The sequence below is a fragment of the Pseudomonas sp. 4CAES_32.4 genome, assembly GCF_058136335.1.
Map to the genome: position 1 here is coordinate 344,100 of NZ_CM176882.1, position 112,327 is coordinate 456,426.

Annotated in this window: 106 protein-coding genes, 2 tRNA genes and 5 pseudogenes (2 of these 113 only partly in view); 53 read left to right on the plus strand and 60 right to left on the minus strand. The window is 58.8% G+C overall.

Annotated features, from left to right (window positions below; translation table 11 throughout):
- The 3 genes in view from AC3Y64_RS01490 to AC3Y64_RS01500 are tightly spaced (each overlapping or abutting the next) and all read left to right on the plus strand, a layout consistent with a single transcriptional unit that may run on beyond the window.
- A protein-coding gene (locus tag AC3Y64_RS01490; RefSeq protein WP_489987914.1) for a GNAT family N-acetyltransferase crosses the window boundary here: on the plus strand, positions 1-16 show its 3' portion. The gene continues 362 nt to the left of window position 1, outside the view; the window shows 16 of its 378 coding nt (coding positions 363-378); the start codon falls outside the window, past its left edge; the stop codon is at positions 14-16.
- Positions 13-729 carry an AzlC family ABC transporter permease gene (locus AC3Y64_RS01495; protein ID WP_158959704.1) on the plus strand — a complete coding sequence of 239 codons (717 nt, stop codon included), beginning with the start codon at positions 13-15 and terminating at the stop codon, positions 727-729. Before AC3Y64_RS01490 ends, AC3Y64_RS01495 begins: the two co-directional genes overlap by 4 nt.
- Complete coding sequence (locus AC3Y64_RS01500) at positions 708-1,025, plus strand: AzlD domain-containing protein (protein WP_007952614.1); 318 nt, start codon at positions 708-710, stop codon at positions 1,023-1,025. Before AC3Y64_RS01495 ends, AC3Y64_RS01500 begins: the two co-directional genes overlap by 22 nt.
- On the opposite strand, the gene AC3Y64_RS01505 is transcribed toward AC3Y64_RS01500, so the two are convergent.
- The gene (locus tag AC3Y64_RS01505; protein ID WP_158959705.1) at positions 942-1,868 is read right to left on the minus strand and encodes a LysR family transcriptional regulator; all 927 of its coding nucleotides are present in this window, start codon (positions 1,866-1,868) and stop codon (positions 942-944) included. The genes AC3Y64_RS01500 and AC3Y64_RS01505 overlap by 84 nt on opposite strands.
- A gap of 469 nt (positions 1,869-2,337) precedes the next feature.
- Between AC3Y64_RS01505 and AC3Y64_RS01510 the strand changes: the two genes are divergently transcribed.
- The 5 genes and pseudogenes from AC3Y64_RS01510 to AC3Y64_RS01530 form a co-directional block, all read left to right on the plus strand.
- Entirely contained in the window at positions 2,338-2,628 is a 291-nt protein-coding gene (locus tag AC3Y64_RS01510; protein ID WP_158959706.1) for a type II toxin-antitoxin system RelB/DinJ family antitoxin, read from the plus strand.
- Positions 2,594-2,908 (plus strand): type II toxin-antitoxin system YafQ family toxin, encoded by a 315-nt coding sequence (locus tag AC3Y64_RS01515; RefSeq protein WP_158959707.1) that lies wholly within the window; start codon positions 2,594-2,596, stop codon positions 2,906-2,908. The genes AC3Y64_RS01510 and AC3Y64_RS01515 overlap by 35 nt, the downstream gene beginning before the upstream one ends.
- Before the next feature lie 136 nt (positions 2,909-3,044).
- Complete coding sequence (locus AC3Y64_RS01520; RefSeq protein WP_489986201.1) at positions 3,045-3,452, plus strand: MbcA/ParS/Xre antitoxin family protein; 408 nt, start codon at positions 3,045-3,047, stop codon at positions 3,450-3,452.
- Between the two features lie 11 nt (positions 3,453-3,463).
- The gene (locus AC3Y64_RS01525; RefSeq protein WP_489987915.1) at positions 3,464-4,129 is read left to right on the plus strand and encodes an RES family NAD+ phosphorylase; all 666 of its coding nucleotides are present in this window, start codon (positions 3,464-3,466) and stop codon (positions 4,127-4,129) included.
- Between the two features lie 85 nt (positions 4,130-4,214).
- Positions 4,215-4,325: pseudogene (locus AC3Y64_RS01530) on the plus strand (helix-turn-helix domain-containing protein); the annotation flags it as partial.
- An 839-nt stretch (positions 4,326-5,164) separates the two neighbouring features.
- Here AC3Y64_RS01530 and AC3Y64_RS01535 read toward each other — a convergent pair.
- Positions 5,165-5,536 (minus strand): hypothetical protein, encoded by a 372-nt coding sequence (locus tag AC3Y64_RS01535; protein WP_489986202.1) that lies wholly within the window; start codon positions 5,534-5,536, stop codon positions 5,165-5,167.
- Positions 5,533-6,030 carry a Panacea domain-containing protein gene (locus AC3Y64_RS01540; protein ID WP_489986203.1) on the minus strand — a complete coding sequence of 166 codons (498 nt, stop codon included), beginning with the start codon at positions 6,028-6,030 and terminating at the stop codon, positions 5,533-5,535. The genes AC3Y64_RS01535 and AC3Y64_RS01540 overlap by 4 nt, the downstream gene beginning before the upstream one ends.
- A gap of 846 nt (positions 6,031-6,876) precedes the next feature.
- Here AC3Y64_RS01540 and AC3Y64_RS01545 point away from each other — a divergent pair.
- Positions 6,877-7,173: a hypothetical protein gene (locus AC3Y64_RS01545; RefSeq protein ID WP_489986204.1), complete on the plus strand. Its 297-nt coding sequence runs from the start codon at positions 6,877-6,879 to the stop codon at positions 7,171-7,173.
- A gap of 831 nt (positions 7,174-8,004) precedes the next feature.
- Here AC3Y64_RS01545 and AC3Y64_RS01550 read toward each other — a convergent pair.
- The 6 genes and pseudogenes from AC3Y64_RS01550 to AC3Y64_RS01575 form a co-directional block, all read right to left on the minus strand.
- The gene (locus AC3Y64_RS01550) at positions 8,005-8,964 is read right to left on the minus strand and encodes an HNH endonuclease (RefSeq protein WP_489986205.1); all 960 of its coding nucleotides are present in this window, start codon (positions 8,962-8,964) and stop codon (positions 8,005-8,007) included.
- Positions 8,965-9,865: 901 nt separating this feature from the next.
- Positions 9,866-10,791, minus strand: a pseudogene (locus AC3Y64_RS01555) (DNA/RNA non-specific endonuclease).
- Between the two features lie 495 nt (positions 10,792-11,286).
- A protein-coding gene (locus tag AC3Y64_RS01560; protein ID WP_489984471.1) for an IS3 family transposase occupies positions 11,287-12,470 on the minus strand; the annotation gives its coding sequence in 2 pieces (ribosomal slippage) (positions 11,287-12,206 and positions 12,206-12,470; 1,185 coding nt in all).
- Between the two features lie 804 nt (positions 12,471-13,274).
- Positions 13,275-14,126 (minus strand): DNA cytosine methyltransferase, encoded by an 852-nt coding sequence (locus AC3Y64_RS01565; protein ID WP_489986206.1) that lies wholly within the window; start codon positions 14,124-14,126, stop codon positions 13,275-13,277.
- Positions 14,087-14,287: a Com family DNA-binding transcriptional regulator gene (locus tag AC3Y64_RS01570; protein WP_489986207.1), complete on the minus strand. Its 201-nt coding sequence runs from the start codon at positions 14,285-14,287 to the stop codon at positions 14,087-14,089. The genes AC3Y64_RS01565 and AC3Y64_RS01570 overlap by 40 nt, the downstream gene beginning before the upstream one ends.
- 20 nt (positions 14,288-14,307) lie before the next feature.
- Positions 14,308-14,676 carry a hypothetical protein gene (locus tag AC3Y64_RS01575; protein WP_489988042.1) on the minus strand — a complete coding sequence of 123 codons (369 nt, stop codon included), beginning with the start codon at positions 14,674-14,676 and terminating at the stop codon, positions 14,308-14,310.
- Between AC3Y64_RS01575 and AC3Y64_RS01580 the strand changes: the two are divergent.
- Positions 14,647-14,877, plus strand: a pseudogene (locus AC3Y64_RS01580) (tyrosine-type recombinase/integrase); the annotation flags it as partial. The gene AC3Y64_RS01575 and the pseudogene AC3Y64_RS01580 overlap by 30 nt on opposite strands.
- The gene (locus tag AC3Y64_RS01585; protein WP_489986208.1) at positions 14,867-15,424 is read left to right on the plus strand and encodes a hypothetical protein; all 558 of its coding nucleotides are present in this window, start codon (positions 14,867-14,869) and stop codon (positions 15,422-15,424) included. The pseudogene AC3Y64_RS01580 and the gene AC3Y64_RS01585, both read left to right, overlap by 11 nt.
- A 119-nt stretch (positions 15,425-15,543) precedes the next feature.
- Here the strand turns inward: AC3Y64_RS01585 and AC3Y64_RS01590 are convergent.
- The 7 genes from AC3Y64_RS01590 to AC3Y64_RS01620 all read right to left on the minus strand — a co-directional run bounded on the left by AC3Y64_RS01590 (position 15,544) and on the right by AC3Y64_RS01620 (position 21,078).
- Positions 15,544-15,619 (minus strand) — tRNA-Thr (locus AC3Y64_RS01590).
- 75 nt (positions 15,620-15,694) lie between these two features.
- Positions 15,695-16,531 (minus strand): FkbM family methyltransferase, encoded by an 837-nt coding sequence (locus AC3Y64_RS01595; RefSeq protein ID WP_489986209.1) that lies wholly within the window; start codon positions 16,529-16,531, stop codon positions 15,695-15,697.
- Positions 16,532-16,865: 334 nt separating this feature from the next.
- Positions 16,866-18,101 carry a methyltransferase gene (locus AC3Y64_RS01600; protein WP_489986210.1) on the minus strand — a complete coding sequence of 412 codons (1,236 nt, stop codon included), beginning with the start codon at positions 18,099-18,101 and terminating at the stop codon, positions 16,866-16,868.
- Positions 18,082-18,771 (minus strand): ABC transporter permease, encoded by a 690-nt coding sequence (locus tag AC3Y64_RS01605; protein ID WP_007909164.1) that lies wholly within the window; start codon positions 18,769-18,771, stop codon positions 18,082-18,084. Before AC3Y64_RS01605 ends, AC3Y64_RS01600 begins: the two co-directional genes overlap by 20 nt.
- Positions 18,768-19,463, minus strand: coding sequence for an ABC transporter permease (locus tag AC3Y64_RS01610; RefSeq protein WP_489986211.1), 696 nt, complete (start codon positions 19,461-19,463; stop codon positions 18,768-18,770). Before AC3Y64_RS01610 ends, AC3Y64_RS01605 begins: the two co-directional genes overlap by 4 nt.
- Before the next feature lie 78 nt (positions 19,464-19,541).
- Positions 19,542-20,291, minus strand: a complete 750-nt coding sequence (locus AC3Y64_RS01615) for an ABC transporter substrate-binding protein (RefSeq protein WP_034153033.1) — start codon at positions 20,289-20,291, stop codon at positions 19,542-19,544.
- Between the two features lie 13 nt (positions 20,292-20,304).
- Positions 20,305-21,078 (minus strand): ABC transporter ATP-binding protein, encoded by a 774-nt coding sequence (locus AC3Y64_RS01620; RefSeq protein ID WP_053116575.1) that lies wholly within the window; start codon positions 21,076-21,078, stop codon positions 20,305-20,307.
- 553 nt (positions 21,079-21,631) lie between these two features.
- Here AC3Y64_RS01620 and gabP point away from each other — a divergent pair.
- Positions 21,632-23,023 (plus strand): GABA permease, encoded by a 1,392-nt coding sequence (gabP, locus tag AC3Y64_RS01625; RefSeq protein ID WP_489986212.1) that lies wholly within the window; start codon positions 21,632-21,634, stop codon positions 23,021-23,023.
- Positions 23,024-23,093: 70 nt separating this feature from the next.
- On the opposite strand, the gene AC3Y64_RS01630 is transcribed toward gabP, so the two are convergent.
- The 11 genes and pseudogenes from AC3Y64_RS01630 to AC3Y64_RS01680 form a co-directional block, all read right to left on the minus strand.
- Positions 23,094-23,546, minus strand: a complete 453-nt coding sequence (locus tag AC3Y64_RS01630) for a hypothetical protein (protein WP_008080542.1) — start codon at positions 23,544-23,546, stop codon at positions 23,094-23,096.
- A gap of 6 nt (positions 23,547-23,552) precedes the next feature.
- Positions 23,553-23,966 (minus strand): hypothetical protein, encoded by a 414-nt coding sequence (locus AC3Y64_RS01635; RefSeq protein ID WP_489986213.1) that lies wholly within the window; start codon positions 23,964-23,966, stop codon positions 23,553-23,555.
- Positions 23,967-23,994: 28 nt separating this feature from the next.
- Complete coding sequence (locus AC3Y64_RS01640) at positions 23,995-24,969, minus strand: alpha/beta hydrolase family protein (RefSeq protein ID WP_489986214.1); 975 nt, start codon at positions 24,967-24,969, stop codon at positions 23,995-23,997.
- A gap of 67 nt (positions 24,970-25,036) precedes the next feature.
- A complete protein-coding gene (locus AC3Y64_RS01645; RefSeq protein WP_489986215.1) occupies positions 25,037-26,095 on the minus strand; it encodes a PDDEXK nuclease domain-containing protein in 1,059 nt (352 codons plus the stop codon).
- Positions 26,096-26,273: 178 nt separating this feature from the next.
- On the minus strand, positions 26,274-26,540 hold the full coding sequence (locus AC3Y64_RS01650) for a hypothetical protein (RefSeq protein ID WP_489986216.1): 267 nt from the start codon (positions 26,538-26,540) through the stop codon (positions 26,274-26,276).
- Positions 26,541-26,700: 160 nt separating this feature from the next.
- Positions 26,701-27,492 carry a TSUP family transporter gene (locus AC3Y64_RS01655; RefSeq protein ID WP_489986217.1) on the minus strand — a complete coding sequence of 264 codons (792 nt, stop codon included), beginning with the start codon at positions 27,490-27,492 and terminating at the stop codon, positions 26,701-26,703.
- Positions 27,493-27,828: 336 nt separating this feature from the next.
- Positions 27,829-27,904 (minus strand) — tRNA-Phe (locus AC3Y64_RS01660).
- Between the two features lie 103 nt (positions 27,905-28,007).
- On the minus strand, positions 28,008-28,280 hold the full coding sequence (locus AC3Y64_RS01665; RefSeq protein ID WP_064388926.1) for an oxidative damage protection protein: 273 nt from the start codon (positions 28,278-28,280) through the stop codon (positions 28,008-28,010).
- A 2-nt stretch (positions 28,281-28,282) separates the two neighbouring features.
- Entirely contained in the window at positions 28,283-29,344 is a 1,062-nt protein-coding gene (gene mutY / locus AC3Y64_RS01670) for an A/G-specific adenine glycosylase (RefSeq protein ID WP_489986218.1), read from the minus strand.
- Entirely contained in the window at positions 29,341-31,566 is a 2,226-nt protein-coding gene (locus AC3Y64_RS01675; protein ID WP_489986219.1) for an AsmA family protein, read from the minus strand. Before AC3Y64_RS01675 ends, mutY begins: the two co-directional genes overlap by 4 nt.
- Before the next feature lie 78 nt (positions 31,567-31,644).
- A pseudogene (locus AC3Y64_RS01680) lies at positions 31,645-32,049 on the minus strand (acetyl-CoA sensor PanZ family protein).
- A 223-nt stretch (positions 32,050-32,272) separates the two neighbouring features.
- Between AC3Y64_RS01680 and AC3Y64_RS01685 the strand changes: the two are divergent.
- The 7 genes from AC3Y64_RS01685 (at position 32,273) to AC3Y64_RS01715 (ending at position 38,243) form a co-directional block, all read left to right on the plus strand.
- The gene (locus AC3Y64_RS01685; protein WP_158959723.1) at positions 32,273-33,937 is read left to right on the plus strand and encodes an OFA family MFS transporter; all 1,665 of its coding nucleotides are present in this window, start codon (positions 32,273-32,275) and stop codon (positions 33,935-33,937) included.
- A 263-nt stretch (positions 33,938-34,200) separates the two neighbouring features.
- Positions 34,201-34,794: an imidazoleglycerol-phosphate dehydratase HisB gene (gene hisB, locus AC3Y64_RS01690; protein WP_042557195.1), complete on the plus strand. Its 594-nt coding sequence runs from the start codon at positions 34,201-34,203 to the stop codon at positions 34,792-34,794.
- Positions 34,794-35,432 carry an imidazole glycerol phosphate synthase subunit HisH gene (hisH, locus tag AC3Y64_RS01695; protein WP_008080553.1) on the plus strand — a complete coding sequence of 213 codons (639 nt, stop codon included), beginning with the start codon at positions 34,794-34,796 and terminating at the stop codon, positions 35,430-35,432. Before hisB ends, hisH begins: the two co-directional genes overlap by 1 nt.
- Positions 35,433-35,693: a DUF2164 domain-containing protein gene (locus tag AC3Y64_RS01700; protein ID WP_122593988.1), complete on the plus strand. Its 261-nt coding sequence runs from the start codon at positions 35,433-35,435 to the stop codon at positions 35,691-35,693.
- A 101-nt stretch (positions 35,694-35,794) separates the two neighbouring features.
- Complete coding sequence (gene hisA / locus AC3Y64_RS01705) at positions 35,795-36,544, plus strand: 1-(5-phosphoribosyl)-5-[(5-phosphoribosylamino)methylideneamino]imidazole-4-carboxamide isomerase (RefSeq protein ID WP_158830474.1); 750 nt, start codon at positions 35,795-35,797, stop codon at positions 36,542-36,544.
- 90 nt (positions 36,545-36,634) lie between these two features.
- On the plus strand, positions 36,635-37,405 hold the full coding sequence (gene hisF, locus AC3Y64_RS01710) for an imidazole glycerol phosphate synthase subunit HisF (protein WP_053116590.1): 771 nt from the start codon (positions 36,635-36,637) through the stop codon (positions 37,403-37,405).
- An 82-nt stretch (positions 37,406-37,487) separates the two neighbouring features.
- The gene (locus tag AC3Y64_RS01715) at positions 37,488-38,243 is read left to right on the plus strand and encodes a substrate-binding periplasmic protein (RefSeq protein WP_489986220.1); all 756 of its coding nucleotides are present in this window, start codon (positions 37,488-37,490) and stop codon (positions 38,241-38,243) included.
- Between the two features lie 135 nt (positions 38,244-38,378).
- On the opposite strand, the gene AC3Y64_RS01720 is transcribed toward AC3Y64_RS01715, so the two are convergent.
- From AC3Y64_RS01720 to gpmI, 4 genes are all read right to left on the minus strand, one after another.
- Positions 38,379-39,155 (minus strand): divergent polysaccharide deacetylase family protein, encoded by a 777-nt coding sequence (locus AC3Y64_RS01720; protein WP_489986221.1) that lies wholly within the window; start codon positions 39,153-39,155, stop codon positions 38,379-38,381.
- 2 nt (positions 39,156-39,157) lie between these two features.
- On the minus strand, positions 39,158-40,477 hold the full coding sequence (locus tag AC3Y64_RS01725) for a S41 family peptidase (RefSeq protein ID WP_236427914.1): 1,320 nt from the start codon (positions 40,475-40,477) through the stop codon (positions 39,158-39,160).
- Between the two features lie 31 nt (positions 40,478-40,508).
- On the minus strand, positions 40,509-41,795 hold the full coding sequence (locus AC3Y64_RS01730) for a murein hydrolase activator EnvC family protein (RefSeq protein WP_489986222.1): 1,287 nt from the start codon (positions 41,793-41,795) through the stop codon (positions 40,509-40,511).
- A 253-nt stretch (positions 41,796-42,048) separates the two neighbouring features.
- Complete coding sequence (gene gpmI / locus AC3Y64_RS01735; protein WP_489986223.1) at positions 42,049-43,578, minus strand: 2,3-bisphosphoglycerate-independent phosphoglycerate mutase; 1,530 nt, start codon at positions 43,576-43,578, stop codon at positions 42,049-42,051.
- 153 nt (positions 43,579-43,731) lie between these two features.
- On the opposite strand from gpmI, the gene AC3Y64_RS01740 reads away from it, so the two are divergent.
- From AC3Y64_RS01740 to secB, 3 genes are read left to right on the plus strand one after another with little or no spacing between them, the layout of a single operon-like run.
- Entirely contained in the window at positions 43,732-44,145 is a 414-nt protein-coding gene (locus AC3Y64_RS01740) for a rhodanese-like domain-containing protein (RefSeq protein ID WP_064388915.1), read from the plus strand.
- A 1-nt stretch (position 44,146) separates the two neighbouring features.
- Entirely contained in the window at positions 44,147-44,401 is a 255-nt protein-coding gene (grxC, locus tag AC3Y64_RS01745) for a glutaredoxin 3 (protein WP_008080561.1), read from the plus strand.
- Between the two features lie 57 nt (positions 44,402-44,458).
- Complete coding sequence (gene secB, locus AC3Y64_RS01750) at positions 44,459-44,944, plus strand: protein-export chaperone SecB (RefSeq protein ID WP_064117041.1); 486 nt, start codon at positions 44,459-44,461, stop codon at positions 44,942-44,944.
- Between the two features lie 124 nt (positions 44,945-45,068).
- On the opposite strand, the gene AC3Y64_RS01755 is transcribed toward secB, so the two are convergent.
- Positions 45,069-45,524, minus strand: coding sequence for a tRNA (cytidine(34)-2'-O)-methyltransferase (locus AC3Y64_RS01755; RefSeq protein WP_064388914.1), 456 nt, complete (start codon positions 45,522-45,524; stop codon positions 45,069-45,071).
- Between AC3Y64_RS01755 and AC3Y64_RS01760 the strand changes: the two genes are divergently transcribed.
- Positions 45,523-45,963 (plus strand): hypothetical protein, encoded by a 441-nt coding sequence (locus tag AC3Y64_RS01760; RefSeq protein ID WP_489986224.1) that lies wholly within the window; start codon positions 45,523-45,525, stop codon positions 45,961-45,963. The genes AC3Y64_RS01755 and AC3Y64_RS01760 overlap by 2 nt on opposite strands.
- A gap of 495 nt (positions 45,964-46,458) precedes the next feature.
- Here the strand turns inward: AC3Y64_RS01760 and ntrC are convergent, their stop codons facing one another.
- The 5 genes from ntrC to glnA form a co-directional block, all read right to left on the minus strand.
- Positions 46,459-47,895: a nitrogen regulation protein NR(I) gene (gene ntrC / locus AC3Y64_RS01765; protein WP_053116599.1), complete on the minus strand. Its 1,437-nt coding sequence runs from the start codon at positions 47,893-47,895 to the stop codon at positions 46,459-46,461.
- Positions 47,892-48,977, minus strand: a complete 1,086-nt coding sequence (gene glnL / locus AC3Y64_RS01770) for a nitrogen regulation protein NR(II) (RefSeq protein ID WP_158959732.1) — start codon at positions 48,975-48,977, stop codon at positions 47,892-47,894. The genes ntrC and glnL overlap by 4 nt, the downstream gene beginning before the upstream one ends.
- Positions 48,978-49,208: 231 nt before the next feature.
- Positions 49,209-49,832, minus strand: coding sequence for a DUF4124 domain-containing protein (locus AC3Y64_RS01775; RefSeq protein ID WP_489986225.1), 624 nt, complete (start codon positions 49,830-49,832; stop codon positions 49,209-49,211).
- Positions 49,829-50,341 (minus strand): DUF4124 domain-containing protein, encoded by a 513-nt coding sequence (locus AC3Y64_RS01780; RefSeq protein ID WP_489986226.1) that lies wholly within the window; start codon positions 50,339-50,341, stop codon positions 49,829-49,831. Before AC3Y64_RS01780 ends, AC3Y64_RS01775 begins: the two co-directional genes overlap by 4 nt.
- Positions 50,342-50,685: 344 nt before the next feature.
- The gene (glnA, locus tag AC3Y64_RS01785) at positions 50,686-52,092 is read right to left on the minus strand and encodes a type I glutamate--ammonia ligase (RefSeq protein ID WP_008080570.1); all 1,407 of its coding nucleotides are present in this window, start codon (positions 52,090-52,092) and stop codon (positions 50,686-50,688) included.
- A 328-nt stretch (positions 52,093-52,420) separates the two neighbouring features.
- Here glnA and thiI point away from each other — a divergent pair, with 328 nt between their 5' ends.
- Positions 52,421-53,875 (plus strand): tRNA uracil 4-sulfurtransferase ThiI, encoded by a 1,455-nt coding sequence (gene thiI, locus AC3Y64_RS01790; protein WP_110720649.1) that lies wholly within the window; start codon positions 52,421-52,423, stop codon positions 53,873-53,875.
- A 139-nt stretch (positions 53,876-54,014) separates the two neighbouring features.
- Positions 54,015-55,835, plus strand: a complete 1,821-nt coding sequence (typA, locus tag AC3Y64_RS01795; protein WP_038359982.1) for a translational GTPase TypA — start codon at positions 54,015-54,017, stop codon at positions 55,833-55,835.
- Positions 55,836-56,054: 219 nt separating this feature from the next.
- Here the strand turns inward: typA and AC3Y64_RS01800 are convergent, their stop codons facing one another.
- Entirely contained in the window at positions 56,055-56,492 is a 438-nt protein-coding gene (locus AC3Y64_RS01800; RefSeq protein ID WP_489986227.1) for a YkgJ family cysteine cluster protein, read from the minus strand.
- A gap of 260 nt (positions 56,493-56,752) precedes the next feature.
- Between AC3Y64_RS01800 and AC3Y64_RS01805 the strand changes: the two genes are divergently transcribed.
- From AC3Y64_RS01805 to AC3Y64_RS01825, 5 genes are all read left to right on the plus strand, one after another.
- Entirely contained in the window at positions 56,753-59,203 is a 2,451-nt protein-coding gene (locus tag AC3Y64_RS01805) for a glycogen/starch/alpha-glucan phosphorylase (protein ID WP_489986228.1), read from the plus strand.
- Positions 59,204-59,370: 167 nt separating this feature from the next.
- On the plus strand, positions 59,371-62,955 hold the full coding sequence (locus AC3Y64_RS01810) for a DUF2339 domain-containing protein (RefSeq protein ID WP_489986229.1): 3,585 nt from the start codon (positions 59,371-59,373) through the stop codon (positions 62,953-62,955).
- Positions 62,952-64,316, plus strand: coding sequence for a DUF3999 domain-containing protein (locus AC3Y64_RS01815; protein WP_489986230.1), 1,365 nt, complete (start codon positions 62,952-62,954; stop codon positions 64,314-64,316). Before AC3Y64_RS01810 ends, AC3Y64_RS01815 begins: the two co-directional genes overlap by 4 nt.
- A gap of 338 nt (positions 64,317-64,654) precedes the next feature.
- Positions 64,655-65,665: a class 1 fructose-bisphosphatase gene (locus AC3Y64_RS01820; RefSeq protein WP_008080580.1), complete on the plus strand. Its 1,011-nt coding sequence runs from the start codon at positions 64,655-64,657 to the stop codon at positions 65,663-65,665.
- A gap of 3 nt (positions 65,666-65,668) precedes the next feature.
- A complete protein-coding gene (locus AC3Y64_RS01825; RefSeq protein WP_489986231.1) occupies positions 65,669-66,271 on the plus strand; it encodes a DUF924 family protein in 603 nt (200 codons plus the stop codon).
- 1 nt (position 66,272) lies between these two features.
- Here AC3Y64_RS01825 and AC3Y64_RS01830 read toward each other — a convergent pair whose 3' ends face one another.
- The 3 genes from AC3Y64_RS01830 to AC3Y64_RS01840 all read right to left on the minus strand — a co-directional run bounded on the left by AC3Y64_RS01830 (position 66,273) and on the right by AC3Y64_RS01840 (position 68,977).
- Positions 66,273-66,605 carry a type II toxin-antitoxin system RelE/ParE family toxin gene (locus AC3Y64_RS01830; protein ID WP_489986232.1) on the minus strand — a complete coding sequence of 111 codons (333 nt, stop codon included), beginning with the start codon at positions 66,603-66,605 and terminating at the stop codon, positions 66,273-66,275.
- On the minus strand, positions 66,602-66,874 hold the full coding sequence (locus AC3Y64_RS01835; RefSeq protein ID WP_158832480.1) for a type II toxin-antitoxin system Phd/YefM family antitoxin: 273 nt from the start codon (positions 66,872-66,874) through the stop codon (positions 66,602-66,604). Before AC3Y64_RS01835 ends, AC3Y64_RS01830 begins: the two co-directional genes overlap by 4 nt.
- Before the next feature lie 210 nt (positions 66,875-67,084).
- Entirely contained in the window at positions 67,085-68,977 is a 1,893-nt protein-coding gene (locus AC3Y64_RS01840; protein WP_489986233.1) for a methyl-accepting chemotaxis protein, read from the minus strand.
- Between the two features lie 280 nt (positions 68,978-69,257).
- Between AC3Y64_RS01840 and AC3Y64_RS01845 the strand changes: the two genes are divergently transcribed.
- Positions 69,258-69,512, plus strand: a complete 255-nt coding sequence (locus tag AC3Y64_RS01845) for a hypothetical protein (RefSeq protein WP_158957095.1) — start codon at positions 69,258-69,260, stop codon at positions 69,510-69,512.
- Positions 69,513-69,542: 30 nt separating this feature from the next.
- Complete coding sequence (locus AC3Y64_RS01850) at positions 69,543-70,112, plus strand: lipocalin family protein (RefSeq protein WP_489986234.1); 570 nt, start codon at positions 69,543-69,545, stop codon at positions 70,110-70,112.
- 120 nt (positions 70,113-70,232) lie between these two features.
- Here AC3Y64_RS01850 and AC3Y64_RS01855 read toward each other — a convergent pair whose 3' ends face one another.
- Entirely contained in the window at positions 70,233-71,597 is a 1,365-nt protein-coding gene (locus AC3Y64_RS01855; protein WP_489986235.1) for a formimidoylglutamate deiminase, read from the minus strand.
- A gap of 146 nt (positions 71,598-71,743) precedes the next feature.
- Between AC3Y64_RS01855 and hutC the strand changes: the two genes are divergently transcribed.
- From hutC to AC3Y64_RS01945, 18 genes are all read left to right on the plus strand, one after another.
- Positions 71,744-72,454: a histidine utilization transcriptional repressor HutC gene (gene hutC, locus AC3Y64_RS01860; RefSeq protein ID WP_163013658.1), complete on the plus strand. Its 711-nt coding sequence runs from the start codon at positions 71,744-71,746 to the stop codon at positions 72,452-72,454.
- A gap of 9 nt (positions 72,455-72,463) precedes the next feature.
- The gene (locus AC3Y64_RS01865) at positions 72,464-73,033 is read left to right on the plus strand and encodes a HutD/Ves family protein (RefSeq protein ID WP_489986236.1); all 570 of its coding nucleotides are present in this window, start codon (positions 72,464-72,466) and stop codon (positions 73,031-73,033) included.
- Between the two features lie 496 nt (positions 73,034-73,529).
- Positions 73,530-75,200, plus strand: a complete 1,671-nt coding sequence (hutU, locus tag AC3Y64_RS01870) for a urocanate hydratase (RefSeq protein WP_489986237.1) — start codon at positions 73,530-73,532, stop codon at positions 75,198-75,200.
- 152 nt (positions 75,201-75,352) lie between these two features.
- Positions 75,353-76,825 (plus strand): purine-cytosine permease family protein, encoded by a 1,473-nt coding sequence (locus AC3Y64_RS01875; RefSeq protein WP_150728852.1) that lies wholly within the window; start codon positions 75,353-75,355, stop codon positions 76,823-76,825.
- Between the two features lie 70 nt (positions 76,826-76,895).
- Positions 76,896-77,864, plus strand: coding sequence for an ABC transporter substrate-binding protein (locus AC3Y64_RS01880; RefSeq protein ID WP_489986238.1), 969 nt, complete (start codon positions 76,896-76,898; stop codon positions 77,862-77,864).
- Between the two features lie 83 nt (positions 77,865-77,947).
- A complete protein-coding gene (locus AC3Y64_RS01885) occupies positions 77,948-78,799 on the plus strand; it encodes an ABC transporter permease (RefSeq protein WP_158956696.1) in 852 nt (283 codons plus the stop codon).
- Complete coding sequence (locus AC3Y64_RS01890) at positions 78,796-79,626, plus strand: quaternary amine ABC transporter ATP-binding protein (RefSeq protein WP_034153058.1); 831 nt, start codon at positions 78,796-78,798, stop codon at positions 79,624-79,626. Before AC3Y64_RS01885 ends, AC3Y64_RS01890 begins: the two co-directional genes overlap by 4 nt.
- Before the next feature lie 188 nt (positions 79,627-79,814).
- A complete protein-coding gene (hutH, locus tag AC3Y64_RS01895; protein ID WP_489986239.1) occupies positions 79,815-81,338 on the plus strand; it encodes a histidine ammonia-lyase in 1,524 nt (507 codons plus the stop codon).
- A 116-nt stretch (positions 81,339-81,454) separates the two neighbouring features.
- Positions 81,455-82,987 carry a histidine ammonia-lyase gene (gene hutH, locus AC3Y64_RS01900; protein ID WP_489986240.1) on the plus strand — a complete coding sequence of 511 codons (1,533 nt, stop codon included), beginning with the start codon at positions 81,455-81,457 and terminating at the stop codon, positions 82,985-82,987.
- A gap of 131 nt (positions 82,988-83,118) precedes the next feature.
- Complete coding sequence (gene hutI, locus AC3Y64_RS01905) at positions 83,119-84,324, plus strand: imidazolonepropionase (protein WP_489986241.1); 1,206 nt, start codon at positions 83,119-83,121, stop codon at positions 84,322-84,324.
- A 10-nt stretch (positions 84,325-84,334) separates the two neighbouring features.
- Positions 84,335-85,138, plus strand: a complete 804-nt coding sequence (gene hutG / locus AC3Y64_RS01910) for an N-formylglutamate deformylase (RefSeq protein ID WP_489986242.1) — start codon at positions 84,335-84,337, stop codon at positions 85,136-85,138.
- Positions 85,139-85,382: 244 nt separating this feature from the next.
- Entirely contained in the window at positions 85,383-86,354 is a 972-nt protein-coding gene (gene pip / locus AC3Y64_RS01915; protein ID WP_105706045.1) for a prolyl aminopeptidase, read from the plus strand.
- On the plus strand, positions 86,351-86,788 hold the full coding sequence (dtd, locus tag AC3Y64_RS01920) for a D-aminoacyl-tRNA deacylase (protein ID WP_489986243.1): 438 nt from the start codon (positions 86,351-86,353) through the stop codon (positions 86,786-86,788). The genes pip and dtd overlap by 4 nt, the downstream gene beginning before the upstream one ends.
- Before the next feature lie 275 nt (positions 86,789-87,063).
- Positions 87,064-88,875 (plus strand): glucan biosynthesis protein G, encoded by a 1,812-nt coding sequence (locus AC3Y64_RS01925; RefSeq protein ID WP_489986244.1) that lies wholly within the window; start codon positions 87,064-87,066, stop codon positions 88,873-88,875.
- On the plus strand, positions 88,868-91,438 hold the full coding sequence (gene mdoH / locus AC3Y64_RS01930) for a glucans biosynthesis glucosyltransferase MdoH (RefSeq protein ID WP_489986245.1): 2,571 nt from the start codon (positions 88,868-88,870) through the stop codon (positions 91,436-91,438). Before AC3Y64_RS01925 ends, mdoH begins: the two co-directional genes overlap by 8 nt.
- A gap of 190 nt (positions 91,439-91,628) precedes the next feature.
- A complete protein-coding gene (locus AC3Y64_RS01935; RefSeq protein WP_034152980.1) occupies positions 91,629-92,426 on the plus strand; it encodes a transporter substrate-binding domain-containing protein in 798 nt (265 codons plus the stop codon).
- Between the two features lie 129 nt (positions 92,427-92,555).
- On the plus strand, positions 92,556-93,515 hold the full coding sequence (locus AC3Y64_RS01940; protein WP_489986246.1) for an amino acid ABC transporter permease: 960 nt from the start codon (positions 92,556-92,558) through the stop codon (positions 93,513-93,515).
- Positions 93,508-94,242 (plus strand): amino acid ABC transporter ATP-binding protein, encoded by a 735-nt coding sequence (locus tag AC3Y64_RS01945; protein WP_158956710.1) that lies wholly within the window; start codon positions 93,508-93,510, stop codon positions 94,240-94,242. Before AC3Y64_RS01940 ends, AC3Y64_RS01945 begins: the two co-directional genes overlap by 8 nt.
- A gap of 211 nt (positions 94,243-94,453) precedes the next feature.
- On the opposite strand, the gene AC3Y64_RS01950 is transcribed toward AC3Y64_RS01945, so the two are convergent.
- From AC3Y64_RS01950 to ubiE, 11 genes and pseudogenes are all read right to left on the minus strand, one after another.
- Positions 94,454-95,326, minus strand: coding sequence for a methyl-accepting chemotaxis protein (locus tag AC3Y64_RS01950; RefSeq protein WP_371925668.1), 873 nt, complete (start codon positions 95,324-95,326; stop codon positions 94,454-94,456).
- A pseudogene (locus AC3Y64_RS01955) lies at positions 95,309-96,370 on the minus strand (methyl-accepting chemotaxis protein); the annotation flags it as partial. The gene AC3Y64_RS01950 and the pseudogene AC3Y64_RS01955, both read right to left, overlap by 18 nt.
- Before the next feature lie 127 nt (positions 96,371-96,497).
- Entirely contained in the window at positions 96,498-97,205 is a 708-nt protein-coding gene (locus AC3Y64_RS01960; RefSeq protein WP_489986247.1) for a 16S rRNA (uracil(1498)-N(3))-methyltransferase, read from the minus strand.
- Positions 97,202-97,993 carry a twin-arginine translocase subunit TatC gene (gene tatC, locus AC3Y64_RS01965; protein WP_489986248.1) on the minus strand — a complete coding sequence of 264 codons (792 nt, stop codon included), beginning with the start codon at positions 97,991-97,993 and terminating at the stop codon, positions 97,202-97,204. Before tatC ends, AC3Y64_RS01960 begins: the two co-directional genes overlap by 4 nt.
- A complete protein-coding gene (tatB, locus tag AC3Y64_RS01970; RefSeq protein ID WP_489986249.1) occupies positions 97,990-98,448 on the minus strand; it encodes a Sec-independent protein translocase protein TatB in 459 nt (152 codons plus the stop codon). Before tatB ends, tatC begins: the two co-directional genes overlap by 4 nt.
- Positions 98,449-98,458: 10 nt before the next feature.
- Positions 98,459-98,740 carry a twin-arginine translocase TatA/TatE family subunit gene (locus AC3Y64_RS01975; RefSeq protein ID WP_122593949.1) on the minus strand — a complete coding sequence of 94 codons (282 nt, stop codon included), beginning with the start codon at positions 98,738-98,740 and terminating at the stop codon, positions 98,459-98,461.
- 25 nt (positions 98,741-98,765) lie between these two features.
- Positions 98,766-99,098, minus strand: coding sequence for a phosphoribosyl-ATP diphosphatase (locus tag AC3Y64_RS01980; protein ID WP_003220849.1), 333 nt, complete (start codon positions 99,096-99,098; stop codon positions 98,766-98,768).
- Positions 99,091-99,492 carry a phosphoribosyl-AMP cyclohydrolase gene (gene hisI, locus AC3Y64_RS01985; protein ID WP_007909357.1) on the minus strand — a complete coding sequence of 134 codons (402 nt, stop codon included), beginning with the start codon at positions 99,490-99,492 and terminating at the stop codon, positions 99,091-99,093. Before hisI ends, AC3Y64_RS01980 begins: the two co-directional genes overlap by 8 nt.
- A gap of 120 nt (positions 99,493-99,612) precedes the next feature.
- Positions 99,613-101,217, minus strand: a complete 1,605-nt coding sequence (gene ubiB, locus AC3Y64_RS01990) for a ubiquinone biosynthesis regulatory protein kinase UbiB (protein ID WP_489986250.1) — start codon at positions 101,215-101,217, stop codon at positions 99,613-99,615.
- Positions 101,214-101,837: a ubiquinone biosynthesis accessory factor UbiJ gene (locus tag AC3Y64_RS01995; protein ID WP_007909360.1), complete on the minus strand. Its 624-nt coding sequence runs from the start codon at positions 101,835-101,837 to the stop codon at positions 101,214-101,216. Before AC3Y64_RS01995 ends, ubiB begins: the two co-directional genes overlap by 4 nt.
- Positions 101,837-102,607, minus strand: coding sequence for a bifunctional demethylmenaquinone methyltransferase/2-methoxy-6-polyprenyl-1,4-benzoquinol methylase UbiE (ubiE, locus tag AC3Y64_RS02000; protein ID WP_008080626.1), 771 nt, complete (start codon positions 102,605-102,607; stop codon positions 101,837-101,839). Before ubiE ends, AC3Y64_RS01995 begins: the two co-directional genes overlap by 1 nt.
- Before the next feature lie 166 nt (positions 102,608-102,773).
- On the opposite strand from ubiE, the gene AC3Y64_RS02005 reads away from it, so the two are divergent.
- The 3 genes from AC3Y64_RS02005 to AC3Y64_RS02015 all read left to right on the plus strand — a co-directional run bounded on the left by AC3Y64_RS02005 (position 102,774) and on the right by AC3Y64_RS02015 (position 104,619).
- A complete protein-coding gene (locus AC3Y64_RS02005) occupies positions 102,774-103,049 on the plus strand; it encodes a polyhydroxyalkanoic acid system family protein (protein WP_158956717.1) in 276 nt (91 codons plus the stop codon).
- 204 nt (positions 103,050-103,253) lie between these two features.
- The gene (locus tag AC3Y64_RS02010) at positions 103,254-103,676 is read left to right on the plus strand and encodes a phasin family protein (RefSeq protein WP_489986251.1); all 423 of its coding nucleotides are present in this window, start codon (positions 103,254-103,256) and stop codon (positions 103,674-103,676) included.
- A gap of 10 nt (positions 103,677-103,686) precedes the next feature.
- Complete coding sequence (locus AC3Y64_RS02015; RefSeq protein WP_489986252.1) at positions 103,687-104,619, plus strand: phasin family protein; 933 nt, start codon at positions 103,687-103,689, stop codon at positions 104,617-104,619.
- Positions 104,620-104,764: 145 nt separating this feature from the next.
- Here AC3Y64_RS02015 and AC3Y64_RS02020 read toward each other — a convergent pair whose 3' ends face one another.
- From AC3Y64_RS02020 to hslV, 7 genes are all read right to left on the minus strand, one after another.
- Positions 104,765-105,385: a TetR/AcrR family transcriptional regulator gene (locus AC3Y64_RS02020; RefSeq protein ID WP_430945406.1), complete on the minus strand. Its 621-nt coding sequence runs from the start codon at positions 105,383-105,385 to the stop codon at positions 104,765-104,767.
- 30 nt (positions 105,386-105,415) lie between these two features.
- Entirely contained in the window at positions 105,416-107,098 is a 1,683-nt protein-coding gene (gene phaC / locus AC3Y64_RS02025; RefSeq protein WP_489986253.1) for a class II poly(R)-hydroxyalkanoic acid synthase, read from the minus strand.
- Between the two features lie 139 nt (positions 107,099-107,237).
- On the minus strand, positions 107,238-108,092 hold the full coding sequence (phaZ, locus tag AC3Y64_RS02030; protein ID WP_489986254.1) for a poly(3-hydroxyalkanoate) depolymerase: 855 nt from the start codon (positions 108,090-108,092) through the stop codon (positions 107,238-107,240).
- 94 nt (positions 108,093-108,186) lie between these two features.
- Positions 108,187-109,866, minus strand: coding sequence for a class II poly(R)-hydroxyalkanoic acid synthase (phaC, locus tag AC3Y64_RS02035; RefSeq protein WP_489986255.1), 1,680 nt, complete (start codon positions 109,864-109,866; stop codon positions 108,187-108,189).
- A 258-nt stretch (positions 109,867-110,124) separates the two neighbouring features.
- Positions 110,125-110,496, minus strand: coding sequence for a gamma-butyrobetaine hydroxylase family protein (locus tag AC3Y64_RS02040; protein ID WP_463556493.1), 372 nt, complete (start codon positions 110,494-110,496; stop codon positions 110,125-110,127).
- 76 nt (positions 110,497-110,572) lie between these two features.
- A complete protein-coding gene (hslU, locus tag AC3Y64_RS02045; RefSeq protein ID WP_489986256.1) occupies positions 110,573-111,910 on the minus strand; it encodes an ATP-dependent protease ATPase subunit HslU in 1,338 nt (445 codons plus the stop codon).
- A 54-nt stretch (positions 111,911-111,964) separates the two neighbouring features.
- Positions 111,965-112,327, minus strand: partial view of an ATP-dependent protease subunit HslV gene (hslV, locus tag AC3Y64_RS02050; RefSeq protein ID WP_016984593.1) — the 3' portion only. It continues 168 nt past the right edge of the window; 363 of the gene's 531 nt are visible here — the last part of the coding sequence; its start codon lies beyond the right edge, outside the window; it ends in the stop codon at positions 111,965-111,967.

The window sequence follows — 112,327 nt, forward strand, 5'->3', positions numbered from 1 at the left end:
TGAGAGGGATCTATGAATGAAACGTCCGGCAGTGCGCCGCTGATGGCTGCCCATCAGCCGTCGCGCACGTTTGCCGAAGCCAGCCCGGTGGTCGCCGGGTACTTCACGGTGTCATTCGTGTTCGGGCTGATGGCCGTCAACGCCGGGTTGCCGATGTGGCTGCCGGTTGCGATGTGCTTGTTCGTCTATGCCGGCGCTTCGCAATTCGCCGCACTGGCGCTGATCTCCAGCGGCGCATCGCTGACCACCATTGTGTTGACCACCTTCCTGATCAATGCGCGGCATATGCTGATGTCGGTGTACATGGCCAAGGCCCTGCGTGCATTGGGCCTGAGCCGTATGGAGCGGTGGTGCTACGCCGGTGGCCTGACGGACGAATCCTTCGCTTTCCACAGTGTGAAGCTCGGCACGGGTGCGCCGGTCAACGTGCGCTACCTGATCGGCTTTAACCTGTTCTGCCACACCTCGTGGGTGCTCGGCGGTTTGCTCGGCGCGGTGTGCGCGCAGTACGCCGCGCACCTGATCAAATACCAGCTCGACTACGCACTGACGGCGATGATGCTCTACGTGCTGGTGTCGCTGTGCAATACGCGTAACAAACTCATCGCCGCTGCGGCCGCGGTGCTGTGCATGGGTGCACTGAGCCTGATCGGCAGTTCGCCGTTTAACGTTTTCATCGCCACGTTTGTGGGCTGCGGAGTGGGTGTATGCCTGACCAAACGTTCCTGATTCTGGTGGTCGCGCTGATGATGGCCGTGACCTTCCTGCCACGCGCCTTGCCGCTGCAAGTCAACACCGAGCACTGGCCGCCGTTTGTTGCGCGGGCGCTGGAATACTTGCCGGTGGCGATCGTCGCTGCGATCAGCCTGACACCCTTGTTGATCAAGGATCAGCACATACAGCTCGATCGCCCGGAATTCTATGCCGCGATTCCGACGTTGTTATGTGCGTATTTCAGCAAAAACCTCTTTCTCAGTGTGGCGGTTGGGACGGCTGCGTACATTGCGCTCGGCTCGTTCATGTAACGGCAGATCGACGACGTCGCTGAGCGCCTGGTTCGACAACTCCGGATTGTTCACCGCCAGGCGCACTTCGAGGAAATCCTCGAAACCGGGGAAAATCGTCAGGCCGTTTTTTTGTGCGGCCTCACGCGAGACCATGCCGACCGCGTCCATTTGCGTGATCAGCGACAGGGTCAACGTTTCACTGCACGAATAAACCATGCGTTGACCATTCTCGTGATTGCCCAACCCAGCGTCGAGAAAACGCAAAAAGCTGTGGGAATACGGACAATCTTCCGCAGGACGTACCTGAAACTTGTTGCCCAGCAACGTCAGCGGATCATTTTCCTGGCCGCAATGCGCGCCGACCACTTGCACCTGCACGTCCGGCAACACAATGCTCGGTAGACCCGGTCGTTGCGGGCCGATCAACACAGCAAGATCAAAGTCCTCGTTTTTCAGTTTGCTGAGGTTTTCCATCGACTCGGCGTAACTGAATTCCATCTGATAATCGGGAAACACCTCGATCAGGCGTCCGATCATTCGCCGGTTGAAATCGGGCGACAACGTATTGTTCAACGCCACCTTCAACGTGCGCTGGCCCGGCACCTTCAGCGCCTCAACCTTTTCTTCCATCTGTCGCGTGGCAATCAGCACTTTGTCCATGTAAGGCGTCAGCTCAGTGCCTTGCGGCGTCAGCGTCAGCCCTTTGTTGGAACGACGAAACAAGCGGAAACCGAACTGCTCTTCGACCTTGTTCAACTGCGCGGCCAACGCCTGCACAGTCAGGCACGAATGCTCGGCTGCGGCCGACAACGAGCCGGTCTGCACGATGCGCATGAGGTTGCGTAAGGTTCTGCTATCCATGGGTAATGCCCTCTAAAGTGGGCTGGGTATTGTTGTTTACGGGACTGCCGATCCGGCGCCATATGCTGGCTATATTCCTGTACCTGAGCATAGTTGTCGCGGGTTTAGTAGCGAATTGATGTCCCCGCCGATGGCTGGAGGCTGACACAGGATCGGGGTTTTTGGTGACGTCGGGGTGATGGAGGTCAAAAAAAGTGCGTGGTTTTGGTGCGTGGGGGCGGTTTTTCCGATGAGAAACGGCTTACATCTTCCGAGGTTTTTGCCTGCGTCACGCGCAGAACGATCTCAGGCAGAGTAGCGATTTAGCTGATAGCGCTTACCTGTCAAAGGAGTTGAAATAGATGCCTGGCCTTCGATCCATGGCGGTTAACAACCACCTATCCACTTCGCGTTGACCGACGAAGATCCCTCCGACCACAATGTAGAGGTAGCGCTGATGTAGCTACAAAATCACAACGAGGTAATTGTAATGGCTGCACTACTGAAAACTACCGATGTGCGTTGCCGCATTGATGAGGATTTGAAAACGCGTGCCACTGAAGTCTTAAACGCTTGCGGGCTGAGCATCAGCGACGCTATGCGACTTTTTCTGCGACAGGTTGTTGCCACTCAGGGGCTTCCCTTCGAGGTGCGAGTTCCATCAGAGAAAACGGCGCGCGCAATGATGGAAGCACGAGAAATCCGTCAGCGTTTCGACTCCATAGACGACATGCTGAGGACTGCTGATGGCGAAACCGGAGAAAACGCAAAAACGCGCTGATCGGCCTAAACAGTGTGCACAGACTTCTGAATTCAAGAAGTCTTGGGATCGTTATAACCGTGCCGGAAGGCGAGACATGAACGACGTCCGGAATGTGATGGCGTTGTTGTTCTTGGGGCAGCAATTACCGGCAGAATATCTGGATCATGCGCTGACTGGAGATTGGTCTGGATTCCGCGAGTGTCATATCGGTGGCGATTTTCTGTTGGTTTATGAGAACACACGCCCAGACCTGATCACGTTTGTGGATTTGGGGAGCCATTCGGAATTGTTTAGATAGCGCAGAAATACATAAGCCGGCTTGGCTCCGGCTTCTGTGCGTTTGATTGTTACGATTGTTCGTTTGTGTATCAAAACTCTAAAAAGTTACAGTTACGTACTAGTCTTCAGCTAAGACAAAACATCAGGAGGCGTCTATGCCTACCTCATCCCCAGCCCCAACCCCACGCGAACAACTCGACGCCCCCGAAGCCGGTCGCGTCGCGCTGAAGTTCTTCTTCAACCTTATGGAGCATTGGGGCTGCAGCGCCGAGCAGCAACGCACATTGCTCGGCGGCGTCGGCAACACCACGTTCTATAAATACAAACATCTGCCGAACATTCGTTTGCCCAACGATACCCTTGAGCGCATCTCGTATCTGATGGGAATTCACAAGGCGTTGAGCATCATCTTCAGTAACAGCCGAGAGCGCGCCTACACGTGGGTCAGTAGCTCGAACACGGCGGCGCCTTTCAACGGAAAAACAGCACTGGATTACATGCTCGCCGGGCGCGTAGTCGATATCGCCGATGTGCGTCGCTACCTCGACGGGGTGCGCGGTTGAAAGTGCCCGATTTGGTGGATGTGCAATGGTCGCGGGCCTACCGGATCGTCAACAGCAGCTTCCCGCCAATTGCGTTGTTCGAAGACGTGCTCGATCCTGAAGACCTGGAAGTTGCCTACGCGATTGAAGCACTGACCAATGATCGCCTGATAGAACAGGCCGGCGTACTCGCCCGCGTGCAACCCGAAGATCGACTTTCCGGCCCCGGCTCGACTCCGGTGATGGCTGCGTTCACCCACATCGGTAAACGCAGTCGTTTCTGCGATGGCACCTTCGGCGTTTACTACGCTGCAAGCAGTCAGGCTGCTGCCATCGCCGAGACCTGTTACCACCAGGAACGATTTCTTGCGGCGACCCAAGAAGCGGATCTCGAGTTGACCATGCGGACTTACGTTAATCGGGTGGTTAAACCGTTGCACGATATCCGCCACGAGCACCCTGAGCTGCACAATCCGGATCCGGACGCTTACGGGCCGTCTCAGCTATTCGCCCGACAACTGCGCGAAATCGAGTCGTGGGGACTTCTCTATAACAGTGTTCGCTTACCGGGTCACGAATGTATTGCGGCGTTTCGCCCGCCAGCCGTATCGATTCCGAAGCAGGGGAAGCATTTGCGCTATGTGTGGAGTGCGAGTCAGCAGAAGATTTCGTTTGTGCTCGAAATCAGTCAGGTCTGAAACGCAAAAAGCCCTCGCATCGGCGAGGGCATACACCACCACTCGTCCTTGGCCTTTTCTAAGCAACAAAACGAGGAGATCAGCGATGGTCGATGAACTGGAGCAATTCCAGCGGGGCTTACTGGAGTCTGTACGTCAGATGAAGGCCGGTGAGGCCGCACGCGTAACGCCGGTGCCGTTCTCTGCGGCGGAGGAACCAAGCGTCGAGGCATCAAGCACTCTTGGACTGGGAAACCCGGTTGTCATTGACTGCGCCGGTTCAGTGCGCTGAGAAACGCTGCTCATGCAATTTCACCGTTTTATGGGCAGGCCATAATTATTGCCAGTTCATAATTTGGCATAAAAGCGGAAATTCGGGCATTTTGGGCAAAAGCCGTGCTTTGTGGGAGAAGGGCGTCTGGCGATTAGATCGACGTGTGCGGAGGAAAGGCGCTATTTCTACTGAAGCTGAAACGCGGCTAAAAATATAACCACCCAGAAACAACAAAGCCCCTGCATTTCTGCAGGGGCTTCGTTTTGTATGGTGCCGGCACCAGGAGTCGAACCCGGGACCTACTGATTACAAGTCCGTGCATCCCTCCAATGATCGCTTGGAAAAGCAGAAAAAGCCATATTTTTCAGGTACATAATGGAAATGGATCGGCAATATTCCTCTGTGGTGTGGACAATTTGTGGACATTCGCAGGCTTAGTTTTTCCCTCTTTTTCCAAACGTCTCACAGTGTGAGACTGACCATATTGGCATCGTGCCCAGTAATCGCGCGCGCGCATCATGGTTTCAGCAGCTGTCGTTTTGCGCAAAAAAAGGACGAGAAGCCCGCCGGCGGGAGGGGGAAAAGTGCTTTTACACGAGGTTTTCTTTCTCGCCGTGAAAACGCTCTCTACATGTGGTCAGCGCATGCTTTCCTGATATTTCACGAGTGAAGCGAACCCTTTTTGGGCGCATTGCAAGTAACGCACTGAAGGGTTGTCAAGTTAGAAGCTGGGCAAGAGGCAAAAAAAAGCCCACAAAAAAGTGGGCTTTTAGTTATTGCGGCTACTTCCTTGTCGCAGAACCGAATACAAACCCCAATGCTGAGGTTGTTAGCCCATAAAGCCATTTACGGGCTTCGCTGAGTTCAGCGGACTGGGTGATAGCGAAGCTCGCGACGATCAACAGGGCTGAGATAGCAATCACAAACCCTGCAATGTTCGTTGGAGCTGCAGTATTAGTAGCCCCCCAAAATTTCCCCAACCATCCAAGGTTTTGCTGGTTGTGCTGTAAATGAAAATGCTCTTTACCGTTAGCAAAAAAGGCATTTTCATCATTTCCGGAACCGGTAGTTTGCCGCGATGCAGGTTCTACCGACGGGTCTATCTGAAGCGACCCGATTTTCCGCGTGTCAGGCCCTGCCTCTTCGGCACTCAAGCTTGGGCTGCCTGTTGAGTTTTTTGTACCGCTGTCTTGAAGTACGAGGCGATCTCAGGGAATGGGATATCAACACCACGCATCCCCTTGCATTTGCTCCAAGTAGTGTCCCAGGGCGTACCAGAAGCATGGGTCATCTCAGACAAGCGAATTCCCGAATACTGTCCATAGCTATTGAACACATTCTGTAAAAAAGTTCGAATATCTGGATCCGAGGGTGGCGATGCTTCTCTCACGCCTAGGGCGTCATACTCGATCGCCTTGCCTTCAATTGATCCCGACCCAAACCTTTTAAACTCATGATAAAGGGACGGGATCACCGGCCCATACTGCCAAGCTTCCACCGCTTCATTGATCAAAGGGCGATCGGTATATCCCGCGTACCATCCGTGTGCGTAATACACCAGCTTCTGCAGCTTCATCGGGCTAATAGACTGGCCACTGGCGGCGGCCAGTTCCAAAAAATAATTAGCTATCGATTTAGCACTGAACACGATGTCGTCCTCCATGTGTACAAAGGTAAGAGACCTGTTGAACCTACGTAATGCAGCCGACGAGATACGTGCAATTGGGGCTCTCACCCAAAAAACAACAAAAGCGCCTCAAGGGCGCCCTGCTCACAAGCTGGCTTTATGATCAAAATTTGCACAGCCAAGCTGTGAGCGTACCGGCCTCGTCGTTCGTTTTTGCGCCGGTAGCCCCTTTCGGATGCATGTGCAGTATTGCTTAGCGTTGCGTGTGACGCAATATTTGCGTACCTACAAAAAGGTTAAATTCTGTATATATATACAGATGACATGTCGCGCCGCCGAGCATTGGGTCTGCACTCATGTAGTTCCGACGTGATTCCGCCCTTTATCGATGTCACGCCGTTGAGAGCCTGAAGTTTTTTGAAGAGGGGAGGTGCCCCATCTGGCCAGCAATCGTGGTCGAGGTCTTGTGGAGCGGCTCTCTCATCGCAGCTAAAGCCTAGGCCAGCACGGGTTAGTGAGGCATTTCGTCGGCACAAATGGATGCAATTCGTCGCGACTGATTATACTGTTTAAGCATACAGTATTTCTAGCGTTGGTGCCGAGCCGTGAACAGACAACTTGTAAAAGCAATGCGAGACGAACCGAATAGGCTTACCCAATGGGGAGTCATGCTGAAAGATAGGACAGCGTTACTCGCCCAACCCGGTTCGCATCACAGGGCACTGCTGAGATGGGCTAATGCATTGCACCGCGACAAACTGATAGACAAAGATGATCTGGCCGAGCTGCTGGAACTGGCTGACAGTGCATTGGCCTACGCGATCGAATCCTTGCTCGACATCGACAGCGATGAATAGGGGCGTCCGCGTGCATATGTTGGTCACCCCGATGCGATCCCGTGGTATCGCGCTCGACGCCAAAGCACGGCGCCAGTACCCAGCGATAAGGGGCAATGTAATGGTCAATTCAAGCGTTTGCGAACAGTTAGGTAGAGCTGCCAACGTCGCTCGAGTGGAGGTGGCGATGCCCTTGGATCGAGATCCTTTGCCCCATCTGCTGGATGCGACCCTCGCTGGAATGGCTGTCACCGGATTCGTACTGAGCGGGATTGAGTACGTCGATGGTTGCGCTTACGCGCAGTCTTGGTGGTGCAGGCTTGAGTAACAAGTAGCTCACATTTTCAAATAGAAGCAGGGGCCGAAGCCCCTGTTTCATTACTGCTTTAGATATCCCGAGCGAGAATAACCAAGCGTATAGACCAATAAACGGCCTGCAAAGCTCGAATCATCTCTTCAGGAAGATACCGGTTTAGTAGTAGCTTCATGATGAGAACCTAGAAAGGTTAGTAGATACCGTTACCAAGCGAAGTAGTAACGGAGTTTCCCACTTTCCTGATGGCAATCCCGCTAGCATCACATTCCATTACCATTAGCGATCGTAGCTAGCAGCATTGTTTAGCTAAACTAAGATCGGAACTAACGATATTTTGGCACATTATCTAGCTTGACGAGCCATTCACAGAGCCATACCCTTCAAATTGTCCAGATTCAAAGATGTGTTGCTTTAAGTGGTGCAATAGGATGCTACCACAGGTCTTCCGAAAGGATATCAACTTGAAAGCGCCTACCCGAAGCCCGCCGCGTGCGGGCTTCGTCGTTTTTTAGCGGCTAAACCTATGCCGACCTATGGGGTAACATTCGGTCTAACGAGCGTTCTGCTTGGGCTTGGTCCGTTGCACCGTTTTGCCCACCTATATGTATACGAAACTCTAATGTTTCTCCTATATTAAAACAATCCGACGAGTGGTTGTCATAACTAGGCGGGCGCGCCTAAAATTTCAAGAAGTTGTTTTTCTGCTTGAAGAAATATGATGGCGTCACACGGAAAATATTGGTTATTTTTCCATATAAACGCTATTGAGTTTGGGAGGCGCCGTTAGCTGGAATTCTTTCTGAATGTCCACACCCGAATCCACCACCGTCCTCCGCGTATCGGTCAACCATTAATAGTTTCGAATTGGGCTGCAAATTGAAGCAGCTCTAAGTTGATACGGTCTGATTCTGGGGAGAAGTGTGCGTCTCGATGACAGTTCGGGCATAGAGCCACGCAGTTCCAGACCTGATCACCCATTTTTATCCCCAGGATGTGGTGGACATCGAGAAAGCCGCTGTAGGTACGTGCGTTTGAACACCCCTCCCTCTCGCAACCATCTGTGCGATTGAGTACGGCTTTCCTCACCCTACGATCTCGCGGGAATTCGGCACGAAGCACGTATCGTTGCGATGGCACATCGTTGCCGATTCTGGAGTAGTCAAGGGGCAGCGTGCAGTCGTCAATTGCGTCTTGATCATCCTCGGGCACGAAGAAAGGGAGTTTTGCCAAGTCGAGCACCCCCTCCCATTTCCAAAGGACGTCAGCGACTCGGTGCGCCTCAGGGGTCCTGTTATCCATCAACCAAATAGTAGGACTGCTACCGTTTTTGGAGTGGTTCTTCCTCAGACCTTTCATCTGCCCACTGTCGATCAGATCCTGGCTCACCAAGGATTGGGCGTCGAAGATGCCTTTCATTTGATCGCTGGGTATCAACGCAGCGAAAAGGATAACGGCACCACTCCGTTGAAGAAGCAGGTTGTGGGTGATCCCCTGCTCAAGATCGCGCTGCATTGTTTTATCTAACGTCGCGTTCCAGTCACCGTTGATCAAACGGGCACTCAACTGCGCGGCAGAGTAGTTCAAGTCCTTGGCGCTACGTCGTCGCCAGCATAGGCGCACACGCATTTTTATTCGCTCACCTTGCGGTGATCGTGCGGAAATGAGTTGTGTGATTGCGGAGCCAGAAATTTTCAGATTCTCGGATAAGTCCTGAAAACCATGAGCGGCCAGGAATGGCACCACTGCATCTCGAGTAATTTTTTCTGCCTGGATGCTTTCTTCAGTACGGAATGAGCGTTTCAAAATCGAAGTCTCCGTTTCGTTAGCTTTGCGAACAGCCTTGAAAACCTTGCAACAATCCTGACGAAAACAGGGGCCAAATGGCCCCCGTTTTGCGTTCACACCTCCTGAATTATCCTGATCAAACGAATCGACCAATAAGCAGCCTGAAACGCTCGAATCAGTTCTTCGGGAAGATATTTCTGAATGAAGGATCGCATGGGCGAATACTCCAAAAGGTTGGTGGAATTTGCTCCGAACAACAAACGGAGCAAACAACTTTCCACGTACGCAATGACAAAGCCGTAAACCAGCTCGTAAACTCGTCGCAATGATTAAAGGACGAATTAACGAATTAACGAATTAACGCACGGTTGACGGTTTGGCCACATGCCAATACCCTTTGAGATGCGAGTAACAAAGGTGTACGGCTGTAAATGGTCAGGTGAGATTACCATAGGTTTTCCTCAGGGAATCAACCACAAAAAATTTGCCCTCGGAACCCGCCTGCGTGCGGGTTTCGCCGTTTTTAGAGCTTAAAAATTCCAAATTATTCTGGAGGCCTTGGAAAACTGCGGGTTTCACGTAGGTAACACCTGTTTCGTCAAATAGGTCTAATAGGCAGGACTGCCTATTGGTTTACCATTTAAGGTAAACCTGTTATCCGACGAACGGTAGGCAGCTGCCACTAGATATCTAAAGATATCTTTTGGTAATCGTTTGTTTTGTAACTGAGTTGGGGTTTTTCCAGTTGTTCCATATAAAGAGCAGTGCTTCTCTATATAAAGAGAAAGCAGAAATACTTCTAAAGTCGAGAGATGAAAAATGCCTAAATTTTCGACTCGGTTTCGCTGGTGTCCTCTGCCCCAATCATCTTTGATTGGTAGGGTTTGCTCACTGCCGAGCGTGGCCGCTCGGCAGCCATCTACCTATAGTCTGATGGATTATCAGGAGGATATACCACCGGCCTCAACACACCCGGTGCACAGCCAATCTCAAGCGGTAAATTTCCCGGCTTGGACTTCAGCGTCTCCTGGAGATCGCTGGGTAAATTGCTCCACAACGTCAGTCCTGAACGTTGCTCAATGTCAGCCACCGTCACCTGATATTCGCAATAGTCGGCATCGCGTGGCGTGTTTTGCTCCATGATAAACGCGGCAAACCTGCCGTCGGCGGGTGAGTTGCCCAAAAATATGACTTTCCAGTAACCACTTGGGATCGTGTGGACTTTGTTGGTTCCCGGTAAGGTTCCAATTGACCTTTCGTACAGCGGACCTGTCGCCACATATACCGCTTCGATACCAGGCGTTTTGCCCAAGCGGCGTTCTTGATTCTCCAGCCGAGCCCAGGCGCCGCGGTTCAGGTCTTCTTTTTGCGGCGTAATGTTGCTCAGGTAGTTCAGAGGTTGCCAGTCCGTAATCCCCGCCATCGAAGCTAAATTGGCTTGATGCCCCTTGTCCAGGTCCAAGGCAACGTAAGCTCCGTTGTAATCCACCGGGTTCAGCGTTTCGTCTGGCGAAAGGTCAGGGTCAGTTTTCCAATTGCGTGGACGATTGGGGGCAGGGTTTCCTTTGTGATCTTGTAAGCGACCCAGTTGGCGAATTTTGTGGAACCGTTGTTATTCAGGGTGTAGGCATCGCGAATAATTGTGACCTCGCCACCGCCAGATGGGCACCCGACTGCACAGTTATCTACAATAGAGCGTCCAACTTTAGAAATTTGCGCACCGGAAAGCACCATATCCTGTTGTGGAAATTTACCGTCGACATCAACCGGCCTAGGGCTGGTGCACGCTGCTAGTAATGGCAATATGACGAGCAACAGCACACTGGTTTTTGGCATTCCTTGCATCATCAACTCCTTTAAAAGATCAGAATATAAGCTTTCCAATCTTATAGGACTAGACGCTCTACATCTCAAAAAAATTCAACTGCGCGCGGCTATCGCCTGGGGATTCTTACACCTGAAATTGGTGAGGCGATGGAATTTGCAAACCCTGAACAGTTAGGTGATTTGGTTATTAATATTGCACATATAATTTCTAATGATTCTGTTTCACTGTCATTTATGACAGGTGCTAATTTATTGTGGATTGATCACTCTATGACTTGGGAGCTTCAAATCTGAGTTCCCAAGTGCCCAAGGAGAGTGACTATGGCGGTCATGAAAGGTGCAATTAAAGTCTTAGCTGGCGGGTTCGCTTTTTCTTCAGCGGCGCTCACAAGTGCCGCTTCTCAGGTATTTATTAAGGACGACTACTTTTCCCCCCCCGAAGGAGTTAGCTCTGTGACTTTCACCCTTATTGGTGCTGGCGGCGGCGCGGGTGGAGGGGGCGGTGTGCAGTGGTCAACTAATTCCGGACACCTCGATAGGTGGTTTTGACGCCATCGCCCGCTCATAGACGGTCGGTGGCAGATATCCCAGTTTCGAGTGAAGCCGTTCGTTGTTGTAATACCCAACGATGTACTCGGTGATGTCGCGGATCGCTTCGGTATGATTGGCATAGTCACGTCGCCATACCCGCTCCATTTTCAAGCTCAGGAAGAAGCGTTCCATCACCGCATTGTCCCAGCAATTACCTTTACGGCTCATGCTCTGCTGCATGTCGTTTCTTGCCAGTAAATCTCTGTAAGTTGCACTCGCGTATTGGCTGCCACGATCCGAGTGGGCAATCAGGCCTGGCGGCGGTTGGCGCTGTGCGATGGCCAGTTGCATCGCAGTGCACACCAGCTCTGCCGGCATGTTCGGAGCCATCGACCAGCCCACGATCTTGCGTGAAAACAAGTCCAACACCACGGCCAGATACAGCCAGCCACTGCGGGTGCGGATGTAGGTGATGTCTGCCACCCAAGCCTTGTTTGGCGCCGCCGGATCAAATTTTCGGCTCAGTACATTTTCGGCAATCGGCAGATCATGATTGCTATCGGTCGTGTGCACAAACTTGCGCTTCCAAGCCGAACGTAGCCCATTGGCACGCATCAAACGGCGGATTTTATACAGTCCAACAGACAGGCCTTTGCCGCGCAAAGCGTCGCGCAAGGGCCGGCTGCCGTAGCAGCCACCACTCTCGGCAAAAGACGCCTTGAGTTGCACAACGACAGGACAACTCTGCCGGACGGGCGCATCAGCACGCTTTTGCGACTCATAGAAGCCCGAGCGACTGATGCTCAGTAACCGACAGACATGTGTCACTGAATAGGCCTTCTGTTGCAGCTGCCGAACCAGTCGATACCTTACTTCAGCTCGCGGGCAAAGAAGGCCGTAGCCTTTTTTAAGATGTCGTTATCCATCTTGAGCTGGCGATTTTCCTGTTCCAATTGCCGGATGCGCTGTTGCTCTGCCGTCAATGGCTTGCCGATTCCGGCCTGCCCCAGTTGCTCTGCCTCGTACTGTTGAACCCAGCGTCGAACGGCTGTCTCACCAATGTTCAGATCTTGGCAAACCTGCATAACGGTTAGCCCCTGATCCTTGATCATCTTCACGACTTGCAGCTTGAAGCTGTCGTCGAATGCTCTGCGTTTTTTGGTCATGAATAACTCCTCGATAGATGTATTTTCCACCTATCGGGGTGTCCGGGGAAATTAGACCACTGCAGTGGCTGGGATGCGCTTGTGCTTAAGGGAAGGGGGGCTGGTGGTGGAGGCGGCGGCGGTGCAAGTAGCGTTACTTGTAGAGTCAATCTCAATTCGAATCAAGAATTGCAAATACTTATCGGCCAAGGAGGTGCTGGCGGAAGTTCCGGTAGTCTTAGCGTGAACGGTGGTAGTGGCAGTGACGGAGGCAGCAGTAAGGTAGTTATTGGGACTCTAGGTCGAAGTAATGAGAGTTACATGCCGGGAACCTATTACGCAAATGGTGGGAAGGGCGGTGCCGGCGGTAGCGCAGGAGGAATGACAAACGATCCTGGTTCCGGTGGAGGTGGCGGTAGTCCTTCAGGCTCAAATTGTGCTCTTGGATGGGGAAACGTCGGTCAAACTGGGTTCAATGGTGGTGAAGGGGGAGACGGCGGCGCAGCAAGTTCAAGCGCGTGTAGTGGAGGGACTGGAGGTAAAGGGGGACATGGAGGGATGATTAATTCTAGTAGCCAACAAGCGCATGTTGGTCAGCAGGGAGGACGAGGCTCCAATGGTTGTATCATTATTGAATACTAAAAATGCATTTTGGTGTTTTTTCACTTAATACGTTAGATGTTGGGAAGTGAATCAGTCGGTGTGGAGTGGAAAGCAAAAACGGTATATGAGGCCATGGAGACCTATCGATTGATTCACCAGTGTATTGGGACTTGGCTGTAGGTCAGGCGCGTGGAGGATTACCCACGCGCCGCCACTCTGGCCTCAACGCACTTGAATCAACTGTTCTGCAATCCACTGCGCGATCTGCGTAACAACGGCGTTTCCGGCAGCGAAAGCCTCTGCAAGGTGGGCCTCATCCAGTCCGAGGCAAAACCCATCATCTTCAGCCGCTCGCTGCCGCTCAACCATCTGATGCCATCGGTTCGGGTGAGCGACGAAAGTGGTACAGCCCATAGCGATCTGGGAGCCGGCTTTGTTTGCCAATAGAGTATTGGCAGCCCAGGCATCCGCTGGGCGTGGCCATTGCTGCGATTGAGACGCTGGAGGTATTGCGTCCACTGGCGCGGCGTCAGCCAGGAACTCGAAGGGGGGCATGCGTCGATAACCGGCGACCAGGAATACGCGACGACGTTGCTGGGGGACTCCGAAATATTGAGCATTAAGCACTCGCCAGAATCCCACATACCCGCAGTCCGCAAGGGCCCGGATGACTGTTTCAAAGTCGTGGCTATCGTTGACAGCGAGCAGGTTAACGACGTTTTCAAGCACCACCCAGCGAGGTTGAGTTTCTTTGAGGATGCGTACGACTTCCCAAAATAATCCGCTGCGTTCGCCGCGCAGTCCGCGGGTGTCTCGATTGCTTTCTCGGCAACCGGCGATGCTGATGTCCTGACAGGGGAAGCCGGCGGTGAGGACGTCAACGCTGGTGAGGTTGTGAGCGCCACACTGGCGCACGTCTTCAAATTGCTGTGCATGGGGAAATCGATCGGCAAGCACAGCCCGGTTGATGGGGTTGAGTTCGACTTGCCAGGCGCTGCGGTATCCCGCGTTTTCAAATCCGACATCAAAGCCTCCTATGCCTGCGAACAGGCTGCCAAGGGTGGGTTGCGGCATTCATGAACTCGTTGTTCTGGATGCTCGCGGCACGCTGGGGGGAGGCTCGGGGCCTTCAGGTGGTTGAGTGTCCGGCAACGCGGGCACTTGATCTGTAGTTCGGTGAAGCCGCTGGCAGCGGCAAGTTTGCGACAGCAATGGCCGCAACGGATATCGTGCAAGTGGGCGTCCTTGAAGTTGTTTATGCCGAGATGGGTTCCAGTTCTGCGTACAACTCAGCAGCCTTCGCGGCATGAGCTGTGAAGGCTGCGGCGTTTGCCGGTGGCGGCGTGGGGCCGTGCTGGTGCGTGGCAATTGCGGTATTCATTTGTTCCACCAGATCGATCAGATCGCCCAAGACATACAACACGTTGACCGTTTCGGAACCCAGCCATGTGGTGGGTGCCTGGAGTCGCTGACTCACGGTTGCCAGGCTCTTGCGTACACCTTTGATCCGCTCGTTCATGTCGCCGCTCACTGCGGTGTTTTGCTGTCCTCCGATCGACAGGTTAAGGTCTCGGCCAGTGGTGATGTGTTGAAGCTTGAGTTGCCGGCGGGGCAGATGACTCATGTTTTACGGCACACGTTTGCCAGTCACTACATGATGAATGGTGGGGATATTCTGACGCTGCAGCGGGTGCTGGGGCATGCTTCGTTGGCGATGACGATGAAGTATGCGCATTTTAGCCCTGGGCATTTGGCGGAGGTGGTGAAGTTGAATCCGCTTTCGTTTGGGTTGGTGGATATTGGGGAGGTGGGGGATGGAGATTGATTGGTCGCCGTTGGTGGAGTCGTTGGCTGCTGCTAACTGGACTGCGATTGTGGTCGCAGTGGTATCAGGTGGGGTGGCGATAAAAGCGCCGCTGGTGCTTTTGAAACGGCAGGCGGAACGGGAAAGCGCCAGTGTTAAGGCGTCACTTCTGGCAGAGGTGGCGGCCCTTATTTTCATCGTTGAGCGCCGCAGATTTCTCCCTGTTCTCCGTGAAAAACAGGCTTTGCTCGCTCGCCGGCAGACTTCGGTTATGGGCGCATTCGTGGTTGCACCCGAATTTTTCCAAGTCCGTATCGATAGCCAGTTCAACAGGGTGTACCAAGGGAACGTCACAAAGTTAGGAGTGCTCACGGCTGATGAGGCGAGACAGATTGTTCGTTTCCATCAACTAGCTGACAGCGTCAGACTTGATGTCATTCCAGGAGGCGGCTTGGCTGTCGGAACCAACAATCCTGAGGAATTTCGCGAGACTGCGGATTTGCTGGAAATGATGTTGGAGATTGGCCACTCGTTGACGGATTCGAATGCCGAGTCGCCGCGCAAATAGGACCTGCAGGCGGAAGGGAGAAATCAAGTGTGGACACTTTGTGGACGTTTTCACGATTTGGCGTGAAGTCTTATTTAGGTCCAGAAACGACAAAGCCCCGCATTGCGGGGCTTTGAATATGGTGCCGGCACCAGGAGTCGAACCCGGGACCTACTGATTACAAGTCAGTTGCTCTACCAACTGAGCTATACCGGCGTGTGGGCGACGATTATAGCGACTGGATAATTTCTGTAAACCCCTGAATTCAGACTATTTTTGCATCTCTGTAAATCAAGCCTTTCTCAGTACATTTCGCAACGTTTGCACGGCCTTCACCGTGCGGCTGTTTTGCAGGGCGATCAGCTGTGCTTCGGCTTGTTCGGCGCGTTGCAGAGCGTTGGCCAGTTGTTGGGCGGTGTCGACTTCGCTGGCGCTGATCGGGTAAGCGAAGGCGTGACCTTTGCACAGTTGGAAGTTGTCGAGGTTGCACGGTGGGATGTCGAACGCCGGTTTCAGCTTCATATATTCGTCGGCGAGGAACCAGGTGTTGAGGCCGTCGAACAGGATCGCTTGGTAACCGGCGTCAGTCACCAGCGGTTCCCAGGTGTGGTCGCGCTCCCATGGGGTCTCGATGACGATGATCCAGGGGCGGAAGCGAGCGAAGTCCATGCCGCGCAGGACGCTTTCTTCGTGGCCTTCGACGTCGATTTTCAGAAAGTGGATGGGCCGGTCAGCAGCGTATTGTTCGCAGATCGAGGTCAGTGTGCGCGACTTGACTGTGAGGCTGCGCACGTCCATGCCTTGGTCTTTGTGGTGCTGGGCGACCGCTGGGTCGGCGGTAGACAGGCCGGTATCGGGGATGGCGTAGAAAGTCATTTCGCCGGGCTGATCGCTGGCAATGCATTGCACGGTCGCGTCGCGTGGGCGTTGCTGGCAGAGGGCGTCGTAATAGTCCTGCATCGGCTCGACGTTGACGCCTTTCCATCCGTGGTCATAGAAGGCTTTAGTGACCGAGTCGTGATTCGGGTCGTTGGCGCCGATATCGATATAGAAGCCGTTGTCGACCTGCTTGAGGGCTCGCCATAAGCGGACGTCTTCAAAATTCTGTGCGTAAGAAATGAACGTCACGGTCGCTTCCTGTCGGGATGATTGTTCTTGTTGGGGGGTACGCTGTGACCTTGTATAGCAAGGCTGGCGGAACGTCGCAATTGTTCGCTACGAACGGGTGGATTTCGGCAGTTATGTCGTTTTGATTGGCGGCTTATGCACAACGGACTGGCACGAAACCGCGCTTAGGCGAGTTTTTGTGGATGCGTTCTCATTTTGTTCGCAAATCCCTGTTTTATTGGTTTTTTATCCATGTGAACAAAAAATGAACAGTGCTGTTAAAGGCTTGAAACAGGCGTGAATATTGGATCCACGAAGATTTCATCAACAGAGTTATCCACAGGGCGTCAGTGGATTATGCGCGTTCGGACAATAGCAGCAAGTTGCGGGGTGTAAGGGATGTTGCGCAGAAGGTGCCGAGGCGTACGACGTAGCCCTGCTCGACGAGGAAAAGTGCCCGGTCGAGGTTCAGCCAAAGCTCCATTGGTCGTCGGAATAATCCGCGCATCAGTTCCAGGTTGCGAACTTCGGCCAACCGCCGCCAACCGGCCGCCTCCAGTGCTGTCCAATCTGGAGAACCAATTGTGGATAACTCTTTTAGGACTGCCAGATCGCGACAGTAATCGGCGAAGGGTTTATCCAGCCAGGCACTGGGCAGCGATGGCGTCGGCAGGTATTCGTCGACCCCTCGTGCTTGCCGTTGGAGCAGATCAAAGGCCAGGCGTCGAGCCATCGAGGTGTCACGCTGGCGTCGGATGCGTGCACCGGCGGTGACGGTTTCATTCATCGGCAACGCCAGATCTTCCAGCGAAAGCTGTAGGAGTGATGCCGATGCGGGTGAGGACAATGGCAGATATTCGCTGCAATCGATGCGGTTGTAGCAACAAGGCGCGATGGCCATTTGTGGGCAACCGACAGCACTGGCCAGTTGCATGAGGCGAACATGCAAATCGCCACAGGCGTGAAGGGCGACGGGCGTATGAGTCGCGCTCAATACGGCTGAGGCGTCTGCCGCCAGTACATTCTGTTCCACGTGCAAAGCGTGTAAATGATGACGCTGACTCAACGCCTGACCGCTGGCAACCAATGCAGGATCGTACTCAATGCACGTCAGCTGTTGACCCGACTCCAACAGGCGTCGACCCAAATGGCCTTTGCCCGAACACCAATCCAGCCAATGCGTCGGTCGCGTGGCAAACGACAAGCGGCTGGCAAACGCTTCGATCTGTTGCCACTTGCGCCCCGGCACATCGACATTCAAGCGATGGCCGGCGGCTTCGAGCGCGTGCCCGGGCAACTCGCCCACCGCACTGAGTTCAGCCGACAACGCTGCCAGTGAGGCAAAAGGCTCTGGCGCATCGCGGAGATCTGCAGGGGTGTTATGTGCGTTTTCCGCGTCTTCCAGTGACCTTGCCCGTAGCCATAAGGCCAACTCCGGGTAGGACGCTTCCCAGGGAAGCGAAAGATGCGTGAACGGTCGAGGTTTCCACAACGCCTGATGGGTTGTGAGAAATGTATCCAGCGCGGTGAAGCGGGCGAGTAGGTGCTCGCCCGTCAGCACGTGGGAAGAATCAACGCCCTTGGCAGGCATCGACGCGCAGCCAGCGCTCCAGCAGCTTGAAGCCGCGCACGAGCACGTAAGCCATCAGCAGATAGAACACGCCCGCGGCGAAGAAGATCTCCACCGGCAGATAGGTGCGAGCGATGATGGTGCGCGCCATGCCGGTCAGTTCCAGCAACGTCACGGTGCTGGCCAGTGCGCTGGCCTTGAGCATCAGGATCACTTCGTTGCTGTAGGCCGGCAGGCCGATGCGCGCGGCACGAGGAAGGATGATGTAGAACATCGCTTTCGGCTTGGACATGCCCAGGGCTCGCGCCGCTTCGATCTCGCCCGGCGGAATCGCCTGGATCGCACCGCGCAGGATCTCGGCGATGTACGCCGCTGTGTGCAGGGTCATGGTCACGGTCGCGCACCAGAACGGATCGCGCAGGTACGGCCACAACGCACTTTCACGCACCGCGTCGAACTGCGCCAAACCGTAATAAACCAGGAACAGCTGAACCAGCAGCGGCGTGCCACGGAAAAAGAAGATGTACGCGTAAGGCAGCGAGCGCACGTACCAAAGTTTCGAAGAGCGGGCGATGCCCAGCGGGATCGCCAGCAGCAGGCCAGCGATTACGGCGATTGCCACCAGCTCCAGCGTCAGGGTCGCGCCCTGTGCCAGTTTCGGCAACCATTTGATAATTACTTCCCAGTTCATGAAGCGCTCCTCGCAAAGCCGCGCCCGGCGCGTTTTTCCAGGAAGTGCATGCCGGTCATCGCCAGCACAGTCAGGCCCAGGTACATGATCGCGGCGACCATATAGAAGGTGAACGGTTGTTTCGATACGGTCACGCCGATTTGTGCGTGACGCATGATTTCTTCCAGGCCAATCACCGAGACCAGCGCGGTGTCTTTCATCAGGATCATGAACAGATTGCCCAGGCCGGGCAGGGCGATGCGCCACATCTGCGGCATGATCAGCCGGGTGAAGATCCGCCATTTCGACAGGCCCAAGGCCTGGCCGGCCTCACGGTGGCCTTTGGGAATGGCGAGGATCGCACCACGGAACACTTCCGTGGCGTAAGCGCCGAAGCACAGGCCGAGGGCGATCACACCGGCGGCGAAGGCGTTGAGTTGCAGGTCGGGGTTGCCGAAGAACTCACCGAGGGCGCGCATCAGGTTGACCGTACCGAAGTAGATCAACAGCACCCAGAGCAATTCCGGGACGCCACGTACCAAGGTCGAATAAGTGCCGCCAAGCCATTGCAGCGGCTTGTACGGGGAAGTCTTGGCCAAGGCGCCGAGCAGGCCGAGCACCAGTCCCAGGCACAGGGCCGTGAGGGCCAGTTGGACGGTCATCAGCGCGCCGGCCGCGAGGGCCGGGCCGAATCCGTAGAGGTCGATAATCATGGATTTCTGTTCAAATTGCGGCAGGCAAAGTCGGGAGCCGGCGCCGTAGCATCACGGCGCCAGTCCCACAGGTCAGAATCAGTAGATGCTGAACGGGAAGTACTTGTCGTTGATCTTCTTGTAGGTGCCGTCGGCGACGATTTCTTTCAAAGCGGCGTTCAGCTTCTCGCGCAGTGGATCACCCTTGCGCACTGCGATGCCGATCTTGTCGCTTTCTACAACCGGGTCGCCTTTGAACTCGTAGTTCTTGCCGGCGTCGCTTTTCAGCCAGTCATAGTTGGCGTACTTGTCGGCGAGGATCGCGTCGACACGACCGGAAGTCAGGTCGAGGTAGGCGTTTTCCTGGGTGTCGTAGAGGCTGACCTTGATGTCATCGGCGTAGGTGTCTTCCAGCCAGGTGCCGGCCAAGGTCGCACGCTGTGTCCCGATGGTCTTGCCTTTCAGCGAGTCCTTATCGGTTTTGAAGTCGACGTTTTTCGGGGCGATGAACTGCAGCTTGTTCGAGTAGTACGGGTCGGTGAAGTCGACCGCGCCTTTGCGCTCTTCGGTGATCGACAGCGAGGAGATCAGGAAGTCGAACTTCTTCGCGTTCAGGGCCGGGATGATGCCGTCCCAGTCGGAGGTGACCACGGTGCATTCGACTTTCATCTTCGCGCACAGGGCGTCGCCGATGTCTTTGTCGAAGCCGACCACGTTGCCGCTGGCGTCTTTGTTGTTGAACGGCGGGTAGGCCGCTTCGATGCCCATCTTCAGGGTTTCAGCCATGGCACCGGCGCTGAACGCGAGGGTGACGGCGGCGGCCAGGAAGACCTTCTTGAAATTCTGCATGCATGTTGCTCCGTTAGCGGTTGCTGGACATGAATTGTTTGCAGCGCGCCGAAAGCGGGTTTTCGAACACCTGCTGTGGCGATCCTTGCTCTTCTATAAGGCCTTGGTGAAGGAACACCACTTCGCTGGAGACCTGACGGGCGAAGCCCATTTCGTGGGTCACGAGCAGCATGGTGCGGCCCTCTTCGGCCAATGCGCGGATGACACTAAGTACTTCCTGAACCATTTCCGGGTCAAGCGCCGAGGTGGGCTCGTCGAACAGGATCACCTTCGGTTGCATCGCCAGCGTGCGGGCAATTGCCGCGCGTTGTTGCTGGCCGCCGGACAGTTGCGCCGGGTAGGCGTGACGCTTGTCAGAGATGCCGACCTTGGCCAGCAGCGCTTCGGCGACTTCGATGGCCTCGGCCTTGCTCTGGCCAAGTACGCGGCGCGGCGCTTCGATGATGTTGTCGAGGATGCTCATGTGCGGCCACAGATTAAAGTTTTGAAACACAAAACCAATCTCGGAGCGCAGGCGGTTGATCTGTTTGCCGTCGGCGGCAACCAGTTCGCCATTTTTGGCGGCCTTGAGCTTGAGTTCTTCACCGGCCACCAGGATCTGGCCCTGATGCGGGTTTTCCAGCAGGTTGATGCAACGCAGGAACGTGGACTTGCCGGAACCGGAGGAACCGAGGATCGAGATCACATCGCCGTCGCGGGCGGTCAGCGAGATGCCTTTGAGCACCTCAAGCTGTCCGTAGCGTTTGTGCAAGTTGCGGATTTCAAGCGCGGGCGTGGCCTCAGCCATGTGCGTTCCTCATATATGTTGCGCTCCAGCTGTTGGATGGCCTTCCTGGCGAGGCGGCCAAGCTAGCATAGCGTTTCAATGGCAGCCAACAGCGCTGCGAGCGGTAAAGGGTTGGCATGTGGCAGGTTGTCGCATCGGCACAGCAGACTGTCGCCCCGTCAACAACCGAACGGGTGTTTGATCGTGCAAACCCGTGGGTGTCGCGTAAAAAAAGGCGCGATGTTGCCAGCTTTGGCGGGGTGTTGGAAGCGCTATCCGGCCGAACGTACATGATTCGCCCTTTTATTGTGCGTCCGACACTTTTTCAGTGTGTTTCTGGTGCGCTGATTCGTCTTGAAAGTGAGTCGCAGGGTAACGCTCTGGCGAATAGCCATTAATCTCAAGGACTTGCGATGACCGTCCGGTCGCGAGCAAGACCCCGACCCAGAACACTTTGAAATATTTTGGCGCAATTATTGCGTGCAGAATAAGGAACGCCCCGTTGGTTTCTTTTTACGAGAAAGAAATACCAGACGGGCCGGACGCAATCGCTTTCCTCGCAAAGGTAGTTTCGATGAGCAGTACCCCAAGCTCCAATGGCCTCGAACAGGGGCTCAAACCGCGTCATGTGACCATGTTGTCGATCGCCGGTGTAATCGGCGCCGGTCTGTTCGTTGGCTCCGGCCACGCCATCGCTGCCGCTGGCCCTGCCGTGCTGCTGGCTTATGCCGCCGCCGGGACCCTGGTGGTATTGGTGATGCGTATGCTCGGCGAGATGGCCGTTGCCTCGCCGGACACCGGTTCGTTCTCGACTTACGCCGACCGTGCCATTGGCCATTGGGCCGGTTTCACCATCGGCTGGCTGTACTGGTGGTTCTGGGTATTGGTGATTCCACTGGAAGCCAACGCCGCCGCGACCATCCTCCACGCTTGGTTCCCGGGCGTAGGCATTTGGGCTTTCGCGCTGATCATCACCATGTTGCTTACGGTCACCAACCTGTTCAGCGTGAAGAATTACGGCGAATTCGAGTTCTGGTTCGCCCTGATCAAGGTGCTGGCGATCATCGGCTTTATCGGCCTCGGTCTCGCCGCCATTTTCGGCTTCCTGCCGAACAGCCAGGTCAGCGGTGTGTCGCACCTGTTCGACAGCGGCGGCTTCCTGCCAAACGGCATGGGTGCGGTGTTGGGCGCAATCCTGACCACCATGTTCTCCTTCATGGGTACCGAAATCGTCACCATCGCGGCCGCGGAATCGAAGGACCCGGGCAAGCAAATTTCCAAAGCCACCAACTCGGTGATATGGCGGATCGGCTTGTTCTACCTCGTCTCGATCTTCATCGTTGTGGCTCTGGTGCCATGGAACGATCCTACGCTGGCCAACCTCGGTTCCTACCAGACCGTGCTTGAGCGCATGGGCATTCCTAATGCGAAAATGATCGTCGACATCGTGGTTCTGGTCGCGGTAACCAGCTGCCTGAACTCGGCGCTGTACACCTCGTCGCGCATGCTTTTCTCCCTTGGCAAGCGTGGCGATGCACCGGCCATGTCGACCCGCACCAACAAAAGCGGCACGCCTTACTGGGCAGTGATGTTGTCCACCGGCGCGGCGTTCCTCTGCACTTTCGCCAACTACGTGGCCCCGGCCGCCGTATTCGAATTCCTCCTGGCCAGCTCCGGCGCCATCGCACTGTTGGTGTACTTGGTGATCGCGTTCTCGCAATTGCGTATGCGCAAACAGCGCATGGCACGCGGCGAGAAGATCGTCTTCAGCATGTGGCTGTTCCCGGGCCTGACCTACGCGGTGATCATTTTCATCGTCGCGGCCCTGACCATCATGCTGTTCCAGGAAGCGCATCGCGTGGAGATCCTCGCGACTGGCCTGCTGAGCCTGATGGTGGTGGCTGCCGGTCTACTGGTGGCGCGCCGTCGCAAGCTGGAAAAACGTTGCGCGGTGGTGTTGAACTGATCCGTAACGCGTGATGCAAAACGGCCGCTGTCAGTGATGACTAGCGGCCGTTTTTGTTTCTGAGCGTGATTTATTCGCTCTTGTCTTCCTGTGCTTCCACCGACTTGCCATAAGCATCCAGCGCAACCCCGAAATCGGTGATGAACTGTGGCTCGCTCAGCCAGGCCTGGGCTTCTTCGATCGTTACGCCTTCGGCCCACATGCGGTAGTCGATTAACATGTCGGCGGCCAGGTGGGTGGCGGCCATGCCTTCGTTATCGGCGTTTTCCATGTCCAGCAGCTCTGGATGGTCAACGATGACGAACGCCAGTTCGCGCAGCAGGGTCAGCAGCATTTCGTTGCGGCTGATGGCTTCGGCGTCGCGCATTTTGCTGAACATCGCCAGGACGTATTCCGGCACCGGCTCGGCGAGGTGGTCGAGGTCTTCGTCCTGTTCCAGCGGCTTGCGGCCGACCATACGGATTTGCTTGGCTTTGGCCTTGGCGCGTTTGGCGCGTTTCTGTTGCTTGTTCAGGGATGCCATGGGAGCTCAGTTCTTTGGTTGGGTTTGCGCGGCGATCGCGTCGGACGCCGCCACATAGTCGGCCTGGAAGGCCGGGGATTCGATCCACGCCAGCGCGCCGGCCTCGTCGGTTTCCTGCGACCACTGGCGATACTCGATCAGCGCGGCGAGGATGAAATCCATCGCGCCTTCTTCGCCTTCCTGTTCGTAAACCAGTTCGAGCAGAGGGTCTTCGAGGAATGCGCTGCACATCGCTTGCTGACTGATCTTCTCTGCGTCGATCATCTTTTTGAACAGTTCGGTCAGATCCACCGACTTGAAGTCGATGCGGTCGTCGTTCGGGTCCAGCTCGACCGGCGCTTCAGTGCGCTTGGTGCGGTTCTGCTTGGCCTTGGCTTTGGCCCGAGTGGCGCGTTTTTGCTGCTTGTTGGCGGAGGCCATGGTGTGTTCCGTCGTGCGTTGAGAGGGCTCAGCTGCGTGGGACTTGCCGCCCGGGTGTGTCGGGGGCCAGTGCGCCGGTTTGCAGCCAGGTCAGAGCGATGGGCCATAGTGTGGCTTGGTATGCGCTGCGAAAAAAGGCGAAATGTCCGACTTGTTGTTCGCCGATGTCCTGCGGCTCGATGCGCAGGTGGGTTTTGGTTGCGTTGCAGAAGTAGCCGAGCAGGCGGTCGATGGCCGGGATTGTGCCGTAGGGATCGTCGCTGATGCTGATAGCCAGGGTTTGTGCGCTTACATTGGCGAAGGGCAGGGCGCCGCTTTTTTTCCTCAGTGTGCGGCCACTCGGGCGCTGTTCGAAACGCGGGGCAGGCGTGCTCCAGTCGCGTACAACGCCCGTTGGCGTGTCTTCTAGCCAGCCGAGGCGTTTGCCGGGGAAGTAGCCACAGACCAGTGTGATCAACGGCATCATGACATGCCATTTGCCGAACATACGCCAGCGATGCTCAGGGGCGTAATCGCGCCAGTAAGCGAACTGTGCGCCGACAGTAACCAATCGTCGGATAACTCGTCCGGACTCGCCTAGCCCCGCCGCGCAACCGCCAAAGCTGTGGCCGACTACATCAATCGGCTGGCCAGGAAACTCCCGTTGCGCGCGTTTGAGCATCGCTTCGAAATCGAGTGCGCCCCAGTCGGTCCATGAGGCTTTCAAGCCTTTGATCGACGCGTGTCGCGATTCGCCAATGCCACGGTAGTCGTAGGTGATGACGTCGAAGCCGTTGCCGAAAAGATAGGCGGCGAATCGCGAGTAGTGGCGGCAACGCACGGAGGTGGCGGCGTTGATGATGACCACCGGGCGCTGAGCATCGGCTGATGCGTGACGCCAGGTGAAACCGCCCAGCACATACCCGTCGGCAGCCGCTTCCTTGAAAGGCTCACCTTGTGCTGCAGCCAAAGTCGGCGACTTTGACTGCGTGACCTGCATTGCGGGCGTGTCCTGACAGCTCATGACGATCGGCCTTGGCGGGTAAGTTGCCAACGATAGTCTTCGCGCCGTCCGGGAACAATCCGCAGGTTTATTCAGTGGATTCAGTGAGCATGCGTTCCTCGATCAATGCCTGTTCTCGGTTGAGTTCAGCGCGCAGCTCTTCTTCACTTGGCAGGATCGTCTTGTAACTGCTGGCGAACAGTTGCTCGTTACCTTTGAGCATTGAGTAGCGCGCCACCGAGTCATTGCTCTCGGCAGACAGAATGATCCCGACAGTCGGCTTGTCGCCCTCGCTGCGCATGAGCTCATCGTACATGCGCACATACATGTCCATCTGCCCGACATCACGGGCGCTGAGCTTGCCGCGTTTGAGATCGATGATCACAAAACATTTGAGCAGGTAGTTGTAGAACACCAGATCGATGTACAGATCGACGCCGTCGGTGCTGATGCGTTGCTGGCTAGCAACGAAGGAAAAGCCTTTGCCCAGTTCAAGAAGGAAGCCTTGCAGGTGATCGATCAGGGCTTGTTCGAGACTGCTTTCCCTGACCCTGCCTGCTGACGGCAGACCGAGGAATTCCAGCATGACGGGATCGCGGATGAATTCACGGGGATTGCATTTCATTGCTTCGATGTTGGTGGTGGCTTCTTCGATCACATCGGCTTTGTCACGGCTCATGAGGAGTCGTTCGTAGTAGAGCGTATTGATCTGGCGGTCGAGGGCGCGGCTAGACCAATTCAGGGTGGCGCATTCGTCCACGTACCAATGGCGCGCCTTTTCGCATCCGACCCGCAGTAGTCGGCGATAGTGGGTCCAGCTCAATTCGGGACGCAGTGCGTCTCGAATTGGAAATTTTTGATAAAACAGGCGCATCTTCCACAAGTTGGTTTCATCAAATCCTTTCCCGAACTGCCCAGTCAGGTCCTTCGCCAGCAGGCCAATCAGCTGTTTTCCATAGCCCGCACGCTGGGCACCTTGCTGTTCAAACTCGACGATATGTCGGCCGATCTGCCAGCAGGTCTGCACTTGGATCGTATCAACCGCTCGCAGCACTTTTTGCCGCGCCTGACGAATCAACTCGCCAAGCTCTCCCAGCAATGAATCGATTTTCGGGTCTTGCATGTCAGCAGGTTTTAGCTGGCTCATCGGTCTTCCGCGTCATTGGGAACAGAGGCAAAAGCATGCCAAGAGTTACCGTTTCGGTATGTCGGGAGAGGCGACGAAATCCGCAGGAAGAGGCGGTGGGTGTTGCAGGACATTGCCGAGTCAAACGGCTTTAACGGGCAAAGGCCTGTAGTCCATTTCGTACACCTGACGACAATCACTAGCGCGAACGAGGTTTGCGCTTGGCCTTGGTCGCAGGTTTTTCGATGCGTGTCAGTCGATGCCAAGCCAGACCTGCAGCAAGCAGCAAAACGCCGAAGAGTCCTTCAAAAAAAATATGAAACCAGTACGCACCCGGCTGCCCGGCGAGGGTATAGACCTTGGCCGGCCCGCCGCGAGTGGCGGTGGTGATGGTGTCGTGGATCAGGCCGTCGATGGTGGAGTAACTCAGCAGCGCGCCGGTAAAAATCAGAAACACGCTGATCATGATCGTCAATCCTCTCCACACCAGGCTTTCCTGGGGCGGAGACGGATGGGGCAGGGGGATGCGGCTTCGTTTCTGGCTCATCTAGGATGACCCTCTTCCGTAAGGGGCGGATCTCTGGGGAGGGATCGCGGTTTTTTTCTTGGGCGCGGCGCGATGGTGCTCAAAACGAGGCCACTGCCTGCGAGACCACAACGCGCAATGGGTTGCTTTCAATACTCAGTAGTTTGATGGCCAAGGCGCAGCAAACCACGATCAACATCGGTTTTATCAATCGCGGCCCGACCCGAACAGCGGCACGGGCGCCTAACTGAGCGCCGACAAACGCCGCCAGTGCCATGGCAATTGCGACTGGCCAGATAATCACGCCTTTGGTGATGAACACTGCCAGCGAGCCCAGATTGCAGGAAGCGTTGGCCAGCTTGGTAAAACTCATGGCGCGCATCATGCCCAAGCCGCACAGCAGGACAAATCCCACGATAAAGAATGAACCCACGCCCGGGCCGAATATGCCGTCGTAAAAACCCAGGATCGGCGCAACGGTGAATGAAAACAGCAGGATCCCTATTCTCTTGCGTCGATCTTCATTTGCCAGTTTCGGCGACAGCGCAAAATAGATCGCCACCAGAATCAACATGATCGGCACGCAGGCTTCGAGGTAGCGCTTGTCGATTGAGCTGACCAGTAACGCGCCGCTGGCACCCCCGACAAATCCGCAGATCGCCAGGAAGCGGCCTTCGCGCCATTCGATCATTCCTTTGCGGGCAAACGTGACCGTTGCCGAGACAGTCGCTGAGGCTGCCTGAAATTTGTTAGTGGCAATCGCACTGATCGGGTCCATGCCTGCCAGAAACAGCGCCGGCAGGGTGATCAAACCGCCTCCCCCGGCAATCGCATCAAAAAAACCGGCGCAAAACGCGACGAGTGCGAGCATGCCGATGATGTCCCAGGACATTGTGTTCCCTCTTTGTCAGGTTACTTCCGTGTTGTGAGGTCTGCTGTCGAGCTATGTGGCAACTCTTCATCGCATTCTGCCTAAACTGCGAGGGCGAGTATGTCGTCCATTTCCGCTATAGCCTACGGAGCGTTCTGATAGATTTGAGGGACTTCAGGGTAGGGCGATCTCGAGATTTGCAGGTCTCTACGCCTAATCGCGATCTGGTGCTGTTTGGTGGGCACCTAAAGAGGAGAGCGAAGCGTTGTCCGGCAATTTCGCTGGTGTGAAACCGTGCCTTAGCAAATCGCAGACATAAAAAAACCCTGAATCTTGCGATTCAGGGTTTTCGGTATTTGGTGCCCAGAGACGGAATCGAACCGCCGACACGGGGATTTTCAATCCCCTGCTCTACCGACTGAGCTATCTGGGCAACGGGGCGCATTAAAAGGGTTTTTCGGATTTACGTCAACGACTTTTTTAAAATTTCTTAAATTAATTCCGTCGCTTACGATCCGACCCCCGATTTCCGGGGTTTACTCTGCGGGCGGAACGTAGCCTTCGGCCTGGGCGTATTCCTCGCCGGAGAAGTACTTGTCCATTTCGCCCTGAAGAAATTTGCGATCTTCGGCGTTCATCATGTTCAGACGCTTTTCGTTGATCAGTAGGGTCTGGTGTTTCTGCCAGTCGGCCCAAGCCTTGGCGGAGACGTGTTCGAAAATGTCCTGGCCCTTGGCACCTGGGTACGGGGGGCGTTCCAGGCCTGGCAGTTCTTCTTTGTACTTGCGGCACATTACGGTGCGGGTCATGGCTACTCTCCTGCATTCAAGACGGCGGCCGCGCGTTCGAGCAAGGTTTTGACCGGGGCGGCGAGGCCCAGGCGCGGCGGGGTGGCGAGGTTATACCAGAGCCAGTCGGCCTCGGCCACGTGATGGCTGGCCTCCTGCACCTGAACCAGCCAGGGTTCGATGGACAGCTGGAAATGGCTGAAGGTATGGACGAGGCTCGGCAGCGCCTGCTGCTCGCCCATGGTCAGCGCGTGCTGATCGGCGAGATGTTGCAGGTCGTCGAGGTCGTCGAGTTCCGGCAGGCTCCACAGACCGCCCCACAAACCGCTCGAGGGGCGACGGTAAAGCAGAATCGCGCCGTCGCCGTTGGCGAGCATCGGCATCAGCGTGCGCTTCTGCGGGATGGCTTTGCGCGGCTTCGGGATCGGGTAGCGCGTCTCCAAGCCCAGCATGTGTGCCTCGCAACCACGCTCCAGCGGACACAGCAGGCAACTCGGCTTTTTGCGCGTGCAGAGTGTGGCGCCGAGATCCATCATCGCCTGGGTGTAGGCGTTGACCCGATCGTGCGGCGTAAAGCGCTCAGCGTTGGCCCAGAGCTGTTTGGCGACCTTCGGCTCGCCGGGGTAGCCCTCTTGCGCAGTAAAGCGCGCCAGCACGCGTTTGACGTTGCCGTCGAGAATCGGCGCACGCAAGCCCATGCTGATGCTGGCGATGGCGCCCGCGGTGGACAGGCCAATGCCTGGCAGATCCGTAAGTTTTTCGACGTCTCGGGGAAACTCGCCGCCGTACTGGCTGACGACGATCTTCGCGGTCTTCTGCAAATTGCGCGCACGGGTGTAGTAACCCAGCCCGGTCCACAGGTGCAGCACTTCGTCTTCCGGCGCTTCGGCCAGCGCTTCGACCGTCGGTAGTGCGGCCATGAAGCGGTCGAAGTAATTGAGCACGGTGCTGACCTGGGTCTGCTGCAGCATGATCTCCGACACCCACACCCGGTACGGGTTGATGTCCTGCTGCCAAGGCAAATCGTGGCGGCCGTGGCGGTCAAACCAGTCCAGCACCGCCGTGGAAAACTGCTCCGCTCTCATCGCTTGAACAGCCCCTTCAATGCGTTTTTCAATTCCGGGCTGACCTTGTCACCGAGTTTCTCGTCGATCTTCTCACTCAGCTTGTCGCCAGCCATTTTGGTCGCGACCTGACCCAGACGATCGTTGTCGATACGGCAGGCCTTGGCGCCGAGTTCCAGCGGGCCACGGCAGCGCAGTGGCCACTCGACGCCGACGAATTTGTCGCCGACCTGGCAGGCCGGATCCGGCATGGCGCTGGTGTCACCTTCGACGATGATACCGACGCGGTAATCCATGCCGAGCACGCGCAGGTCGATGTCGCCGTCACCGTTGACGGTCATGCCAGGGATGCGCACTTTCAGGTCCGGGTTGCTGGCGACGCCGTTGCGGAAGGTCAGGTTGCCCTTGAGTTCCTGGAACGGCGTGTCCTTGCCGCGTGGCTCACCGCTCAAGGTTTTGCGGTTGAGCGTGGCGATACCTTTGCACAGTTGCTGTTCAAGGTTGGCGTTGAGCAGCACGCCGTTGTTGATCACAAAACTGGCGTTGCCGTTGAGGGTGTCGATCAGTGCCTGCTGGCTGTTGCCGCTGCTGGTCACGTTGCTGGTGAGCGTCACCAGACCCTTGACCGGCGGGTTCTTGCCCTGGCTTTCGAGGATTTTTTCCGCGGGCACGCGGTTGAGTTTGGTCTGCAGGTTCAGCACCGGCGCGCTTGGGCGCACATCGAGGGTGCCTTTGGCCTCGAACCCGCCGTTGTACAACTCGCCGCTCAGATTGCTCAAGGTCAGCAGACCGCCCTGACCGGTGGCTTTCAGTGCGGCGTTCTGGATCGGCAGCTTGTCGAGGGTCAACTGGCCGAAGGTCAGATCGGCATCGACGTCGAGTTTGGCCAGACGCTCCACCGGCAGCAGGCGCTCGGTGCTCCAAGCGGTTTTGCTTGGCTTGTCCGGCAGCGGCGTGGAACCGGCGCCAGCCATCGCATCGGCTTCGGTGCTGGCGACTTCGGCCTGACGCACTTGCGTGGCGCTGTTGGCCTGCGCCGATTTCGGCGGCAGGTAACGGTCGACGTTAAAGGTGTCGGCCTTGAGCACTGCGCGCAGCGATTGCTTGGCGAAATCCTCGACGGCGATGCGACCGCTGAAGCTGCTGTCGTCGAGCTTCAGATTGATGTTGTCGAGCGCGACGCTGGTTGGCGTGGCGGCCACGCGGCTGACCAGCTCGACTTTGCTCAGGCTGCCTTCGGCCATCGCCGGAAGTTTCTGGCCGATGCTGTCGACGAACTTCGCCAGATCGAACTGGGCGATGGAGAGGCCGCCGGTGATCTGCGGAGTTTTGTCGAGGTCGTTGGCTTTCAGCTCGCCCAAGGCGCGCAATTGGTTGGCGGAAATCTTGATCCCGGTCCATTCGGCGACGTTTGCGGCTTTATCCAGCAACAACTGACCTTGTGCGGCGAAGGTCATGGTCTTGCCTTGCAGCGGATCGCCAGCCAGTTCACCGGACAATTTCATGTCTTCGAATTTGTAGCGCTGCAGTGCGCGCTCGATGCGCAGCTCGCCGGTCAACTCGGTGCGCACACGCAGAACCGGTTGATTGGTGCCGAGGAATGCGGTGGCTTTTACCGGGATGTTGGTCGAATCGTGTACCGGCCCCGTGCTCAACTGAATGCTTTCGGCGCTGAATTGCTTGCCGGTCAGTTCGTCGTTGTATTCAACGCGGGCGTTGTTGACGGTCAGACTGTCGATATCGAGACGGATCGGCTGTGGCGGTTTTTCCACCGCAACAGGGGTTTCGCTGGCCGGTTGCCCCGGTGTAGCGGCTGGCGGCGTTGCTCCAGCCGGAGCGGGTACCTTGCCGATGTCTTCCCAGTTGCCATGGCCGTTCTTGTCGCGATTCAGGCGCAGGTTCAGGCCTTCGACACGCACGTCACTCATCTGCACTTCGCGGCGCAGCAGCGGCAGCACGCGCACGGACAGGCCGAGCATCTGCAGGTCAGCAAACGGTTCGGCAGGTTTGGCCAGGGTGGCGACGCTGGCCTCGTGCAATTCCAGGCCGAGCCACGGAAACAGGCTCCAGCCGATATCGCCATTGAGCGTCAGCTCGATGTGGGCCTTGTCGCGGGCTATCTGGCGGATCTCGTCTTTGTAATCGTTGGGATCGAAGAGGTGGGTCAGGGCAAAACCTGCCGCCACAATGATCAGCAACAACCCGAGAAGTACCAGACCCAGGATTTTGCCGAACGCTTTCATGGGCGAGTCCTTGTAGTTAGTCGAATTCGTAATTTAGCCGGGGAGTATAGCGCTGCAATGGCCCGGTTCGGTGTGGCGTCATGTTGCCATTGCCACAAGCGGCACCTTTAACTTTGCGCAAAGGCCCTGAGCTTGAAGATGCCCGACAGTCGCCAAAAGACGCAATTCTACCCCCGCTTGCGACGCCATTTTCTGCGCTTGGTTCACCAGCCGTTCGGCTACTCCACGGTGGTGGGTAACTTTTCGTACGCATAATTCGGACAAGTACCAAACGTCGTGGTGCCCTCGCAGACGCCCGGTGCCGCGCAGTCGGTCGTTGAGGCGTCCAGCTATCAGCCAGCCGTCCATCAGCCCGTTTCCGATCAGCTCGCCGCCCCCGGATTACGGGGCATACAGCCTGTTTTGAGCGTCGCGCTAGATTTTCTGCAGATCCTCCCGACCCTGACAATTAGCGGCGTTCAGCGTCTGGACAATGAACGGCATGGCAGTTTCCTGAGTGATACGAGATCAGATGACTGAAAAAAGGTGATGTCAGTTTGGTTTTTCTGTCACCTGCAAATGGTAACCTTCGCCCGTTCGTCCGTCCTTCTGCGACTTAACGTCGCGCCTTCAAGGAGCTTCACCTTAAAAAACGGTCATGCCTGCGTGCATAAGTCCGAGGGTGAGCAGTGGCTGGCGAACCATACTAATAATTGGGGGATACACAATGAGCACGAGCATTACGGCGGACGGTCTCAAAGCCGACCAGCCCGCGTTCCTGTCCAAGGAACGCATCATCGCCAAGCCCGGTTTCAACCGTTGGCTGGTGCCACCGGCCGCTCTGGCCATCCACCTGTGCATCGGTATGGCCTACGGCTTTTCGGTGTTCTGGTTGCCGCTGTCCAAAGCGCTGGGCGTAACCGCTCCAGTAGCTTGCGCACCGGACATGAGCTTCATCGCACAGGTGTTTTCGTCGAACTGCGACTGGCCGATCTCGATGCTCGGCTGGATCTACACGTTGTTCTTCATCTTCCTCGGCTGCTCGGCAGCGATCTGGGGTGGCTGGCTGGAACACGCCGGGCCACGCAAGGCTGGCGTTGTATCGGCACTGTGCTGGTGCGGCGGTCTGCTGATTTCGGCGCTGGGGATTTATACCCACCAGATCTGGCTGATGTGGATTGGCTCGGGCGTGATCGGTGGTATCGGTCTGGGCCTGGGCTATATCTCGCCGGTATCGACCCTGATCAAGTGGTTCCCGGACAAGCGCGGCATGGCCACCGGCATGGCAATCATGGGCTTCGGTGGCGGCGCGATGGTCGGTGCACCGCTGGCGACTGCACTGATGAGCCACTTCGGCTCGGCTGAAGGTGTTGGCGTCTGGCAGAGCTTCGTGGCCATGGCGGCGATCTACTTTGTATTCATGATCGGTGGTGCTCTGGCCTACCGCGTGCCGCCAACCGGCTGGAAACCTGAAGGCTGGACTGCGCCGGCGAAGAAAGCAGCCAATGCGATGATCACCCACCGTCACGTGCACGTGAATGTGGCGTGGAAAACCCCGCAATTCCGTCTGGTCTGGCTGGTGCTGTGCCTGAACGTATCTGCCGGTATCGGCATCCTCGGCATGGCTTCGCCACTGCTGCAGGAAGTGTTCGGCGGCAAGCTGCTGGGTGTTGATGTGCCGTTTGGTCAGCTCGATGCCGGGCAACTGGCTTCGATCGCGGCGATTGCTGCCGGTTTCACCGGTCTGCTGAGCCTGTTCAACATCGGTGGCCGCTTCTTCTGGGCCTCGTTCTCGGACTACCTGGGCCGCAAAAATACCTATTTCGTGTTCTTCGCCCTGGGCTTTGCCCTGTACGCGCTGATTCCGAACATGGGCCATTTGGGCAACGTTGCGCTTTTCGTGGCGGCGTTCTGCATCATCCTGTCGATGTACGGCGGTGGTTTTGCCACGGTTCCGGCGTATCTGGCCGACCTGTTCGGTACGCAAATGGTTGGCGCGATCCACGGTCGTCTGCTGACTGCCTGGGCTGCGGCCGGCGTGCTTGGCCCGGTGCTGGTCAACTACCTGCGTGAGTATCAGTTGAGCATCGGTGTAGAACGCGCTGCCGCTTACGACATCACGCTGTACATCCTCGCCGGTCTGCTGGTGCTGGGCTTCCTGTGCAACCTGATGGTGCGTCCGGTGGCTGACAAATACTTCATGACTGACGCTGAACTGGCCGCCGAACAGGCGCTGGGTCACGACAAAGGTGCTGATGCCAGCACGGTTCTGGAGTGGAAAGCCGCACCGGGCAGCAAGCCGTTGGCGATTGCTGCCTGGCTGGCTGTGGGTATTCCGTTGGCGTGGGGTGTGTGGGTGACCCTGCAGAAGACGGCGGTACTGTTTCACTAAGTAAAAACGCAGTACCCCTGTAGGAGTGAGCCTGCTCGCGATAGCGGTCTGACAGTCACAGAAATGTTGACTGTGAGGCCCTCATCGCGAGCAGGCTCACTCCTACATTTGTTTTTGGTTGCCTCTAATGGCTTGTATGGACATGTCTACCCGCGACAGCCGGGCATTCTATCCGTCAGCCATCTCACCTCTCGTGTTTCTGTTTGCGCCCCGCGTGCCTATAATGGCTGCCTTTTTCGCCCAATGATTTTGCGGAGCTGGTGATGGCCGAACGTAAGGCTTCTGTCGAGCGCGACACTCTGGAAACCCAGATCAAAGCCTCGATCAACCTTGATGGCACCGGAAAGGCCCGATTCGATATCGGTGTACCTTTTCTTGAGCACATGCTGGATCAGATCGCCCGTCACGGGTTGATCGACCTGGATATTGAATGCAAGGGCGATTTGCATATCGACGACCACCATACGGTGGAAGACGTCGGTATCACCCTCGGCCAGGCGTTTGCCAAAGCCATCGGCGATAAAAAAGGTATCCGTCGCTACGGTCATGCCTACGTGCCGCTCGATGAAGCTCTGTCGCGCGTGGTGATCGATTTCTCCGGTCGTCCGGGCCTGCAGATGCACGTGCCGTACACCCGCGCCACCGTTGGCGGCTTCGACGTTGACCTGTTCCAGGAATTCTTCCAGGGCTTCGTCAACCATGCGTTGGTCAGCATGCACATCGATAACCTGCGTGGCACCAATACTCACCACCAGATCGAAACCGTGTTCAAGGCTTTCGGCCGCGCGCTGCGCATGGCCGTCGAGCTGGATGAGCGCATGGCCGGGCAGATGCCATCGACCAAAGGCGTTCTGTAATGCAGACGGTTGCAGTTATCGATTACGGCATGGGTAACCTGCACTCGGTGGCCAAGGCCCTCGAGCACGTCGGCGCCGGCAAGGTGCTGATCACCAGCGACGCCAACGTGATTCGCGAAGCTGACCGCGTAGTGTTCCCCGGTGTTGGCGCGATTCGCGATTGCATGGCGGAGATCCGTCGCCTCGGTTTCGATTCACTGGTGCGTGAAGTCAGCCAGGATCGTCCGTTCCTCGGCATCTGTGTCGGCATGCAAGCCTTGCTCGACACCAGTGAAGAGAACGATGGCGTCGACTGCATCGGCCTGTTCCCGGGCGCGGTGAAGTTCTTCGGCAAAGATCTGCATGAAGACGGCGAACACCTGAAAGTCCCGCACATGGGCTGGAACGAGGTGAAGCAGAAAGTCAGCCACCCGCTGTGGCATGACATTCCGGACATGGCGCGTTTCTACTTCGTACACAGCTACTACATCGCTGCCGCCAATGCGCGGCAGGTGGTGGGTGGCGGTCATTACGGCGTCGATTTCGCTGCAGCGCTGGCCGATGGCTCGCGTTTCGCCGTGCAGTTCCACCCGGAGAAAAGCCATACCCACGGCCTGCAATTGCTGCAGAACTTCGCCGCGTGGGACGGTCGCTGGTAAATGGCTGCCAAGAAATCCAAACCGCCGATACTGACCCTCACTCCCGAGCAGGAGAGTGACGCCAATCGCAAGATTCAGCGGTTCATGGAAGACCGTTTCGAACTGGACCTCGGTTCGTTCGAAGCGGCGGAAATTCTTGAGCTGTTTACCCGCGAAATTGCTCCGCACTATTACAACAGGGCGATTTTCGATGTGCAGACCCACCTCAAAGAGCGGTTTGAGAGCATCGAAAGCGACCTGTGGGCGCTCGAAAAAAATTAGGAGCAGCTGCAAGCCGCAAGCTTCAAGCTGCAAGAACTGGAACACCGCATGCTCGCAGCTAGTCGCTTGCAGCTTGCCGCTCTTTTGACGAAGGAAAAAGCATGCTGATTATTCCCGCTATCGATCTTAAAGACGGTGCCTGCGTACGTCTGCGCCAGGGCCGCATGGAAGATTCCACAGTGTTCTCCGATGACCCGGTGAGCATGGCTGCCAAGTGGGTGGAGGGCGGTTGCCGCCGTCTGCATCTGGTCGATCTGAACGGCGCTTTTGAAGGCCAGCCAGTCAATGGCGAAGTCGTTACCGCGATTGCCAAGCGCTACCCGAGCCTACCGATCCAGATCGGTGGCGGCATCCGCTCGCTGGAAACCATCGAGCACTACGTCAAGGCTGGCGTGAGCTACGTGATCATTGGCACCAAAGCCGTTAAAGATCCGGCGTTCGTTGCTGAAGCCTGCCGTGCGTTCCCGGGCAAGATCATCGTCGGTCTGGATGCCAAAGACGGCTTCGTCGCCACCGATGGCTGGGCTGAAATCAGCACTGTTCAGGTCATCGATCTGGCCAAGCAGTTTGAAGCCGACGGCGTGTCTTCGATCGTTTATACCGACATCGCCAAAGACGGCATGATGCAGGGCTGCAACGTGCCCTTCACCGCTGCACTGGCCGCTGCCACCAAGATTCCGGTGATCGCGTCCGGCGGCATCCACAATCTGGGTGACATCAAGTCGCTGCTCGACGCCAAAGCGCCGGGCATCATCGGCGCCATCACGGGTCGCGCGATTTATGAGGGCACGCTGGATGTGGCAGAAGCCCAGGCTTTCTGCGATAGCTACGCGACCAGCTCCAAGCTGTAAGCTGCGAGCTGCAAGTTAGAAGCGCGACCGCGTCCGCTCTTTCTTGCAGCTTGCAGCTTGAAGCTTGCAACTCTTAATCGGAGATTAAGCATGGCTCTGGCCAAACGCATCATCCCTTGCCTGGACGTGGATAACGGCCGGGTCGTCAAAGGTGTGAAGTTCGAAAACATCCGCGACGCCGGTGACCCGGTGGAAATCGCCCGTCGCTATGACGAGCAGGGTGCCGACGAGATTACCTTTCTCGACATCACCGCCAGCGTCGATGGCCGCGACACCACACTGCATACCGTCGAGCGCATGGCCAGCCAGGTGTTCATCCCGCTGACCGTCGGCGGCGGCGTGCGTACCGTGCAGGACATCCGCAACTTGCTGAATGCCGGTGCGGACAAGGTGTCGATCAACACCGCTGCTGTGTTCAATCCGGAATTCGTTGGTGAAGCGGCGCAGCATTTCGGCTCGCAATGCATCGTCGTCGCCATCGATGCGAAGAAAGTCTCCGGCCCGGGCGAAACCCCGCGCTGGGAAATCTTCACTCACGGCGGACGCAAGCCAACCGGTCTCGACGCCGTCGAGTGGGCGAAAAAAATGGAAGGCCTCGGCGCTGGGGAGATCCTGCTGACCAGCATGGACCAGGACGGCATGAAAAACGGTTTCGACCTCGGCGTGACCCGTGCGATCAGCGATGCGCTGGGCATTCCGGTGATCGCTTCCGGTGGCGTTGGCAACTTGCAGCACTTGGCTGACGGCATTCTCGAAGGCCACGCCAGCGCAGTGCTGGCGGCGAGTATTTTCCACTTCGGCGAATACACCGTGCAGGAAGCCAAGGCCTACATGGCCAAACGCGGCATCACGATGCGTTAAGCGTCAAAATCGATACAGGCCAGTGGACACCATGGCGCACCCAAGGCACTCTTGGGCACGCCATGGATTTCGGTAGCCCAACATGATCAAACGCCTGCTTCTAGTTCTCGCCAGCGCCTCTGTGTTGCTCATCAACACGGCCCGCGCCGAAACCAGTCCCGACACCGATCTGGTGCTCCTTACCGAAAACTTCCCGCCATACAACATGGCGAAGAACGGCAAGAACTTCGCCCAAGGCGAAAACATCAACGGCATTGCCACCGACATCGTTCGCGAGATGTTTCAGCGCGCCGGCATAACTTACAGCCTGACCCTGCGATTCCCTTGGGAGCGCGTGTATAAACTCGCCCTGGAAAATCCTGGCTACGGTGCCTTCGTGATGGCGCGCCTGCCGGATCGCGAAAAACTCTTCAAATGGGTCGGCCCGATCGGCCCGGACGACTGGATCATGCTGGCCAAGGCTGACAGCAAGATCAGTCTCGAAACCCTCGAAGACGCGCGCAAATACAAGGTCGGCGCCTACAAGGGCGATGCGATCGCTGAGACGCTGACCAAGCAGGGCTTGAAGCCGGTGGTGGTGCTGCGCGATCAGGACAACGCCAAGAAACTGGTCAACGGGCAGATTGATTTGTGGGCCACGGGCGACCCGGCCGGGCGCTATCTGGCGCGGCAGGATGGGGTGACGGGGTTGAAGACGGTGTTGCGCTTCAATAGTGCGGAGTTGTATCTGGCGCTGAACAAGGACGTGCCGGAAGAAACCGTGAAGAAACTACAGGCTGCGCTGGATCAGATGCGCAAGGATGGTGTGGTGGACGAGATCATGGGGCGGTATCTCTAATCCCGCATCACCAAAAGCCAATTGTGGGAGCGAGCTTGCTCGCGAAAGCGCTGGATCAGTCGATGCTCTGGGTGACTGAACCACCGCGATCGCTAGCAGGGCTAGCTCCCCAGGGGTTTTCAGTGTGTCGCCGGGTTAGCGGTAAACGCCATCCTTGCCATGGGCAGCCGTGGCCTTGTTACTACGCACACTGATCATCTGCCGGATATCAATCCACTCAATCCCCTGAGCCTTCAGCTTCGGCAGTTCGCGCTCCAGCACCGCCAGCGTCTGCGGATACGGATGGCCGATCATCACCGCCGAACCCTGCTTGTGCGCCAGGCTGATCGCCGTCTGCAACTGGGTGGAGATCGCCGCTTCGGTACGCTCGTCATCGAGAAACACATCCCGTGAAACACTCGCTAGATCGATCTTCTGCGCCTGCTGCGCAGCAACGGTCTGCGCACTGGTGCGGCTATCGACGAAGAACTTGTGCCGGCGCTGCAACTCGCCCATTAACCACGCCATCGCCACGGGTTGCGCAGTCATGCGGCTGCCCATGTGGTTGTTGATGCCAGCGGTGTAGGGGACCTTTTTGAATGCGGCGTCGAGGCGTTTTTCCAGCTCCTCGATCGGCAGTTCCGGGTGCCAGGCGTAGGGCCCGGTGGCCGGGTCCATGGGCATGTGCAGGATGACGATCTTGCCGGCGCGATGGGCTTCGCGGGCGAACTCGGTGGCGTGGGGTGTGTCGGGCATGATCGCCGTGGTCACCGGGCCGGGCAGGGCCAGCACGCGGCGATCCCGGGGCAGGTTCTGCCCCAGGTCATCGATGATCAGTGTCAGGTAGGCTTTGTGTGGCTTTGGGCTGACGGGCTCTGCGTGAGCAGCACCCGCCAGACAGCACAACAGAACGAAGACGAAACGCAAACACATCCTCAACGGCCGGACGTGATGCTCAGCCCTTTGAGCAGGCTCAGGGCCTGGGCCAACTGGTAATCGTCATCCTGCGGCATCGCTTTGGCCTTGGCGCCGGAACCGGTCGGCTTGTCCGCGCCGCCGTTGCCATTGCCCAAGTGACCTTGCAGGTCGGCTTCCTTGAAGTAATCGCTGTCGGCCTCGCTGGTGATCTTGGCCTTGCGCACTTCGATGTCCGGGACGATGCCTTGCGCCTGAATCGAGCGGCCATTCGGCGTGAAGTACAGCGCGGTGGTGATCTTCAGCGCGCGGTCGTTGTTCAGCGGCAGCACGGTTTGTACCGAGCCCTTGCCGAAACTGGTGGTGCCCATGACCACGGCGCGTTTCTGATCCTGCAGGGCGCCGGCGACGATTTCCGAGGCCGAGGCGCTGCCACCGTTGATCAGCACCACCATCGGCACCGCTTCGCTTTCGTCTTTGCCGGTGGCCGAGAAGCGCAGCTCGGAGTTGGCGATCCGGCCTTTGGTATAAACGATCAGACCTTTGGTGATGAAGTGGTCGACCACTTCTACCGCCGCCTGCAACACGCCACCCGGGTTGTTGCGCAGGTCGAGAATGATGCCGTTGAGCTTCTTGCCGTTGTCCTTGCGCAGCTTGGCCAGGGCCTTGGAGACCTCCTCGCCGGTCTTGACCTGGAACTGGGTGATGCGGATGTACGCATAACCGGTTTCCAGCAATTGAGCCTTGACGCTCTTCACCTGAATCACCGCGCGCGCCAAGGTCACGTCGAACGGCGTGCCGCCGTCGCGAACCAGGGTCAGGGTGATTTTCTGGCCGATCTTGCCGCGCATCTTGTCGACGGCTTCGGTCATGGTCTGGCCGCGTGTTGGCGCACCGTTGATCTTGACGATGAAGTCGCCAGCCTGAATGCCGGCCTTCGATGCTGGGGTGTCGTCGATTGGCGAGACCACTTTGATGAAGCCGTCTTCGGCGCCGACTTCGATACCCAGGCCGCCGAATTCACCACTGGTGCTTTCCTGCAGTTCGGTGAAATCTTCTGGGCCGAGGTAGGCCGAGTGTGGATCGAGGTTGCTGAGCATGCCCTTGATCGCGTTTTCCAGCAGGGTCTTGTCGTCCACCGGTTCGACATAGGCGGCTTTGATCCGGTCCATGACCTCGGCGAAGGTGCGCAATTCTTCCAGTGGCAGTGGCGCCTTGGAGGTCGCGGCAGTGCCTGCCGGAGCGACGGCCGGGGCCGGTTGAGCGGCGAACGCCAGAGGCGCGCCGATCACCAGGGCGATCGTCAGGGCCAGCGAGGTAAGGCGGGACAAATGCAGCATGTCGAACGAACTCCTGAATTAGGCGGTGCGCTTATCCTTGCGCACGACACCATTGCGCCGGATCACTCGGGTGACCCTGCTGACGAATAGCGAAATACAACGCTGGTGTGTCCTGACCGCCACTGTTACCGACAGTGGAGATCGACTCACCGGCTTTAACCACGTCCCCAGCCGACTTGAGCAGCGTCTGGTTGTGACCGTAAAGACTCAGAAAACCGTTGCCGTGATCGAGGATCACCAGCAGTCCGGCGCCACGCAACCAGTCGGCGAACACCACGCGACCACCGTGTACGGCATGCACCTGGCTGCCGGCGGAAGCGCTGATCATCACGCCGTCCCACTTGGTCCGGGCGTCGTCGCCACGGGTTTCGCCGAAGCGCGCCAGTAGTCGACCATCAACCGGCCAAGGAAGTTTTCCCCGTGTTGCAGCAAAAGGGCCACCGAAGGTCTCGCCGCTGCTGGAGACCAGTGCGCCGGGAGTGGATCTGGCGGGTTTTCGTGGGGCGTCGCTGTTTTCAGCCTGCGCCTCACGCAAGCGCTTTTTTTCCGCTTCCTGCTGGGCGATCAGCGCTTTCTGCCGCGCTTCTTCTGCCTCACGAGCCTGGCGGGCCAGGGTTTCTTCAATGGTTTTAAGGACTTTAGACAGGTCTGCCTGATCCTGCTCGCGCGCGGCCAGTTTCTGGTCGCGGGCTTTCACGTCATCGTTGAGCTTGGCGAGGACTTGCTGGCGTTCCTTGCGGACATTTTCCAGTTCGTCGCGCTGGGTATCGAGGGTGCTTTTCTGCACCAGCAATTGTGCTTGCTGGGCGGCAATGTCTTTTTCGACATTGGCCAGTTGGCGCAGGGTTTCGTTGAAGTTCTTCAACTGCTCCAGGCGAGCCTGGCTCAGGTAATCGTAATAGGTGAGGGTGCGGGCGAATTTCTCTGGATTCTGCTGGTTGAGCAGCAGCTTGAGGTATTCCTGCCGACCGTTCTGATAAGCCGCACGGGCCTGAATGGCGATCAGTCGCTGCTGTTCAGTGCGCGCGCTTTGGAGTTTTTTTTTCTCTGCATCGAGCCGCTGTAGCTCGGATTCGCTTTTCTGCAGTTCTTTCTGCAGCGCGTCGACCTGCTTCTGCAGCTTGCCCAGCTCGGTTTCAGTGCCTTTGAGCTCTTTCTGTACGCCAGACTTTTCTTCCTGGACTTTGCTCAGCAGCTTCTTCAACTCGGCAATGTCCTGACGCGTGGCGTCCAACTGCTGTTGGGTTTGCGCGCGCTCGTCAGCGAAGGCCGGTTGGAGCAGGCAGGTCAGAGCGAGGGCGATCAGGACGCGGAGCATAGAGGCGGGCGGCACCAGGGTAAGGGACGGCCTAGTATGCCCGCCCGAGGCTGCAAAAAAAACGCCCAATTGGGGCTGTGTGATAACTGGAGCTAGCAATAGACCCGATTCCATTTCGAAAACTCCATAAACCACTGTGGGAGCTGGCTTGCCAGCGATGGCATCTGCACATTCAACATAGATGTTGGCTGTCAGATTGCTATCGCTGGCAAGCCAGCTCCCACAGGGTTTTGCGGTGTTTTGGCGATCCGGGTCAGACCAGAATCGAAGTACCCGTCATTTCCGCAGGTTTTTCCAGACCCAGCAGTTTCAGCATGGTTGGCGCCACATCCGCCAGCACGCCACCTTCACGGACTTTCAGATCACGTTTACCGACATAAATGAACGGCACCGGTTCGGTAGTGTGCGCGGTGTGCGCTTGGTGAGTTTCTTCATCGGCCATTTTTTCGACGTTGCCGTGGTCAGCGGTGATCAGCGCTTCGCCGCCGACCTTTTCCAAGGCTTCAACGATGCGACCGACGCAGGTGTCGAGGCATTCAACCGCTTTCACTGCCGCGTCGAACACACCGCTGTGACCGACCATGTCGCCGTTGGCGTAGTTGACCACGATCACGTCGAAACGCTGGTTTTCGATGGCCTCGACGATGCGGTCTGTCACTTCGGGCGCGCTCATTTCCGGCTGCAAGTCGTAGGTGGCGACTTTCGGCGACGGGATCAGGATGCGCTCTTCGCCCGGGAACGGTTCTTCACGACCACCGGAGAAGAAGAAGGTCACGTGGGCGTATTTTTCGGTTTCAGCGATACGCAGTTGGGTTTTGCCGTTTTTCGCCAAGTAATCGCCAAGCACGTTTTCCAGACTGCCCGCGGCGAATGCCGACGGTGCCGGAATGCTTGCCGCGTATTGGGTCAGCATGACGAAACCGGCCAGTTTTGGCTGGCGTGCGCGCTCGAATTCCTTGAAATCGTCTTCAACGAAAACGCGAGTCAGCTCGCGGGCACGGTCGGCGCGGAAGTTCATGAACACCACGGCGTCGCCGTCTTCGACTTTCACCGGCTCACCGATGGTCGTGGCTTTGACGAATTCATCGCTCTCGCCGCGAGCGTAGGCAGCGTCCAGACCTTCCTGGGCGGTAGCGGCATTGAATTCGCTGACGCCGTCGACGATCAGGTTGTAGGCCTGGGCGACGCGATCCCAACGGTTGTCACGGTCCATGGCGAAGTAGCGACCGATGATGCTGGCGATGCGGCCCTTGCCGAGTGCCTGGAAAGTCGCGTCGAGCAGTTCGATCGACGAGGTGGCGCTTTTCGGCGGCGTGTCGCGGCCGTCGAGGAAGGCGTGCAGGTAGATTTTTTCAGCGCCGCGCTTGTAGGCCAGTTCGGCCATGGCGATCAGGTGATCCTGGTGGCTGTGCACGCCGCCATCGGACAACAGGCCCATGAAGTGCACGGCTTTGCCGGCGGCCACGGCTTTATCCACAGCGGCGCAGATGGTCGGGTTCTCGAAGAATTCGCCGTCGCGGATCGACTTGGTCACGCGGGTGAAATCCTGATACACCACGCGGCCGGCGCCGAGGTTCATGTGACCGACTTCGGAGTTGCCCATCTGGCCGTCCGGCAGGCCGACGTCCATGCCGCTGCCCGAGATCAAGCCGTTCGGCACGGTGGCCCACAGGCGATCAAGAACAGGCTTCTTCGCCGCGAAAACGGCGTTGGATTCGGGGCTGTCGCTGTGACCGAAGCCGTCGAGAATCATCAGGACCAAAGGTTTAGGCGTAGTCGTCATGGAATCCACTCGTGGCTAATAAAGAAGAGGGCGATGGAAAAGGGAGTTGGAGTTTAAAGCTAAGTTCCGACCGCGTCACCGCCGGACGGGGTTTGGCCGACCATAGTGGCTGTGTATACTGGCCGACATTTTAACGCCCTGGAACCTCCTTCGATGGTTGCTCACCTGATTGAATTTGCCACTAACCACTACATTCTTGTCGGTATCTTCGTCGTACTGCTGGCTCTGCTGCTGGCGCACACGATGCAGGGCGGCGGTAAAAGCCTGAGCACCGGCGAACTGACCGCGCTGGTCAATAAAGATGCAGGCGTGGTGGTGGACATCCGTCCGGCCAAGGATTTCGCTGCCGGCCACATCGTTGGCGCGGTGAACATTCCTCAGGACAAGCTGGCTGCGCGCACCGCCGAGCTGGAAAAGCACAAGGCCAAGACCATCATTCTGGTCGACGCCCTGGGCCAGACCGCTGGCACCCACGCCCGCGAACTGATGAAATCCGGCTTCACCGCCGCCAAGCTGTCCGGCGGGATTTCCAGCTGGAAAGGCGACAACCTGCCGTTGGTGAAGTGATATGAGCGAAGTCATCGTCTACTCCAGCGATTACTGCCCTTATTGCTCGCGAGCCAAGTACCTGCTCGAGAACAAAGGCGTGGCCTTCAAAGAGATCAAGGTCGATGGCAAGCCGCAGGTGCGCGCCGAAATGGCCCAGAAAGCCGGGCGCACGTCCGTGCCGCAGATCTGGATCGGCAGCAAGCACATCGGCGGTTGTGACGATTTGTATGCCCTGGAGCGTGCCGGCAAGCTCGACGCGCTGCTCAAGGCTTGAACGGCTGCACCCACGTACAGCACTCCCTAAAAGACCCAAGATCGATAAGGATCTGAGATGACTGACCAACAGAACACTGCAGCCAGCGAAGAAGAAACCGCACCGCAATTCTCCTTGCAGCGCATCTATGTACGCGACCTGTCCTTTGAAGCCCCGAAAAGCCCGGCGATCTTCCGCCAGCAGTGGGATCCGGCAGTTGCGCTGGATCTGAACACTCGCCAGAAAGCGCTGGAAGGTGATTTCTTCGAAGTCGTGCTGACCCTGTCCGTTACCGTGAAAAACGGTGAAGAAGTCGCCTTCATCGCTGAAGTGCAACAGGCCGGTATCTTCCTGATCAAGAACCTCGACGCGGCTTCGATGAGCCACACGCTGGGTGCGTTCTGCCCGAACATCCTGTTCCCGTACGCCCGCGAAACCCTGGATAGCCTGGTGACCCGTGGTTCGTTCCCGGCACTGATGCTGGCCCCGGTGAACTTCGACGCCTTGTACGCGCAAGAATTGCAGCGCATGCAGGAAAGCGGCGAGACGCCAACCGTTCAGTAAGACGGTTTAGCAACACCCCATGTGGGAGCGAGCCTGCTCGCGAAGAGGGCGTGTCAGATGACGGTATTGTCGACTGATACACCGCTTTCGCGAGCAGGCTCGCTCCCACATTTGTTTTGTGGTGTTACTTGAAGTCGTTCTGGCGCCAGGCTTCGTACACGGCGACCGCGACGGTGTTGGACAGGTTCAGGCTGCGACAGCCTTCGCGCATCGGCAAACGCAGGCGCTGTTCCGCCGGCAGGGCGTCGAGCACTTCTGGCGGCAGGCCACGACTTTCCGGGCCGAAGATGAATGCATCACCCGGGACGAATGCGGCATCATGAAACGGTCGCGAGCCCTTGGTAGTGAACGCAAACACCCGAGGGTTACCGATGCTCTCCAGGCAACTGGCGAGATCGGCATGGCGTTGCAGCGTGGCATATTCGTGGTAGTCGAGACCGGCACGGCGCAAGCGCTTGTCGTCCATCTCGAAACCCAGCGGTTCGATCAAATGCAGGTGGCAGCCGCTGTTGGCGCACAGCCTGATAACGTTGCCGGTATTCGGCGGAATTTCTGGTTGAAAAAGGATGACGTGAAACATGCACGGCTCCGAAGGTAAAGATGAGCGGCATTCTACGCCGCCTGTGGACAACCGTTCGAAACTATTCCCGCGCGTGATCGCTTCGCTGGCGATTGTCGGTGTAATGATCGGCTTGATGATCGGCCGCCTGACCACGCCGGACCCGACGGTACTGCAACAGGTCGAGGTGACGGATCAAGGGTTGGTGGTGTGGTTCAACAACGAACCCAAGCTGCATGGCGAAATCATCGACGGCACGGTGGCGCTGCTGTTTCAGGCTGAGGGCCCGGCCCAGAAAGGCCAGCTCAAGCTCAACGGCAAAGACGTCAATTGGCGTACGCGAGCGAGTGATGGGGGGTTGTTGCTGACGGTGCTGGCAGCGCGACCGCTGCAAGGGGACTGGGCCGGCAGCAAGGTCGATGACCGCTGGCGGCTGGAGATCCATCTCCGAGAGCAATAAAAGCGGGAATCCCTGACCTGCCTGTATCAGGGTTCCCAAAACAGGGTGGACTTCGCGTGTCGCGTCGGTCCGGTGTAAAGAGGGAACCCCCGGCCTGCCTGTACCAAGAGCCCCAAAAGGGTGAACTCGCCGCGTGGCGTGCGAGCCCGATGTAAAGAGGGGAATCCCCGGCCTGCCTGTACCAAGGTCCCCGAAAGGGTGGTGAAACCAATCACCTGTCAGAGGTATTGCAGGGCGCGTGCCAGGTTTTCATCTGTTGAAACAAAAAAGTTGATCAGAAACGCGAAAGCCCCGGAAATCGGGGCTTTCATGGTTTTTGACGGTTACTTTTTGAGTCCTGTTTGGGTGTTTTTTGATCAGGTGGTTATGCCCGATTGCAGGTCGCCGTGCCTTTTGGCGGTGCACGCAAACAAAAAGATCGCAGCCTGCGGCAGCTCCTACACGGGTTCAATGTAGGAGCTGCCGCATCTTTTCGCGGACGGCTAGAGCGCCGAATTAACCCTCATCCCCCTCATCCTCATCCGCACCATCAACCTTCATCCCCAACTCCTTGATCTTGCGCGTCAGGGTATTGCGCCCCCAACCCAGCAACACCGCCGCATCACGCCGACGCCCTGCCGTGTGCTTCAGCGCCGTCTCGATCATGATCCGCTCAAACGCTGGCACGGCGCTGTCGAGCAGGCTCGACTGACCGCGCGCCAGAGCCTGATCGGCCCACTGGCGCAGCGCCTGCTCCCAGTTGGTCACCGGTGCCGAGTCCTGCGGCAGGTTCAGCAGTTCCGGCGGCAGGTCGCTGATGTGCACTTCGCGCCCGGACGCCATCACCGTGATCCAGCGGCACGTGTTCTCCAGCTGACGCACGTTGCCGCCCCACGGCAGGTTCTTCAGGTATTCCTCGGTTTCGCTTTTCAGCAGCTTCGGCTCCACCGCCAGTTCTTGCGCGGCGCGGCTGAGGAAGTGCTTGGCCAGGGTCGGGATGTCTTCGCGACGGTCCGACAGGCGCGGGATGTGAATGCGGATCACGTTGAGGCGGTGGAACAAATCCTCACGGAATTTTCCGGCGTGCACCAGGGTTTCCAGATTCTGGTGCGTCGCCGCGATGATGCGCACATCGACCTTGACCGGCACATGTCCGCCCACGCGATAGAACTCACCATCGGCCAGAACGCGCAGCAAACGGGTTTGCGTATCCGCCGGCATGTCGCCGATTTCATCGAGGAACAGCGTGCCGCCATCAGCTTGTTCGAAGCGGCCGCGACGCAGGTTGGCTGCACCGGTGAACGCGCCTTTCTCGTGACCGAACAGCTCGGACTCCATCAGATCCTTGGGGATCGCCGCCATGTTCAACGCGATAAACGGCGAGGCCGCGCGCGGGCTGTGGCGGTGCAGAGCGTGGGCGACCAGTTCTTTACCGGTGCCGGATTCGCCGTTGATGAGCACGGTGATGTTGGAGTGGCTCAAGCGGCCGATGGCGCGAAACACTTCCTGCATCGCCGGCGCTTCGCCGATGATTTCCGGGGTGCGGGTCAGCGCCGGCACGACTTCCAGGCCTTGCTGCTCTTGCGCGTGCTGATTGGCACGTTTGACCAGCGACACCGCTTCATCAACGTCGAACGGCTTGGGCAGGTATTCGAATGCGCCGCCCTGATAGGAGGCGACCGCGCTGTCCAGATCGGAGTGAGCGGTCATGATGATGACCGGCAACCGTGGGTGCTGCTCGCGAATCCGCGCCAACAGGTCGAGTCCGCTGGCACCTGGCATACGAATGTCGGAAATGATCACGTCAGGTTGCTGACGGGCCAGACGACTCATCACGCCATCAGCGCTGTCGAAGCTCTGGGTGGTCATGCCTTCCTGCTGCAAGGCCTTTTCCAGAACCCAACGGATAGAACGGTCGTCATCGACGATCCACACGGTTTCACTACGGCTCATGTCGATGTGGCTCCTTGTTCCAGTGGCAGAAAGATCGAGAACGTGGTGTGGCCTGGATGGCTGTCACACTCGATCAAACCCTGGTGCTGGCTGATGATGTTCTGGGTAATGGCCAGACCGAGCCCGGTACCGTCCGGGCGTCCGCTGACCATGGGAAAGAAAATGGTTTCCTGAAGTTCCGCCGGGATCCCGGGACCGTTGTCGATGATCTCGATCTTGGTCACCAGACGATGGCGGATGTGGCCGATGGTGAACTGGCGCATGGCACGGGTGCGCAGGCTGATGCGGCCCAGCCGCAGCTCGTTCTGGCTGCTGATCGCCTGCATCGCGTTGCGCACGATGTTCAACACCGCCTGAATCATTTGTTCGCGGTCGATCAGGACGTCGGGAATGCTCGGGTCGTAATCGCGCACCAAGGTGATGCAGCCCTGACTTTCGGCTTCGACCAGATGGCAGACGCGCTCCAGCACTTCATGGACGTTACACATCGCCAGCGACGGCAGTTTGTTCGAACCGAGCATGCGGTCGACCAGATTGCGCAGGCGATCCGCCTCTTCAATGATCACATTGGTGTAATCGCGCAAGCTGTCTTCCGGCAGCTCGCGGGCTAGCAGTTGCGCAGCGCCACGAATGCCGCCGAGCGGATTCTTGATCTCGTGGGCGAGGCCGCGCACCAGCATTTTGCTGGTTTCCTGCTTGGACAGCTGCGCTTCTTCCTTGGTGATCCGCAGCAAGCGGTCACGCGGATGAACCTCCAGCAGGAGCATGGTTGCGCCATTGCTGAGGATCGGCGTCACCGCGTAATCAACGGTCAGGGTCTGGCCGGTGAGGGCGGTGAGCATCGCTTCGCGTTTGGTGAACGGATGCGCTTGTTCCACAGCCTGGCGCAGGGAATTCAGCGCCTCAGTGGATTCGGTGAACAGCTCGCTGATGAACTGCCCATGGCTACGCTGCCCGCTGATGGCGAGCAGCATCTCCGCCGCCGGGTTCATGTACTCAAGGCGCAATTCGGCGTCGAGCAGAATGGTGGCGGTGGTCAGGTTGTCGAGCAGCAAACGGTGGATTGCGTCGCTAATAGTCATCGGAGCCTCTTTTGGGGGCGGAGCGTGCGCAACAAGCAAGCGTCGGTGAACGGAAAATGCAAAAACCAAACCAAGGCTCCGAAAAGAAGCGTTCATCGCCTGAAACAGGCGTTTGACGCTCGTTTGCGTGGCAGTCGGCCAGCACGAACGGGAAGTTTCGAACCAAAATGGGTTGGAATCTGAGTACGGTGCAACCTATTGCACCAATATAGTGCGCAAAGCTGAACGGCGTTAGAAGAAACGCAGGAAGGGGTTTTTCGGTTCTTCGGGTTTGTCTTTCAGCGGACATTCCGGGCGCACGCCGTAGTCTTCGGCGACGCAGGGTTTGACCTGGCGTTTCTGCGCAAGGGAAATGCGCAGCATGTGGAAGGGTTGATTGGCGGTGCGTTCGACGGTGCGTCCTTCGGCATCGAGGATTTCCACCGAAAGGTTGTGGCTGCCTCGATCAATATTGTTCAGCGGGAAGACCGGGCTCAGTCCTGGTTCACCAGTGGCCTGGCCATCCAGCAGCAGGCGATAACGGTGGCCGCGTTGCAGGCCGGGTTCGCTGGTGACGCTGACGATGATTTCACCCGCGCTGCTGCGAATGGTTGCATCGGGCTCGGGCACCAGAATGCGCAGCATGTCGTAGTGGAACAGCGGCTGTTCAACGGATTTTTTTGCCGTAGTAATCGGCGCAGCGGCGGTGGGGTTGGCCGACATGCGATTGCTGGTGGCGATCGGCACACGTTTGGCGTTGCCGCGCGGTTGATCGGTGTAGACGCGATTGCCTTGCGCATCGGTGTAGGTGAAAACCTCTGCCGCAGCTTGCAGTGACATCAGCATCGACAGAACGAACAGCCACGCGCGGATCATGGTGTGTGTACCCGTTGCACGCTGAGGGGGACTGGCGGGCTCTGCTGGATGATCGTCTGACCGTTAATCACCTGCACTGCAAGTCGATGCTCGCCGCGGTCAACGTTAACTAACTGCAGAATCGGCACGTTGCTCGGCTGGCCATAGGGCATGTCATCCAGGACCAGTCTCAATTGATGCGGCGGTTGCAGGCGCGGCTTGATCAGCACTTGGACGGTGAACGTGCCGTTATTGGCGCGCAAGGCCTCTTCGCTGGGCAGGCCTGCAAGTTCAAGAATGTCGTAGGCATTGCGCGCGGGTTCACGGTTGTCGGCTTCGGGCGCGGGTGGTGCGCTGGGCGCCTGAGGCTCGACACGGTTGAGCGGCGGCAGCTCCACTGGCTGTGCTTGCACACCGTCTGGCGAGTGATCGCTGTACACCGTGTTGCCGTTGGCATCGGTGTACTTGTAGATCTGCGCGACGGCGGGCAGGGCGATCAGCAGCAGAATGTAGAGAAAGGTGCGACCCATGAAATCGACCGGGATTGAAAACGATGGGGTGCAGCATAGGTCAGACGCGGCGGTTGGCCCAACCCTGCACACATCCAGAGATCATTCAGAGACCACAATTGATCGTTCCCACGTTCTGCGTGGGAACGCCTCAAGGGACGCTCCGCGTCCAGTGACGCGGAGCGTCACGGGCTGCATTCCCACGCGGAGCGTGGGAACGATCAGCCAAAAGATCGCAGCCTTCGGCAGCTCCTACAGGGATAGATGTAGGAGCTGCCGAAGGCTGCGATCTTTTGATCTGCAATAAAAAAGGCCTCCCGAAGGAGGCCTCTTTTTGTCACGCCGAGAAACGCGGCGCTACCGGATCAGCAGCTGTAGTACAGCTCATATTCCAGCGGGTGTACGAAGGTGCGAACCTTGATTTCTTCTTCCGATTTCAGCGCGATGTAAGCATCGATGAAGTCGTCGGAGAACACGCCGCCCTTGGTCAGGAACGCGCGGCCCTTGTCCAGCTCTTCCAGGGCTTCTTTCAGGCTGCCGCAAACTTGTGGGATCTCTTTCGCCTCTTCAGGCGGCAGGTCGTACAGGTTTTTGTCAGCAGCGTCGCCTGGGTGGATCTTGTTCTGGATACCGTCCAGGCCGGCCATCAGCAGGGCTGCGAAGGCCAGGTACGGGTTGGCAGCCGGATCCGGGAAGCGGGCTTCGATACGGCGGGCTTTCGGGCTCGACACGTAAGGAATACGGATCGAAGCGGAACGGTTGCGAGCTGAGTAGGCCAGCATCACTGGAGCTTCGAAGCCTGGCACCAGACGCTTGTAGGAGTTGGTCGCCGGGTTGGTGAAGCCGTTCAGGGCCTTACCGTGCTTGATGATGCCGCCGATGAAGTACAGAGCGGTATCGGACAGGCCGGCATAGCCTTCACCTGCGAAGGTGTTCTTGCCGTCTTTCCAGATCGACATGTGTACGTGCATGCCCGAACCGTTGTCGCCGTACAGTGGCTTCGGCATGAAGGTCGCGGTGCGGCCGTAAGCGTCAGCAACGTTGTGCACAACGTACTTCAGGGTTTGGGTTTCGTCGGCTTTCTTCACCAGGGTGTTGAACTTGACGCCGATTTCGTTCTGACCGGCAGTCGCCACTTCGTGGTGGTGAACTTCGACGGTCAGGCCCATTTCTTCCAGTGCGTTGCACATGGAGGTACGGATTTCGTGGTCGTGGTCGAACGGTGGAACCGGGAAGTAGCCGCCTTTGACGCCTGGACGGTGACCCTTGTTGCCGCCTTCGATGTCCTGGTCGGACATCCACGAACCTTGCTCGGAGTAGATCTTGAACATCGAGCCGGAAATGTCCGACTTGAATTTCACCGAGTCAAAGATGAAGAACTCTGGCTCTGGACCAGCGAACACGGTGTCACCGATACCGGTGGCTTTCAGGTGCTCTTCGGCGCGCTTGGCGATCGCACGTGGGTCGCGGTCGTAGCCTTGCATGCTCGAAGGTTCGATGATGTCGCACACCAGAATCAGGGTGGCGTCTTCGGTGAACGGGTCGAGAACGGCAGTTTCGTCAACCGGCATCAGGATCATGTCGGAGGCTTCGATGCCTTTCCAGCCAGCGATGGAGGAACCGTCGAACATTTTGCCGACTTCGAAGAAGTCGTCGTCCAAAGCATCGCGAGCCGGCATGGTCACGTGGTGCTGAGTACCTTTGGTGTCCGTGAAGCGCAGATCAATCCACTTGACGTCATGATCTTTGATGAGTTGAACCGTCTTCGACATATGTCCTCCGGGTGGCTTCGGGCTTGGTAGTGGATGCCCTTGAATTTGGTTGATGCCGGCGCGAATACTCTGCCAAGGCAACCTGCCTCACAAGGGAGCAAATTGCATGCCAGTGCCCCAGCATGGGTTTTTTGCCCCAAATTCACGCTTATTAAGGCTCGGAACGCCTGAAAGCTAAAAATCTCGCCCTTTAATGTAGCGTCACAAATCGAAAATGACCTGTTTTGGTGCATGCAAAACCTTCTGCACATTAACTGGTTAAACCTTGAGCAATTTCCGCTATAATCCGCGCCCCCCTTTTTCGGCTGGCCGTTCGCGCGCTGTTTTCATGAAACTAATCGTAAAAGTCTTCCCCGAGATCACCATCAAAAGCCGACCTGTCCGGACGAAATTCATCCGCCAGTTGGCCAAGAACATCCGCACCGTGCTCCGTGACCTGGACCCGGCCGTGGTGGTGAACGGTGTGTGGGACAATCTCGAACTGGAAACCCGCGTTACCGACGCCAAAGCCTTGAAAGAGATGGGTGAGCGCCTGACCTGCATGCCAGGCATCGCGCACTTTTTGCAGATCGACGAGTACCCGCTGGGCGACTTCGACGACATCACCGAGAAGTGCAAAGAGCACTATGGCGCTGCACTGGCCGGGAAGATTTTCTCGGTGCGCTGCAAGCGTGCCGGCAAGCACACCTTCAGCTCGATGGACGTTGAAAAATACGTCGGCAGCAAGCTGCGCCGTGAGTGCGGTGCTGCCGGTATCGACCTGAAAGCGCCGGAAATCGAAGTTCGAATCGAAGTTCGCGACAAACGGTTGTTTGTGATCCACAGCCAGCACAACGGCATCGGCGGCTACCCGCTCGGCGCTTTGGAGCAGACGCTGGTATTGATGTCCGGCGGCTTTGACTCGACCGTTGCGGCCTACCAGATCATTCGTCGCGGTCTGATGACGCACTTCTGCTTCTTCAATCTGGGCGGTCGTGCCCACGAACTGGGCGTAATGGAAGTCGCGCATTTCATCTGGAAGAAGTACGGCAGCTCGCAACGCGTGCTATTTGTCAGTGTTCCGTTCGAAGAAGTGTTGGGCGAAATTCTCGGCAAAGTCGATAACAGTCATATGGGCGTCGTATTGAAGCGTATGATGTTGCGCGCGGCGTCGAACATCGCTGATCGCCTGCACATCGAAGCACTGGTCACCGGCGAGGCGATCTCCCAGGTGTCGAGCCAGACGTTGCCGAACCTGTCGGTGATCGACTGCGTGACCGACAAGCTGGTCCTGCGTCCGCTGATCGTAGCGCACAAGCAGGACATCATCGACACCGCCAACGAGATCGGCACCGCCGATTTCGCCCGGCACATGCCGGAATATTGCGGCGTTATTTCGGTCAACCCGAAGACCGCCGCCAAACGCGGTCGTGTTGAGCACGAAGAGAAAGAATTCGACATGGCGGTACTCGAGCGTGCGCTCGAAAACGCCAAACTGGTGCCGATCGATCGCGTGATCGACGAATTGGGCCAGGACGTACAGATTGAAGAAGTCAGCGAAGCACTGGCCGGCCAGATCGTGATCGACATCCGTCACCCGGATGCCGCCGAGGATGAGCCGCTGGAACTCGCTGGCGTAGAAGTACAGACGATGCCGTTCTACGCAGTGAACGCTCGTTTCAAGGAGCTGGATCCGACTCGCCAGTACCTGCTGTATTGCGACAAAGGCGTGATGAGTCGCCTGCATGCTCACCATTTGCTCAGTGAGGGGCATGCCAATGTGCGCGTTTATCGACCGAGCTAAGTGCCCGGGGCTGTTTGCCTGTGGCCTGCGTCACCGGCCCCCCGACACCGCCGTCAAGCTGTAACGGCCATGCCGGACACTACTGCTAATCGCTGCCAAGACTTGTCAGCAAACCGAATCCTCTGATCGAGATACACAAGTGATCGAAAATCTACGTAACATCGCCATCATTGCCCACGTTGACCATGGTAAAACCACCCTGGTAGACAAACTCCTGCGTCAATCCGGCACTCTGGAGCGCAACGAGCTCAACGACGAGCGCGTGATGGACTCCAACGACCAGGAAAAAGAGCGCGGTATTACCATTCTGGCGAAAAACACCGCCATCAACTGGAACGGCTACCACATCAACATCGTGGACACCCCGGGCCACGCCGACTTCGGCGGCGAAGTTGAACGCGTAATGTCGATGGTTGACTCCGTTCTGCTGCTGGTTGACGCTCAAGACGGCCCTATGCCGCAAACCCGTTTCGTGACCAAGAAGGCGTTCGAAGCCGGCCTGCGTCCAATCGTGGTAATCAACAAGGTTGACCGTCCAGGCGCGCGTCCGGACTGGGTTCTGGACCAGATCTTCGACCTGTTCGACAACCTCGGTGCTACCGAAGAACAACTGGACTTCCAGGTTGTTTACGCCTCGGCCCTGAACGGCATTGCCGGTCTGGATCACACCGCCATGGCTGAAGACATGACTCCGCTGTACCAAGCGGTAGTCGACCACGTTCCGCCTCCGGCCGTTGACCGTGACGGTGCGTTCCAGATGCAGATCTCCGCTCTGGACTACAACAGCTTCCTGGGTGTTATCGGCGTTGGCCGTATCGCTCGTGGTCGCGTCAAGCCGAACACCCCGGTTGTGGCTATCGGTGCTGACGGCAAGCGCCGCAACGGCCGTATCCTGAAACTGATGGGTCACCACGGTCTGCACCGCATCGACGTTGAAGAAGCTGCAGCTGGCGACATCGTTTGCATCAGCGGTATGGACTCGCTGTTCATCTCCGACACCCTGTGCCACCCGGACACCGTCGAGGCGATGAAGCCTCTGACCGTTGACGAGCCAACCGTTTCGATGACCTTCCAGGTAAACGACTCGCCATTCTGCGGTAAAGAAGGCAAGTTCGTGACGTCCCGTAACATCAAGGACCGTCTGGACAAAGAGCTGCTGTACAACGTTGCCCTGCGCGTTGAAGAAGGCGACACCGCTGACAAGTTCAAGGTTTCCGGCCGTGGTGAGCTGCACCTCTCGGTACTGATCGAAACCATGCGTCGCGAAGGCTTCGAAATCGCTCTGGGTCGTCCGGAAGTGATCATTCGTGAAGTCGACGGCGTCAAGCAAGAGCCGTTCGAAAACGTGACCATCGACATCCCTGAAGAAGCTCAGGGCAAGGTCATGGAAGAGATGGGTCTGCGTAAAGGCGACCTGAGCAACATGGTGCCGGATGGCAAGGGCCGTGTTCGTCTGGAATACAACATCCCTGCTCGCGGTCTGATTGGTTTCCGTAACCAGTTCCTGACCCTGACCAACGGTGCTGGCATCCTGACCTCGATCTTCGATCGTTACGACACCGTCAAGTCGGGCCACATGTCCGGCCGTCAGAACGGCGTTCTGGTTTCGGTTGAAACCGGCAAGGCACTGACCTACTCGCTGGAAACCCTGCAGGCTCGTGGCAAGCTGTTCGTAGAACACGGCCAGGAGATCTACAACGGTCAAATCGTTGGTCAGAACAGCCGCGACAACGACCTGGGTGTAAACCCAACCAAAGGCAAGAAGCTCGACAACATGCGTGCTTCGGGTAAAGACGAAACCATCGCTCTGGTTCCACCTGTTCGCTTCACTCTGGAACAGGCTCTGGAATACATCCAGGAAGACGAGCTGTGCGAAGTCACTCCTAAGTCCATCCGTCTTCGCAAGAAGATCCTGGACGAAAGCGAGCGTACCCGCGCTGCCAAGAAAGCCAAGAACTGAGTCATTAGTTCAGGCTGAATGAAAACGCCCCCGGTCGCGAGACCGGGGGCGTTTTTGTTTGTCTGGGGTTTAGGCGATATTTGTGCTGGCCCTATCGCTGGCAAGCCAGCTCCCACAGGGTTTTGGGTCGTATATAAAATATGTGTACGACCACAATCATTGTGGGAGCTGGCTTGCCAGCGATGGCGGCCGGTCAGCCGCTGAAAATCTCAGGGCCGATCAAAACTTCTCGATCGCGCGGAAATTCTGCTCGCGCACCACTTCCTTCGGCTTGTACGCGCAATACCCCGGCCGCGGGCCGATCTTGGGGTGATTGCGGCAGGTGTCCGGGCGCTTTTCATAAATGGTGCACAGGCGGCTCTTACGATCGAGGTAGTAGCAATCGTTGTTGCTCATGCGCTGCAGGGTGAAGATGCCGGACTTCTGATTGAAGCGCTCGACCAGACCTTCCTTCTGCAAACGCTTGGCGATGTTCTTCGGCGGGTCGCCCAGTTCGAACTCGTCGACCACGCCGATGCGCACCAGATCCTTGATCTTCACCTCAACCGGCAGCGTGCAGCAGCTGGAAATGCAGGAACCGCACATCGGGGCCGAATATTTCGCCCACGTATCGAGACGATCGATCTCGGCGGCGGCAATCAGGTTGGGCTTCATCATCGGGAGTTACCAGGCGTGTATGCATCAGGGCGCGCGATCATACCGGGACTGGTGGATTTTTGAACAACCTTTCGCCAGATTTTTTCTGCATGCAGGCACATTGCCGGGAAATTCGGCACGGCCCCTGCATTCATTAGCTCATCCGCCAGGGTAATGCCGGGCCAGCTCACAGTCTCAGGAAATACTGCCGAACCAGAGCCTCGACCGTCGGTCAGACCGTCTAGGCTCAGACAATTCCCCGCTCGCTCGAGGTCCTATCGATGACTCAAGAACCACTAGTTCGCGAAGCAGAGGTGGCCGCATTCCGCGACGCCGTCTTGACCAAACTCACCTATGCGGTGGGCAAAGACCCTGATCACGCCTTCGACCATGACTGGTTCGAAGCCATCGCCCTGGCAGCGCGTGATCACATGGTTGAACACTGGATGGATCACACCCGGCAGATCTATCGCAAAGGCCAGAAGCGGGTGTATTACCTCTCGCTGGAATTCCTCATCGGCCGTTTGCTCTACGACAGCCTGAGCAACCTCGGCCTGCTCGACGTCGCTCGTGAGGCGCTGACCGAACTCGGCGTCGACCTGGAACGCATCCGTTTGCTCGAGCCCGACGCGGCGCTCGGCAATGGCGGCCTCGGGCGTCTGGCGGCGTGCTTCATGGAGAGCATGTCGACCCTCGGCATTGCTGGCCACGGTTACGGCATTCGTTATGAACACGGTTTGTTCCGCCAGGCCATTGTCGACGGCTGGCAGCAAGAACAGACCGAGCACTGGCTGGATTTCGGCAACCCGTGGGAGTTTGAGCGGCCAGAGGTCGTCTACTCCATCGGCTTCGGCGGCAGCGTCGAGACGGTCACCGACGTTTCCGGCAAATCCAAACAAGTCTGGTCGCCAGCAGAAACCGTTCGCGCGATTGCTTACGACACGCCGGTGGTCGGCTGGCGCGGGGCGAGCGTCAACACCTTGCGCCTGTGGCGTGCCCGCGCCATGGAAGATTTGCACCTGGAACGCTTCAACGCCGGCGACCACCTGGGCGCTGTCGCCGAAGTGGCGCGAGCGGAAAGCATCTCCCGCGTACTCTACCCGGCGGACAGCACCGAAGCGGGGCAGGAGCTGCGCCTGCGTCAGGAATATTTCTTCGTCGCGGCTTCGCTGCAGGATCTGCTGCGTCGCCATCGCAACATGCACACCTCGGTGCTGACCCTCGGTGATCACGCGGCGATCCAGCTTAACGACACCCACCCCTCGATTGCCGTGGCCGAGCTGATGCGCCAATTGGTAGACGTCTACGACGTGGCGTGGGATGCGGCGTGGCAAGTCACCGTCGACACGCTGTCGTACACCAACCACACGCTGTTGCCGGAAGCGCTGGAAACCTGGCCGGTGGGGTTGATGGAACGCATGCTGCCACGGCACATGCAGATCATTTACCTGATCAACGCTCAGCACATCGATTCGCTGCGCGCCAAGGGCATTCACGACTTCGACGTGCTGCGCGCGGTGTCGTTGATCGAGGAAGACAACGGTCGCCGGGTGCGCATGGGCAACCTCGCGTTCCTCGGTTCGCACAGCGTCAACGGCGTGTCCGGCCTGCACACGCAGCTGATGCGCAAAACCGTATTCGCTGAATTGCACAAGCTGTATCCGGAGCGGATCAACAACAAAACCAACGGCATCACCTTCCGCCGCTGGCTGTATCAGGCCAACTCCGAATTGACCTCGATGCTGGTCGATGCGCTGGGCCCGGACTTGCTCGATAACCCTGAGGAGCGTTTGCTCGATCTCGAACCGTTCGCCGAGAAACCCGCATTCCGCAAAGCTTTCGCCGAGCAACGTCTGCACAGCAAAAAGGCGCTGGCGTATCTGATTCACGAACGCTTGGGCATCGCGGTCAACCCGGCGGCGATGTTCGATGTGCAGGTCAAACGTATTCACGAATACAAACGCCAGTTGCTCAACCTGTTGCACACCGTGGCGCTGTATCAGGCGATTCGCGCCGAGCCGGAAGTCGACTGGGTGCCACGGGTGAAAATCTTCGCCGGTAAAGCGGCGGCGAGTTATCACCAGGCGAAACTGATCATCAAGCTGACCAACGATATCGCGCGGGTGGTGAACAACGATCCGACCGTGCGCGGCTTGCTGAAAGTGGTGTTCCTGCCCAACTACAACGTCAGCTTGGCGGAGAGCATCATTCCGGCGGCGGACTTGTCCGAGCAGATATCCACCGCCGGTTTCGAGGCCTCAGGCACCAGTAACATGAAGTTCGGCCTCAACGGCGCGCTGACCATCGGCACCCTCGACGGCGCCAACGTCGAAATGGCCGAGCGCATCGGTGTGGAACACATGTTCATCTTCGGCCTCAGCGCGCAGCAGGTTGAAGCGCGTAAGCAGAATCATGAGTTCAGCGCCTTGCCGGACATCGCCGCCTCCCATCGTCTGAACGATGTGCTGCAAGCGATTCGCGGCGGGGTGTTCTCGCCGGATGACACGTCGCGCTACACCGGGCTGATCGATTCGCTGGTGGATTACGACCGCTTCCTGGTCTGTGCCGACTTCGACTCCTACTGGGAAGCGCAGAAGCGCGTTGAAGCGCACTGGCACGACGCCAACAGCTGGTGGCGTTCGGCAGTGCTCAACACGTCGCGGATGGGCTGGTTCTCTTCCGACCGGACGATTCGCGAGTACGCCACGGATATCTGGAAAGCATTGGAGTAACTTTCCACTCGGCTCGATATAATCGCGCGCCGGAAAAGATCGCAGCCTGCGGCAGCTCCTACACAGGTGTTCACATAACCCTGTAGGAGCTGCCGCAGGCTGCGATCTTTTTGGGTCAGGCTGCGCTAATCTTCCCGGATTGGCCTTCGCGCTTAGGGATATCGACCATGCAATGGATGTTCATGTTGATCGGGCTGGTGCTCGGCTGGCTGCTCGACGAGTCGTTCAGTGCGGCTTTGTTGGGCGCGCTGCTGGGGCTGGCGATCGGGCAGACGATCCGTATCGCTCGGCTTGGCTCGCTGGCGACGGCGCAACAGCAGCAACTTGAGCAGGCGAAGGTCGCTTTGCAGGGTGTCGAGCAACGTCTGTTTTTGCTCGAAGGCGCGCCCCTTCATGCTGCCCCTTCACCGAGTGCGACGCCGGTTACCGAGCCCGTCGTAGAACCCGTCAAAGCCGCCGAAGAAGCCCCGGCCCCCGAACTGGTCTGGGAACTGCCGCCCGAACTCGAACCGCTTTCCGCCGTGGCCAGTGAAACCAGCCAACCGCTGCCCGTCGATGTCTGGCGCCTCGATGCCGTCACGCCTGAACCGCAAAAACCTGCCGAACCCCGTGGCCCGAACCTGATCGAGCGCGGCATCAGTGCTGCGCGCAATTGGTTGTTCGGTGGCAACACGGTGCTGCGCGTTGGCGTGGTCTTGCTGTTTTTCGGTCTGGCGTTCCTGCTGCGTTACGCCACCGAAGGCATGGTGGTGCCGATTGAAGTGCGTTACGCCGGCGTGGCGGCCGCCGCGTTGAGCTTGCTCGCGCTGGGCTGGTGGCTGCGGCGACGCAACGCCAGTTATGCGTTGATGCTGCAAGGCACCGGGATTGCCGTGCTGTACCTGACGGTGTTTGCGGCGATGCGTCTGCATCCGTTGCTCGATCCGTCTGCCGCACTGGGATTGCTGGTCGCGGTGACGGTGTTCTCGGCGATTCTGGCCGTCACCCAGGATTCGCTGGCGCTGGCCGCCGTCGCTGCCTTGGGCGGATTCGCTGCACCGATCCTGACCTCGACCGGTGCCGGCAATCACGTCGCGCTGTTCAGTTATTTCGCCTTGCTCAACGCCGGCATACTCGCCATCGCCTGGTTCAAGGCCTGGCGCGTGCTCAACCTGATCGGCTTCGTCGGCACCTTCGGCATCGGTTTCGCCTGGGGCCTGCGCTCGTATACGCCGGAGCTGTTGTGGAGCACCGAGCCGTTTCTGATTCTGTTCTTCCTGATGTACCTCGCCATCGGCTTGCTGTTCGCCCGGCGCAAGTTGCGCGACATGCCAGACGCACCGGCGGATGACGACCGTGAGGCGCTGCTGCACTGGTCGGCACGCAAGGGCGATTATGTCGACGGGACGATGCTGTTCGGCCCACCGATCATTGGCTTCGGTTTGCAGTTTGCGCTGGTGCAGCATCTGGAATTTGCTGCGGCGTTCAGTGCGCTGGCGCTGGGCATGATCTACATGGCGCTGGCCAAGGTATTGATGGGCGGCCGCGCGGTGTTGCTGGGCGAAACCTGTCTGGCGCTCGGGGTGATTTTTGCCAGCCTGGCGATTCCGCTGGGGCTGGACGCGCGCTGGACATCGGCCGCATGGGCGGTGGAAGGCGCGGGGATTTTCTGGCTGGGTTTGCGTCAGCATCGACCGTTCGCAAGGGCCTTTGCGTTGCTGCTGCAACTGGGTTCGGCGTTGGCCTTTCTCAGTCAATTGCGCATGGGCGAAAGCAGTCTGCTCGACGGCGCTCCGCTGGGCGCGCTGATGCTCGGTGTGGCGTTGCTGTTCAGCTTCCATCAACTGCGCAAGGCCTCGCCGGAACAGGCTTCTGCGTGGGAGCGCCAAGGTCTGCCAGTGCTGGCTGGTTTGGGTCTGACGTTCCTTTATCTGCTGGCGCCGCTGTTCTTGTTTACCCAAGGCACGGCGATCAGTTGGGCGCTGGCCGGGCTGGCGACATTGTTTGTCGGCCTGCGGATTCAATCGCGCACATTCCTGTTCAGCGCGTTTGCCGTGCAGTTGCTCGGCGGCGCGCTGTTCCTGCTGCGTCTGCAAGGCGCGGGCGAAGATTCGGCGGCAGTGTTCAGCGCCGGTTGGAGCGGCTTGCTCAGTGCTTCGCTGATCGGTCTGGCGTTGATCGTCGGCATGCTGTTGGCGGCTCGCGATGAAATGGTGCGCGCGGATGTGCGCCTGCTGCGCGGTCTGTCGGTGGTGCTGTTGGCCGGTCTGGTGCTGATCAATCTGGCGGTTTTGTTCGTGCTGCCGTGGCAAACCGCGAGCGCAGTGTGGGCGGCCAGCGGTTTGCTGATCATCTGGCTGAGCCTGTACCTCAAGCAGCGCGTGAGTTTTGTCTTCGGCCTGCTGTTGCAACTGATCGGTGGCGCGGCGTTCTTGTTCGCAGGCCCTGAGTTGCTCGGGCCGCTGTCCAGCGAAGGTCTGAAACCCTTGGCCCATGGCGGATTCTGGACACCGCTGGTGCTTGGGCTGGCGGCGCTGATCGGTGCCTGGCGTCTGCAACTGGGTAATCACGCCTCGGCCTTCGATGCGCTGAGTTTGCAACGCCTGTCCCAAGTGTTGCTGGTGTGGGGCGCGGGTTGGTGGGCGCTGGCGTGGGTCAGTGAAGTGTTGCGCTTTGCCGCACCGAACCTGCAAGGCACGCTGCTGCTGTTGGTTGCAGCCGTCAGCGTCGCGTTGTGGACTGTGCTGTCGCTGCGCTTGAAATGGCCGGCGCTGGGCCTGCTCTGCACCTTGCTGATTCCAGCGGCTGCACTCGTGCTGCTCGGCGCATGGCATTCGCGTTATCACCCGGCGGCCGATTTCGGTTGGCTGGCGTGGGCGGCAGTGTTCGCCGTGCATTTCTTCAGTCTGCGCCGCTTGGCGCCGATGCTGCCGGCGCGAGCCTTGAGCACCGCGCATGTGCTGGGTTGCTGGCTGCTGATCGGCGTGCTGGCGCTGGAATTGCGCTACGGCCTGCTGCTGTTGTCCGAGCAATACAACGCTTGGCGCTGGCTGGGCTGGGCGATTCTCCCGAGCGTTTATCTGTTGCTGGCGGCGGCCCCGCGTTCTTGGCCGTGGCCGGTCGCAGCGTTTGCCCGCGAATACCGCTTGTATGCCGCCGCGCCGTTGGCGGTGCTGATGCTCGCGTGGTTCTGGCTGGCGAATGGCGTCAGCGATGGCAACGCCGAACCTTTGCCGTACGTGCCCCTCTTGAATCCGCTGGAGCTGGGCCTGCTGTTCGCATTGTTCGGCGTTTATGTGTGGTCGCGCAGCGCGGTATCGCAACTGTCAATTCGTCAGGACTACGCCGATTACGCGACGCAACTGATCGCCGGAGTCTCGTTGTTCGCCTTCTGCACTGCGCTGGTGACCCGCGCGGCTCACCACTGGGCCGGGATCCCGTTCGAACTGGATACGCTGCTCGCCTCGATGCTGGTGCAGGCCGGGTTGTCCATTGTCTGGACGCTGATGGCGCTCGGGCTGATGATCGGCGGCCATTTGCGCCATCGTCGCGAAGTGTGGCTGATCGGCGCGGCGCTGATTGCGCTGGTGGTCGCCAAACTGATTTTTGTCGAACTGAGCAACCGTGGCGGCCTCGCCCGGATCGTCTCGTTTATCGGCGTCGGCGTGTTGCTGCTGGTGGTCGGCTATTTCGCCCCGCTGCCGCCCAAACGTGTCGAAGCTGAACCGGCGGCGGACACACCGGCCCCGGACACCGAAGGAGTTTCATCTTGAGTCGCATGCTGAATCTGGGTTGGTTGGCGTTGGGCGTGGTGATGGTGGCCGGGGCTCAGGAAAAACCGGCGGACTTCGCCACGCAAGTGCCGCTGGCGGTGAGCGGCGACGGCCCGTGGTATCGCCTCGAACTGCCGCTGAGCGTGCAACTGCAGGCGCGCCAGACCGATCTCAGTGACCTGCGCGTGTTCAACGCCGCCGGCGAACCACAGGCTTACGCCTTGGCGCGCGAGTCGGCGCAGACCCGCGACGACGGTCAGTTGCATGAGGTGAAATGGTTCCCGCTGTACAACGCCGCCGACGCCAGCGAACGCGCGCCGAACGTGCGCGTGCAATCGACCACCAACGGCACGCTGGTCGAGGTGCAGCCGTCCAGTCAGCTGGAGGCGGGCGAAGAAGTGCTGCGCGGTTGGCTGCTCGATGCCAGCGCGATCAAGGCGCCGTTGCAGCAGTTGATTCTCGACTGGACCAGCGAGCGCGACGGCTTCCAGCGGTTCAGCATCGAGGCCAGCGATGACTTGCAACACTGGCAGCCGTGGGGCGAGGGGCAAGTGGCGCGGCTGACCTTTTCCGATGAGCGCATCGAACAGCATGAGGTGACGTTGCCGGGGCAGTCCGCGCGTTACCTGCGCTTGTTGTGGGAATCGCCAAACTCGGCGCCGATCCTGACGGCGGCACAATTGAAAAGCAGCGACCCGCGCGAATTGCCGCTGCCGTTGGTCTGGTCGCAAGCACTGGCCGGCAGCAGCACCAAGGCCGGGGAATACACTTGGCAGTTGCCGATGGGGCTCAATGTCGAGCGGGTGCAGGTTGAGCTGAAACAACCGAACAGCCTCGCGCCCGTCACACTGGCCGGACGTCGCGAAAGCAGCCTGCCGTGGCAAACGTTGAGCAATGGTTTGCTCTATCGCCTGACCCAGAATGGTCAGGATGTGGTGCAGAACGAGCTGCAGCTGTACGGGCAGACTGTGCAGCAACTGAAGCTGACTGTAGATGAACGGGGCGGTGGTCTCGGTGAGCAAGCGCCGAGCGTGAAATACGCGGTGCGGGCGACGCAGGTGATTTTCCTCGCTCGGGGCGACGGGCCGTACAGTCTGGCGCTGGGCAATTCGAGTGTGAAAACGGCGAATCTGCCGTTGGCGACGCTGATTCCGGATTTCAAGCCGGAGAAACTGGCGACGTTGGGCAAGGCTGCGGTGCAGGGTGAGGTGGTGGCTACGCAGACTTCGACGGCGACCACGGCAGCGGTGGCTGAGACCAATTGGAAGAAGATTGGGTTGTGGGCGGTGTTGTTGTTGAGTGTGGTTTTTCTCGGAGCCATGGCGTTTAGCTTGTTGCGCAAACCTCCGACCAATTCCTGAGAATGGCTGGCGCGGCGCGCCATTCGCTGGCAAGCCAGCTCCCACAGTGATCTCGGTTGTTCATCTGTCTGGTGTACACCCAAAATCCTGTGGGAGCTGGCTTGCCAGCGATGACGGCCGATCGAACAACAAAAATCCACAAACTGTCGCGCGCACCCTGCACCATCCGTCCCGATCCGGTCTACGCTAAACCCGCTACCTGAACTCTCTCCCCACATTCACGTCTCATGCAGGCAAATGCACCCTAGCGCACGTTACCGGGCGTCTTCGCTCGCTACGTTTTCAGACTCCCTGTAAACTGCGCGGGTTTTTAGCCCCCCATTCCACCGGAGCCGTCCATGTCCCGCGTTACCCTGAGTCGCTATTTGATTGAGCAGACCCGCAGCAACAACACTCCTGCCGATCTGCGCTTCCTGATCGAAGTGGTGGCGCGTGCCTGCAAGGAGATCAACCACGCCGTGTCCAAAGGCGCCCTGGGTGGTGTTCTGGGCAGCATGGGCACCGAAAACGTGCAGGGCGAAGTGCAGAAAAAGCTCGACGTGATCTCCAACGAGATTCTGCTCGAAGCCAATGAATGGGGCGGTCACCTGGCCGGCATGGCGTCTGAAGAAATGGACAATGCCTACCAGATCCCGGGCAAATACCCGAAAGGTGCGTACCTGCTGGTATTCGACCCACTCGACGGTTCGTCGAACATCGACATCAACGCTCCGGTCGGCACCATCTTCTCGGTACTGCGTTGCCCGAACGAATACCTGAGCCAGAACGAGCCGCTGAACGAGAAAGCGTTCCTGCAGCCAGGCACCCAGCAAGTGGCCGCCGGTTACGCGATCTACGGTCCACAGACCATGCTGATCCTGACCTTGGGCGACGGCGTCAAAGGCTTCACCCTGGACCGCGAAATGGGCAGCTTCGTGTTGACCCACGAAAACATCACCATTCCTGAGTCGACCCAGGAATTCGCCATCAACATGTCCAACCAGCGTCACTGGGAAGCCCCGGTACAGCGCTACGTCGGCGAGCTGCTGGCCGGTGAAGAAGGTCCGCTGAAGAAGAACTACAACATGCGTTGGGTCGCGGCGATGGTTGCCGACGTGCACCGCATCCTGACCCGTGGCGGTCTGTTCATGTACCCGCGCGACAGCCGTGAGCCATCCAAGCCCGGCAAACTGCGCCTGATGTACGAAGCCAACCCGATGTCGTTCCTGGTGGAACAAGCGGGCGGCGCGTCCACCGATGGTCACCAGCGCATCCTCGACATTCAGCCAGAAGGCCTGCACCAGCGCGTAGCGGTGTTCCTCGGTTCGAAAGAAGAAGTCGCACGCGCTACGGCTTACCACAAGGAATAAATTATGACTGCGCCCTGGCAGCCGTTGCTCGATTGGTGGTTCGGACAAGCCGAATCCCCGGACGAGATATCGGCTGACAAGGGCAAGTTGTGGTTCGGTAAGCGAGACAGCCAAGACCTCGAAGCGCGTGAGCGTTTCGGGGTCTTTGTCGATCAGGCCCTGGCCGGCGAATTGACCGAGTGGACGCAACGTCCCGAAGGTTGGCTGGCGGTAGTGCTACTGCTCGATCAACTGCCGCGAATGATCTTTCGCGACACCCCCAAAGCCTTCTCCGGTGATCTGCGCGCGCAGAAACTTGTCGCGCAAGGCATTGCCGCGGATTTCGATCGGCAGTTGAAACCGATTCAGCGCGTATTCATTTATCTGGTGTTCGAACACTGCGAAAACCTCGCGGTGCAGAACGAGGCGGTTTCCCGTTTTATCGAACTGGTGGCTGAACAGCCGGAAGCGCAGCGCGCAGTGTTTGCCGACAATCTGGATTACGCCGAGTGGCATCAAAAGGTGATTGCGCGGTTTGGCCGGTTTCCGCATCGCAATGCGGTGTTGGGGCGCGAGTCTACGGCGGAGGAGTTGGTGTTTCTCGGTCAGCCTGGGTCACGGTTCTAAATCAAGGGTTGTCTCGTAGAAGCCGTTTCATCAACAGGGCTGGTAGGCTTTTTCGCGTATCGACAATGATATGGATGAAAACCGTTTTTTCTCGCACCTCATAAATAATCCGGTTCATTCCCAAAACAATCTGGCGGTATTGGCAGAGATTGAGCTTCTCGATTTCTTCGGGGATTGATCCTGAATAAGGCAGATCTGCGAGACCAAAGATTGCAGTCTTGAGATCGGCATAAGTGCTTTGCCAAATTTGGCTTGAGAACTGTCTGACGAGGTAGGTGCGAAGTTCTTTGAGATCTGCTTGTGCGGACTGGAGAATAACGACCTTTAAACTCATTGATGATCGGCCTTATCCAGTTCGGCAAACACATCTTCAGCATCACTGAACTTGCCTTCTTCGATCTCCCGATTACCCATCGCCAACAGTTTCAGCAAAGCCATCGTGCCTTCTTGCTCTTCAAAGCTTTTCACATCCATAACCACTAGCTTGGCTTCACCGTTTTGAGTGATTACCAGCGGCTCGCGGCTTTCTGTGATTGATTTGACGATTTCGGCCGTGTGGCTTTTCAGATAACTGATCGGTTTGATTTGCGATGAAAGCTTCATGATTGAACCCCGCCAAATTTAACAGGACTGAGTTTAGTCCTAATTCAGTCCAGCGTCAGTGCGAGCTGACCAACGTGTTCCAATTTCCCCATTCCTTCGTCGCTGATGTCGCCTTCGCGAGCAAGCTCGGCTCCTACAATGGTTCTGTATCGCTCAGAGATCCACTGTAGGAGCCGAGCTTGCTCGCGAAGGGGCCAGACGCAGCGCCGCTTAAATGCGGAAACTACCGACCAACTGCTTCAACCGCGCCGCCTGCTGCTCCAGATCCGAGCATGCGCGCAGCGTCGCCTGCAAGTTCTCCACGCCTTCCTGATTCAGCGTGTTGATCTCGTTGATATCGACATTGATCGACTCGACCACAGCGGTCTGCTCTTCGGTCGCAGTCGCCACCGACTGGTTCATCCCGTCAATCTCGCCGATACGCTGAGTCACGCTGCCCAGGCGCTCGCCGGCCTGGTTGGCGATGCCGACGCTGCTTTCGCTCTCGCGCTGGCTCTCGGTCATGATGTTGACCGCCTGACGTGCGCCGACTTGCAACTCCTCAATCATCTTCTGCACTTGCTGCGCTGAATCCTGAGTGCGGTGCGCGAGATTGCGCACTTCATCGGCAACCACGGCAAACCCACGCCCGGCTTCACCGGCACGCGCCGCTTCGATCGCAGCGTTGAGCGCGAGCAAATTGGTCTGCTGGGAAATGCTGGTGATCACTTCGAGAATCTGGCCGATGTTCACGGTGTTGGCGTTGAGCGTTTCGATGTTGCCGCACGAATTGCTGATCTTCGCCGACAGCTGTTGCATGGCCGAAATGGTTTTATCCACAACCTGCTGACCGTCGACCGCGAGGCTGCGCGCATCGCTGGAATGCTGCGAGGCGAGGGCGGCGTTCTGGGCGATTTCCTGGGCGGCGGCGCCGAGCTGGTTGATCGCGGCGGCCACGCTATTGGTGCGGGTGGCTTGCTGATCGGAGTTGTACATCGACGAGTTCGACGCCGCGACTACGCGCAGGGCGACTTCGTTGACCTGGCCGGTGGCCGAGGACACTTCGCGAATCGAGGTGTGGATACGCTCGACGAAGCGGTTGAACGAAGTGCCCAGCGCGCCGAATTCGTCGTTGCCGTGAATCACCAGACGCTTGGTCAGATCGCCTTCACCTTCGGCGATGTCGTGCATGGCGCGGCCCATGGTCAGCAACGGTTGCATCAGCACGCGGATCAGCATGCCGAGCAGGGCGATGATGATCACCACGGCGATAATCATGGCGATCAATGCCGAGGTGCGGAACTCGCTGAGCATGGCGAACGCGGTGTCTTTGTCCAGCACCAGCGCCACGTACCAATCCGCCGACGGCACACCGTTGACGTGGGTGAAGGAGATCAACTGAGTCTTGCCGTCGAACTCGACTTCTTTCAGGCCCGGGCTGACTTTCGGCGCGCCGTTCGGGTAAGCCTCGGCGAGGGTCTTGAGCACCAGTTTGTTGTCCGGGTGAATCAGGATCTTGCCGTCGGCGCTGACGATGAACGCGTGGCCGTGGCCGCCGAAATTCAGCGAATTGATGATCGCGCTGACGCTGGTCAGGTCGATGTCGGCACCGGCGACGCCGAGCATCTGGCCCTGGCGCTGCACCGGGGTGGCGACGGTGATCACCAGCTTGCCCGAGGACGCGGCAATGTACGGTTCGGTGACGATGGTCTGTTGTGCACTGTTGGCGGCTTTGTACCAGCCACGGGCACGCGGATCGTAATCCGGCGCACGGTTGCCGGCCGGTACAGAGAACATTACGCCGTCAGCGCCGCCGAAGTAGCTGAGCTGGAAATTGCCGGTGTAGGCGGGCAGGTCGATGATGCGTTTCAGGCTGGCCGGCGCGTTACCGTCGACGGCGACTTGCTGCGACAGCGATTGCAGCAACTGAATGCGGCTTTCGAGCCACGTCTGAATGTTGCTGGTGGTCAGGCTGCCCAGTTCCTGCATTGAGGACTCTGTGCTGGTGCTCAGGGCTTCGCGCTGTCGATAGTCGTTGAACAAAATGAAACAGGCGAACGCAACGGCCACCACGAGGGCGGCAGCCAACAAGATCTTGTGGCTGAATTTCATGTTTCTGGTCATCGAATGAGCTACCGCGAAGGGGCTGGTCAAGAAAGGGCGGCAATTTTCCATCGTCGGAGCTTTGCGCTGCTTTTATGTCGACCGTTGCGCGCCAAAGATTAGGCGTCTTTTGCGAAAGACGACGAAATGCTCAATAGCCCTACAAAGTGTCTGATTTATCGGCAAATGCCGGACGGGCGGGCTAATAAATAGCCCTTTCCCCACGGAACCAGATGAGGGTTTTCTCTTCTAAGCTTCTGGTTGGCACCATGCCATCCCCCCTCGTTCCAGGAGTTACACCATGTCGCTGCGATCTCTCGCCCTGCTGTCGTTTTGCGTGCTGTTGGCCGCATGCAGCAAGGTCAATCAGGAAAACTACGCCAAGCTCTCCGCCGGTATGGCCAAGGCCGAGGTCGAGACTCTGCTCGGCAAACCGACCGATTGCTCGGGCGCGCTTGGCATGTCCAGTTGCACCTGGGGCGACAAGAACAGCTTTATCAGCGTGCAGTACGCCGGTGACAAAGTGCTGATGTTTTCCGGCCAAGGCCTGAAGTAAACCGGGGCTTCGCGCCCACGGAGAAGAAAAATGAAGCGGTTATTGCTGATCCTTTTTGCCGGCCTGGTACTGGCCGGCTGCGCCAGTTCCGGCGTCGACCCGTTGGCGCCGAAAACCGTCAACAGCGTCAATCTCAAGCGCTATCAGGGGACCTGGTATGAACTGGCGCGCTTGCCGATGTACTTCCAGCGCAATTGCGCGCAATCCGAAGCCCGTTACACCCTCAAGCCCGACGGCAATGTCGCGGTGCTCAATCGCTGCCTGACGCCGGATTGGCAATGGGAAGAGGCCAAGGGCACGGCTTATCCACAGGTGCCGGGCAAGACCGACAAGCTCTGGGTCGAATTCGATACCTGGTTCTCGCGTCTGATTCCGGGTGTAGCGAAAGGCGAATACTGGGTGTTGTACGTCAGCGACGACTACAAGACCGCCATCGTCGGCGACCCGAGCCGCAAGTACATGTGGCTGCTGTCACGTACGCCGACCGTCAACGGGGTGGTGCGTGAAGAGCTGCTGAGCAAGGCGCGTCAGCAGGGTTATGACACGACGCGATTGATCTGGCGCGCGTCGGATCGGCAGATGGCCAAGACCTCGAATTAAGCAACGGCGTAAATCAAATGTGGGAGCTAGCCCTGCTAGCGATTGCGGTGTGTCAGTTAACAATTTTGTTGACTGATACGCCCTCATCGCTAGCAGGGCTAGCTCCCACATTTTTTTGTGTCAGCCTAAAAGGTCGCGCAAGACTTGGGTGAATGCGCGCGCACTGTCCTCTTCCCCTGCATGCCGACCATCGCGCACCACCCACTGGCCGTTGACCAGCACATCGCGGACCTGCCGATCCCCACCGGCAAACAACCAGCGATTCAAAATCCCGTCGCCCGTGGCCGTTGCCAGATACGGATCACTGCCATCGAGCACAATCCAGTCCGCCCGCTTGCCAACCTCCAGCGCACCAATCGGCTGCCCCAACGCCTGGGCGCCGCCATCCAGCGCCGCGTCATACAGCGTGCGCCCGACCATCGGCTGATCCGCGCCATACAAACGGTTACGCCGCTGATCGCGCAGACGCTGGCCGTATTCCAGCCAACGCAATTCTTCCACGACACTGAGCGACACATGGCTGTCGGAACCGATGCCCATACGTCCGCCCTGCGCGAGGAAATCCACAGCCGGAAAAATCCCGTCGCCCAGGTTCGCTTCGGTGGTCAGGCACAGGCCGGCGATGGCGCGACTCTTGGCCATCAACGTCACTTCTTCGGGATTGGCGTGGGTGGCGTGAACCAGGCACCAGCGCTGATCGACTTCGGCGTTTTCATACAGCCATTGCAGCGGACGACGACCGCTCCAGCTCAGGCAATCGTCGACTTCTTTCTGTTGCTCGGCGATGTGGATGTGCACCGGGCATTGCTTGTCGCTGGCCGCCAACACTTCGCTGATCTGCTGCGGCGTGACCGCGCGCAACGAGTGGAAACACAGCCCCAGCGACTGCGCCTTCTGTTGCGCCAGCAATGGTTGCAAGCGCGATTGCAGATTCAGGTAATTTTCGGTGCTGTTGATAAAACGGCGCTGGCCGTCATTCGGCGTCTGGCCACCAAAACCGGAGTGGCTGTAGAGCACCGGCAGCAGCGTCAGGCCGATACCGCTTTCACTCGCGGCCTGACTGATGCGCAACGCCAGTTCAGCCGGATCGGCGTAGGGCTGACCATTGCTGTCGTGATGCACGTAATGAAATTCTGCGACCGAGGTGTAACCGGCCTTGAGCATTTCGATGTACAGCTGACGGGCGATAACGCCGAGCTGATCGGGACTGATTTTTCCGACGAGGCGATACATCAGATCGCGCCACGTCCAGAAACTGTCGTTGGGATTGCCGGCCACTTCCGCCAGCCCCGCCATCGCTCGCTGGAACGCGTGAGAGTGCAGATTGGGCATGCCCGGCAGCAACGGACCGCTCAGCCGTTCGGCGCCATCTGCAGTGGAATCGGCCTGGATTTGGGTCAGCAGGCCATCGGCGCTGACCTCAAGACGTACATTGTTGGCCCATCCGTTAGGCAGCAGCGCGCGTTCGGCAAAGAAGGCGGACATGGTTCAGCACCCCATCGTGTGTTATTTGTATATACATATACAGACGTTTGCCTGCCCGGTAAACTCCGGCAAGCTAGCAACCTTCATCCAATGAACAGGGATCAACCGTGCCGACTCCGCCTCCAGTCTCCCCGTTGGCCGCGAACATGGGCGACAGTCCGGCGCCCTTGTACGCCCGCGTCAAACAGATGATCACCCAGCAGATCGACAGCGGAAACTGGCCGCCGCATTACCGCGTGCCGTCCGAGAGCGAGCTGGTCAATCAACTCGGTTTCAGCCGCATGACCATCAACCGTGCGTTGCGCGAAATGACCGCCGACGGCCTGTTGGTGCGCATGCAAGGTGTCGGCACTTTCGTCGCCGAACCGAAGAGCCAGTCCGCGCTGTTCGAAGTGCACAACATCGCCGACGAAATCGCTTCCCGTGGCCACCGCCACACCTGCCAGGTCATCACCCTCGAAGAAGAAGCCGCCGGTTCCGAGCGCGCGCTGGCGCTGGACATGCGTGAAGGGCAAAAGGTCTTCCACTCGCTGATCGTGCATTACGAAAACGACATTCCGGTGCAAATCGAAGACCGTTTCGTCAACGCGCTGGTCGCCCCGGAATACCTCAAGCAAGACTTCACCCTGCAAACGCCTTACGCCTATCTCAATCAGGTCGCGCCGCTGACCGAGGGCGAGCATGTGGTTGAAGCGATCCTCGCTGAACCGTCCGAATGCAAATTGCTGCAGATTGAGAAGGGTGAGCCTTGCTTGCTGATCCGTCGCCGCACGTGGTCGGGACGCCAGCCGGTTACTGCTGCACGTTTGATCCATCCGGGTTCTCGTCATCGTCTGGAAGGGCGGTTCCATAAATAGAGAGCATAAATGAGTGCACTAAAGGTTTTACGCGCTGAAGGCTATCCGCGCATGCCGTGGAAAAACGGCGGCGGCAGCACTGAAGAAATCACCCGTGATGCAGGGGCAGGGCTGGACGGTTTCGGCTGGCGCCTGTCGATCGCGGACATCGCCGAGTCGGGCGGTTTTTCAACGTTTGCCGGTTACCAGCGCGTAATCACCGTGCTGCAGGGTAACGGCATGACCCTGTGCGTCGACGGTGACGATACGCGACCGCTGTTACCGCTCGACCCGTTTGCCTTCAGCGGCGAAAGCCAGGTGTCGTGCACGCTGCTCGGCGGTGAGATTCGCGACTTCAACCTGATTTACGCGCCGCAACGTTACAGCGCGCGGTTGCAGTGGCTGGACGGTGAACAGCGCTTCTTCAGCTCGGCGGGTACGGTACTGGTGTTCAGTGTCAGTGAATTGCTGCAAGTGCAGGTTGGTGACAGCGTTTCGCAGCTCGGTCGCCATGATTGTCTGCAACTGGACGGTAACGTCGGACTGGTTGAAGTCTCCACCAATGCCGCTTGCTGTGTCATTGAGCTGACTGCCCGCTAGTTAATCCTCCCCACTGATCGTTCCCACGCTCTGCGTGGGAATGCATCCCGTGACGCTCTGCGTCACCTCCATCGAAGCGGACGCGGAGCGTCCATGGCGGCGTTACCACGCAGAGCGTGGGAACGATCAGGTCCTGTTTCCATCCTCGCACCACTTTGTTACCGAACGCCCCAGCGTGGCGCAAAACCACGCTTATCTAACCCAGCCTCCACCGCACAAAATTCCCTAGCAAAATATTTCATCCACGCCAGAACCCTCGATTCAGGCGCTCTCCAGCCCTGTCCGCAACTTTTCTTGAACGCCCCTCCAATAAGTTGGCCGCTTGATTGCATATGCTTGTATGTACAAGTAAAGACGTATGCGTATGAGTCGTTCGAGACTCTCCGCAGCGTCCACTGATTCGCTTGTCGCGCATCGAAGCGCACAGGCTGCTTGCCCACTGCCAGGGTTGGTTTGAATTGATCGCTGAGGAGTCTCTTTCGTGACTGATAACAAAATGACTAAGTTTCGCGACGTCGAAATCCGTGCATCGCGCGGTAACAAGCTGACCGCCAAGAGCTGGCTGACCGAAGCGCCGCTGCGCATGCTGATGAACAACCTCGATCCGGAAGTCGCCGAGAACCCGAAAGAGCTGGTGGTTTACGGTGGTATCGGTCGCGCCGCGCGCAACTGGGAGTGCTACGACAAAATCGTCGAAAGCCTGACCAACCTGAATGACGACGAGACCCTGCTGGTGCAATCCGGCAAGCCGGTCGGCGTGTTCAAGACCCACAGCAATGCCCCGCGCGTACTGATTGCCAACTCCAACCTCGTCCCGCACTGGGCGAGCTGGGAACACTTCAACGAACTCGACGCCAAAGGCCTGGCCATGTACGGCCAGATGACCGCCGGCAGCTGGATCTACATCGGCAGCCAAGGCATCGTTCAAGGCACCTACGAAACCTTCGTTGAAGCCGGTCGTCAGCACTACAACGACAACCTCACCGGCAAGTGGGTACTGACCGCCGGCCTCGGTGGCATGGGCGGCGCACAACCTCTGGCCGCAACGCTGGCCGGTGCATGCTCGCTGAACATCGAATGCCAACAAGTCAGCATCGATTTCCGCCTGAAAAGCCGCTACGTCGACGAGCAAGCCAAAGACCTCGACGACGCTCTGGCACGCATCGACAAGTACACCAAAGAAGGCAAAGCGATCTCCATCGCCCTGCTGGGTAACGCCGCAGAAATTCTGCCGGAACTGGTCAAGCGTGGCGTGCGCCCGGACATGGTCACCGACCAGACCAGCGCCCACGACCCTCTCAACGGTTACTTGCCGGCCGGCTGGACCTGGGACGAATATCGCGCCCGCGCCAAGACCGAGCCGGCCGCTGTGATCAAAGCCGCCAAGCAGTCGATGGCGGTGCACGTCAAAGCCATGCTGGAATTCCAGAAGCAAGGCATTCCGACCTTCGACTACGGCAACAACATCCGTCAGATGGCCCAGGAAGAGGGCGTCGAAAACGCCTTTGATTTCCCCGGTTTCGTGCCGGCTTACATCCGTCCGCTGTTCTGCCGTGGCATTGGCCCGTTCCGTTGGGCGGCACTGTCGGGCGATCCGCAAGACATCTACAAAACCGACGCCAAGGTCAAAGAGCTGATCCCGGACGACGCGCACCTGCACAACTGGCTGGACATGGCCCGCGAGCGCATCAGCTTCCAGGGTCTGCCGGCACGTATCTGCTGGGTCGGTCTGGGCCTGCGCGCCAAGCTCGGGCTGGCCTTCAACGAAATGGTCCGCAGCGGTGAGCTGTCGGCGCCAATCGTGATCGGTCGCGACCACCTCGACTCCGGCTCGGTCGCCAGCCCCAACCGCGAAACCGAATCGATGCAGGACGGTTCCGACGCTGTGTCCGACTGGCCACTGCTCAACGCCCTGCTGAATACCGCGAGCGGCGCGACCTGGGTTTCCCTGCACCACGGCGGCGGCGTCGGCATGGGCTTTTCGCAGCACTCGGGCATGGTGATTGTCTGCGACGGTACGGACGAAGCGGCCGAGCGCATTGCGCGCGTACTGCACAACGACCCGGCCACCGGCGTCATGCGCCACGCCGATGCGGGTTACCAGATCGCCATCGACTGCGCCAAGGAACAGGGCCTGAACTTGCCGATGATTACCGGCAGCAAGTAACACAAATCCCTGTGGGAGCTGGCTTGCCAGCGATAGCGGTGGCACTGCTGGAAATGATGTTGAAGGTACCGACGTCATCGCTGGCAAGCCAGCTCCCACAAGGTCCGAGTAAGCCCGAGAGAACTATTAAAACAATCCACAGAGGTTGAATCATGGCTGTCAACACCGATCGTGCAAGCAACAAACCGTTGATCGAAAGGCGTTCGATCGACTACATCCCGGAAGCGGAAAGACACGGTCGTCTGTTCAGCCAATTCACCCTGTGGATGGGTGCCAACCTGCAAATCACCGCGATTGTCACCGGGGCCTTGGCCGTGGTGTTGGGCGGTGATGTGTTCTGGTCGTTGATCGGTCTGTTGATCGGTCAATTGCTCGGCGGTGGGGTGATGGCGTTGCACGCGGCGCAAGGGCCGAAGCTGGGCCTGCCGCAGATGATCTCCAGCCGCGTGCAGTTTGGCGTGTATGGCGCGGCGATCCCGATCGTGCTGGTGTGCCTGATGTACCTCGGTTTTACCGCGACGGGCACGGTGCTTTCCGGTCAGGCGCTAGGTCAGCTGTTTAACGTCAGCGACAGCGTCGGCATCCTGATTTTTGCCAGCGTTATCGTGCTGGTGACGGTGCTCGGCTATCGGGTGATCCACTGGATCGGCCGTGTCGCCAGTGTGATTGGCGTGATCGCTTTCGTCTTCCTATTCTGGCGGCTGATGAGCCAGACCGACGTTGGCGCACTCCTGCAAATTCGTCATTTCAGCTGGAGCAGCTTCCTGCTCGCGGTGTCGCTCGCGGCCTCTTGGCAGATCGCGTTCGGTCCTTATGTGGCGGACTATTCCCGTTACCTGCCGAGCAACACCTCGGCGGTGAAAACCTTCTTCGCCGCCGGTGCCGGTTCAGTGGTCGGCGCGCAAGTGGCGATGATCCTCGGCGTGTTTGCAGCGGCTTCGGCCAACGGCCAGTTCGCCGGTCACGAAGTTGCCTACATCGTCGGTCTGGGCGGCACCGGTGCTACCGCTGCGTTGCTGTACTTCAGCATCGCGTTCGGCAAGGTGACCATCTCGACGCTGAACTCCTACGGCAGCTTCATGTGCATCGCGACCATCATCAGCGGTTTCAAAGGCCACCTGACGGTTACTCGCATGCAGCGTCTGGTGTTCGTGCTGGTGATCGTCGGGGCTGCGACCCTGATCGCGCTGCTCGGTCAGCACTCGTTCCTCGGTGCGTTCAAGTCTTTCATCCTGTTCCTGCTCGCGTTCTTCACCCCATGGAGCGCGATCAACCTGGTCGACTACTACTGCATCACCCGTGAGCGCTACGACGTGCCGGCGTTGGCCGATCCGAACGGCCGTTACGGTCGCTGGAATCTGCTCGGCATCAGCGTCTATGTGTTCGGTGTGCTGGTGCAGTTGCCGTTCATCTCCACCAAGTTCTACACCGGTCCGCTGGTGGCCGCCCTCGGTGACGTGGATATTTCCTGGATCATCGGCCTGGTGCTGCCGGCGGTCGTTTACTACGTGTGCGCAAAAAAATGGCACAGCGCGGTGCCCGATCAACTGATTCTGCCGGTCGAGCAGAACAGCGTTGTACAACCTAAAACAAGCGGGGCCGGTCGCGCTGCGGCGCAGGCCTGATTTGGACGTGGACAGGGCTGGATGCCTCTTGACTGCCGTAAGCCAATTCATGATTAGGAGCGTCACAACAATGAAATCGAACAAGACCCTGCTGACCACTTTGCTGTCCATGGGCCTGTTGGCCGGTGCCGGCGCGACCCAGGCCGCCGGCTGGTGCGAATCGGGCAAGCCGGTGAAATTCGCCGGGCTGAACTGGGAAAGCGGCATGCTGCTGACCGACGTGCTGCAAGTGGTGCTGGAGAAAGGCTACGACTGCAAGACCGACAGCCTGCCGGGCAACTCCATCACCATGGAAAACGCCCTGAGCAACAACGACATTCAAGTGTTCGCCGAAGAATGGGTCGGCCGCAGCGAAGTCTGGAACAAGGCCGAAAAGGCCAGCAAGGTCGTCGGTGTCGGCGCTCCGGTAGTGGGCGCTGTCGAAGGCTGGTACGTGCCGCGTTACGTCATCGAAGGCGACGCCAAGCGCAAGCTTGAGCCGAAAGCCCCGGATCTGAAAAACATCGCTGACCTGGGCAAATACGCCGCCGTGTTCAAGGACGCCGAAGAACCCGCCAAAGGCCGTTTCTACAACTGCCCGGCCGGCTGGACCTGCGAACTCGATAACAGCGAAATGCTGAAAAGCTACGGCCTCGAAAGCAGCTACACCAACTTCCGTCCGGGCACCGGCCCGGCATTGGATGCAGCAGTGCTGTCGAGCTACAAGCGTGGCGAGCCGATCCTGTTCTACTACTGGTCGCCAACCCCGCTGATGGGCCAGCTTGATCTGGTCAAACTCGAAGAAAAACCGGGCGTCGACAAGTCCTTGAGCATCAAGGTCGGCCTGTCCAAGACCTTCCACGACGAAGCCCCGGAACTGGTGGCCGTGCTGGAAAAGGTCAACCTGCCGATCGACCTGCTGAACCAGAATCTGGGACGCATGGCCAAGGAACGCATCGAGTCGCCAAAACTGGCGAAAATGTTCCTCAAGGAACATCCTGAGGTCTGGCATGCGTGGGTCAGTGAAGACGCAGCCAAGAAAATCGACGCGGCGCTGTAGGTCGATACCTCCCGGCCCACCGAGAGGCAGGCCGGGAGATATGCCGTAAACGCTTGATTGAGATTTCTGATTGAGAGCCGCTTATGTTTCCCGAGAGCTTTACCTTTTCCATCGCCGACTGGGTCAACGGTTGGGTCGATTCGCTGGTCACCAACTACGGAGATGTGTTCCGCCATATCTCCGACACGCTGCTGTGGGCCATCGTCAACCTTGAAGGCCTGCTGCGTGCGGCGCCGTGGTGGCTGATGCTGGCGATCGTCGGTGTGATCGCCTGGCACGCCACGCGCAAGGTAGTGACCACCGCCGTCATCGTCGGTCTGCTGTTCCTCGTCGGCGCTGTCGGCCTGTGGGACAAACTCATGCAGACGCTGGCGCTGATGATGGTCGCGACGATCATTTCGGTGCTGATCGGCATCCCGCTGGGGATTCTCTCGGCGCGCAGCAATCGCCTGCGTTCGGTGCTGATGCCGCTGCTCGACATCATGCAAACCATGCCGAGTTTCGTGTACCTGATTCCGGTGCTGATGCTGTTCGGTCTGGGCAAGGTGCCGGCGATTTTCGCCACGGTGATTTACGCCGCACCGCCGCTGATTCGCCTGACTGATCTGGGCATTCGTCAGGTCGACGGCGAAGTGATGGAAGCGATCAACGCGTTCGGCGCCAACCGCTGGCAGCAACTGTTCGGCGTGCAGCTGCCGCTGGCCCTGCCGAGCATCATGGCCGGGATCAACCAGACCACCATGATGGCCCTGTCGATGGTGGTGATCGCCTCGATGATCGGCGCCCGTGGCCTGGGTGAAGATGTGCTGGTGGGGATTCAGACCCTCAACGTCGGACGTGGCCTCGAGGCTGGTCTGGCGATCGTGATTCTCGCAGTGGTCATCGACCGCATTACTCAGGCGTACGGTCGGCCACGGCATGAGGTGAGCAAATGAGCAACGCAACCGTGAGCAAGATCGAAGTCAAAAACGTCTTCAAGATTTTCGGCAACCGCGCCAAGGATGCGCTGGCCATGGTTGGTCAGGGCAAGACCAAGGATCAGGTGCTGAGCGAGACCGGTTGCGTGGTCGGCGTTAACGATCTGTCGCTGAGCATCGGCACCGGCGAGATCTTCGTGATCATGGGTCTGTCCGGTTCCGGCAAATCGACGCTGGTGCGCCACTTCAATCGGCTGATCGATCCCACCAGCGGCGCGATCCTCGTCGACGGCGTGGACATCCTGCAATACGACATGGACGCCCTGCGCGAATTTCGCCGGCACAAGATCAGCATGGTGTTCCAGAGCTTCGGCCTGTTGCCGCACAAGAGCGTGCTCGACAACGTCGCCTACGGCCTGAAAGTGCGTGGCGAGAGCAAGCAAATGTGCTCGGAGCGCGCGCTGCACTGGATCAACACCGTCGGCCTCAAAGGCTACGAAAACAAATACCCGCACCAGCTCTCCGGCGGTATGCGCCAGCGTGTCGGTCTGGCCCGCGCCTTGGCGGCGGACACCGACATCATCCTGATGGACGAAGCGTTCAGTGCGCTGGACCCGCTGATCCGCGCCGAGATGCAGGACCAGTTGCTGGAGCTGCAAAAGACTCTGCACAAGACCATCGTCTTTATCACCCACGACCTTGATGAGGCGGTGCGTATTGGTAATCGCATTGCGATTCTCAAGGATGGGCGATTGATTCAGGTCGGCACGCCACGCGAGATCCTGCACTCGCCGGCGGATGAGTATGTTGACCGGTTCGTGCAGCGGCGGGCGGCGGTGGTTTGATCTGAATAATGCAGTGCACTGACTGGCCCCATCGCTGGCAAGCCAGCTCCCACAGGGGTTGTGTGAACAATGAGGGCTGGCAGGCCCAGTTCCTACAGAGATTGTGTGAACACTGGAGATCCTGTGGGAGCTGGCTTGCCAGCGATAGGGCCGGTGAAGCTGCATCAATATTACGGTTGAGGTTTTAGATGTCCCAGGCTGAAAAAATCGTTATCACCGGCGCCCCTCTGCGTTGGCAGGATGTGGTCGCCGTTGCCCGTCACGGCGCGAATCTCGAATTGTCGAGCGACACCTGGGCGCGCATCGAAAACGCGCAAAACATCGTCCAGCGCATCGTCGAAAGCGGCGAGCGTGCCTATGGCGTCAACACCGGTCTGGGCGGTTTGTCCAACGTCTCGCTCAAAGATGAACAACTCAGTCAGCTCTCGCGCAACACCTTGCTCAGCCATGCCTGCGGCGTCGGCCCGGTACTCGCCGACGAGCAGACCCGCGCGATCATCTGCGCCGCCATTCACAACTACAGCCACGGCAAATCCGGTATCCACCGGCGGGTCGTCGAAGCGCTGCTGGCGCTGCTTAATCGCGGCATCACCCCGCAATTGCCGTCGCAAGGTTCAGTCGGCTATCTGACCCACATGGCGCACATTGGCATCACACTGCTCGGCGTCGGCAATGTCAGCTATCGCGGCCAAATTACCTCGGCACAACAGGCGCTGGCCGAGGAAGGTCTTGAGCCAGTGCAACTCGGCGCGAAGGACGGCTTGTGTCTGGTCAACGGCACGCCGTGCATGACCGGCCTCAGCTGTCTGGCGATTGCCGATGCCACGCGTCTGGTGCAGTGGGCCGATGTCATCGGCGCCATGAGTTTCGAAGCGCAACGCGGTCAGATCGACGCGTTCGATGCCGAGATCATCGCGCTGAAACCGCATCCGGGCATGAAGCAGGTCGGCATCAATCTGCGTGCGTTGCTCGATGGCAGTGAGGTGATTGCTTCGAGCAAAGGCATTCGCACTCAGGATGCGCTGAGCATCCGTTCGATCCCGCAGGTGCACGGCGCGGCGCGCGATCAACTGGAACATGCGATCAAACAGGTCGAAGCCGAACTCAACGGCTGCACCGACAATCCGTTGCTGCTAGGCACCCCGGACAATTTCCGGGTGATGTCGCAGGCCAATCCGCACGGTCAGTCGGTGGCAATGGCGGCGGATTTGCTGGCGATTGCCATGGCTGAAATCGGCTCGATCGCCGAGCGTCGCCTCGATCGTTTGGTGAACCCGCACGTCAGCGGTCTGCCGGCGTTTCTGGTGGCCAATCCGGGAGTGAACTCCGGAATGATGATCGTCCAATACGTCGCCGCATCGCTGTGCGCGGAAAACCGTCAATTGGCGCAACCGGCGGTGCTCGATAACTACATCACCTCGGGCCTGCAGGAGGATCACCTGAGCATGGGCACCAACGCCGCGCTGAAACTGCATCGCGCCCTGGAAAACTGCACGCAGATCCTCGCCATCGAATACCTGCTGGCGGCGCAGGCTTTTGAATTTCTCAAGGAACAACGCTTTGGCGCCGGCACCGATGTCGCTTGGCGACTGCTGCGCGAAAAAGTCCCGGCCTACGATCAGGATCGCTGGCTGGCGCCGGACATCGCTGCCGCTGCGAGGGTGTTGAAAAACCCGAATCTGCCGCACAACGTTTTACCGAATTTGCACTGAAAAATACCCACGCCAGCGTGCCAAGGCGCGACTCCCCAAAAGGCGAGACGCGACGGACAACGGACATCTCCGGAGCGTCTGGCGAGTTAATAACAAACTCTCAAAAGGAGCACAAAATGACTGCGCTGAACCTGATTCCCGGCCAACTGAGCCTGGCCCAACTGCGTGACGTCTACCTGAACCCGGTCAAGCTGAGCCTCGACAACAGCGCCTCGCAGCAGATCGAAGCCAGCGTTGCCTGCGTCGAGCAGATCCTCGCCGAGAATCGCACCGCCTACGGCATCAACACCGGTTTCGGCCTGCTGGCCTCGACCCGCATCGCCAGCGAAGACCTGGAAAACCTGCAGCGTTCGCTGGTGCTGTCCCACGCCGCCGGCGTTGGCCAGCCGATCAGCGACGAACTGGTGCGGCTGATCATGGTGCTCAAGGTCAACAGCCTCAGCCGTGGTTTCTCCGGTATCCGCCGCGTGGTGATTGATGCGCTGATTGCGCTGATCAATGCCGAGGTCTATCCGCACATTCCACTGAAAGGTTCGGTCGGCGCGTCGGGCGACCTGGCACCGCTGGCGCACATGTCGCTGGTGCTGCTGGGCGAGGGCAAGGCGCGCTACAAGGGCGAGTGGATGGAAGCTGTCGAGGCGCTGAAAGTCGCGGGTCTGACGCCGCTGACGCTGGCGGCGAAAGAAGGTTTGGCGCTGCTCAACGGCACTCAGGTTTCCACGGCGTATGCACTGCGTGGCTTGTTTGAAGGTGAAGACCTGTTTGCTGGCGCATTGGCGCTGGGCGGTCTGACGGTTGAAGCGGTACTGGGTTCGCGCTCGCCGTTCGACGCACGCATCCATGCGGCGCGTGGCCAGAAAGGTCAGATCGACGCCGCTGCGGCTTACCGCGATTTGCTCGGTGAGCGCAGCGAAGTCTCCGACTCGCACCAGAACTGCGAGAAGGTTCAGGATCCATACTCGCTGCGCTGCCAGCCGCAAGTGATGGGCGCGTGCCTGACGCAGTTCCGTCAGGCCGCTGAAGTGCTGGCGGTTGAAGCCAACGCCGTTTCCGACAACCCGCTGGTCTTTGCCGCTGAAGGTGACGTGATTTCCGGCGGCAACTTCCACGCCGAACCAGTGGCCATGGCCGCTGACAACATGGCGTTGGCCATTGCCGAAATCGGCTCGCTGAGCGAACGCCGCATCTCGCTGATGATGGACAAGCACATGTCGCAACTGCCGCCGTTCCTCGTCGCCAACGGCGGGGTGAACTCCGGCTTCATGATCGCTCAGGTGACCGCTGCGGCACTCGCCAGTGAGAACAAGGCGTTGTCGCATCCGCATTCGGTGGACAGTCTGCCGACTTCGGCTAACCAGGAAGACCACGTTTCCATGGCGCCGGCGGCGGGCAAGCGTCTGTGGGAAATGGCGGAAAACACCCGTGGGATTCTCGCGGTGGAATGGCTGGCAGCGGTGCAGGGCCTGGATCTGCGTAACGGCCTGAAGACCTCGGCGAAGCTTGAGCAAGCGCGGGCGATTCTGCGCAAGGAAGTGCCGTTCTATGAGAAGGACCGCTTCTTTGCGCCAGATATCAATGCAGCGACTGAACTGTTGGCTTCGCGCTGTTTGACCGAGCTGGTTCCGGTGAAGCTGCTGCCTAGCCTTTAACCCTACACACTGATCGTTCCCATGCTCCGCGTGGGAATGCCTCAAGGGACGCTCCGCCTCCAGTGACGCGGAGCGTCACGGGCTGCATTCCCACGCAGAGCGTGGGAACGATCACAAGACGAGGATTTGGGATGAAAACCCTCTGGCAACACTGCCACGTCGCAACGATGGCGCAAGGCGTCTACTCGATCATCGAGGACGCGGCCATCGTGACGTCCGGTGCGCACATCGAGTGGATCGGCCCGCGCAATCAATTGCCGTCCGGCGAATACCCGGCGGTCAATGACCTGCAAGGCGCGTGGGTCACTCCCGGCCTGATCGACTGCCACACCCATACAGTGTTCGGCGGAAACCGCAGCGGCGAATTTGAAAAACGTCTGCAAGGCGTCAGCTATGCGGAGATCGCCGCCTCCGGTGGCGGCATCGCCAGCACCGTGCGCGCGACTCGCGAAGCCACTGAAGACGAACTGTTCGCCAGCGCCGCCAAACGCCTGAAAAGCCTGATGCGCGACGGCGTGACCACGGTCGAAATGAAGTCCGGCTACGGCCTCGATCTGGTCAACGAACGCAAAATCCTCCGGGTCATCCGGCGTCTGCAGAAAGAGCTGCCGATCAGCGTGCGCAGCACCTGCCTGGCCGCCCACGCGCTGCCGCCGGAGTACAAGGATCGCGCCGACGATTACATTGATCTGGTCTGCAACGTGATGCTGCCAGCATTGGCCGCTGAAGGGCTGGTCGATGCCGTGGATGCGTTCTGCGAATACCTGGCATTCTCGCCCGAGCAGGTCGAGCGCGTGTTTATCGCCGCACAAAAACTCGGTTTGCCAGTGAAACTGCACGCCGAACAACTGTCCTCGCTGCACGGCTCCAGCCTCGCTGCGCGCTACAAGGCGTTGTCCGCCGATCATCTGGAATTCATGGACGAGGCCGACGCCATCGCCATGGCCGAGGCCGACACCGTCGCCGTGCTGCTGCCGGGCGCGTTCTATTTCCTGCGCGAAACCCAGTTGCCGCCAATGGAAGCCCTGCGCAAGCACAAGGTGAAGATCGCCATCGCCAGCGACCTCAACCCCGGCACCTCGCCGGCGCTGTCGTTGCGGCTGATGCTGAACATGGCGTGTACCTGTTTCCGCATGACCCCGGAAGAAGCCTTGGCCGGCGCCACCATTCACGCTGCGCAAGCGTTGGGCATGGCCGATTCCCACGGTTCGCTGGAAGTCGGCAAGGTCGCGGATTTCGTCGCCTGGCACATCGATCGTCCGGCGGATCTGGCTTATTGGCTCGGCGGTGAGCTGGACAAACGCGTCGTGCGTCACGGCGTTGAATCAAGTCTGTAGGAGGGCGGTTGTGGATAAGGTTCTGAACTTCAAACAAGGTCGCGTGCCGTTGCTGATCAGCATGCCGCATGCCGGTGTGCGTCTGACCCCTGTGGTCGAAGCCGGATTGATCCCGGACGCGAAAAGCCTGCCGGATACCGACTGGCACATTCCACAGCTTTACGACTTCGCCGAAGAAGTCGGCGCCAGCACCTTGGCGGCCGAGTACTCGCGATTTGTCATTGATCTGAATCGTCCGTCCGACGACAAACCGCTGTACGCCGGTGCCACCACCGGGCTGTATCCGGCGACGCTGTTCGATGGCATTCCGTTGTTCCGCGAAGGGCACGAGCCATCGAAAGAAGAGCGCGCAACCTACCTTGAGCAAATCTGGACGCCGTATCACCGCACGCTTCAGGAAGAGCTGGCTCGGTTGAAAGCCGAATTCGGTTACGCGCTGCTGTTCGATGCGCACTCGATTCGCTCGATCATCCCGCACCTGTTCGACGGCAAACTGCCGGATTTCAACCTCGGCACTTTCAACGGCGCCAGTTGTGATCCGCAACTGGCTGCGCAACTGGAAGCGATCTGCGCGCGCCACGGTGATTACAGCCATGTACTCAATGGCCGTTTCAAGGGCGGCCATATCACCCGTCATTACGGCAACCCGGCCGAGAACATCCACGCGGTGCAACTGGAACTGGGTCAGTGCACGTACATGGAAGAATTCGAACCGTTCCGCTATCGCGCCGATCTGGCCGAGCCGACGCAAGTCGTACTCAAGGAACTGCTACAAGGCTATCTGGCCTGGGCAAAGTCTCACTACGCCGACTGATCCACCCCTGTAGGAGCTGCCGAAGGCTGCGATCTTTTGATCGTTCCCAAGCTCCGCGTGGGAATGCAGCCCGTGACGCTCCGCGTCACTGGACGCGGAGCGTCCCAATAGGCATTCCCACGCAGAGCGTGGGAACGATCAAGTCCACAGGCATGCTCATTGACGTAAATCGGGTTTATGATGCCCAACGGCAGAATAATAGAAGTCCCCCCAGGGATGACCTCGACCCCTTACGGAGCGCGCAATGCAGACTTTGTTTCCGCAGATCAAACCTCACGCCCGGCACGATCTGGCTGTCGATGACACCCACACGCTGTACGTCGACGAAAGCGGTTCACCGGAGGGTTTGCCGGTTGTGTTCATTCACGGCGGCCCCGGCGCCGGTTGCGACGCGCAGAGCCGTCGCTATTTCGATCCGAACCTCTATCGCATTGTCACCTTCGACCAGCGCGGTTGCGGGCGCTCGACCCCGCACGCCAGCCTTGAGAACAACACCACCTGGGATCTGGTCGCCGACCTCGAGCGCATCCGCAAACACCTGGGCATCGACAAATGGGTGCTGTTCGGCGGCTCCTGGGGTTCGACCCTGGCGCTGGCCTACGCGCAAACCCACCCTGAGCGTGTTCACGGTCTGATCCTGCGTGGGATCTTTCTCTGCCGTCCGCAGGAAATCGAATGGTTCTATCAGGCCGGTGCCAGCCGTCTGTTCCCCGATTACTGGCAGGACTACATCGCGCCGATTCCGCTGGACGAGCGTGACGACCTGCTCAGCGCATTCCATAAGCGCCTGACCGGCAACGACCAGATTGCGCAGATGCACGCCGCCAAAGCCTGGTCGACCTGGGAAGGGCGCACCGCGACCCTGCGGCCGAACCCGCTGGTGGTCGATCGCTTCTCCGAGCCACAGCGCGCGCTGTCGATTGCGCGGATCGAATGCCATTACTTCACCAACAATGCCTTCCTTGAGCCGAACCAGCTGATTCGCGACATGGGCAAGATCGCCCATCTGCCGGGCGTGATCATTCACGGTCGCTACGACGTGATCTGTCCGCTCGATAACGCCTGGGAACTGCATCAAGCCTGGCCGAACAGCGAACTGCAGGTGATCCGCGACGCCGGTCACGCCGCGTCTGAACCGGGCATTACCGATGCACTGGTGCGTGCTGCGGGCAACATGGCCCAGCGCCTGCTCGATCTGCCGCCCGAAGAAGCATGAAGGGGCTTTTACAGCGCGTACGCGGTGCGCGAGTTGAAGTGGCAGGCGAAGTGGTGGGTGCGGTAGATCACGGTTTGCTGGTGCTGGTAGCGGTCGAACCCGACGACACGCGTACCAGCGCCGACAAACTTCTGCATAAGCTGCTTAACTATCGGGTATTCAGCGATGCGGAGGGCAAGATGAACTTGTCCCTCGCCGATGTAGGCGGTGGGTTGCTGCTGGTCTCTCAGTTCACCCTGGCCGCCGACACCAAAAGCGGGTTGCGCCCGAGCTTTTCGACGGCAGCGCCACCCGCCTTGGGCGAGGAATTGTTCGACTATCTATTAGGCAGAGCGAAACAGGTGCATGGCACTGTGGCATCAGGTAGATTCGGCGCCGATATGCAGGTGTATTTGGTCAACGATGGCCCGGTTACCTTTTTGTTACAGACCTGAAAGCGCTTGAAACACCTTTTTGGGAAATTTCGACTGTTTTTAAGGTGTTTTCGCGATAAATACTTTGTTACCCCTGATGCGTTGTCATGCGGGCTACTAGATAATCGCGCGCACTGGGATCGGCGTTCGCTGGTTCATTTTTGACTTAGGTAGAGACTTGTCTGGATCCGATTGGGGAATCATTTTGCCCCTGCGGAGTCGGAACAATGCTCGCCAACCTGGCATATAGATAGCTGGCCGTTGGTTTATTGATCTGTTTTCGGCGAGGGTTGCTCGTGATTGTTAGTCCCTGTAATGCAGCAAAATTGTCTGCCAAACGCGTGCGAAGTGCTCTGGTAGCGGGTTCGGCGCTCCTGTGCCTGCTCAGCGCCGGTCAGCTTTGGGCGTTCAATCTTGACGATGTATCGGCCAAGGCCAAAGAGCTGGCCGGGCAGAAATTCGAAGCCCCGCGCAGCAACCTGCCGAACGAATTCCGCGACATGAAGTTCGCGGACTATCAGAAAATCCGCTTCCTCACCGAAAAGGCTGAGTGGGCTGATCAGAAGACCCCGTTCAAACTGTCTTTCTATCACCAGGGTATGCACTTCGATACACCGGTGAAAATCAACGAAATCACGGCGAACACCGTCGAAGAGATCAAATATGATCCGACGCGCTTCGATTTCGGCGACCTGAAATTCGATCCGAAGGCCACTGAACAACTGGGTTATGCCGGTTTCCGTGTGCTGTACCCGATCAACAAGGCCGACAAGCAAGACGAAATCATGACCATGCTCGGCGCGAGTTACTTCCGCGTTGTCGGCAAGGGCCACACCTACGGCCTCTCGGCCCGTGGTCTGGCGATCGATACCGCGCTGCCGTCGGGCGAAGAATTCCCGCGTTTCCGCGAGTTCTGGATTCAACAGCCGAAGCCGGGCGACAAGCACCTGGTGATCTTCGCGCTGCTGGATTCGCCGCGTGCCACGGGTGCCTACCGTCTGATCCTGCGTCCGGGCAGCGACACCATTGTCGACGTCAAAGCGCAGATGTTCCTGCGTGACAAGGTCGGCAAACTGGGCATCGCGCCGCTGACCAGCATGTTCCTGTTCGGCGCCAACCAGCCGTCGAAAGTCCTCAACTACCGTCGTGAACTGCACGACTCCAGCGGTCTGTCGATCCATGCCGGCAACGGCGAGTGGATCTGGCGCCCACTGAACAACCCGAAACACCTGGCCGTAAGCAACTTCAGCATCGAGAACCCGCGTGGTTTCGGTCTGCTACAGCGTGGCCGTGACTTCAGCCACTACGAAGACCTCGACGACCGCTACGACAAGCGTCCAAGCGCGTGGATCGAGCCGAAGGGCGAGTGGGGCAAGGGCACCGTTGATCTGGTAGAAATTCCGACCGCCGACGAAACCAACGACAACATCGTTGCGTTCTGGAGCCCGGAAAAAATGCCGGAGCCAGGCCAGCCGCTGGACTTCGCTTACCGCATGCACTGGACGATGGACGAAGCGGCGATTCACGCGCCGGACAGCGCCTGGGTTTCGCAGACCCTGCGTTCGACCGGTGACGTCAAGCAATCGAACCTGATCCGTCAGCCGGATGGCAGCGTTGCTTACCTGGTCGACTTCGAAGGTCCATCGCTGGCCGCGTTGACCCCGGATGCCGACGTGCGCAGTCAGGTCAGTGTTGGCGACAACGCCGAGCTGGTTGAAAACAGCGTGCGCTACAACCCGGAAACCAAGGGCTGGCGCTTGACCCTGCGGATGAAAATCAAGGACCCGAGCAAGTCGACTGAGATGCGTGCCGCACTGGTTCAACCAGTCGTGACCGCTGATCTGGCGAAATCGGTGCCGGCGTCCAACTCGTCCGTCGCCAAGGCCGACAAGGTTGCCGCCAAGCAGCAAGAGAAAATCGACAAGGAAGCCAAGGCAGCCGAGGCCAAGCAGGCCGACGCCAAGCCAGCGGCAGAAGCCAAGGACAAGGCCAACAAAGACGCCAAGCAGCCTGTTGCTGCCGACGCGGCCCCAGCCACACCGGAATCGGCACCGACTGAAGAAGTCCTGACCGAGACCTGGAGCTATCAGTTGCCTGCCGATGAGTAACTCTCAAGTACAGCCAGAGACTCTGTCCGAGTATCTGGCGCATCTGCCGATGACCGACGAGCAGCGCGCGGAACTCGCGGGCTGCCAGTCGTTCAGCGAGTTGCATGAACGCCTGTCGTCCTCGACATTCGACGCTCCTGCCGAAGCCGCCCAGGCTTCGGTGGGCAAGCGTCTGATCCTGAGCACTGCCGAAGAACTGGAAGACGCGGAGATGCTGGTGCTCGACGCCAGCGGTCGCGTCAGCATGAAGGCGACGCCGCCGATCCGCCGGACCAAAGTCGTGCCGGAGCCTTGGCGCACCAATATTCTGGTGCGTGGCTGGCGCCGTATGACCGGCCGCACCAACCCGCCACAGCCGCCGAAAGACGAAAACGTCCTGCCGGCTGCGCGCTGGCGCACCGTCGGTTCGATCCGCCGCTACATTCTGTTGCTGCTGATGCTCGGCCAGACCATCGTCGCTGGCTGGTACATGAAAGGCATCATGCCGTACCAGGGCTGGTCGTTCGTCGATCTGGAAGAAGTCCTGCATCAGCCGCTGCTGCAAACCGCTACGCAAGTGCTGCCGTACGCACTGCAAACCAGCATTCTGATTCTGTTCGGGATTCTGTTCTGCTGGGTATCGGCCGGGTTCTGGACCGCGTTGATGGGCTTCCTCGAGTTGCTCACCGGTCACGATAAATACCGTATCTCCGGCAAAAGCGCCGGCAACGAGCCGATTGCCAAAGGCGCGCGTACCGCGCTGGTCATGCCGATCTGCAACGAAGACGTGCCGCGCGTGTTCGCCGGTTTGCGGGCAACGTTCGAATCGGTCGCCGCCACTGGTGATCTGGATCGTTTCGACTTCTTCGTCCTCAGCGACAGTAACGACACCGATATCTGCGTGGCCGAGCAACAGGCTTGGCTGGACGTCTGCCGCGAAGCCAAGGGCTTCGGCAAGATCTTCTACCGTCGCCGTCGCCGTCGTGTGAAACGCAAGAGCGGCAACCTCGACGACTTCTGCCGTCGTTGGGGCGGTGACTATAAGTACATGGTCGTTCTCGATGCCGACTCGGTAATGAGCGGCGAGTGCCTGACCAGTCTTGTGCGCTTGATGGAAGCCACGCCGGACGCCGGGATCATCCAGACCGCGCCGCGTGCGTCGGGCATGGACACCCTGTATGCGCGCATGCAGCAGTTCGCCACCCGAGTGTACGGCCCGCTGTTCACCGCCGGTCTGCACTTCTGGCAGTTGGGTGAATCCCACTACTGGGGCCACAACGCGATCATCCGCATGAAGCCGTTTATCGACCACTGCGCCTTGGCGCCGTTGCCGGGTAAAGGTGCGTTCTCCGGTGCGATTCTGTCTCACGACTTCGTTGAAGCCGCGCTGATGCGCCGTGCCGGTTGGGGCGTGTGGATTGCCTACGACTTGCCGGGCAGCTACGAAGAACTGCCGCCAAACCTGCTCGACGAGCTCAAGCGTGACCGTCGCTGGTGCCACGGTAACCTGATGAACTTCCGCCTGTTCCTGGTGAAAGGCATGCACCCGGTGCACCGCGCGGTGTTCCTCACCGGCGTGATGTCGTACCTGTCCGCGCCGTTGTGGTTCTTCTTCCTGGTGTTGTCGACCGCTCTGCTGGCGGTCAACACGCTGATGGAGCCGCAGTACTTCCTCGAACCGCGTCAGCTCTATCCGCTGTGGCCACAATGGCACCCGGACAAGGCGATCGCGCTGTTCTCGACGACCATCGTGCTGCTGTTCCTGCCGAAACTGTTGAGCATCATCCTGATCTGGGCCAAGGGCGCGAAAGAGTTCGGCGGCAAGTTCAAGGTGACCCTGTCGATGTTGCTGGAGATGCTGTTCTCCATGCTGCTGGCGCCGGTGCGGATGATTTTCCACACCCGTTTCGTCCTCGCCGCGTTCCTCGGCTGGGCCGCGACCTGGAACTCGCCGCAACGTGACGACGACTCGACGCCTTGGAGCGAAGCGGTCAAACGCCACGGCCCGCAAACCCTGTTGGGCTTCTTGTGGGCGCTGCTGGTGATCTGGCTGAACCCGAGCTTCCTCTGGTGGCTGGTGCCGATCGTCGGTTCGCTGATGTTGTCGATTCCGGTGTCGGTGATTTCCAGCCGTGTTGGTCTGGGCCTGAAGTCCCGTGACGAGAGCCTGTTCCTCATCCCTGAGGAATACAATCCGCCACAGGCGCTGCTGGCGACTGATCAGTACACCCACGAAAATCGTTACCACGCCCTCAACGACGGCTTCGTCCGCGCGGTGGTCGATCCCCAGCAGAACGCTTTGGCGTGCTCACTGGCGACCTCTCGTCACGGTCAGGCCGAGCCGATCGAGTGGCTGCGTCAGGAACGTGTGCGTCACGCGCTCAAGGTCGGCCCTGCGGGGTTGAACAACCATGATCGTCTGCAATTGCTGAGCGACCCTGTTGCCTTGGCGCGTCTGCACGAGCAGGTCTGGGCGGAAGGTCACGCTGAGTGGCTGGATGCATGGCGCGCGTCGGTGAAAGCCGATCCGCACGCGCCGCCATTGCCGTTGCGACCGCTGAGCCTGCAGGCTCAGCCGGCCTGATAAGGAAACCCCGCGAAAGCGGGGTTTTTTTTGCCTTCAACAACGCCAGCATCCGTCTCTAGACCAGCAAAAAACCTTGTGCAAACGAACGAGTGCGTTAGCATCCGTCCCCGAATTGGCGCACCCGGGCTTTTTTGCCCGTCACTGTTGGTTTTCGCGCCGCACACGCAATGGTTTTGGGGACTTGAAGATGAAGAAGTATCTGTCGATGCTGCTGGTCGGCGTCACGGCACTGGTTGCAGTCAATGCGGCACAGGCCGGCGCAATCGATGACGCGGTCAAGCGCGGCACGTTGAAAGTCGGTATGGATCCGACCTACATGCCGTTCGAAATGACCAACAAACGCGGCGAAATCATCGGCTTCGAAGTCGACATCCTCAAAGCCATGTCCAAGGCCATGGGCGTCAAGCTGGAACTGGTTTCCACCGGTTACGACGGCATCATCCCGGCGCTGATGACCGACAAGTTCGACATGATCGGCAGCGGCATGACCCTGACTCAGGAGCGCAACCTGCGCCTGAACTTCAGCGAACCGTTCATCGTGGTCGGCCAGACCCTGCTGATTCGCAAGGAGCTGGAAGGCACCATCAAGTCCTACAAAGACCTGAACACGGCTGACTACCGCATCACCTCCAAGCTCGGCACCACCGGCGAAATGGTCGCCAAGAAGCTGATCTCCAAAGCCAAGTACCACGGCTACGACAACGAGCAGGAAGCCGTGCTCGACGTGGTCAACGGCAAGGCTGATGCCTTCATCTACGACGCGCCGTACAACGTTGTTGCGGTGACCAAGGTCGGCGCTGGCAAACTGGTGTTCCTCGACAAGCCGTTCACCTACGAGCCTCTGGCCTTTGGTTTGAAGAAGGGCGATTACGACAGCCTCAACTTCATCAACAACTTCCTGCACCAGATCCACGAAGACGGCACCTACGATCGCATCCATGACAAGTGGTTCAAGAGCACCGAGTGGCTCAAGGACATGGAATAAGCCCGGTCGCATAGACCGAGTCGCCCCATTCGCGAGCAGGCTCGCTCCCACATTGGAATGCATTCCCCTGTGGGAGCGAGCCTGCTCGCGAAGAGGCCCTCCAGAGCAACACAAAATCCGGAACCTGCAATGAAACAGAAAAAAGCCCAATGGCCCTGGCACGTCCTTACTGTGCTGGTGCTGATCGGCCTGGCGGGCGCGTTGTATTACGCGACGTCGCTGATGTCCTACGAATGGCGCTGGAACCGCGTGCCGCAGTACTTCGCCTATCAGGCTGAAGAATCCCAGCGCGCCACTGACATCGCCACCGTCACCGAACTGGTGCGCAAGGGCAGCAGCGCGCAAGTCACCCTGCGCAATGATGCCGGTGACGAGCAGCACCTGACCGTCGACGAGAACAGCCTGCAATTCGCCCAGGGCGACGATGTGGCCGAAGGCGACGTGGTAGGCGTGACTCGACATTGGGCGGCAGGGCCGCTGTTGTGGGGGCTGTGGACGACGCTTTGGCTGTCGGTCGTCTCCGGCGTCCTCGGTTTGCTGATCGGTCTGGTCACTGGCCTTTGCCGGCTGTCGAACAACCCGACCCTGCGCGATCTCTCGACCATTTACGTCGAACTGGTGCGCGGCACGCCGTTGCTGGTGCAGATCTTCATTTTCTACTTCTTCATCGGCACGGTGATGAACCTGTCCCGCGAATTTGCCGGGATCGCCGCGCTGTCGCTGTTCACCGGCGCCTACGTGGCCGAGATCATTCGTTCCGGCGTGCAATCGATCGCCCGAGGCCAGAACGAAGCTGCACGCTCGCTCGGTCTGAGTGCCGGCCAGTCGATGCGCCACGTGGTGCTGCCGCAGGCGTTGAAACGCGTGCTGCCGCCACTGGCCGGACAGTTCATCAGTCTGGTCAAGGACACCTCGCTGGTGTCGGTGATCGCCATCACCGAGTTGTTGAAAAGTGGCCGTGAAGTCATCACCACCTCGTTCTCGCCGTTCGAGATTCTGTTCTGCGTCGCCGGCCTGTACCTGTTGATCAACCTGCCGCTGTCGAAAATCGCCAGCCGGCTAGAGCGGAGGCTCGCGCAAAGTGATTGAAGTCCGCGATCTGGTAAAAGTCTTCGACACCCGTGGCCAAGTGGTGCGCGCGGTGGATAGCGTCAGCACCACAGTCGCCAAGGGCGAAGTGCTGGTGGTCATCGGCCCTTCGGGCTCCGGCAAGTCGACATTCCTGCGCTGCCTCAATGGCCTGGAAGAATTCGATTCCGGCTCGGTGAGCATCGACGGGCTGCAACTGGCCGACCCGAAAACCGACGTCAACGCCTACCGCCGCGAAGTCGGCATGGTCTTTCAGCATTTCAACCTGTTCCCGCACATGACCGTGCTGGAAAACCTCTGTCTGGCGCAGAAAGTCGTGCGCAAGCGCGGCAAGAAAGAGCGCGAGGCGAAGGCGATGGAATTGCTGCAAAAGGTTGGTATCGCGCAGAAGGCCAACGAGTTTCCGTCACGCCTGTCCGGCGGTCAGCAGCAGCGCGTGGCGATTGCCCGGGCGCTGGCGATGGAGCCGAAGGTGATGTTGTTCGATGAGCCGACTTCGGCCCTCGACCCGGAAATGGTCGGCGAAGTGCTGGATGTGATGAAGAACCTGGCCGTGGAAGGCATGACCATGGTCTGCGTGACCCATGAAATGGGTTTTGCTCGGGAAGTGGCGGATCGGGTGCTGTTTTTCGATCATGGCAAACTGCTGGAAGACGCCGCGCCGGCAGAGTTCTTCGATGCGCCGAAGGATCCGCGTGCACAGGCTTTCTTGCGTCAGGTTCTTTAAAAGCAGCGGCCTTGGGGGCCGCTAATCGCTAGCAGGGCTAGCTCCCACAGGGGATTCGTGAGGTTCACACCATTTGTGCAATACCCCAAACCTGTAGCTGCTTCTGCAGAGGATTGGGGTGTATTGTGCAACACCAAAACCCCTGTGGGAGCTAGCCCTGCTAGCGATAGCATCGCCTCGGTCCACAGCGAACCGAGGCCGATGAATCACCTCAAACCTTGAAGCGACCGACCAGCGTCTGCAGGTGAGTACCCAGGCGCGCCAGCTCAACGCTGGACGCCGCCGTCTCTTCACTCGCCGCCGACGTCTGATCCGACACATCCCGCACATTCAGCACGCTACGGTTGATCTCTTCGGCCACTGCACTTTGCTGCTCGGCCGCTGCAGCAATCTGCTGGTTCATCGCCTGAATCGCCGACACGGTGCGGGTGATGCTTTCCAGTGAGCCACCGGCACGACGGGTCAGTTCGACGCTGCTGTCAGTCAGGGTGCGGCTGTTGTCCATGATCGTCGCCACTTGCTGGGTGCCGTTTTGCAGGCCGACGATCAGCTCTTCGATTTCTTCGGTGGATTTCTGCGTGCGCTGGGCGAGACTGCGAACTTCATCGGCGACCACGGCAAAACCGCGCCCGGCTTCACCGGCACGTGCAGCCTCGATGGCCGCGTTGAGGGCGAGCAGGTTGGTTTGCTGGGCCACGGATTTGATCACGTCGAGGACGCTGCCGATCTTGTCGCTTTCGCGCTTGAGTTCGCCCATCGCTTCGGTGGAATGCCCCACTTCAACGGCCAGACGCTCGATCTGTGCAATCGCTTCGCCAACGACTTTGTCGCCTTCACGGGCCTGCTGGTCAGCGGCAACGGCGGCTTCGGAAGCTTCCTCGGCGTTGCGCGCGACTTCCTGCACGGTGGCGGCCATTTCGTTCATGGCGGTGGCGACCTGATCGGTCTCGATTTTCTGATTGTTGACCCCGGCGCTGGTCTGCTCGGTCACCGCCGACAGTTCTTCAGCGGCGCTGGCGATCTGGGTGACGCCGTCGCTGATCCCGCCGACCAGCTCGCGCAGGCCTTGGGTCATGCTCTGCATCGAACGCTGCAACTGGCCGAGTTCGTCGCGGCGCAGGGACACCAGGTTGTGGGTCAGATCGCCAGCGGCGACACGCTCGGCAACTTTCAGGGTCTGGTTCAGCGGGATGATGATCTGGCGGGTGATCGCCCACCCGGCGAGCAGGCCGAAGGCCACGGCCAGCAGGGTGGCGATGATCAGCATGTTTTTCGCGTGAGCGGCGTCGGTGTCGCGCACCACGGTCTGGGAAATGGTCAGTTTTTTACTGGCATCGAGCAGGATGTCGCCCTGAGCAGCCATGCGGGCAACGGCTTTGCTGCTGGCCGTTTGCGAGTCGCGGAACTGCCCGACGGCGGCGCGATAAGCCTTCATCGATTCCGTGGCCTGCTGCAGGTTGGCAATGTGCTGTTCCGGTAATTTCGACGGCAGACTGTCGAGGTATTTCAGGACGTTTTCGATGGCATCGAGCGCGGGTTGCTCGGCATCGGCCTTGCCGCTGTAGGTGTAGCCGCGCACTTGGTAGCGCGCTTGCTGCAGCAGTTTGCTCAGCTCGACCACGCTGTTGAATTGCGCGACGCTGTCCCCTTGCAGCAGAGATTTTTCAACGTCCGAGACTTTCGCAACAGCGTTGTCGGCATTGGCGCCGAGCTTGCTGCGGGCGTCTTCGCGTTGTGTGGTGGCCTGGACCAGGTCGGCGAAGGCGCGTTTGTATTCGGCAACGGCAGCCAGTTGCTGGTCGACCAAGGCAATGTCGGCCGGTTGTTCGATCAGCGTGCGAGCGGTTTGCAGGCCGCTGTCGAGTTTGCCGAGCATGTCGTTGACCGCGCCCGGACCTTGTTCGCCACGGCGCGCATCGTAGTCGACGCGGGCCATGCGCAAGTCTTTGCTGTACTCATTGAGGCTGGAAATGAAGCCGAGCTTGTCGCCACGGCTGATGATGCCGCTCATGCCGGTCCAGCCGGTGAAAGTGATCAACAGCGTCAGCAACAGCACCAGGCCGAAGCCGATGCCCAGTTTGCGTTTAACGCTGACGTTTCCAAGATTCTCGGCTAACCAACGGTACATGCGACAACTCCCCGACCACTAATTGGACTTATGGCGAGGTTATCGGCTGGGTGATGGCAATCTGTAACGCCATTTGTCCGGGAAGTCAGGAGATTCCGGCGAGGGAGCAGGCGCCCCCACCAGCGGTTTAGAAGAGCCGGGCGAGAAGGGCGGTAACGGCGGTTTCGACGCGCAGGATGCGCTCGCCCAATTGCACCGGTTGCAGGCCGGATTTGCCCAGCAGATCGATTTCGTAGGGAATCCAGCCGCCTTCCGGGCCGATGGCCAGGGTGACGGGTTCGCTGAGCGCGCGTGGGCAAGCTGGGAAGTTACCGGGATGACCGACCAGACCAAGGGTGCCTTCGGTGATGGCGGGCAGGCGATCTTCAACGAACGGCTTGAAGCGCTTCTCGATGATGATTTCCGGCAATACCGTGTCGCGGGCTTGTTCGAGGCCGAGGATCAATTGCTCGCGAATGGCTTCGGGCTCAAGAAACGGCGTCTGCCAGAAACTCTTCTCGACCCGATAGCTGTTGACCAGAATCACCTTGGACACGCCCATGGTCGCCACGGTCTGAAACACCCGGCGGAGCATCTTCGGGCGCGGCAGGGCGAGTACCAGCGTCAGCGGCAGTTTGGCCGGTGGCGGCTGATCGAGGCTGACACGCAGCTCCGCTTCACCCGCCTCCAGGCGCAGCAGTTCAGCAGAACCCATCAAACCATTGATCCGCCCCACGCGCAGGCTGTCACCGACTTCCGAACGGTGAACCTCCTGCATGTGCGTCAGGCGTCGATCACGCAGGATCACACGGTCGGCCGCAATGAAATCGGCCTCTTCGAGCAACAGCAGGTTCATGCCTGAGTCGCTGGCGGCTGGTCGTTGTGATCGTCGGCCTGAGTTTCGTCCGGGCGTTCGCGCTTGCTGATCAAGCCACCGAACAGAATGCCGATTTCAAACAGCATCCACATCGGTACGGCCAGCAGGGTTTGGGAGAAGATGTCCGGCGGCGTCAGGATCATGCCGACCACGAAGCAGCCGATGATCACGTACGGGCGGATCTTCTTCAGGTATTTGACGTCGACCACGCCGATCCACACCAGCAGCACCACGGCCACCGGGATCTCGAACGCTACGCCGAAGGCGAAGAACAGCGTCATGACGAAATCGAGGTAACTGGCGATGTCGGTCATCATTTCCACGCCGGCCGGGGTGGCTGCAGCGAAGAATTTGAAGATCAGCGGGAACACGAAGTAATAGGCGAACGCCATGCCGGTGTAGAACAGCAGGATGCTCGACACCAGCAGCGGCACTGCGATGCGCTTCTCATGCTTGTACAGGCCCGGCGCGATAAAGCCCCAGATCTGATGCAGGATCACCGGGATCGCGAGGAACAGCGAGACCATCATCGTCAGCTTCAGCGGCGTCAGGAACGGCGACGACACGTCGGTGGCGATCATCGTCGCGCCGACCGGCAGGTACTGGCGCAGCGGCGTCGAGACGAAGGTGTAGATCTGTTGGGTGAAGGCAAACAGCCCGGCGAAGATGATGAAGATCGCCGCCACACAACGCAGCAGGCGGGTGCGCAACTCGGTGAGGTGCGAAACCAGCGGCATGTGCTGGTCGTTTTCGGGGAGATCGCTCATGGGGCTCGCGGCGGCAATGTTGGGTCGTGAGGCGCTGGCGTGATCGGCGCGGCGGTTGGGGATACATGTTCAACCGAGGTTTCTGCAGGCGCGGGCAGCGGTTCTGTCGGTGCTACAACGGCTGCGGGAGCCGGTGCTGGCGTAACGGGCGCGCTTGGCGCATGAATCGTCTGCTGCCCGACATGTTCAACCGGCGTCGGCTCTTGCTGAACCGGCGAGAAAATCTTCCGCGCCTCTTGCTCCAGCGACAGAATGTGCTCGTTGTGCAGTTGCCGACGGATCTCGTCGGCACCGATTTCACGTTCAACTTCCTGTTTGATCGCGTTGAAGCTGCGCTTCAGCCGGCCGACCCAGAGGCCAGCGGTGCGCGCAGCGCCCGGCAGACGCTCGGGGCCCAGCACCAGCAGGGCGACGAGGCCGACGAGCAGCAGTTCAGAGAAGCTGATACCAAACATTAGTCAGTGCTCACACGTCTTTGCGGATCGGCTCTTCGACTTTCTGCGCCTGCACGTCGATGGTGTGCGGCGGGTTGGCCTGAGCGGTGGCTTGCGGCTGCACCGGTGGCACCGGCTGCGCAGGCGTCACGGTTGGATCAGCAGTTGGCTTTTCATCGTCGTTCATGGCTTTGCGGAAGCCCTTGATCGATTCGCCGACGTCAGTGCCGAGGTTTTTCAGTTTCTTGGTGCCGAACACCAGCACCACGACAACCAGAATGACGATCCAGTGTTTCCAGTCAAAAATGCCCATGTTGCTGTTCCTCTCTAAAAATTGTTCAGGCGGACGGACGCGAGGCTTTCTCGACGTGTCCGGACAGGCCGAAGCGGCGATCCAGTTCATCCAGCACAGCCTGCGGATGCTGCCCCAGTTGGGCGAGCATGACCATGCTGTGGAACCACAGGTCGGCGGTTTCGTAGATCACATCGCTGCAGTCACCGCTGATGGCGGCGTCCTTGGCGGCAATAATGGTTTCGACCGACTCTTCGCCGACTTTCTCCAGAATCTTGTTCAAACCCTTGTGATACAGACTAGCCACATACGAGCTGTCGGCGGCTGCGCCTTTGCGCTCTTCGAGCACTTGCGCCAGGCGGGTCAGGGTGTCACTCATGTTTGTGTCCTGCGGAATAAATGGCGTGCGGGTCTTTCAGAACCGGGTCGACGGTCTTCCAGTCGCCGTTTTCGAAGACGCGATAAAAGCAGCTTTGACGGCCGGTATGGCAAGCGATGTCGCCGATCTGTTCAACCATCAGGATGATCACGTCGGCGTCACAGTCCAGACGCATTTCATGCAAGGTCTGCACATGGCCGGACTCTTCGCCCTTGCGCCACAGCTTGCCACGGGAACGTGACCAGTAGATTGCACGGTTTTCCGCAGCGGTCAGTTCGAGCGCTTCGCGGTTCATCCAGGCCATCATCAGCACGCGTCCGGTCTTGTGATCCTGGGCAATCGCCGGCACCAGGCCATCAGCGTCCCATTTGATCTCGTCCAGCCAGTTTTTCATCTTCAATTCCCGAAACGCAGCTACAAGCTTTGAGCTTCAAGCTGCAAGTAAAAGCAGATTGCGGTGTTCCAGTATCGTCAGGCTTGCAGCTCGCAGCTTATAACTTGCAGCTGATTCGTGCTATCGGCGAACGACCAGATACAAGCCCACGGCCACCATGATTCCGGCCGGCCAATGCCCCAATTCGTGTAGCGGGCCACCGATGGCAAGGATCACCCCACCGGCCAGATGCGCGCAACCGAGCAGGCGCAGGAACCAGTCGTCCTTGCGTTTGTGCCACGGCGGCGGCGGGTCGTAGGCGTGCGGCTGCGACATGCGTTCGAGCAGATCGCGGGCCATATTCGCCAGGTGCGGCAATTGTTCGAACTGGCTCTGCACGTTGCCGAGCAAGGCTTTCGGGCTGACGCGCTCGCGCATCCAGCGCTCGAGGAACGGCTGCGCGGTGTTCCACAGATCCAGATCCGGATACAACTGACGGCCGAGGCCTTCGATGTTCAGCAGGGTCTTTTGCAGCAGAACGAGCTGCGGCTGCACTTCCATGTTGAAGCGTCGCGCAGTCTGGAACAGGCGCATCAGCACCTGGCCAAATGAAATATCTTTTAACGGTTTTTCGAAGATCGGTTCGCACACGGTACGGATCGCCGCTTCGAATTCGTTGAGTTTGGTTTCCGCCGGCACCCAGCCCGAGTCGATGTGCAATTGCGCCACACGACGGTAATCACGCTTGAAGAACGCGAACAGGTTGCGCGCCAGATAATCCTGGTCTTCCGGGGTCAGGCTGCCGACGATGCCGCAGTCGATCGCAATGTACTGCGGGCTCCACGGATTGACGGTGCTGACGAAGATGTTGCCCGGGTGCATGTCGGCGTGGAAGAAACTGTCGCGGAACACCTGGGTGAAGAAAATCTCCACGCCACGTTCGGCGAGCATCTTCATGTCGGTGCGCTGATCGGCGAGGGTCGCCAGATCGGTCACCTGAATGCCGTAGATACGCTCCATCACCAGCACTTTCGGCCGGCACCAGTCCCAATAGACCTGTGGCACGTAGAGCAGCGGCGAACCTTCGAAGTTGCGCTTCAACTGGCTGGCGTTGGCCGCTTCGCGCAGTAGATCGAGTTCGTCGTAGATGGTTTTTTCGTAGTCCTGGACCACGTCGACCGGATGCAGCAGACGCGCGTCGGCGGAGAGCTTTTCAGCGGCGCGGGCAAGGATGAACAGCCACGCCAGATCCTGTGCGATCACCGTTTTCAAACCGGGGCGGATCACCTTCACCACCACTTCTTCGCCGGTTTTCAGCTGCGCGGCATGCACCTGCGCCACCGAGGCCGAGGCCAGCGGTTCGACGTCGAATCGGCTGAACACGTCGCTGATCTTCTTGCCGAGCTGTTCTTCGATCAGTTTGATCGACAGCTGCGGATCGAACGGTGGCACGCGATCCTGCAGCAACATCAGCTCATCGGCGATGTCTTCCGGCAGCAGGTCGCGGCGAGTCGAAAGAATCTGCCCGAACTTGATGAAGATTGGCCCGAGATCCTGCAACGCCAGACGCAAACGCGCGCCCCGGCTCAGCTCCAGCGGCTTGCGCGGGAACCAGCGCCACGGCAGTGCATAGCGCAGCGCCAGGAGAAACCACGGCAACGGCAGGTCGAACAGCAGGTCATCGAGGCGGTAGCGAATCACGACGCGCTGGATGCGCAACAGACGGCGGACGGCAAGCAGCTTCATGCGTTATCGCTTGGGTCGAGGGATCGGGAAAGGCGCTCGAAACGCGCCTCGAGACGTTCCAGATCAAGTTTGATCCGGTCCAGTTCGCTGAACCGCGCTTCGGCTTCACGCTGCCCGACGAGGGTGCGCGATTCTTCGGCGAGGTATTCGGCGAGGTTCTGGTTGAGGCTGGCAAATCCTTGTTGATACCAGCGTGCGCGGCTGCGCAGATGGCCACCGACCAGTTGCGTGGCGACCGGGCCGAGCCAGCGCGAGAGTTCGTACTCCCAGTCCAGCTCCAGGTCTTGCAGCACACCGGCCAGCTCCAGCAGCACGCCGCTGTCGCCGTCGAGCTCGACTTCCGGAGCGTGCAGCACCGCGGTCTTGTCTTTGCTCACGGCCAGTTTGATCAGGCTGGAGGCCGGCGCACGCAGGGTGCAATCGACACCGGTTTCCCAGTGCGAGGCCAGCATCAGGCCTTCGTCGCTCGGCAGAATGAAGAGTTGCAGCGCCGGGCTGCGGCAGTCGACGGCGATCACTTTGCCGGTCAAATGCGCCAGCCGCGGCAGCGCCGTGCTGTCGAGACGCAGCACCCGGTTGAGGCCGAGTTCGACGCTGGCGAGCAGCCCGGTGAGCAACATCAGGGCTTGATGCCGCGGTGCAGGGCGACGATGCCTGCGGTCATGTTGTGATAGGTCACTCGGTCGAAACCGGCATCGACCATCATCGACTTCAGCGTTTCCTGATTCGGGTGCATGCGGATCGATTCGGCCAGGTAGCGATAGCTTTCCGAGTCGTTGGTGATCAGCTTGCCCATCAGCGGCATGAAGGCGAACGAGTAGGCGTCGTAGGCTTTCGACATCAGCGCGTTGGTCGGCTTGGAGAATTCCAGCACCAACAGACGACCGCCAGGCTTGAGCACGCGCAGCATCGAACGCAGAGCGTCTTCTTTGTGCGTGACGTTGCGCAGGCCGAAGGCGATGGTCACGCAGTCGAAATGGTTGTCGGGGAACGGCAGTTTTTCCGCGTCCGCCTGAACGAATTCGACGTTGCCGGCAACACCCAGATCGAGCAGGCGATCACGACCGACCTTGAGCATCGACTCGTTGATGTCGGCCAAGACCACCTGACCGGTCGGGCCGACCAGGTGCGAGAATTTTTTGGTCAGGTCACCGGTCCCGCCGGCGATGTCGAGCACGCGATTACCGCTGCGCACGCCCGACAGTTCGATCGCGAAACGCTTCCACAAACGGTGCATGCCGCCCGACAGAAGGTCGTTCATCAGGTCGTACTTGGCGGCTACCGAGTGGAAAACCTCAGCGACTTTTTCCGCTTTCTGGCTTTCCGGAACGTTTTTGAAGCCGAAGTGAGTGGTGGGTTCGGCATCGCTGCCTTTGCGCTGATCAGTCATATCGCTGTCACCAAAAGAGAATGCGCGACATTCTAATCCCCAAGCCATGCTTTGTCTTGGAATGGCTAAAGGTAAGATGGGCAACCTTCGGGACGATTTGCCGCAGCGGCGGTCAAGATTTACCGACACATCTTTTTCTCCCCATTCAAAAAGCAGGAGTCAATCAATGGCCAAAATCACTGTTGAGCGTGCCCACAACCTGGGTAAGGAAGCCGCCCGCGAGAAGGCCGACAAGCTGGCGCAGAAACTCTCCGATCAATACGGACTGGAGCCGCAATGGGCCGGCGACACCCTGAACCTCAAGCGCTCGGGCGTGAAAGGCGCGGTGCATGTGGCGGACGATTCGATCAAGGTCGACGTGGAGCTGGGCATCATGATGTCGGCCATGAGCGGCATGATCAAAGCCGAGATCGAGAAAGCCCTCGATAAAGCGCTGGTCTGAACATCAAAAGATCGCAGCCTTCGGCAGCTCCTACAGAGATACACATTCCCCTGTAGGAGCTGCCGAAGGCTGCGATCTTTTCATTCAGGCACCACCGATTCATGTCAGTTGTTAGGGTGCCGTTTCTAATTTTTCTGCCTACTTTGTGCCAGAGCCCGACACTTTCCGGGCAGTTCCTCAAACCTTCTGCGCGTGAGGTGCACCATGGCCAAAGTTATTTTGAAGAAAAAAATCGACGCTTCGACTTCTGCTCTGAGCGACGTCAAATCCTATGCCCGCAAGATCTGGCTGGCAGGCCTGGGTGCCTACGCCAAGGTCGGCCAAGAGGGCAGCGACTACTTTCAAGAGTTGATCAAGGCTGGTCAAATTGTTGAAAAGAAAGGCAAAAAAGCCGTCACCGAAAAACTCGAAGCGGCCAACGCCGAGATCGACGAAGCCAAGGATGAAGTGAGTTCATTCAAGGGTCGTGTCGAGGTTCAACTCGACAAGGTCGAGAAGGCGTTCGACACCCGTGTAGCAAGCGCCTTGAATCGTATCGGCATTCCGTCTAAACATGACGTTGAGACACTCTCTGCTAAGCTCGATGAGCTGACGGCATTGCTCGAACGCGTCGCGCGTAAATCTTAAGGAGAACGGGATGGCTGGCAAAAAGACTACTGATAAAAAAGATAGCAGCTCGTGGGTCGGGAAGGTCGAATCCTACTCCCGCAAAATCTGGCTGGCTGGTTTAGGCGTGTACTCGAAGATCGACACTGACGGCAGCAAGCTCTTCGATACATTGGTCAAAGACGGCGAGAAAGCCGAGAAGCTGACCAAGTCGGCAGTCGGCAAAAAAGTCGATGCTGCCAAGGACTCTGCTTCCTCGGCCAAGTCGCGCATGAGCGGCGTGAAAGATCGCGCACTGGGCAAGTGGGACGAGCTGGAAGGGGCTTTCGACAAGCGCCTGAACAGCGCGATTTCGCGCCTCGGTGTCCCGAGCCGCAATGAAGTCAAAGCGCTCAACAGCAAGGTCGACACACTGACCAAACAGATCGAAAAACTCACCGGTCTGAAGGCTCAGCCTGTGGCGGCGAAAACCGCGGCAGCCAAACCGGCCGCCAAAACCGCAGCGGCAAAACCAGCGGCAAAATCCGCTGCCAAGCCACTGGTAAAAGCAGCCGCCAAGCCGGCAGCGAAAGCCAAAGCCGCCGCTAAACCGGCTGCAAAAACTGCCGCCGCCAAGCCTGCCGCTAAAGCCGCTGCCAAACCGGTTGCCGCTAAAGCCGCTGCGAAACCAGCCGCTAAACCTGCGGCAAAAGCAGCCGCCAAACCGGCCGCCAAGCCAGCAGCGAAAACCGCTGCCGCTAAACCGGCTGCCAAGCCAGCGGCCAAACCGGCTGCGGCGAAGAAGCCTGCAGTGAAAAAACCGGCCGCGCCGAAAGCCGCTGCGCCGAAGCCAGCAGCACCTGCTGCAGCCAAACCTGCCACCCCGGCAGCTCCGGTAAGCGCGTCGAACTCCGCCGCCGCACCGACTCCGGCGGCAACCCCGACTGCTGCATCGACCCCGTCGACGCCAACCAGTCAGTCCTGATTTTTCAGGGCAAAACAAAACGCCCGGCCTGTGAAGGTCGGGCGTTTTTGTTTGAAGATCAAAAGATCGCAGCCTTCGGCAGCTCCTGCAGAGGTACACATTCCTCTGTAGGAGCTGCCGAAGGCTGCGATCTTTTGATTCCGGGCTACTCGTGGTCTTCGAGGTATTGCAGAGCCATCCGCTCAGTCGCGACCTTCACCGGCGGCAGCAAATGCGGCGCCACCAGCATCATGATCTGATACACGACCAACCGCACCTCACCCTCACGATCCAGAATCCGCTGATAATCCAGCGAGAACAGCAGTGTCATGGTGATCTGCTCCACCAGTTGCCCAAGCGCCTGGGTATCGCTGACCAACTGGCCACCCGCCTTCAACCGCGCCAGTAACGACGCCAGCGTGCGCTTCAGCGCGTTGAGCAGATGACGAATCCCCTTGGCCAGTTTCGGCAACCGTCCCGCCAGGTTCGACAAGTCCTGAAACAGGAACCGGTACTGCGCCAACCGCTCAACGATCAAATGCAAAAACAGCCAGTAATCCTCCGGCGCCAGTTCCACATCCGAGGGTGGATCGAGCAGTGGCGCCAGTTCATTCTGAAAGCGTTCGAACAACCCGAGTATCAACGGCTCCTTGCCGTGGAAGTGGTAGTAGAGATTGCCCGGGCTGATGCCCATTTCGTTGGCCACCTCCATGGTGGAGACGTTCGGCTCGCCCTTTTCGTTGAACAGTTGCAAAGCACATTCGAGAATCCGGTCGCGGGTTTTCATCCAGTCTTCTTAGAAAAGTTCGGTTAAGCGTCAGCGCACACGCACGTAAGTACCGGGTGCTGCCTCCATCGGTGGATAGTTCGGGTTGCCGAGGGTGAACGAGGTTTCGTGCTGGGCGCCGGAACGTTGTTGAATCCATTCGAGCCACTGCGGCCACCAACTGCCGTCGACGTGTTTGGCGTCGTAGTACCAGGCGCGCGGGTCGCTGCTCATCTTGCCGTTCTCGACGTACGCGGCTTTCGGGTTGCTCGGCGGGTTGAGAATGCTCTGCACGTGGCCGCTGTTGGACAGCACGAAGCGTCGGTCGCCGCCGAGCAGCAGGGTCGAGCGATACACCGCATCCCACGGCGTGATGTGGTCGTTCATGCCGGCGACGCTGAAGCTGTCGACGGTGACTTTCTGCAGATCGATTGGCGTACCACACACCTCCAGCCCACCCGGATGGGTCAGCGGGTTGTGCTTGAAGAAGTCCAGCAAATCACCGTGGAGCGCAGCGGGCAGGCGCGTGTTGTCATTGTTCCAGTAGAGGATGTCGAAGGCCGGCGGCTCTTTACCCAACAGGTAGTTGTTGACGAAGTAGCTCCAGATCAAATCGTTGGGACGCATCCACGCGAAGACCTTGGCCATGTCGCGGCCATCGAGCACGCCTTTCTGATAGGAGCGACGTTTGGCCGCTTCAAGGGTTTGTTCGTCGGCAAACAGGGTCGCCGGGGTTTCGATCTGGCTGTCGAGCAGGCTGACCAGGTAGGTCGCGCTGGAGATGCGGCGCAATTGCCGTTTGGCCTGCAAGTGACCCTGCAGGGCGGCGATGGTCAGCCCGCCAGCGCACGCGCCCATCAGGTTGACCTCGCGGGCGCCGGTGATCGCCCGGCAGATGTTCATCGCTTCTTCCACGGCTTCGACGTAGGTCGACAGGCCCCACTCGCGATGGCGCACATCGGGATTGCGCCAACTGATCATGAAAGTCTGCAAACCGTTTTTCAGCGCGTACTGGACGAAGCTGTTGTGCGGGCTCAGGTCGAAAATGTAGTACTTGTTGATTTGCGGCGGCACCACCAGCAGCGGCTTGGCGTACTGTTTTTCGCTCATCGGTTTGTACTGGATCAGCTCGAGCATTTCGTTGCGAAACACCACTGAACCGGCGGTGGTCGCCACGGTTTTGCCGACTTCAAAAGCCTGTTTGGTGACCTGCCGGGGCAGGCCGTCGTTGTGCAGCAGATCATCGAACAAATGACTGAGACCGCGCACCAGACTGTGGCCGCCGGAGTTGAACAGCTCTTTGACCGCCAGCGGATTGAGCAGGGTGTTGGACGGCGCCACGGCGTCGTTGAGCAGGGTGAACGCGAAGTGTGCCCGGGCGCGATCTTCCGGGCTCATGTCGCTGTCGTCGATCCAGCTTTTGACCTGCTTCTGCCAGGCCAGGTAAGCCTGCAGGCTACGGCGATAAAACGGATTGAGGCTCCACGCCGGGTCGGCGAAGCGGTTGTCGTTCGGATTGGTCGGGTGCAGGGTTTCGCCAAGCAAGACGCGGCCCAATTGGCCGCCGAGTTTCAACGCGTGTTTCGCGCTGTGGATCGGGTTGCGCAAACCGTGAGCGGCCACGCTGCGCAAGGTCGAAATCAAATCCCGCCCACGCAGACCGGTGATCGCACTTTGTGCGTTGATGAACACGGCGGGGCTGGGCACTACGCCCGTCGCTGGTTTGTCGCGCATGACTCAACACTCCTTCGTCTTCAGGCCAAAAACACACTCACCGAACCAGAACACCATAGACGCTGTTGTGGGTTGCTGCCTGCGCGGCGTCCTGCCGCGCACTCTTTGCTAAAGACCTGCATAAAGCCTGCCGCTAGGGTTAACCGCCGAACGGTGTCGGATGCGGATGCATCACCGCGCGCTGACGTTCCTCCTGGAGAAACTTCATGATGATCGGCGCCACGGCTTCGGCGCGGGTGATCAGGAACAGATGACCATCGTCGATGATGTGCAACTGCGCATTGGGAATGCGCCAGGCGAGCATGCGCATGTTGATCAGCGGGATCAGCGGATCGTCGTCGCCAGCGAGCACCAGCGTCGGCTGATGGATCTTGTGCAGCCAGTGAATACTCGTCCAGCCGAGTCCGGCGAACAGTTGCCAGTAGTAACCGAGCTTGCCCGCCGAACGTACTTTTGCGGCATGACTGGCGGCCAGGGTCGGGTCGCGACGGAACGAGCCGCCATAGATCAGCGGGGCGATCCGGATTACGTGGGAGGGCTGAATGTAGCGCCGTGGACTGGCCATCATCCACAGCACTTTCGGTTTGCCCGGCACCATCACCGCCCCGGCCGCGGTCGCCGCCAGCACCAGTTTCTTGCAGCGTTCGGGATAGTCGTAGGCGAACTGCTGCGCGAGCGCACCGCCCCACGACACGCCGATGACGTTGACCTGACCGTAGTCGAGGTAATCAAGCATTCGCGAGGTCAGCTTGGCCAGGCCGGGAAAGCGGTACGGCCGGTTCGGCGTCGAGGAACCGCCGACACCGGGCACGTCGAACGCGATCACTTCCAGATCCGGGTCCAGCGCTGCGACAAACGGAAACACCAGCTCGAGGTTGGCGCCGATGCCGTTGAAAATCAGCAAGGGCGTCAAGTGAGGCTTGCCGGGGCGCACCGCGGTGCGGATGGTCTGGCCATCCAGATCGACGGTACGGAATATGAACGGTTGCGGCATGCGTCAGGCCCTTCGGGTTAGAGTGGAGCAGCTACAGGCCGCAAGCTTCAAGCAGAACCTGCTCAGCTTGCGGCTTGTAGCTTGTGGCTTGCCGCTATCTTTCATGTACGTAAGTGCCCGGCGAGGCTTCACCCGCCGGATACGCCTTGTTGCCCAGTTTCAGTGGGGCCTTTTTCAGGTTGCCCGAGCGCTCGGCCAGCCACGACTGCCAGTACAGCCACCAGGAATCGGTGTGCTTGGTCGAGTTCTCTTGCCAGTCATCGGCGTTGGCTGCCATCTCTTCGCTGGTCATGTAACGGGATTTCGGGTTGCCCGGCGGGTTGAGAATGCTCTGAATATGCCCGCTGCTCGACAGCACGAATTCGACCTTGCCGCCAAACAGCTGCGCCGACTTGTAGCAGGACTTCCACGGGGTGATGTGGTCGTTGGTGCCGGCCAGCGAGAAGATGTCGGCGGTGACCTGCTTGAGGTCGATCGGCGTGCCGCACACTTCCAGTGCATTGGGGCGAATCAGTGGGTTGTTTTTGAACATCTCGATCAGGTCGCCGTGGAACGCAGCGGGCAACCGGGTGGTGTCGTTGTTCCAGAACAGGATGTCGAACACCGGCGGCTCGTTACCTAGCAGGTAGTTGTTGACCCAGTAGTTCCAGATCAGGTCGTTGGGGCGCATCCACGCGAAGACCTTGGCCATGTCTTTGCCTTCGAGCACGCCGGCCTGGTACGAGTGACGCTTGGCGGTCTCCAGAGTTTGCTCGTCGACGAACAGGGCGACGTCGCTGTCCAGCGTCGTATCGAGCACGCTGACCAGCAGCGTGAGGGCATTGACCTTCTTCTCGCCGATCGCCGCGTAGTGGCCGAGCAGGGCGGTGCAGGTGATGCCGCCGGAGCAGGCACCAAGCATGTTGACGTCTTTGCTGCCAGTGATCGCGGTGACCACGTCGACCGCTTCTTTCAGTGCGTCGATGTAGGTCGACAGGCCCCACTCGCGCTGGGCCTTGGTCGGGTTGCGCCAACTGATGATGAACGTCGGCACGTTATTGCGCAGGCAGAAGCGCGCCAGACTCTTGTCCGGGCTCAAATCGAATACGTAGAACTTGTTGATCTGCGGCGGCACCACCAGCAACGGGCGCTCGTGGACTTGCTCGGTGATCGGCTTGTACTGGATCAGCTCCAGCACATCGTTGCGGAACACCACTGCGCCTTCGGTGACACCGAGGCTCTTGCCGACTTCGAACGCGCCCATGTTGACCTGGCTCGGCATGCCGCCGTTATGCACCAGATCCTTGGCCAGATGCGAGAGGCCATCGAGCAGGCTTTTGCCGCCGGTTTCGAAGAAGCGTTTGACCGCTGCGGGGTTGGCCGCCGAGTTGGTCGGGGCCATGGCTTCGGTCATCAGGTTGATGACGAAGTGGCCGCGCGCGATGTCTTTGGGTGACAGGCTGCTGTCATCTATCCAGGAATGGAGTTCCTTGCGCCACGCCAGATAGGTTTGCAGATAACGTTTGTAGAGCGGGTTCTGGCTCCACGCCGGATCAGCGAAGCGACGGTCATCGCCAGCCGGTTGCAGTTCGGATTTGCCAAACAGCACGTTCTTCAGTTCGAGGCCGAAATGGGTGACGTGCTTGACGCTATGGATCGGTTGTTTGATGGCCTGTTTCAGCACCATGCGAGCAGAGGCCAGCAGATCCTTTCCGCGTAGCCCAACGACGGGATTAAGCCCCAGGGTGTTTTCCGAGGCTTGGTACTTCAGGTCATCGTTATTCTTGTTACTCATCTACGACGCTCCATTGTCCTGAGACGAGTACCCGGTTTTCTGCTGTGCAGTTCCACAGCCAATGCCAGGTACTACTGCTCGGGTGACCGTTAATTCTGCATAGCTGCTTTACAGTCGTAGAGCACTGCAGGGAACTTGCCAGCTCCATTGGTTACCCGAGTTTAATTTTTTTCGCAAGCAGGCCGATCCTCGGCCACACAGCGGAGCATTCAAACAGATGAATTTAGAAAATGCCTTCTAATGAGCGCAAGGCTCGGGCTAGAGCATCAGCTTGACGATGGACTCGTTCGGGTCGCGGGTTTTTCCGGCGGCTTTGAGCTCGGCCAGATAATCGGCCCAGAGTGCGTCATGACGTCGCCCCAGCTCGTAGAGATAATCCCAGGTGAACAAGCCGCTGTCGTGACCGTCGTCGAAGGTCAGTTTCAGTGCGTAGTGACCGGCCGGTTCCAGTTTGCTCAGACCGACATTGATCTTGCCGAATTGCAGGATCGGTTTGCCGTGGCCCTGGACCTCGGCGGAGGGCGAATGCACGCGCAGGAATTCAGCGGGCAGGGTGTATTCCTCGCCGGACGCATAGGTGAGCGTCAGGGTTTTCGAGGCTTTGTGCAGTTTGATGTCGGTAGGAATCATAAAAACAGCCCTGAGCTGCAAGCAACAAGCTGCAAGCTTAACTCAGCTTGCCGCTTGTAGCTCGGAGCTTGCCGCACTACAGAATGTAGCGGGACAGGTCTTCGTTCTGCGCCAATTCGCCGAGGTGGCTGTTGACGTATTCCGCGTCGATCAGAATCGGCTTCTCATCGTGGGTGCTGGCCAGATCACCGGCGCTGAACGACACCTCTTCGAGCAGACGCTCAAGCAGCGTGTGCAAGCGACGGGCACCGATGTTCTCGGTCTTCTCGTTGACCTGCCAGGCGATCTCCGCCAGACGCTTGATGCCTTCCGGCTGGAACTGGATGTTCAGGCCTTCGGTTTTCAGTAGCGCGCAGTATTGCTCGGTGAGCGAGGCATGCGGCTCGCTGAGGATGCGTTCGAAGTCCGACGGGCTCAGCGCCTTGAGTTCGACACGGATTGGCAGACGACCTTGCAGCTCAGGCACCAGATCGCTTGGCTTGCTCAGGTGGAACGCACCGGACGCGATGAACAGGATGTGGTCGGTCTTGACCATGCCCAGCTTGGTGTTGACGGTGCAGCCTTCGATCAGCGGCAGCAGGTCGCGCTGCACGCCTTCACGGGAGACATCGGCGCCGCCGACATTGCCACGCTTGGCGACTTTGTCGATCTCGTCGATGAACACGATGCCGTGCTGTTCAACCGCTTCCAGCGCTTTGGCTTTCAGCTCTTCTTCATTGACCAGACGCCCGGCTTCTTCGTCGCGCACCAGTTTCAGCGCTTCTTTGACCTTGAGCTTGCGCGCCTTCTTCTTGCCCTTGCCCATGTTGGCGAACAGCGACTGCAACTGGTTGGTCATCTCTTCCATGCCGGGCGGCGTGGCGATTTCGATGCCAGCCACTTCGGCGACTTCGATCTCGATTTCCTTGTCATCCAGCTGACCTTCGCGCAGGCGCTTGCGGAACAGCTGACGGGTGTTGGAATCAGAGCTCGGCGCTTCCTCGTTGCTGAAGCCCATGCGGGCCGGCGGCAGCAGCGCGTCGAGGATGCGATCCTCGGCGGCGTCTTCGGCGCGATGGCGCACGCGGGACATTTCCTGCTCGCGGAGCATCTTGATCGCGGCGTCGGCCAGATCACGGATGATCGATTCGACGTCACGACCGACATAACCGACTTCGGTGAATTTGGTCGCTTCGACCTTGATGAACGGCGCGTTGGCCAGTTTCGCCAGACGACGGGCGATCTCGGTTTTACCGACACCGGTCGGGCCGATCATCAGGATGTTCTTCGGGGTCACTTCAACGCGCAGCTCTTCAGGCAGCTGCATGCGGCGCCAGCGGTTGCGCAGGGCAATCGCGACGGCGCGCTTGGCATCGTCCTGGCCGATGATGTGGCGGTTGAGTTCGTGGACGATTTCGCGGGGAGTCATGGACATAGTAGTTGACGGTCCTCAAGCAGAAACAAGCCGTGGCACAGGGCCGCGTCAGGCTTATTCAGCGAGATCCTGCTCCTCAATGGTCTGAGTGTGGTTGGTGAATACACAGATATCGCCGGCAATGCCGAGGGCGGTTTCGACGATTTCGCGGGCCGACAGGTCGGTCTTTTTCAGCAGCGCGCTGGCTGCGGCCTGCGCGTAACCGCCGCCGGAACCCATGGCGATCAGGCCGTCTTCGGGTTCGACCACGTCACCGTTGCCGGTGATGATCAGCGAGGCGTCTTTGTTAGCGACCGCGAGCATCGCTTCGAGGCGGCTCAGAGAGCGGTCGGTGCGCCATTCTTTAGCGAGTTCGACGGCGGCGCGCACCAGGTGACCCTGATGTTTTTCGAGTTGGCCTTCGAAACGTTCGAAGAG

Bases quoted from the DNA above. Each gene is read 5' to 3' on its own strand.
- AC3Y64_RS01495 (WP_158959704.1), top strand. From the start codon at position 13: ATGAATGAAACGTCCGGCAGTGCGCCGCTGATGGCTGCCCATCAGCCG.
- AC3Y64_RS01500 (WP_007952614.1), top strand. From the start codon at position 708: ATGCCTGACCAAACGTTCCTGATTCTGGTGGTCGCGCTGATGATGGCC.
- AC3Y64_RS01505 (WP_158959705.1), bottom strand. From the start codon at position 1,868: ATGGATAGCAGAACCTTACGCAACCTCATGCGCATCGTGCAGACCGGC.
- AC3Y64_RS01510 (WP_158959706.1), top strand. From the start codon at position 2,338: ATGGCTGCACTACTGAAAACTACCGATGTGCGTTGCCGCATTGATGAG.
- AC3Y64_RS01515 (WP_158959707.1), top strand. From the start codon at position 2,594: ATGGCGAAACCGGAGAAAACGCAAAAACGCGCTGATCGGCCTAAACAG.
- AC3Y64_RS01520 (WP_489986201.1), top strand. From the start codon at position 3,045: ATGCCTACCTCATCCCCAGCCCCAACCCCACGCGAACAACTCGACGCC.
- AC3Y64_RS01565 (WP_489986206.1), bottom strand. From the start codon at position 14,126: ATGCCGCAACCCACCCTTGGCAGCCTGTTCGCAGGCATAGGAGGCTTT.
- AC3Y64_RS01575 (WP_489988042.1), bottom strand. From the start codon at position 14,676: ATGAGTCATCTGCCCCGCCGGCAACTCAAGCTTCAACACATCACCACT.
- AC3Y64_RS01585 (WP_489986208.1), top strand. From the start codon at position 14,867: ATGGAGATTGATTGGTCGCCGTTGGTGGAGTCGTTGGCTGCTGCTAAC.
- AC3Y64_RS01600 (WP_489986210.1), bottom strand. From the start codon at position 18,101: ATGCCTGCCAAGGGCGTTGATTCTTCCCACGTGCTGACGGGCGAGCAC.
- AC3Y64_RS01605 (WP_007909164.1), bottom strand. From the start codon at position 18,771: ATGAACTGGGAAGTAATTATCAAATGGTTGCCGAAACTGGCACAGGGC.
- AC3Y64_RS01610 (WP_489986211.1), bottom strand. From the start codon at position 19,463: ATGATTATCGACCTCTACGGATTCGGCCCGGCCCTCGCGGCCGGCGCG.
- AC3Y64_RS01615 (WP_034153033.1), bottom strand. From the start codon at position 20,291: ATGCAGAATTTCAAGAAGGTCTTCCTGGCCGCCGCCGTCACCCTCGCG.
- AC3Y64_RS01620 (WP_053116575.1), bottom strand. From the start codon at position 21,078: ATGGCTGAGGCCACGCCCGCGCTTGAAATCCGCAACTTGCACAAACGC.
- gabP (WP_489986212.1), top strand. From the start codon at position 21,632: ATGAGCAGTACCCCAAGCTCCAATGGCCTCGAACAGGGGCTCAAACCG.
- AC3Y64_RS01630 (WP_008080542.1), bottom strand. From the start codon at position 23,546: ATGGCATCCCTGAACAAGCAACAGAAACGCGCCAAACGCGCCAAGGCC.
- AC3Y64_RS01635 (WP_489986213.1), bottom strand. From the start codon at position 23,966: ATGGCCTCCGCCAACAAGCAGCAAAAACGCGCCACTCGGGCCAAAGCC.
- AC3Y64_RS01640 (WP_489986214.1), bottom strand. From the start codon at position 24,969: ATGAGCTGTCAGGACACGCCCGCAATGCAGGTCACGCAGTCAAAGTCG.
- AC3Y64_RS01645 (WP_489986215.1), bottom strand. From the start codon at position 26,095: ATGAGCCAGCTAAAACCTGCTGACATGCAAGACCCGAAAATCGATTCA.
- AC3Y64_RS01650 (WP_489986216.1), bottom strand. From the start codon at position 26,540: ATGATCAGCGTGTTTCTGATTTTTACCGGCGCGCTGCTGAGTTACTCC.
- AC3Y64_RS01655 (WP_489986217.1), bottom strand. From the start codon at position 27,492: ATGTCCTGGGACATCATCGGCATGCTCGCACTCGTCGCGTTTTGCGCC.
- AC3Y64_RS01665 (WP_064388926.1), bottom strand. From the start codon at position 28,280: ATGACCCGCACCGTAATGTGCCGCAAGTACAAAGAAGAACTGCCAGGC.
- mutY (WP_489986218.1), bottom strand. From the start codon at position 29,344: ATGAGAGCGGAGCAGTTTTCCACGGCGGTGCTGGACTGGTTTGACCGC.
- AC3Y64_RS01675 (WP_489986219.1), bottom strand. From the start codon at position 31,566: ATGAAAGCGTTCGGCAAAATCCTGGGTCTGGTACTTCTCGGGTTGTTG.
- AC3Y64_RS01685 (WP_158959723.1), top strand. From the start codon at position 32,273: ATGAGCACGAGCATTACGGCGGACGGTCTCAAAGCCGACCAGCCCGCG.
- hisB (WP_042557195.1), top strand. From the start codon at position 34,201: ATGGCCGAACGTAAGGCTTCTGTCGAGCGCGACACTCTGGAAACCCAG.
- hisH (WP_008080553.1), top strand. From the start codon at position 34,794: ATGCAGACGGTTGCAGTTATCGATTACGGCATGGGTAACCTGCACTCG.
- AC3Y64_RS01700 (WP_122593988.1), top strand. From the start codon at position 35,433: ATGGCTGCCAAGAAATCCAAACCGCCGATACTGACCCTCACTCCCGAG.
- hisA (WP_158830474.1), top strand. From the start codon at position 35,795: ATGCTGATTATTCCCGCTATCGATCTTAAAGACGGTGCCTGCGTACGT.
- hisF (WP_053116590.1), top strand. From the start codon at position 36,635: ATGGCTCTGGCCAAACGCATCATCCCTTGCCTGGACGTGGATAACGGC.
- AC3Y64_RS01715 (WP_489986220.1), top strand. From the start codon at position 37,488: ATGATCAAACGCCTGCTTCTAGTTCTCGCCAGCGCCTCTGTGTTGCTC.
- AC3Y64_RS01720 (WP_489986221.1), bottom strand. From the start codon at position 39,155: ATGTGTTTGCGTTTCGTCTTCGTTCTGTTGTGCTGTCTGGCGGGTGCT.
- AC3Y64_RS01725 (WP_236427914.1), bottom strand. From the start codon at position 40,477: ATGCTGCATTTGTCCCGCCTTACCTCGCTGGCCCTGACGATCGCCCTG.
- AC3Y64_RS01730 (WP_489986222.1), bottom strand. From the start codon at position 41,795: ATGCTCCGCGTCCTGATCGCCCTCGCTCTGACCTGCCTGCTCCAACCG.
- gpmI (WP_489986223.1), bottom strand. From the start codon at position 43,578: ATGACGACTACGCCTAAACCTTTGGTCCTGATGATTCTCGACGGCTTC.
- AC3Y64_RS01740 (WP_064388915.1), top strand. From the start codon at position 43,732: ATGGTTGCTCACCTGATTGAATTTGCCACTAACCACTACATTCTTGTC.
- grxC (WP_008080561.1), top strand. From the start codon at position 44,147: ATGAGCGAAGTCATCGTCTACTCCAGCGATTACTGCCCTTATTGCTCG.
- secB (WP_064117041.1), top strand. From the start codon at position 44,459: ATGACTGACCAACAGAACACTGCAGCCAGCGAAGAAGAAACCGCACCG.
- AC3Y64_RS01760 (WP_489986224.1), top strand. From the start codon at position 45,523: ATGCACGGCTCCGAAGGTAAAGATGAGCGGCATTCTACGCCGCCTGTG.
- AC3Y64_RS01755 (WP_064388914.1), bottom strand. From the start codon at position 45,524: ATGTTTCACGTCATCCTTTTTCAACCAGAAATTCCGCCGAATACCGGC.
- ntrC (WP_053116599.1), bottom strand. From the start codon at position 47,895: ATGAGCCGTAGTGAAACCGTGTGGATCGTCGATGACGACCGTTCTATC.
- glnL (WP_158959732.1), bottom strand. From the start codon at position 48,977: ATGACTATTAGCGACGCAATCCACCGTTTGCTGCTCGACAACCTGACC.
- AC3Y64_RS01775 (WP_489986225.1), bottom strand. From the start codon at position 49,832: ATGATCCGCGCGTGGCTGTTCGTTCTGTCGATGCTGATGTCACTGCAA.
- AC3Y64_RS01780 (WP_489986226.1), bottom strand. From the start codon at position 50,341: ATGGGTCGCACCTTTCTCTACATTCTGCTGCTGATCGCCCTGCCCGCC.
- glnA (WP_008080570.1), bottom strand. From the start codon at position 52,092: ATGTCGAAGACGGTTCAACTCATCAAAGATCATGACGTCAAGTGGATT.
- thiI (WP_110720649.1), top strand. From the start codon at position 52,421: ATGAAACTAATCGTAAAAGTCTTCCCCGAGATCACCATCAAAAGCCGA.
- AC3Y64_RS01800 (WP_489986227.1), bottom strand. From the start codon at position 56,492: ATGATGAAGCCCAACCTGATTGCCGCCGCCGAGATCGATCGTCTCGAT.
- AC3Y64_RS01805 (WP_489986228.1), top strand. From the start codon at position 56,753: ATGACTCAAGAACCACTAGTTCGCGAAGCAGAGGTGGCCGCATTCCGC.
- AC3Y64_RS01810 (WP_489986229.1), top strand. From the start codon at position 59,371: ATGCAATGGATGTTCATGTTGATCGGGCTGGTGCTCGGCTGGCTGCTC.
- AC3Y64_RS01820 (WP_008080580.1), top strand. From the start codon at position 64,655: ATGTCCCGCGTTACCCTGAGTCGCTATTTGATTGAGCAGACCCGCAGC.
- AC3Y64_RS01825 (WP_489986231.1), top strand. From the start codon at position 65,669: ATGACTGCGCCCTGGCAGCCGTTGCTCGATTGGTGGTTCGGACAAGCC.
- AC3Y64_RS01830 (WP_489986232.1), bottom strand. From the start codon at position 66,605: ATGAGTTTAAAGGTCGTTATTCTCCAGTCCGCACAAGCAGATCTCAAA.
- AC3Y64_RS01835 (WP_158832480.1), bottom strand. From the start codon at position 66,874: ATGAAGCTTTCATCGCAAATCAAACCGATCAGTTATCTGAAAAGCCAC.
- AC3Y64_RS01840 (WP_489986233.1), bottom strand. From the start codon at position 68,977: ATGACCAGAAACATGAAATTCAGCCACAAGATCTTGTTGGCTGCCGCC.
- AC3Y64_RS01845 (WP_158957095.1), top strand. From the start codon at position 69,258: ATGTCGCTGCGATCTCTCGCCCTGCTGTCGTTTTGCGTGCTGTTGGCC.
- AC3Y64_RS01850 (WP_489986234.1), top strand. From the start codon at position 69,543: ATGAAGCGGTTATTGCTGATCCTTTTTGCCGGCCTGGTACTGGCCGGC.
- AC3Y64_RS01855 (WP_489986235.1), bottom strand. From the start codon at position 71,597: ATGTCCGCCTTCTTTGCCGAACGCGCGCTGCTGCCTAACGGATGGGCC.
- hutC (WP_163013658.1), top strand. From the start codon at position 71,744: ATGGGCGACAGTCCGGCGCCCTTGTACGCCCGCGTCAAACAGATGATC.
- AC3Y64_RS01865 (WP_489986236.1), top strand. From the start codon at position 72,464: ATGAGTGCACTAAAGGTTTTACGCGCTGAAGGCTATCCGCGCATGCCG.
- hutU (WP_489986237.1), top strand. From the start codon at position 73,530: ATGACTAAGTTTCGCGACGTCGAAATCCGTGCATCGCGCGGTAACAAG.
- AC3Y64_RS01875 (WP_150728852.1), top strand. From the start codon at position 75,353: ATGGCTGTCAACACCGATCGTGCAAGCAACAAACCGTTGATCGAAAGG.
- AC3Y64_RS01880 (WP_489986238.1), top strand. From the start codon at position 76,896: ATGAAATCGAACAAGACCCTGCTGACCACTTTGCTGTCCATGGGCCTG.
- AC3Y64_RS01885 (WP_158956696.1), top strand. From the start codon at position 77,948: ATGTTTCCCGAGAGCTTTACCTTTTCCATCGCCGACTGGGTCAACGGT.
- AC3Y64_RS01890 (WP_034153058.1), top strand. From the start codon at position 78,796: ATGAGCAACGCAACCGTGAGCAAGATCGAAGTCAAAAACGTCTTCAAG.
- hutH (WP_489986239.1), top strand. From the start codon at position 79,815: ATGTCCCAGGCTGAAAAAATCGTTATCACCGGCGCCCCTCTGCGTTGG.
- hutH (WP_489986240.1), top strand. From the start codon at position 81,455: ATGACTGCGCTGAACCTGATTCCCGGCCAACTGAGCCTGGCCCAACTG.
- hutI (WP_489986241.1), top strand. From the start codon at position 83,119: ATGAAAACCCTCTGGCAACACTGCCACGTCGCAACGATGGCGCAAGGC.
- pip (WP_105706045.1), top strand. From the start codon at position 85,383: ATGCAGACTTTGTTTCCGCAGATCAAACCTCACGCCCGGCACGATCTG.
- dtd (WP_489986243.1), top strand. From the start codon at position 86,351: ATGAAGGGGCTTTTACAGCGCGTACGCGGTGCGCGAGTTGAAGTGGCA.
- mdoH (WP_489986245.1), top strand. From the start codon at position 88,868: ATGAGTAACTCTCAAGTACAGCCAGAGACTCTGTCCGAGTATCTGGCG.
- AC3Y64_RS01935 (WP_034152980.1), top strand. From the start codon at position 91,629: ATGAAGAAGTATCTGTCGATGCTGCTGGTCGGCGTCACGGCACTGGTT.
- AC3Y64_RS01940 (WP_489986246.1), top strand. From the start codon at position 92,556: ATGAAACAGAAAAAAGCCCAATGGCCCTGGCACGTCCTTACTGTGCTG.
- AC3Y64_RS01950 (WP_371925668.1), bottom strand. From the start codon at position 95,326: ATGCAGAGCATGACCCAAGGCCTGCGCGAGCTGGTCGGCGGGATCAGC.
- AC3Y64_RS01960 (WP_489986247.1), bottom strand. From the start codon at position 97,205: ATGAACCTGCTGTTGCTCGAAGAGGCCGATTTCATTGCGGCCGACCGT.
- tatC (WP_489986248.1), bottom strand. From the start codon at position 97,993: ATGAGCGATCTCCCCGAAAACGACCAGCACATGCCGCTGGTTTCGCAC.
- tatB (WP_489986249.1), bottom strand. From the start codon at position 98,448: ATGTTTGGTATCAGCTTCTCTGAACTGCTGCTCGTCGGCCTCGTCGCC.
- AC3Y64_RS01975 (WP_122593949.1), bottom strand. From the start codon at position 98,740: ATGGGCATTTTTGACTGGAAACACTGGATCGTCATTCTGGTTGTCGTG.
- AC3Y64_RS01980 (WP_003220849.1), bottom strand. From the start codon at position 99,098: ATGAGTGACACCCTGACCCGCCTGGCGCAAGTGCTCGAAGAGCGCAAA.
- hisI (WP_007909357.1), bottom strand. From the start codon at position 99,492: ATGAAAAACTGGCTGGACGAGATCAAATGGGACGCTGATGGCCTGGTG.
- ubiB (WP_489986250.1), bottom strand. From the start codon at position 101,217: ATGAAGCTGCTTGCCGTCCGCCGTCTGTTGCGCATCCAGCGCGTCGTG.
- AC3Y64_RS01995 (WP_007909360.1), bottom strand. From the start codon at position 101,837: ATGTTGCTCACCGGGCTGCTCGCCAGCGTCGAACTCGGCCTCAACCGG.
- ubiE (WP_008080626.1), bottom strand. From the start codon at position 102,607: ATGACTGATCAGCGCAAAGGCAGCGATGCCGAACCCACCACTCACTTC.
- AC3Y64_RS02005 (WP_158956717.1), top strand. From the start codon at position 102,774: ATGGCCAAAATCACTGTTGAGCGTGCCCACAACCTGGGTAAGGAAGCC.
- AC3Y64_RS02010 (WP_489986251.1), top strand. From the start codon at position 103,254: ATGGCCAAAGTTATTTTGAAGAAAAAAATCGACGCTTCGACTTCTGCT.
- AC3Y64_RS02015 (WP_489986252.1), top strand. From the start codon at position 103,687: ATGGCTGGCAAAAAGACTACTGATAAAAAAGATAGCAGCTCGTGGGTC.
- AC3Y64_RS02020 (WP_430945406.1), bottom strand. From the start codon at position 105,385: ATGAAAACCCGCGACCGGATTCTCGAATGTGCTTTGCAACTGTTCAAC.
- phaC (WP_489986253.1), bottom strand. From the start codon at position 107,098: ATGCGCGACAAACCAGCGACGGGCGTAGTGCCCAGCCCCGCCGTGTTC.
- phaZ (WP_489986254.1), bottom strand. From the start codon at position 108,092: ATGCCGCAACCGTTCATATTCCGTACCGTCGATCTGGATGGCCAGACC.
- phaC (WP_489986255.1), bottom strand. From the start codon at position 109,866: ATGAGTAACAAGAATAACGATGACCTGAAGTACCAAGCCTCGGAAAAC.
- AC3Y64_RS02040 (WP_463556493.1), bottom strand. From the start codon at position 110,496: ATGATTCCTACCGACATCAAACTGCACAAAGCCTCGAAAACCCTGACG.
- hslU (WP_489986256.1), bottom strand. From the start codon at position 111,910: ATGTCCATGACTCCCCGCGAAATCGTCCACGAACTCAACCGCCACATC.